100 protein-coding genes, 1 tRNA gene and 1 pseudogene (2 of these 102 running past the window's edge) are annotated in these 114,216 nt (G+C 73.1%); 56 read left to right on the plus strand and 46 right to left on the minus strand.

Going from position 1 to position 114,216, the window contains the following annotated elements; translation table 11 throughout:
• The 3 genes from thrS to FHS37_RS10405 all read left to right on the plus strand — a co-directional run.
• Positions 1 to 283: the 3' portion of a threonine--tRNA ligase gene (gene thrS, locus FHS37_RS10395; protein WP_184819365.1), read on the plus strand. It extends 968 nt beyond the left edge of the window; the window shows 283 of its 1,251 coding nt (coding positions 969-1,251); its start codon lies beyond the left edge, outside the window; it ends in the stop codon at positions 281 to 283.
• A 38-nt stretch (positions 284 to 321) separates the two neighbouring features.
• Positions 322 to 1,323 (plus strand): nucleoside hydrolase, encoded by a 1,002-nt coding sequence (locus tag FHS37_RS10400; RefSeq protein WP_184819367.1) that lies wholly within the window; start codon positions 322 to 324, stop codon positions 1,321 to 1,323.
• 229 nt (positions 1,324 to 1,552) lie between these two features.
• A complete protein-coding gene (locus FHS37_RS10405; protein WP_184819369.1) occupies positions 1,553 to 3,256 on the plus strand; it encodes a glycoside hydrolase family 13 protein in 1,704 nt (567 codons plus the stop codon).
• A gap of 68 nt (positions 3,257 to 3,324) precedes the next feature.
• Here the strand turns inward: FHS37_RS10405 and FHS37_RS10410 are convergent, their stop codons facing one another.
• The gene (locus FHS37_RS10410) at positions 3,325 to 3,711 is read right to left on the minus strand and encodes a hypothetical protein (protein ID WP_184819371.1); all 387 of its coding nucleotides are present in this window, start codon (positions 3,709 to 3,711) and stop codon (positions 3,325 to 3,327) included.
• A 252-nt stretch (positions 3,712 to 3,963) separates the two neighbouring features.
• Here FHS37_RS10410 and FHS37_RS10415 point away from each other — a divergent pair, with 252 nt between their 5' ends.
• Positions 3,964 to 4,746, plus strand: a complete 783-nt coding sequence (locus FHS37_RS10415) for an Ig-like domain-containing protein (protein ID WP_184819373.1) — start codon at positions 3,964 to 3,966, stop codon at positions 4,744 to 4,746.
• On the opposite strand, the gene FHS37_RS10420 is transcribed toward FHS37_RS10415, so the two are convergent.
• A complete protein-coding gene (locus FHS37_RS10420; RefSeq protein WP_184819375.1) occupies positions 4,740 to 5,222 on the minus strand; it encodes a hypothetical protein in 483 nt (160 codons plus the stop codon). The two genes, FHS37_RS10415 and FHS37_RS10420, sit on opposite strands and share 7 nt — an antisense overlap.
• 40 nt (positions 5,223 to 5,262) lie before the next feature.
• Positions 5,263 to 5,634, minus strand: coding sequence for a DUF6479 family protein (locus tag FHS37_RS10425; protein ID WP_184819377.1), 372 nt, complete (start codon positions 5,632 to 5,634; stop codon positions 5,263 to 5,265).
• A 510-nt stretch (positions 5,635 to 6,144) separates the two neighbouring features.
• On the opposite strand from FHS37_RS10425, the gene FHS37_RS10430 reads away from it, so the two are divergent.
• The gene (locus tag FHS37_RS10430; RefSeq protein WP_184819379.1) at positions 6,145 to 6,525 is read left to right on the plus strand and encodes a MerR family transcriptional regulator; all 381 of its coding nucleotides are present in this window, start codon (positions 6,145 to 6,147) and stop codon (positions 6,523 to 6,525) included.
• Between the two features lie 252 nt (positions 6,526 to 6,777).
• Positions 6,778 to 6,981, plus strand: a complete 204-nt coding sequence (locus tag FHS37_RS10435) for a cold-shock protein (protein ID WP_004985680.1) — start codon at positions 6,778 to 6,780, stop codon at positions 6,979 to 6,981.
• 122 nt (positions 6,982 to 7,103) lie between these two features.
• Here FHS37_RS10435 and FHS37_RS10440 read toward each other — a convergent pair whose 3' ends face one another.
• Both FHS37_RS10440 and FHS37_RS10445 read right to left on the minus strand, forming a co-directional pair.
• The gene (locus FHS37_RS10440; RefSeq protein WP_184819381.1) at positions 7,104 to 7,991 is read right to left on the minus strand and encodes a serine hydrolase; all 888 of its coding nucleotides are present in this window, start codon (positions 7,989 to 7,991) and stop codon (positions 7,104 to 7,106) included.
• Positions 7,988 to 8,926 (minus strand): LysR family transcriptional regulator, encoded by a 939-nt coding sequence (locus FHS37_RS10445; RefSeq protein ID WP_308436704.1) that lies wholly within the window; start codon positions 8,924 to 8,926, stop codon positions 7,988 to 7,990. Before FHS37_RS10445 ends, FHS37_RS10440 begins: the two co-directional genes overlap by 4 nt.
• A gap of 115 nt (positions 8,927 to 9,041) precedes the next feature.
• Here FHS37_RS10445 and FHS37_RS10450 point away from each other — a divergent pair, with 115 nt between their 5' ends.
• Entirely contained in the window at positions 9,042 to 10,676 is a 1,635-nt protein-coding gene (locus FHS37_RS10450) for a penicillin-binding transpeptidase domain-containing protein (protein WP_184819385.1), read from the plus strand.
• Positions 10,677 to 10,882: 206 nt separating this feature from the next.
• A complete protein-coding gene (bla, locus tag FHS37_RS10455; RefSeq protein WP_375372299.1) occupies positions 10,883 to 11,776 on the plus strand; it encodes a class A beta-lactamase in 894 nt (297 codons plus the stop codon).
• A gap of 117 nt (positions 11,777 to 11,893) precedes the next feature.
• On the opposite strand, the gene FHS37_RS10460 is transcribed toward bla, so the two are convergent.
• Positions 11,894 to 12,220, minus strand: coding sequence for an antibiotic biosynthesis monooxygenase family protein (locus tag FHS37_RS10460; protein ID WP_184819389.1), 327 nt, complete (start codon positions 12,218 to 12,220; stop codon positions 11,894 to 11,896).
• A 193-nt stretch (positions 12,221 to 12,413) separates the two neighbouring features.
• On the opposite strand from FHS37_RS10460, the pseudogene FHS37_RS10465 reads away from it, so the two are divergent.
• A pseudogene (locus tag FHS37_RS10465) lies at positions 12,414 to 12,863 on the plus strand (STAS domain-containing protein); the annotation flags it as partial.
• Between the two features lie 15 nt (positions 12,864 to 12,878).
• Here FHS37_RS10465 and FHS37_RS10470 read toward each other — a convergent pair.
• Complete coding sequence (locus FHS37_RS10470) at positions 12,879 to 13,772, minus strand: SCO2400 family protein (RefSeq protein ID WP_184819391.1); 894 nt, start codon at positions 13,770 to 13,772, stop codon at positions 12,879 to 12,881.
• A gap of 263 nt (positions 13,773 to 14,035) precedes the next feature.
• Here FHS37_RS10470 and FHS37_RS10475 point away from each other — a divergent pair, with 263 nt between their 5' ends.
• Entirely contained in the window at positions 14,036 to 15,190 is a 1,155-nt protein-coding gene (locus FHS37_RS10475; RefSeq protein ID WP_373304256.1) for a sugar ABC transporter substrate-binding protein, read from the plus strand.
• Between the two features lie 71 nt (positions 15,191 to 15,261).
• Here the strand turns inward: FHS37_RS10475 and FHS37_RS10480 are convergent, their stop codons facing one another.
• The 7 genes from FHS37_RS10480 to FHS37_RS10510 all read right to left on the minus strand — a co-directional run bounded on the left by FHS37_RS10480 (position 15,262) and on the right by FHS37_RS10510 (position 21,354).
• The gene (locus FHS37_RS10480; protein ID WP_184819393.1) at positions 15,262 to 15,621 is read right to left on the minus strand and encodes a GvpU-like protein; all 360 of its coding nucleotides are present in this window, start codon (positions 15,619 to 15,621) and stop codon (positions 15,262 to 15,264) included.
• A gap of 105 nt (positions 15,622 to 15,726) precedes the next feature.
• On the minus strand, positions 15,727 to 17,289 hold the full coding sequence (locus tag FHS37_RS10485; RefSeq protein ID WP_184819395.1) for a right-handed parallel beta-helix repeat-containing protein: 1,563 nt from the start codon (positions 17,287 to 17,289) through the stop codon (positions 15,727 to 15,729).
• 286 nt (positions 17,290 to 17,575) lie between these two features.
• Entirely contained in the window at positions 17,576 to 17,764 is a 189-nt protein-coding gene (locus FHS37_RS10490) for a hypothetical protein (RefSeq protein WP_184819397.1), read from the minus strand.
• A 412-nt stretch (positions 17,765 to 18,176) separates the two neighbouring features.
• Positions 18,177 to 18,857: a DUF5701 family protein gene (locus FHS37_RS10495; protein WP_184819399.1), complete on the minus strand. Its 681-nt coding sequence runs from the start codon at positions 18,855 to 18,857 to the stop codon at positions 18,177 to 18,179.
• Positions 18,854 to 19,528: a CatB-related O-acetyltransferase gene (locus FHS37_RS10500; protein WP_184819401.1), complete on the minus strand. Its 675-nt coding sequence runs from the start codon at positions 19,526 to 19,528 to the stop codon at positions 18,854 to 18,856. Before FHS37_RS10500 ends, FHS37_RS10495 begins: the two co-directional genes overlap by 4 nt.
• A 32-nt stretch (positions 19,529 to 19,560) precedes the next feature.
• Complete coding sequence (locus FHS37_RS10505) at positions 19,561 to 20,616, minus strand: LysR family transcriptional regulator (RefSeq protein WP_184819402.1); 1,056 nt, start codon at positions 20,614 to 20,616, stop codon at positions 19,561 to 19,563.
• Between the two features lie 33 nt (positions 20,617 to 20,649).
• Positions 20,650 to 21,354, minus strand: a complete 705-nt coding sequence (locus FHS37_RS10510) for a flavin reductase family protein (protein ID WP_229889976.1) — start codon at positions 21,352 to 21,354, stop codon at positions 20,650 to 20,652.
• A gap of 187 nt (positions 21,355 to 21,541) precedes the next feature.
• Between FHS37_RS10510 and FHS37_RS10515 the strand changes: the two genes are divergently transcribed.
• Positions 21,542 to 22,057, plus strand: a complete 516-nt coding sequence (locus tag FHS37_RS10515) for a hypothetical protein (protein WP_229889975.1) — start codon at positions 21,542 to 21,544, stop codon at positions 22,055 to 22,057.
• A 375-nt stretch (positions 22,058 to 22,432) separates the two neighbouring features.
• Here the strand turns inward: FHS37_RS10515 and FHS37_RS10520 are convergent, their stop codons facing one another.
• Entirely contained in the window at positions 22,433 to 22,654 is a 222-nt protein-coding gene (locus FHS37_RS10520; RefSeq protein ID WP_184819404.1) for a hypothetical protein, read from the minus strand.
• Between the two features lie 339 nt (positions 22,655 to 22,993).
• Between FHS37_RS10520 and FHS37_RS10525 the strand changes: the two genes are divergently transcribed.
• Positions 22,994 to 23,545 carry a DUF2087 domain-containing protein gene (locus FHS37_RS10525; protein ID WP_184819406.1) on the plus strand — a complete coding sequence of 184 codons (552 nt, stop codon included), beginning with the start codon at positions 22,994 to 22,996 and terminating at the stop codon, positions 23,543 to 23,545.
• Positions 23,546 to 23,598: 53 nt separating this feature from the next.
• Here FHS37_RS10525 and FHS37_RS10530 read toward each other — a convergent pair whose 3' ends face one another.
• Together FHS37_RS10530 and FHS37_RS10535 are read right to left on the minus strand one after the other, a co-directional pair.
• Positions 23,599 to 24,105 (minus strand): VOC family protein, encoded by a 507-nt coding sequence (locus FHS37_RS10530; protein WP_184819409.1) that lies wholly within the window; start codon positions 24,103 to 24,105, stop codon positions 23,599 to 23,601.
• 187 nt (positions 24,106 to 24,292) lie between these two features.
• On the minus strand, positions 24,293 to 25,588 hold the full coding sequence (locus tag FHS37_RS10535) for a DUF1479 domain-containing protein (protein ID WP_184819411.1): 1,296 nt from the start codon (positions 25,586 to 25,588) through the stop codon (positions 24,293 to 24,295).
• Between the two features lie 96 nt (positions 25,589 to 25,684).
• Between FHS37_RS10535 and FHS37_RS10540 the strand changes: the two genes are divergently transcribed.
• Complete coding sequence (locus tag FHS37_RS10540) at positions 25,685 to 26,827, plus strand: ROK family transcriptional regulator (protein ID WP_184819413.1); 1,143 nt, start codon at positions 25,685 to 25,687, stop codon at positions 26,825 to 26,827.
• A gap of 35 nt (positions 26,828 to 26,862) precedes the next feature.
• On the opposite strand, the gene FHS37_RS10545 is transcribed toward FHS37_RS10540, so the two are convergent.
• Together FHS37_RS10545 and FHS37_RS10550 are read right to left on the minus strand one after the other, a co-directional pair.
• Positions 26,863 to 27,501: a response regulator gene (locus tag FHS37_RS10545; RefSeq protein WP_184819414.1), complete on the minus strand. Its 639-nt coding sequence runs from the start codon at positions 27,499 to 27,501 to the stop codon at positions 26,863 to 26,865.
• Positions 27,498 to 28,724, minus strand: a complete 1,227-nt coding sequence (locus FHS37_RS10550) for a sensor histidine kinase (RefSeq protein WP_229889985.1) — start codon at positions 28,722 to 28,724, stop codon at positions 27,498 to 27,500. The genes FHS37_RS10545 and FHS37_RS10550 overlap by 4 nt, the downstream gene beginning before the upstream one ends.
• Before the next feature lie 233 nt (positions 28,725 to 28,957).
• Here FHS37_RS10550 and FHS37_RS10555 point away from each other — a divergent pair, with 233 nt between their 5' ends.
• The 4 genes from FHS37_RS10555 to FHS37_RS10570 all read left to right on the plus strand — a co-directional run bounded on the left by FHS37_RS10555 (position 28,958) and on the right by FHS37_RS10570 (position 33,257).
• The gene (locus tag FHS37_RS10555; protein ID WP_184819419.1) at positions 28,958 to 30,049 is read left to right on the plus strand and encodes an ABC transporter permease; all 1,092 of its coding nucleotides are present in this window, start codon (positions 28,958 to 28,960) and stop codon (positions 30,047 to 30,049) included.
• Complete coding sequence (locus FHS37_RS10560; protein ID WP_184819421.1) at positions 30,046 to 30,729, plus strand: ABC transporter ATP-binding protein; 684 nt, start codon at positions 30,046 to 30,048, stop codon at positions 30,727 to 30,729. The genes FHS37_RS10555 and FHS37_RS10560 overlap by 4 nt, the downstream gene beginning before the upstream one ends.
• Before the next feature lie 262 nt (positions 30,730 to 30,991).
• Positions 30,992 to 31,936, plus strand: coding sequence for an RNA polymerase sigma factor SigJ (gene sigJ / locus FHS37_RS10565; protein WP_184819423.1), 945 nt, complete (start codon positions 30,992 to 30,994; stop codon positions 31,934 to 31,936).
• Between the two features lie 112 nt (positions 31,937 to 32,048).
• The gene (locus tag FHS37_RS10570; protein WP_184819425.1) at positions 32,049 to 33,257 is read left to right on the plus strand and encodes an NAD(P)/FAD-dependent oxidoreductase; all 1,209 of its coding nucleotides are present in this window, start codon (positions 32,049 to 32,051) and stop codon (positions 33,255 to 33,257) included.
• Positions 33,258 to 33,502: 245 nt separating this feature from the next.
• Here FHS37_RS10570 and FHS37_RS10575 read toward each other — a convergent pair whose 3' ends face one another.
• Positions 33,503 to 34,093 (minus strand): CGNR zinc finger domain-containing protein, encoded by a 591-nt coding sequence (locus tag FHS37_RS10575; RefSeq protein ID WP_184819427.1) that lies wholly within the window; start codon positions 34,091 to 34,093, stop codon positions 33,503 to 33,505.
• Positions 34,094 to 34,178: 85 nt separating this feature from the next.
• Here FHS37_RS10575 and FHS37_RS10580 point away from each other — a divergent pair, with 85 nt between their 5' ends.
• Both FHS37_RS10580 and abc-f read left to right on the plus strand, forming a co-directional pair.
• The gene (locus FHS37_RS10580; protein WP_184819429.1) at positions 34,179 to 35,075 is read left to right on the plus strand and encodes an alpha/beta fold hydrolase; all 897 of its coding nucleotides are present in this window, start codon (positions 34,179 to 34,181) and stop codon (positions 35,073 to 35,075) included.
• Between the two features lie 318 nt (positions 35,076 to 35,393).
• A complete protein-coding gene (gene abc-f, locus FHS37_RS10585) occupies positions 35,394 to 37,019 on the plus strand; it encodes a ribosomal protection-like ABC-F family protein (protein ID WP_229889984.1) in 1,626 nt (541 codons plus the stop codon).
• A 32-nt stretch (positions 37,020 to 37,051) separates the two neighbouring features.
• Here abc-f and FHS37_RS10590 read toward each other — a convergent pair whose 3' ends face one another.
• Positions 37,052 to 37,942, minus strand: a complete 891-nt coding sequence (locus FHS37_RS10590) for a GNAT family N-acetyltransferase (RefSeq protein WP_184819433.1) — start codon at positions 37,940 to 37,942, stop codon at positions 37,052 to 37,054.
• A 314-nt stretch (positions 37,943 to 38,256) separates the two neighbouring features.
• Between FHS37_RS10590 and FHS37_RS10595 the strand changes: the two genes are divergently transcribed.
• Positions 38,257 to 39,546, plus strand: a complete 1,290-nt coding sequence (locus FHS37_RS10595) for a phosphatase PAP2 family protein (RefSeq protein WP_184819435.1) — start codon at positions 38,257 to 38,259, stop codon at positions 39,544 to 39,546.
• A 446-nt stretch (positions 39,547 to 39,992) separates the two neighbouring features.
• Positions 39,993 to 41,324, plus strand: coding sequence for a DUF5933 domain-containing protein (locus tag FHS37_RS10600; RefSeq protein ID WP_229889972.1), 1,332 nt, complete (start codon positions 39,993 to 39,995; stop codon positions 41,322 to 41,324).
• A gap of 133 nt (positions 41,325 to 41,457) precedes the next feature.
• Here FHS37_RS10600 and FHS37_RS10605 read toward each other — a convergent pair whose 3' ends face one another.
• Entirely contained in the window at positions 41,458 to 41,862 is a 405-nt protein-coding gene (locus FHS37_RS10605; RefSeq protein ID WP_229889971.1) for an STAS domain-containing protein, read from the minus strand.
• A 107-nt stretch (positions 41,863 to 41,969) separates the two neighbouring features.
• Between FHS37_RS10605 and FHS37_RS10610 the strand changes: the two genes are divergently transcribed.
• Positions 41,970 to 42,299, plus strand: a complete 330-nt coding sequence (locus FHS37_RS10610) for a helix-turn-helix transcriptional regulator (RefSeq protein ID WP_184819437.1) — start codon at positions 41,970 to 41,972, stop codon at positions 42,297 to 42,299.
• Positions 42,300 to 42,622: 323 nt separating this feature from the next.
• On the opposite strand, the gene FHS37_RS10615 is transcribed toward FHS37_RS10610, so the two are convergent.
• The 4 genes from FHS37_RS10615 to FHS37_RS10630 form a co-directional block, all read right to left on the minus strand.
• Positions 42,623 to 43,282, minus strand: a complete 660-nt coding sequence (locus FHS37_RS10615; protein WP_184819438.1) for a response regulator — start codon at positions 43,280 to 43,282, stop codon at positions 42,623 to 42,625.
• Entirely contained in the window at positions 43,279 to 44,499 is a 1,221-nt protein-coding gene (locus FHS37_RS10620; RefSeq protein ID WP_184819440.1) for a sensor histidine kinase, read from the minus strand. Before FHS37_RS10620 ends, FHS37_RS10615 begins: the two co-directional genes overlap by 4 nt.
• 5 nt (positions 44,500 to 44,504) lie before the next feature.
• Complete coding sequence (locus tag FHS37_RS10625; RefSeq protein WP_184819442.1) at positions 44,505 to 46,706, minus strand: MMPL family transporter; 2,202 nt, start codon at positions 46,704 to 46,706, stop codon at positions 44,505 to 44,507.
• A 174-nt stretch (positions 46,707 to 46,880) separates the two neighbouring features.
• Positions 46,881 to 50,165: an AfsR/SARP family transcriptional regulator gene (locus FHS37_RS10630; protein WP_229889970.1), complete on the minus strand. Its 3,285-nt coding sequence runs from the start codon at positions 50,163 to 50,165 to the stop codon at positions 46,881 to 46,883.
• 116 nt (positions 50,166 to 50,281) lie between these two features.
• On the opposite strand from FHS37_RS10630, the gene FHS37_RS10635 reads away from it, so the two are divergent.
• A complete protein-coding gene (locus tag FHS37_RS10635; RefSeq protein WP_184819444.1) occupies positions 50,282 to 50,614 on the plus strand; it encodes a hypothetical protein in 333 nt (110 codons plus the stop codon).
• Positions 50,615 to 50,719: 105 nt separating this feature from the next.
• Here the strand turns inward: FHS37_RS10635 and FHS37_RS10640 are convergent, their stop codons facing one another.
• Both FHS37_RS10640 and FHS37_RS10645 read right to left on the minus strand, forming a co-directional pair.
• Positions 50,720 to 51,742: an NAD(P)H-dependent flavin oxidoreductase gene (locus tag FHS37_RS10640; RefSeq protein WP_229889969.1), complete on the minus strand. Its 1,023-nt coding sequence runs from the start codon at positions 51,740 to 51,742 to the stop codon at positions 50,720 to 50,722.
• Between the two features lie 77 nt (positions 51,743 to 51,819).
• Positions 51,820 to 53,076, minus strand: a complete 1,257-nt coding sequence (locus FHS37_RS10645) for an FAD-dependent oxidoreductase (protein ID WP_184819446.1) — start codon at positions 53,074 to 53,076, stop codon at positions 51,820 to 51,822.
• A gap of 123 nt (positions 53,077 to 53,199) precedes the next feature.
• Here FHS37_RS10645 and FHS37_RS10650 point away from each other — a divergent pair, with 123 nt between their 5' ends.
• The gene (locus FHS37_RS10650) at positions 53,200 to 55,812 is read left to right on the plus strand and encodes an ATP-binding protein (protein ID WP_184819448.1); all 2,613 of its coding nucleotides are present in this window, start codon (positions 53,200 to 53,202) and stop codon (positions 55,810 to 55,812) included.
• 388 nt (positions 55,813 to 56,200) lie between these two features.
• On the opposite strand, the gene FHS37_RS10655 is transcribed toward FHS37_RS10650, so the two are convergent.
• Positions 56,201 to 56,818, minus strand: a complete 618-nt coding sequence (locus tag FHS37_RS10655) for a TetR/AcrR family transcriptional regulator (RefSeq protein ID WP_184819450.1) — start codon at positions 56,816 to 56,818, stop codon at positions 56,201 to 56,203.
• 113 nt (positions 56,819 to 56,931) lie between these two features.
• Between FHS37_RS10655 and FHS37_RS10660 the strand changes: the two genes are divergently transcribed.
• Complete coding sequence (locus FHS37_RS10660; RefSeq protein ID WP_373304255.1) at positions 56,932 to 57,843, plus strand: alpha/beta fold hydrolase; 912 nt, start codon at positions 56,932 to 56,934, stop codon at positions 57,841 to 57,843.
• Positions 57,844 to 58,575: 732 nt separating this feature from the next.
• Here the strand turns inward: FHS37_RS10660 and FHS37_RS10665 are convergent.
• Complete coding sequence (locus FHS37_RS10665; protein ID WP_184819454.1) at positions 58,576 to 59,229, minus strand: MerR family transcriptional regulator; 654 nt, start codon at positions 59,227 to 59,229, stop codon at positions 58,576 to 58,578.
• Positions 59,230 to 59,449: 220 nt separating this feature from the next.
• Between FHS37_RS10665 and FHS37_RS10670 the strand changes: the two genes are divergently transcribed.
• Both FHS37_RS10670 and FHS37_RS10675 read left to right on the plus strand, forming a co-directional pair.
• On the plus strand, positions 59,450 to 60,367 hold the full coding sequence (locus tag FHS37_RS10670) for a hypothetical protein (protein WP_184820010.1): 918 nt from the start codon (positions 59,450 to 59,452) through the stop codon (positions 60,365 to 60,367).
• Positions 60,364 to 60,828 (plus strand): ABA4-like family protein, encoded by a 465-nt coding sequence (locus FHS37_RS10675; protein ID WP_184819456.1) that lies wholly within the window; start codon positions 60,364 to 60,366, stop codon positions 60,826 to 60,828. Before FHS37_RS10670 ends, FHS37_RS10675 begins: the two co-directional genes overlap by 4 nt.
• 514 nt (positions 60,829 to 61,342) lie before the next feature.
• Here the strand turns inward: FHS37_RS10675 and FHS37_RS10680 are convergent.
• From FHS37_RS10680 to FHS37_RS10715, 8 genes are all read right to left on the minus strand, one after another.
• On the minus strand, positions 61,343 to 61,765 hold the full coding sequence (locus tag FHS37_RS10680; RefSeq protein ID WP_184819458.1) for a PIN domain nuclease: 423 nt from the start codon (positions 61,763 to 61,765) through the stop codon (positions 61,343 to 61,345).
• A complete protein-coding gene (locus FHS37_RS10685) occupies positions 61,762 to 61,977 on the minus strand; it encodes a type II toxin-antitoxin system VapB family antitoxin (protein ID WP_184819460.1) in 216 nt (71 codons plus the stop codon). Before FHS37_RS10685 ends, FHS37_RS10680 begins: the two co-directional genes overlap by 4 nt.
• A 1,094-nt stretch (positions 61,978 to 63,071) precedes the next feature.
• Entirely contained in the window at positions 63,072 to 65,018 is a 1,947-nt protein-coding gene (locus tag FHS37_RS10690) for an ABC transporter ATP-binding protein (RefSeq protein WP_229889968.1), read from the minus strand.
• Positions 65,015 to 66,709, minus strand: coding sequence for an ABC transporter transmembrane domain-containing protein (locus FHS37_RS10695; protein ID WP_184819462.1), 1,695 nt, complete (start codon positions 66,707 to 66,709; stop codon positions 65,015 to 65,017). Before FHS37_RS10695 ends, FHS37_RS10690 begins: the two co-directional genes overlap by 4 nt.
• The gene (locus tag FHS37_RS10700) at positions 66,706 to 68,235 is read right to left on the minus strand and encodes an AMP-binding protein (protein ID WP_184819464.1); all 1,530 of its coding nucleotides are present in this window, start codon (positions 68,233 to 68,235) and stop codon (positions 66,706 to 66,708) included. The genes FHS37_RS10695 and FHS37_RS10700 overlap by 4 nt, the downstream gene beginning before the upstream one ends.
• Positions 68,232 to 70,040, minus strand: coding sequence for a condensation domain-containing protein (locus FHS37_RS10705; protein WP_184819466.1), 1,809 nt, complete (start codon positions 70,038 to 70,040; stop codon positions 68,232 to 68,234). The genes FHS37_RS10700 and FHS37_RS10705 overlap by 4 nt, the downstream gene beginning before the upstream one ends.
• On the minus strand, positions 70,037 to 71,770 hold the full coding sequence (locus FHS37_RS10710; RefSeq protein ID WP_184819468.1) for a carbamoyltransferase family protein: 1,734 nt from the start codon (positions 71,768 to 71,770) through the stop codon (positions 70,037 to 70,039). Before FHS37_RS10710 ends, FHS37_RS10705 begins: the two co-directional genes overlap by 4 nt.
• Before the next feature lie 69 nt (positions 71,771 to 71,839).
• Positions 71,840 to 72,388 (minus strand): XRE family transcriptional regulator, encoded by a 549-nt coding sequence (locus tag FHS37_RS10715; RefSeq protein ID WP_229889967.1) that lies wholly within the window; start codon positions 72,386 to 72,388, stop codon positions 71,840 to 71,842.
• 476 nt (positions 72,389 to 72,864) lie between these two features.
• Between FHS37_RS10715 and FHS37_RS10720 the strand changes: the two genes are divergently transcribed.
• The 9 genes from FHS37_RS10720 to FHS37_RS10760 all read left to right on the plus strand — a co-directional run bounded on the left by FHS37_RS10720 (position 72,865) and on the right by FHS37_RS10760 (position 84,465).
• Entirely contained in the window at positions 72,865 to 74,268 is a 1,404-nt protein-coding gene (locus tag FHS37_RS10720) for a KamA family radical SAM protein (protein WP_184819473.1), read from the plus strand.
• A gap of 19 nt (positions 74,269 to 74,287) precedes the next feature.
• Positions 74,288 to 75,442 carry a capreomycidine synthase gene (vioD, locus tag FHS37_RS10725; protein WP_221499587.1) on the plus strand — a complete coding sequence of 385 codons (1,155 nt, stop codon included), beginning with the start codon at positions 74,288 to 74,290 and terminating at the stop codon, positions 75,440 to 75,442.
• Between the two features lie 5 nt (positions 75,443 to 75,447).
• A complete protein-coding gene (locus FHS37_RS10730) occupies positions 75,448 to 77,373 on the plus strand; it encodes a non-ribosomal peptide synthetase (RefSeq protein WP_229889966.1) in 1,926 nt (641 codons plus the stop codon).
• Positions 77,374 to 77,505: 132 nt separating this feature from the next.
• Positions 77,506 to 78,540, plus strand: a complete 1,035-nt coding sequence (gene vioC, locus FHS37_RS10735; RefSeq protein ID WP_184819477.1) for an arginine beta-hydroxylase, Fe(II)/alpha-ketoglutarate-dependent — start codon at positions 77,506 to 77,508, stop codon at positions 78,538 to 78,540.
• Between the two features lie 8 nt (positions 78,541 to 78,548).
• The gene (locus tag FHS37_RS10740) at positions 78,549 to 79,292 is read left to right on the plus strand and encodes a hypothetical protein (RefSeq protein WP_184819479.1); all 744 of its coding nucleotides are present in this window, start codon (positions 78,549 to 78,551) and stop codon (positions 79,290 to 79,292) included.
• A 74-nt stretch (positions 79,293 to 79,366) separates the two neighbouring features.
• Positions 79,367 to 81,391, plus strand: coding sequence for an NAD-dependent epimerase/dehydratase family protein (locus FHS37_RS10745; protein WP_184819481.1), 2,025 nt, complete (start codon positions 79,367 to 79,369; stop codon positions 81,389 to 81,391).
• Positions 81,388 to 82,092, plus strand: coding sequence for a PIG-L deacetylase family protein (locus FHS37_RS10750; protein WP_229889965.1), 705 nt, complete (start codon positions 81,388 to 81,390; stop codon positions 82,090 to 82,092). Before FHS37_RS10745 ends, FHS37_RS10750 begins: the two co-directional genes overlap by 4 nt.
• Positions 82,085 to 83,317, plus strand: a complete 1,233-nt coding sequence (locus tag FHS37_RS10755) for an ATP-grasp domain-containing protein (protein ID WP_184819485.1) — start codon at positions 82,085 to 82,087, stop codon at positions 83,315 to 83,317. The genes FHS37_RS10750 and FHS37_RS10755 overlap by 8 nt, the downstream gene beginning before the upstream one ends.
• The gene (locus tag FHS37_RS10760; protein WP_229889964.1) at positions 83,314 to 84,465 is read left to right on the plus strand and encodes a glycosyltransferase family 2 protein; all 1,152 of its coding nucleotides are present in this window, start codon (positions 83,314 to 83,316) and stop codon (positions 84,463 to 84,465) included. Before FHS37_RS10755 ends, FHS37_RS10760 begins: the two co-directional genes overlap by 4 nt.
• Here FHS37_RS10760 and FHS37_RS10765 read toward each other — a convergent pair.
• Complete coding sequence (locus FHS37_RS10765; RefSeq protein WP_245005456.1) at positions 84,430 to 86,040, minus strand: CocE/NonD family hydrolase; 1,611 nt, start codon at positions 86,038 to 86,040, stop codon at positions 84,430 to 84,432. The genes FHS37_RS10760 and FHS37_RS10765 overlap by 36 nt on opposite strands.
• Before the next feature lie 70 nt (positions 86,041 to 86,110).
• Here FHS37_RS10765 and FHS37_RS10770 point away from each other — a divergent pair, with 70 nt between their 5' ends.
• Genes FHS37_RS10770 through FHS37_RS10785 form a run of 4 tightly spaced genes read left to right on the plus strand, consistent with a single transcriptional unit; the run spans position 86,111 to position 90,096 of the window.
• On the plus strand, positions 86,111 to 87,628 hold the full coding sequence (locus tag FHS37_RS10770; RefSeq protein ID WP_184819489.1) for an amino acid adenylation domain-containing protein: 1,518 nt from the start codon (positions 86,111 to 86,113) through the stop codon (positions 87,626 to 87,628).
• Positions 87,625 to 88,560, plus strand: coding sequence for a macrolide 2'-phosphotransferase (locus tag FHS37_RS10775; RefSeq protein ID WP_229889963.1), 936 nt, complete (start codon positions 87,625 to 87,627; stop codon positions 88,558 to 88,560). The genes FHS37_RS10770 and FHS37_RS10775 overlap by 4 nt, the downstream gene beginning before the upstream one ends.
• Positions 88,557 to 89,351 carry an alpha/beta fold hydrolase gene (locus FHS37_RS10780; RefSeq protein ID WP_184819491.1) on the plus strand — a complete coding sequence of 265 codons (795 nt, stop codon included), beginning with the start codon at positions 88,557 to 88,559 and terminating at the stop codon, positions 89,349 to 89,351. The genes FHS37_RS10775 and FHS37_RS10780 overlap by 4 nt, the downstream gene beginning before the upstream one ends.
• Complete coding sequence (locus FHS37_RS10785; protein WP_184819493.1) at positions 89,341 to 90,096, plus strand: nucleoside 2-deoxyribosyltransferase domain-containing protein; 756 nt, start codon at positions 89,341 to 89,343, stop codon at positions 90,094 to 90,096. Before FHS37_RS10780 ends, FHS37_RS10785 begins: the two co-directional genes overlap by 11 nt.
• Here FHS37_RS10785 and FHS37_RS10790 read toward each other — a convergent pair.
• Together FHS37_RS10790 and FHS37_RS10795 are read right to left on the minus strand one after the other, a co-directional pair.
• Positions 90,072 to 90,629 (minus strand): GNAT family N-acetyltransferase, encoded by a 558-nt coding sequence (locus FHS37_RS10790; protein ID WP_184819495.1) that lies wholly within the window; start codon positions 90,627 to 90,629, stop codon positions 90,072 to 90,074. The genes FHS37_RS10785 and FHS37_RS10790 overlap by 25 nt on opposite strands.
• A gap of 1,186 nt (positions 90,630 to 91,815) precedes the next feature.
• Positions 91,816 to 91,889, minus strand: a tRNA-Gly gene (locus FHS37_RS10795).
• 261 nt (positions 91,890 to 92,150) lie between these two features.
• Here FHS37_RS10795 and FHS37_RS10800 point away from each other — a divergent pair.
• The 3 genes from FHS37_RS10800 (at position 92,151) to FHS37_RS10810 (ending at position 93,525) form a co-directional block, all read left to right on the plus strand.
• Positions 92,151 to 92,318: a hypothetical protein gene (locus tag FHS37_RS10800; RefSeq protein ID WP_184820066.1), complete on the plus strand. Its 168-nt coding sequence runs from the start codon at positions 92,151 to 92,153 to the stop codon at positions 92,316 to 92,318.
• Between the two features lie 92 nt (positions 92,319 to 92,410).
• The gene (dcd, locus tag FHS37_RS10805; protein ID WP_184819497.1) at positions 92,411 to 92,986 is read left to right on the plus strand and encodes a dCTP deaminase; all 576 of its coding nucleotides are present in this window, start codon (positions 92,411 to 92,413) and stop codon (positions 92,984 to 92,986) included.
• Between the two features lie 41 nt (positions 92,987 to 93,027).
• Positions 93,028 to 93,525: a phosphoribosyltransferase gene (locus FHS37_RS10810; RefSeq protein ID WP_184820018.1), complete on the plus strand. Its 498-nt coding sequence runs from the start codon at positions 93,028 to 93,030 to the stop codon at positions 93,523 to 93,525.
• 85 nt (positions 93,526 to 93,610) lie between these two features.
• Here the strand turns inward: FHS37_RS10810 and FHS37_RS10815 are convergent, their stop codons facing one another.
• The 3 genes from FHS37_RS10815 to FHS37_RS10825 form a co-directional block, all read right to left on the minus strand.
• The gene (locus tag FHS37_RS10815; RefSeq protein WP_184819499.1) at positions 93,611 to 94,630 is read right to left on the minus strand and encodes a Yip1 family protein; all 1,020 of its coding nucleotides are present in this window, start codon (positions 94,628 to 94,630) and stop codon (positions 93,611 to 93,613) included.
• 191 nt (positions 94,631 to 94,821) lie between these two features.
• A complete protein-coding gene (locus FHS37_RS10820; RefSeq protein WP_184819501.1) occupies positions 94,822 to 96,276 on the minus strand; it encodes an FG-GAP-like repeat-containing protein in 1,455 nt (484 codons plus the stop codon).
• A 205-nt stretch (positions 96,277 to 96,481) separates the two neighbouring features.
• Complete coding sequence (locus FHS37_RS10825; RefSeq protein WP_184819503.1) at positions 96,482 to 98,764, minus strand: (Fe-S)-binding protein; 2,283 nt, start codon at positions 98,762 to 98,764, stop codon at positions 96,482 to 96,484.
• Positions 98,765 to 99,011: 247 nt separating this feature from the next.
• Here FHS37_RS10825 and FHS37_RS10830 point away from each other — a divergent pair, with 247 nt between their 5' ends.
• The 7 genes from FHS37_RS10830 to FHS37_RS10860 all read left to right on the plus strand — a co-directional run bounded on the left by FHS37_RS10830 (position 99,012) and on the right by FHS37_RS10860 (position 106,994).
• Positions 99,012 to 100,049 (plus strand): MraY family glycosyltransferase, encoded by a 1,038-nt coding sequence (locus FHS37_RS10830; protein ID WP_184819505.1) that lies wholly within the window; start codon positions 99,012 to 99,014, stop codon positions 100,047 to 100,049.
• A 93-nt stretch (positions 100,050 to 100,142) separates the two neighbouring features.
• Positions 100,143 to 101,987: a molecular chaperone DnaK gene (gene dnaK / locus FHS37_RS10835; RefSeq protein WP_184819507.1), complete on the plus strand. Its 1,845-nt coding sequence runs from the start codon at positions 100,143 to 100,145 to the stop codon at positions 101,985 to 101,987.
• On the plus strand, positions 101,984 to 102,664 hold the full coding sequence (grpE, locus tag FHS37_RS10840) for a nucleotide exchange factor GrpE (RefSeq protein WP_184819509.1): 681 nt from the start codon (positions 101,984 to 101,986) through the stop codon (positions 102,662 to 102,664). The genes dnaK and grpE overlap by 4 nt, the downstream gene beginning before the upstream one ends.
• 36 nt (positions 102,665 to 102,700) lie before the next feature.
• Positions 102,701 to 103,879 carry a molecular chaperone DnaJ gene (gene dnaJ / locus FHS37_RS10845; RefSeq protein WP_184819511.1) on the plus strand — a complete coding sequence of 393 codons (1,179 nt, stop codon included), beginning with the start codon at positions 102,701 to 102,703 and terminating at the stop codon, positions 103,877 to 103,879.
• Positions 103,880 to 103,884: 5 nt separating this feature from the next.
• Complete coding sequence (locus FHS37_RS10850) at positions 103,885 to 104,337, plus strand: heat shock protein transcriptional repressor HspR (protein WP_184819513.1); 453 nt, start codon at positions 103,885 to 103,887, stop codon at positions 104,335 to 104,337.
• Positions 104,338 to 104,610: 273 nt separating this feature from the next.
• Complete coding sequence (locus tag FHS37_RS10855; RefSeq protein WP_221499588.1) at positions 104,611 to 105,717, plus strand: sugar ABC transporter substrate-binding protein; 1,107 nt, start codon at positions 104,611 to 104,613, stop codon at positions 105,715 to 105,717.
• Positions 105,718 to 105,956: 239 nt separating this feature from the next.
• Positions 105,957 to 106,994, plus strand: a complete 1,038-nt coding sequence (locus FHS37_RS10860; RefSeq protein ID WP_184820020.1) for a helix-turn-helix transcriptional regulator — start codon at positions 105,957 to 105,959, stop codon at positions 106,992 to 106,994.
• Here the strand turns inward: FHS37_RS10860 and FHS37_RS10865 are convergent.
• Together FHS37_RS10865 and FHS37_RS10870 are read right to left on the minus strand one after the other, a co-directional pair.
• Entirely contained in the window at positions 106,957 to 107,934 is a 978-nt protein-coding gene (locus FHS37_RS10865; RefSeq protein WP_184819517.1) for a helix-turn-helix transcriptional regulator, read from the minus strand. The two genes, FHS37_RS10860 and FHS37_RS10865, sit on opposite strands and share 38 nt — an antisense overlap.
• A gap of 24 nt (positions 107,935 to 107,958) precedes the next feature.
• The gene (locus FHS37_RS10870; RefSeq protein WP_184819519.1) at positions 107,959 to 108,969 is read right to left on the minus strand and encodes a helix-turn-helix domain-containing protein; all 1,011 of its coding nucleotides are present in this window, start codon (positions 108,967 to 108,969) and stop codon (positions 107,959 to 107,961) included.
• A 104-nt stretch (positions 108,970 to 109,073) separates the two neighbouring features.
• Between FHS37_RS10870 and FHS37_RS10875 the strand changes: the two genes are divergently transcribed.
• The 6 genes from FHS37_RS10875 to FHS37_RS10900 all read left to right on the plus strand — a co-directional run.
• Entirely contained in the window at positions 109,074 to 109,313 is a 240-nt protein-coding gene (locus FHS37_RS10875; RefSeq protein WP_373304254.1) for a hypothetical protein, read from the plus strand.
• A 1-nt stretch (position 109,314) separates the two neighbouring features.
• Positions 109,315 to 109,650, plus strand: coding sequence for a Rieske (2Fe-2S) protein (locus FHS37_RS10880; protein WP_184819521.1), 336 nt, complete (start codon positions 109,315 to 109,317; stop codon positions 109,648 to 109,650).
• A gap of 293 nt (positions 109,651 to 109,943) precedes the next feature.
• Complete coding sequence (clpB, locus tag FHS37_RS10885) at positions 109,944 to 112,541, plus strand: ATP-dependent chaperone ClpB (protein ID WP_184819523.1); 2,598 nt, start codon at positions 109,944 to 109,946, stop codon at positions 112,539 to 112,541.
• 173 nt (positions 112,542 to 112,714) lie between these two features.
• On the plus strand, positions 112,715 to 113,245 hold the full coding sequence (locus FHS37_RS10890) for a YbjN domain-containing protein (protein ID WP_184819525.1): 531 nt from the start codon (positions 112,715 to 112,717) through the stop codon (positions 113,243 to 113,245).
• A 732-nt stretch (positions 113,246 to 113,977) separates the two neighbouring features.
• Complete coding sequence (locus FHS37_RS39260) at positions 113,978 to 114,148, plus strand: hypothetical protein (RefSeq protein ID WP_229889961.1); 171 nt, start codon at positions 113,978 to 113,980, stop codon at positions 114,146 to 114,148.
• Positions 114,138 to 114,216, plus strand: partial view of a PIN-like domain-containing protein gene (locus FHS37_RS10900; protein ID WP_184819527.1) — the 5' end (the start) only. 245 nt of this gene lie beyond the right edge of the window; only the first 79 of its 324 coding nucleotides appear in the window; the start codon lies at positions 114,138 to 114,140; the stop codon falls past the right edge of the window. Before FHS37_RS39260 ends, FHS37_RS10900 begins: the two co-directional genes overlap by 11 nt.

The following is a 114,216-nucleotide window of genomic DNA, read 5'->3' on the forward strand; positions in this document are numbered from 1 at the left end:
GGCGCAGGAGGAGCGGGCGCACGACGTCGTGCGGCGGGCCGGGGAGCTCGGGCTGCGTGCCGAGGTGGCCGGGCCCGGGCGGGGCGGCCTCGGCGCCCGGATCCGGCGGGCCCGGCTCGTGCCGTACCAGGCGGTGCTCGGGGAGCGGGAGGCCGCGGACGGGGCGGTCACCGTGCGGCTGAGGGACGGGCGGCGGCCCGGGACCCTGCCCGCCGCGGAGCTGCTGCGGCGGATCGCCGAGCGGGCGGCGGGACGCGGCACCGCCCTCTGGGACGCCGCGTAAGGTCACAGGCACGCACCCGCGCCGAAGGAGGCCCCGCCGTGACGAACGGTCAGCCCATCCCGGTGGTCGTCGACTGCGACACCGGTGTCGACGACGCCCTGGCCCTGCTGTTCGCCGTGCGCCACCCGGGGATCGACCTGCGCGCGGTGACCTGCGTGGCCGGGAACACGGACGTGGACGGCGTCGTCCGCAACACGCTGACCGTGCTGGAGCAGGCGGGCGCGGGCGACGTCCCGGTGGCCCGGGGCGCCGGGCGTCCGCTGATCGAGGCGCCGCGCTCGGCGCGCCACGTCCACGGCCACGACGGCATGGGCGACCTCGGCCTGCCCGCCCCGCGCCGCACCCCGGCCGACGTGGACGCGGTGACCCTGCTGCGCCGCGAGATCCTCGCCTCGCCGCGTCCGGTGACCCTGGTGCCCACCGCCCCGCTGACCAACGTCGCCCTGCTGCTGCGCACCCATCCCGAGGTCACCCGCAACATCGAGCGGATCGTCTTCATGGGCGGTGCGGCGGGCGCCGGGAACGCCACGCCGGTCGCGGAGTTCAACGTCTGGCACGATCCGGAGGCGGCGGCGATCCTGCTCACCGCCGGGGTGCCGATCACCATGTACGGGCTGGACGTGTTCACCCGGGTCGTCGTCCCGGCGGCGGACGTGCGCCGGCTGCGCGCGAGCACCGAACCCGGCGCCCGGCTGGCCGGCGAACTGCTCGCCCACCGCCCGGCCACGCCCGGCAGCCGCCCCGACGACCCGCACGAGGACGCCGGCGGCCTCGGTGACGCGGGCGCGCTGTGCGCGGTCGCCGACCCGGAGGGGCTGACCACCCACCGGCTCCCCGTCGAGGTCTCCCTGGCCCCCGGCCCGACCCGGGGCCAGACGGTGGTCGACCGCCGGCCGCGCGTCGGCGAGGCGGAGATCCACGGGGGCGCGCGCGAGCAGCCGCTGGTGGACGTCGGGCTGGACGTGGACGTGGAGCGGTACGTGCGGCTCTACCTGACGACGGTCGAGGGGCCGGGTGACGGGTCCCGGGTCCCCGGGTGACGGCCTCCCGGGTGACGCGCGCGTGACGTGCGGGGACGGGCCGCGACCGCTCGTTCCTCCCGCGGGCTCACCGGCCTCCGCGCCGAGCGGCCCGGAAGGATTCCGGCGAACGCGGTCGAAGACGCCCCGCCACACGCGGAGGGGCTTGCTCCGCTCTGTCGGTGTGTTCACTTTTACGGTGTTGTGGACAGATTCCTGCTGGCACCCGCACACACCCAGAGGAGACCGCGTGACCGACCGCCCCACCACGCCCGACCCCCGGCCGCCGCACCCCGCCCCCGGCGCCACACCCGACCTCTCCTCCAAGGACCCCGACTGGTGGCGGCAGGCCGTCGTCTACCAGGTCTACCCCCGCAGCTTCGCCGACGCCGACGGCGACGGACTCGGCGACCTGCGCGGAGTCACCCGCCGCCTCACCCACCTCGCCGCTCTGGGCGTGGACGCCCTGTGGCTGAGCCCCTTCTACCCCTCCGAACTGGCCGACGGCGGCTACGACGTCGCCGACCCGCGCGACGTCGACCCGCGCCTGGGCACCCTCGACGACTTCGACGCGCTCGTCGCCGAGGCCCACCGGCTCGGCCTGAAGGTGATCGTCGACATCGTCCCCAACCACACCTCCCACCAGCACGTCTGGTTCCAGGAGGCGCTGCGCGCCGGCCCCGGCTCCCCGGCCCGCGACCGCTACGTCTTCCGCGACGGCCGCGGACCGGGCGGCGAACTGCCGCCCACCGACTGGCAGTCCGTCTTCGGCGGCAGCGCCTGGCAGCGGGTGCCCGACGGGCAGTGGTACCTGCACCTGTTCGCCGCCGAGCAGCCCGACCTCAACTGGGGCCACCCGGAGGTCCGCGCCGACGCCCGCACCACCCTGCGGTTCTGGGCCGACCGGGGCGTGGACGGCTTCCGCGTCGACGTCGCGCACGCCCTCGTCAAGGACCTGGGCGAGCCGCTGCGCGACCTCGGCGCGCCCGAGCTGAGCGACGAGGCGGCCCTCGCCGGGTTCCCGCCCGGCACGCACCCCTTCTACGACCGCGACGAGGTGCACGAGATCTACCGCGACTGGCGCAAGATCCTCGACGCCTACTCCCCGCCCCGCATGGCCGTCGCCGAGGCCTGGGTCCCCGGTGCCCGCCGCGCGCTGTACGCCCGCCCGGACGAACTGGGCCAGGCCTTCAACTTCGAGTACCTGAAGACCCCATGGGACGCCGGCGCGCTCCGCCGGGTGATCACCGACTCGCTGGCGACCGCCCGGGCCGCCGGTGCCTCGGCGACCTGGGTGCTCTCCAACCACGACGTCGTCCGCCACGCCTCCCGCCTGATGCTGCCGCCCGGCACGGACGAGAACGCCTGGCTGCTGTCCGGCGGCCGCGCCCCCGCCGTCGACCCGGACGCGGGACTGCGCCGGGCCCGCGCCGCCACCCTGCTGATGCTGGCGCTGCCCGGCTCGGCGTACGTCTACCAGGGCGAGGAACTCGGCCTGCCCGAGGTCGCCGACCTGCCCACCGAGGTGCTCCAGGACCCGATCTGGGAGCAGACGGGGCGGGTCCGCAAGGGCCGCGACGGATGCCGGGTGCCGCTGCCGTGGACGGCCACCGGGCCGTCGTACGGCTTCGGCCCGGGCGGCGCCTGGTTGCCGCAGCCGCCCGGCTTCGCCGCGTACGCCGTCGAGGCCCAGGACGGGACCGAGGGCTCGACCCTGGAGCTGTACCGCACGGCGCTGCGGCTGCGCCGCAAGCTGCTCTCGGGCGAGACGCTGACCTGGGCGGAGGAGACCCCGGACGGGGTGCTCCAGTTCGACCGCGGCGACGGCTGGCGCTGCGTGACCAACCTGTCCCCCGACCCGGTCGGCCTCCCCGCGGGCGAGGTCCTGCTGACCAGCGCGCCCCTGGAGGACGGCCGGCTGGGCCCCGACACGACGGCGTGGCTGGGCCGCTGAGCCGGGCACCACGCGGTCCCGGCCGGGCCTCCTCGGAGGCGGGCCGGGACCGGTCGGACCGGACCGGGTCAGGCCGTGTCCGCGGGCCGTGGATCCGGGGCGGGGGCGGGCGCCGGCTGCGGGTGGCCGTCGGCCCCCAGCAGCGGGGCCAGATGGCGCTCGGGACGGAGCAGCCCCTTCGCCGGGACGCGGCTGCGCGGCGCGTCCGGGGTGCCCGGCAGCGGTACGGGGCGCCGGGCGACCAGGTGGCCGACCCAGTGGCGCCCGCAGTGTTCGCAGGGCGGGGCGCCGTCCGCGGTGTACGGGGACGGGACGGCGACGTTGTCCCGGTAGAAGTACTCCCACTCCTCCCCGCGACCGTCCAGATTGCGCTGGACGTCGTAGTCCACGCTCCAGCGGTGCCAGCAGGCGCCGCAGGTGAACTCGACCCGTTCGACGGCAAGCTCGGTGATCACGTCGGAACACCTCCTGTGCCTGCTTACTCCTGCTTCCTCCCACCTTGCCCCGTCGTCCGGCCCGCCGCTACACCGTCGCGGGCCGGACGACGGGCGGACCCGTGCGCGGGGCCACCCGTACGGGGCACCACCGCGGGCGGGCTGCGCGGACACCCCGCGAGAATCACTCCCGGGCGTGTCCGTGACACCCGCGGCCCGGAGCCCGAAGTCCCCAGCCAGAAGTCCCCGGTCCGTGCAGGGAGCCCGCCGCCGATGAACAGGTCGAGGAAGACAGCGGTCGCCGTGCTGACCGCGGCCGGCGTCCTCGCGGGCGCGTGGCCGGCGGCCGGCCCGTACGCCGCGGCCGGCGACCGCGCCGCCCCGGCGCACGACGCCCGGGTCCTGTGGGGCGAGGTGACGATCCCGCCCGGGCGGAAGGGCACCGTCGGGGCCGCGGGCTTCACCGGGCCGCTGCCCGGCACCGGTTCCACGCTGACCCTGACGGCCCCCGCCGGGGCCCGGGTGACCGGGGTGCCCCTCGACGCCCCGGGCTACCGGGGCGCGGTGGCGGCCGACGGGCGGACCGCCGCGTACACCGCGGTCTCGGCGGAGCGGCCGTGGCGCGGGGGGACCTTCCCCTTCGTGCTGGCGGTGCCCCCGGACGCCGTGCCCGGGACCCGGCTGGTCGGCTGCGTCCTGCGGCTGGCCGGCGCGGACGGCGTGACCGGGGCGGCCGGCGGCTGTCAGGTGACCGTGGGGCTGGCCGAGCCGGCCCTGACCCGCCCGGAGCCCGGTGTGCCGCTCGGCACGCGGCCGGAGATCGCCGGCACGGCCCATCCGGGCGCGCGGGTCACCGTGTCGGACGGGGGCGGCGAGGTGTGCGCCGCCACCGCCGGCCCCGACGGCCGCTGGAGCTGCACACCCGGTCCGGCCCTCCCGGCCGGCCTCAACCGGCTCCAGGCCGTCGCCGCCCTGAACGGGGTGAGCGCGGCGAGCGAGCAGATCCAGATCACGGTGGCGGACGCCCCCGCCCGGCAGCGCGCCGCCCGTCAGTAGCGCACCGCCCGCTCCACCTCGGGGCGGGCGCCCTCGGGCAGGTCGTGGGTGCTGCGCGCGGTGGCCGTCGCGGACCCGCCGGGCGGTACGTCGTCCACGGTGACGACCACCACGTCGAGCAGTCCGCCGTCCGGGTCGGTGAAGTGGACCTGGACCAGGAAGGTCCGGGCCGCGTCGTCGGTGTTGCGCGCGGTGACCCCGACCGTGCTGCGCCCGTCCGGGGCGACGGACGGGGAGCCGAGGGCGACGTCCTTCCCGACGTCGAGGTTCCGCACGAGGTCCTCGAACCGGCGTCCGGCCTCCGCCGTCGCCGACTCCCACACCTCGGTGGCCCGGGAGGCCAGGGAGGAGGCGGGCGGCTCGGCGGGCTCCGGCTCCCCGTCGGTGCACCCGGCCGCCCCGACGGCCGGCAGGACCGCCGCGAGCACCGCCGCTCCCGCTCCGGCCGCCCCGTGCCCGCGTCGTCGTCCGGCCATGTCGTCGTCTCCCGGAGCGGGTCCCCCCGAGGAGGGGCGGTCAGACGTGTCCCGGACCGCCGCTGCCGAAGCCGCCGCTGGAGCCGGGCATCCAGCGTTTGCGCTGCTGGTCCTTCCCCGTCCTGGATCCGGCGTGATGGAGCTCGTAGGGCATGAGCCGCGCGCCGTCCTTCGACGTCAGCGGCACCTCGTCCGGCTCCCGCACCTCCCGCGTCTCACGGATCGCGCCGCCGTCCGGCAGTCTCGGCTGCTCCTCGGGGGCGGGGCGGGGTTCCTCGCGGTCCATGACCCGCATGCCGACACGTACGGCCCAGACCAGCGCGCCGGCCACCACCAGCCCGCCGATGAAGGCCGCGACCAGGTTCCACACGTGCTGACTTGCGGCCAGAAGTTCATACGCTGCCGTGCTCATGGTCTGATTATGGCCGAGGAAATGAGATAAAGCGCCCGGAATGTCCGATCGGAGAGGGGGTCCGCGGACCGCCCCCGTGCCTCCCCCGGGCACCCTTCGTGCGCCCCTCGTTCGGCCGTCCCGGCGGGCGGCCCGCCCCGGGGGGTGGCAGATTGCGGCCAGAGGGAAGGCCGGGACGGGCCGTCGCGTCCCCACGTGTGCAGCTCGGGGCCCGGCCCCGGCCTTCCCGCACCGCACCCCGGGGCCGTCCGCACGGGGAACGCGTCCGGCGGGACGCCGGCGCCGACGAGGACGCGGACCACCCGCCCCGGCCACCGCCCGGAAGGCCCGGGCCGTCGCCGTGGCCGGGACGGGTGGACGGACCGGGTGGACGCTGCGGGGGAGCGGCGGGGGGAAGTGGCACATCTGTCTCCGCCGCGACAGGTTTTCCGCCGGGCCGACTAGAGTTCCCCTGCGGGGAACCCGTCCCCGCGGCGGGCCGTTCCTCCCGCGGTCCGCGGGAAGGTGTGCATGCCCCCGGAAGGTCAGCCGTACGCCGACGGCCGGCAGCCGGACGAAGACCGGCCCCCCGTCGCCGACCGGCTCGACGACGACCACTTCCCGGCCTACACCATGGGCAGGGCCGCGGAACTGGTCGGAGCCACACCCGCCTTCCTCCGTGCCCTGGGCGAGGCGCGGCTGATCACCCCGATGCGGTCCCGGGGCGGTCACCGCCGCTACTCGCGCCACCAGCTGCGGCTGGCCGCCCGGGCCCGGGAACTCGTCGACCAGGGGACGCCGGTCGACGCCGCGTGCCGCATCATCAGCCTGGAGGACCGGCTGGAACGGGCCGAGCGGGCCAACGAGGAGCTGCGCCGGAGCGACGGGGGCGCCGCCCCCGGATACCGGTGAAAAATCTGTCGCCGCCGGAACAGAAATTCAATCCCCTCCGCGGAAATATCTCTCCCGAAGGCGGGACATGAATCAGGCGCCGAAGTTTTCCTGGTAATTTTCCTCTTCTCGTTCCGGCCGCTTTCCGTGCTAGGCTGGCGTCAGTTGCAGTTGTGGTTGCCAGTTTGCTACCGGTTCTCCGGGCAGGTGATCATCGCGACGATGAGGGGATTCGTGAAGTGCGATTCCTCGGCACTGTCTCAGGAGATTGATATGGCCACCGGTACCGTGAAGTGGTTCAACTCGGAAAAGGGCTTCGGCTTCATCGAGCAGGACGGCGGCGGCGCCGACGTCTTCGCCCACTACTCGAACATCGCCACCTCGGGCTTCCGCGAGCTCCAGGAGGGCCAGAAGGTGACCTTCGACGTCACCCAGGGCCAGAAGGGCCCGCAGGCGGAGAACATCGTTCCCGCCTGACCCGTACGCGGGGATTCACCCGTACGCAGGTATTCGGCAGGGGTCCGCACTTCGGTGCGGGCCCCTGTTCCGCATTTCCCCTGTCCCCTTCTCCGGGGACGGTCCCCTTTCCGGGGACGGCCTCAGCGCGTCCGCAGCTCCTCCGCCCTCAGCGCGTCCACCGCGATCCGTGCCGCCGTGCCGATGACCGCGTCGGCCGCCGGAAGAGTGGCGGCGGTGTGCGCGGTCCGGGTGAAAACGGCGACGGCGTAACGGCCTCCGTCGGGGTACTCGACGACGCCCACCTCGTTGCGCAGGGTCGGCAGGCTGCCGGTCTTGCCGGCGACGTGCACGTCGTCGAAGGGGAAACCGGAGGCCAGCCGGTGCGGCCACACCTGGAGCCCCAGGATCCGCCGGACGGCCGCACCGTGCTCCGGCGTGCAGGCCTCGTCCCGCCAGACCGCGCCCAGCAGCCGGGTCATGTCGCGCGGCGTGCTGCGGTTGGTGCGGGCCGGGTCGAGCGCCCGCAGCCGGGTGATGACGTGCGGGTCGGCGAGCGCCCGGGCGCCGCCGGGACCGGCGTCCTCCCGGACGGTGGCGAGCATCTCGCCGAAGCTGTGCACGGCGAGCGTCCGCGTGAGGCCGAGCCGGGCCGTCGTGGCGTTGACGGCGTCGAGGCCGACGCGGCGCAGCAGCAGGTCGGCGGCCGCGTTGTCGCTGACCGTCATCATCAGCAACGCCAGGTCGCGCAGCGACATCCGGACCGTGTCCAGCATGGCGGCCAGTCCGGTCGGGCCCGCGGTGCGCCCGGCCGGCGGGCACTCGACCTGCTCGGTGAGGTCCAGCCGGCCCGCCGCCGCGTGCTCGTGCAGGGTGACCAGCAGACACAGCTTGTGGACGCTGGCCGTGCACACGGGCCGGTCCGCGCCGACGTCGAGCTGCGCCCCGGAGTCGATGCCGACGGCGTGCAGCCAGCCGGTGACCCCGGCGTCGGCGAAGGCCGCGTGGATGCGGGCGAGGGCGTCGGTCACAGCCAGTACTCCGATGCCGGGCGCAGGTGCAGCGGGCGGGTCGGCGCGTCGGGGGTCGCGCCGGCGGTGGTGCGCAGCGCGTGCGTGGCCGCCTCGGCGAAGGCCTGCACGGCGGCGTCCCCGCGCCCCTTGGACCAGGCGGCGGAGTGCCGCCAGGCCAGCGGCGCGCCGGTGAGCGGCCGCCAGACGACGTCCGGGTCCCCGTCCCCCGCGGACGGCGGCTGGGCGTCGCGCGGGCACAGGGCGACGGCCCCGGCGGACAGCACCAGCCCGCGCACGAAGCTGGCGCCCTGCCCGTGGCGCACGGCGGCGGGGGTGTAGCCGCCCCGGGCGCAGGCGGTCAGCAGGTCGTCGTAGAGGGCGGGGGCGGCGGTGCGGGGGAAGAGGATCAGGTCGTAGCCGCTCAGCGCGGCCAGGGGGACCTCGTCGAGCCCGGCCGCCGCGGCCCCGCGTGGCAGCAGGACGCCGAGCTCGCGCCGCAGCACCGGGCCCAGCTCCAGGCCCGAGACGTCACACGGGTGGTTGACGACGCCGACGTCCAGTTCGTGCGCCGCGAGCCGGGCGAGCTGCTGGGCGGTGGGCAGTTCGTGCAGTTCCAGCTCCAGGCCGCGGTGGCGCCGCCCGAAGTCCGCGAGCAGGGCGGCGACGGTCTCACCGGAGAGGTCCGGGGGCAGCGCGGCCCGCAGCAGCCCGGTCTCACCGTCCCGGACGCGGCGCGCGGTGGCCAGGAAGGAATCGGAGCGGGCGAGGAGCTCACGGGCCTCCGCCAGCAGCAGGCGCCCCGCCTCGGTGATCCTCACCTGACGGCTGGTCCGTTCGAACAGCCGGACGCCCAGCTCGCGCTCCAGCCGCTGGATGCGCTGCGACAGCGGCGGCTGGGCCATCCCCAGACGGGCCGCGGCACGCCCGAAGTGTGACTCTTCTGCAACAGCCACGAAGCACTCCAGGTGCCGCACCAGGTCCACGACCAGTCATCATATCGAGGGTTTATCGAACCATGATCGATACGGGACTTGGACGGACGGCCCCGGGCACTGCTGTCCTCGGGACATGGACACCCACACCCACGTCGACCACAGCCGTCCCCGACCTCCCCGTCGCCGCCCGCGCGGAGCGGCCCGGGCCCTCACCGCGGTGGCGGTGGCGGCCGCGGCCGCGGTGGGCGGGGCGTACGCCGCCGGCCTCGGTCCCTTCGCGGGCGAGGACGGCCCCGACCCCGGGGCGGCGGCCGCGGGCCGCGCGTTCCTCGCCGACTGGGCCGCCGGGCGCCTGCCGGACGCCGCCGCCCGGACGACCAGCCCCGACCGCGCGCGGCAGGTGCTGCGGAGCTTCACCGCGGGACTCGACATCACCGGGCCGAAGCTCACGGCCGGTGAGCCGGAGGAGACCGGTGACGGCACCGTCACGGTGCCCTTCACCGCGCGCATGCCCGTCACCGGCCTCGGCACCTGGACGTACACCTCCGAGCTGCCGCTGCGGGAGCAGGACGACGGCGCCTGGAAGGTGGACTGGCGGCTGTCGCTCGTCCACCCGCGGCTCAGCGACGGCCACAAGTTCCGCCTGGAGCGCGAGGAGACCGAGCCCGTCGAGGCCACCGACCGCGACGGCGAGACCCTGTCGGCGGCCACCCACCCCTCGCTCGCCCCCGTCCTCGCCCGGCTCGCGGGCGGCCCGGACGGCGGCGGCCCGCGCGGCGCGGTGCACCTGGTCGACCGGGCCACGGGGGAGGTGGTGCGCACGGAGGCGTCCTTCGGCGGGAAGGCCGCCGCGAAGGACGACGGTCCCGTCCGCACCACCCTGGACGCCGACTGGCAGTCGGCCGCGGAGCGCGCCCTCGCGCGGGCCGGCGGCAGGAACGCCGCGCTGGTCGCCCTGCGCGTCGACGACGGGGAGGTCCTCGCCGTCGCCAACGCACCCGCGTCCGGCTTCAACCGCGCGGTCTCCGGCACCTACGCGCCCGGTTCCACCTGGAAGATCGTCACCAGCAGCGCCCTGCTGCTCAAGGGCGCGGTCGCCCCGGACGACGTCGTGGACTGCCCCAAGTACCTCACGGTCGGCAAGCGGTTCCAGAACGTGGAGACCTCCGAACACCCGGGCGCCACCTTCCGCAAGGGCTTCACCGAGTCCTGCAACACGGCCTTCATCGGCCTGCGCGACGAACTGGACGACGGTGAGCTCGGGGAGGTGGCGGAGAAGTACTTCGGCGTCGGCCAGACGTGGCACGTGGGCGTCCCCTCGTACGACGGTTCCGTGCCGGTGCCGCGCGACGCGACGGAGAAGGCCGCGTCGATGATCGGGCAGGGCCGGGTCCAGGCCAACCCGCTGGTCATGGCGTCGGTCACCGCGACGGCCGTGTCCGGCACCTTCCGCCAGCCCTCGCTCGTCGCCGGCACCGAGGACACGACCGCCACCACCCCGCTCCCGCCGCGGGTCGTGACCCAGCTGCGCGAACTGATGCGGGCGACGGTCACCGAGGGCACGGCGGGCGTCCTGGCCGACCTGCCCGGCGAGGTCGGCGCCAAGACCGGCACCGCGGAGGTTTCCGACGACCAGGAGAACAACGGCTGGATGGTCGCCCACCGGGACGGCGTGGCCGTGGCCTGCGTGGTCGAGGAGGGCGTCACCGGAGGCGGTTCGGCCGGCCCGGTGATCCACGAGCTGCTGTCCGCCGTCCCCGCGTCCTGACCGGTGCGGCATCCGTGTGCCGCCCGGCCCCCGTTCCCCCTGCCCGAACCCGAACCCGAGTCCGAATCCGCGAACGGAGTGCCCCCGTGCCCGCCGCATCCCTCACCCGTCCCGCAGGTCCGGCCGGTTCCGCCCGCTCCGCGGGTCCGGCCGCTCCCTCCCGTCCCTCCCGTCGCGCGCTGCTGCTGGCCGCAGCCCTCGCCCCCGTGGCGGGGTGCACCACCGCCGCCCCCGCGCGCGAGCGCGATCGGGGTTCGGCGGCCCCGGCCTCCCCCGCCCCGTCGGCGTCGCCGGGCCGCCGCGCCCCCGCCCCGGTGGACCCCCGGAGCCTCGCCGACCTCGAGCGCGAGTACGGCGCCCGCGTCGGGGTGTACGCCGTCGCCACGGACACCGGCGCGACGGTGGTCCACCGCGCCGACGAGCGCTTCGCGTTCTGCTCCACCTTCAAGACGCTCGCCGCCGCCGCGGTCCTGGACCGCGGCCCGCTCGGCCGCCTGGACGAACGGATCACCTACACCCGGGACGACCTCGCCGCCCACTCGCCGGTCGCGGAGAAGCACGTCGCGACCGGCATGACCGTCCGGCAGCTGTGCGACGCCGCCGTCCGGTACAGCGACAACACGGCCGCCAACCTGCTGCTGCGCGACATCGGCGGCCCGCGCGGACTCACCGCGTACCTGCGCGGGCTCGGCGACCCGGTGAGCCGCCTGGACCACTACGAGCCCGAGCTGAACGAGAACCCGCCCGGCGACCCGCGCGACACCACGACCCCCCGGGCGGTCGCCGCCGACCACCGCGCCCTGGTGCTCGGCGACGCCCTGCCCGCCGCCGAGCGCGACCTGCTGAAGGACTGGATGGTCCGCAACACCACCGGCGACCGGCGCGTCCGCGCGGGAGTGCCCCGGGACTGGACGGTGGGCGACAAGACCGGTACCGCCGGCTGGGGCCGGGCCAACGACGTCGCCGTGCTCTGGCCGCCCCGTGCCGCGCCGCTGGTGCTGGCCGTCCTGACCGACCGTCCCGACCGCGAGGCCGCCCCCAGCGACCCGCTGGTCGCCGAGGCCACCCGCCGCACGCTCACCGCCCTCACCGCCCGCTAGGGTCTTTCGTTCGGATCAGGCCGGATCAGGCACCAGGGCCCGCGAGCCCGGCATGATCCGAACGAGAGGCCCCAGGGCCGGTCGGGCACGGTCCGCCGGGCCCGGACCCCGGCGGCGTCAGTCCTGCCTGGGCCCGGTCTGCTGGACCACCTCGAAGGACCACAGCGTCGCGTCCGTGGCCGCCGGCCTGGGCCGGTCGCCCTGCGCGTCGCCACCGCCGTGCGCGGCCCGGCCGCGGCCGGCCATCCAGCGCTGGAAGTCCTCCTCGGTCCGCCATCGGGTGTAGACGAGGTAGGTGTCGGTGCCCTCGACGGGCCGCAGCAGCTCGAACCACTCGAACCCGTCCGAGCTCTCCACCGCCCCCGCCCGCGCGGCGAACCGCTGCTCCAGCGTCTCGCGCTGCTCCTCGGGCACGGTGAGTACGTTGATCTTGACGATGCTCATACCCACGATTGTTCCGCAGGACGGCGCGAGGTCACCGGGCGGGCGTGGTGGCGCCCTCCGGGCGCTCGTGGAGGGTCGCGGCGGACTCCTCCGCCCGCGCCAGTTGCGCACGGAGCTCCGCCACCCGCCGCCGTGCCGCCTCCTCGAAACCGCGCACCCGCTCCAGCAGCCGCTCCCGCTCCTCCCCGTCGGGGACTGGCACTCCGTCGCGCCGGAGACCCTCAAGCGCATGCCCGCCGGGGAGATCACCGTCGCGGTCGTGGTCGCCACCCGCAACCTCGCCGTCGGCGACGTCGTCGGCTCGGTCACCGCCATGGTCGTCTTCGCCGAGCGGGTGGCCCGCCTCGCGGAGGTCACCGCCGTGGCCGGCCCCGACGGCACGACCGTGGTCTACCGGGTCACCGGAGAGCTGTTCCTCGCCTCCTCCAACGGCCTCGTCGGCCGGTTCGACCACGCCGCCGACCCCGGCAAGGTCGTCATCGGCCTGTCCGCCGCCCGCATCTGGGACGCCTCCTCCGTCGCCGCCCTGGACGCCACCGGGACCACGTACGCCCAGCGGGGCAGGACCGTCGAGATCACGGGTCTGAACGATCCCAGCGTCCGCCTCCACGACAAGCTCAGCGGCGAACTCGTGGGCGGGCACCGACGCGTCGCGGCGTCAGCCGAGGCAGACGACCAGCAGGCAGAGCCGCGACGCGTCCGGCGAGGTCGCCGAGGGGGCGGAGGGCGTGGCGGGCGAGGGCGGCGCGTCGCCCCGGTCCGCACCGCCGGTCCCGTCGGTTCCGCCGGCCGCCGGGGGCGGAGCCTGCGGCCGGACCGCCGCACCGGAACCCCCGGAACCGGAAGCGTCCGAGCCGATGGCCGTCTCCGGGGCGGAGGCCGACGCAGTGGTCCGGGGACGCGCCGGCACCGGCGTGCGCGCGGCCGCCGCGCCGTCCGCGCGGGTGCCGGACGCCGCGGTGGACGCCGGCGCGGCACCGTCCGAACGCCGCTCCCCGGCACCGGACGAGGGCGACCGCGACTGCGCGGAACCCCCAGGGGCGGACGGACGGGCACCGGGCGGGGTCGCGGACCCGGGCGCCCCGGGGTCGCCCGGGTCCGCGGGTCCCCGCGCCCCGCCCATGCCCGTGACGTCGGGTGCCGCGGAGGCCTGGGCGCGGTCGCCGGTCCCCCGGTCCGTCGAGGCGAGGGCCAGCCCACCGCCGACGAGGGCCACGGCCGTCGCGACCAGGGCACGTCGCCGGGTCTTCTTCCACCGGGCCAGCTGCCGTCGCCGCGCGGCCCGCCCGGTGGGCGCGGACACCGCGGGCGGTACGCCGTCCGACGGCACCTCCTCCGCGGGGGCGGGCCCCACCGTCGTACCGTCACCGGGGCGGCCGGCGTCCGTACGACCGGAAGGCGCCACGGTGACCGCCGGGCCCGCCGACCCCGCCGTTCCCGGGACGGTGCGGCCGTCGACCACGCCGGGCGCGATGTCCGGGGCGTAGGCACCGCAGCCGGGGCACACCAGGGCGCCGTTCAGATGCCGGCGACACGTGGAGCAGTAGTCCATCCGCTGTCTTCCTGGGTCGACACACCGACGCCCGCCGGGACGAGGGACCGGTGGGAGGGACAGCAACGCTAACGAGCCCCGCGCGCCACTGTGTGCAGCCCGTGTGCCGCTCCTGCGCACATTCCCCGAGCACCTCGCGGGAATACCGTGAGCACCTGCGTCACCGGGGCGCACCACGGCCCCTGCCGGTGGCCAAGGGCCGAGCTCACACGGCAGGTTGAGGGCAGCACTCCCACCCCCACCGCACAGTGAAGGCACCCGCCGTGAACCCGCGCACCCCCCACACGCACCGCACCCCCCGCACCACCGCCACCGCACGTCGCTCCGCCGTGGCCCTGACCGCCGTCCTGTCGGCCCTCTCGCTCTCCGCGTGCGGGGTCCTCGGCGGGGCCGGCGACGACGCGCCGGCCGCGTCGGCCAGGAACGACATCACCGTGGGCCTGCTGCTGCCCGACCGGGACACGGAGCGCTTCGAGAAGTTCGACCGCCCCCTCATAGAGGAGCGGGTCCTCGAACTCACCGACCGGCAGGGCGAGGTCGCCCACGCGAACGCCGGGGGGAGCGCGGAGAAGCAGAGCGAGCAGTTCGGGGAACTGGTCGCCGACGGGGTCGACGTGATCCTGGTGGACGCGGTGGACGCCGGGGCCATCGCGCCCGCCGTGGAGAAGGCCGAGGACGCGGGCATCCCCGTCATCGCCTACGACCGTCTCGCCGAGGGACCGGTCGACGCGTACGTCTCGCACGACAACGAACTCGTCGGCGAGCTGCAGGGCCGCGCGCTCGTGAGCGCCCTCGGCGCCGGGGCCGAGGGCAGCAAGGTCGTGATGATGAACGGCGAGCCGACGGACCCCAACACGGCCCTGTTCAAGAAGGGCGCGCTCGGCGAACTGGACGGCAGGGTGGACATCGCCGCGTCGTACGACACGAGGAAGTGGCTGCCGCGGGTCGCCGAGGAGAACATGCGCAAGGCGATCCGGGCCGTGGGGGCCGACGACATCGCCGCGGTCTACGCGGCGAACGACGGCGTGGCCGGCGCCGTCATCGAGGCGATGGAGGAGGCGGGCGTGACCGACATCCCGCCGGTGACCGGGCAGGACGCGGACCTGGCGGCGGTGCGGCGGATCGTCTCGGGCGAGCAGCACATGACGGTGTACAAGTCGTTCCTGCTGGAGGCGCAGGGCGCCGCCGACATGGCGGTGGCCAGGGCCCGGGGCCGCGACATCACGTTCGACGCGCTGACCCGGGACCGGGTGGACAGCCGGACGCGGCGGGACATCCCGGCGATGCTGGTCCCGGTCGTCGCCCTCACCGCGGACAACATCGAGGACACGGTGGTCCGGGACGGCGTCCACACCGTCGAGGACATCTGCACGGCGGCGTACGCCGCGGCCTGCGCGGAGATCGGCCTGACGCCGTAGCCGTCACCCGGTTCCGGACGTCACCCGGTTCCGGACGTCATCCGGTTCCGGACGTCACCCGGTTCCGGACGTCACTCGTCGGAGTACCCGATGGCCCCCACGGTCCACGCGCTCACCTCGGAGATCGCGACGCGGTACATGCCGCCGGTGTCCGGGATGCCGTAGCTCCCCTGGAGGATCTTGGCGACGTGGAAGTGGAGGTGGGTGGGCGGGGCGGCGCGCTCGGCGGACGCGGTGAACGGCGCGGCGAAGTGCCCCAGCCGCTCGGAGTCCCGCAGCACCTCGGCCACGCGCTCCCGCCACATGGCCTCGGGCGCCAGCCGTCCCGTGATGACGGCGCCGGGGACCACCACGGTGAGGGACATCTGACTGTCCTGCTCCGTCTCCACCATCGCGGCGATGCCGACGAGCAGACCATCAGGGTGCGACATGGTGGAAGAGCGTAGCCGAACACGGGCACGACACGGGGAAGGAACACCGACCCCGCCGGCCCGTGGACGGGCCGGCGGGGTCGGGGAGGTCACCGCCGGACGGCGTCAGCCGAAGGTGACGACCAGTCGGCCGTCCGCGGCGAAGGACCAGTTCAGGGCGCCGGAGTAGGCGGCGCACCGGGAGCCGTTGGCGCCGGTCCAGAACTGGTTCGAGCCGTCGGCGTTGCCCACGGTCTTGTCGTTGGACCCGTCGTCGCCGCGGCACGAGGTGTTGCCGCGGAACACCGACGTGCCGGCGTCGAACGAGAAGTTGCGTTCGGCGTTGTCGATGCTGATGTTGTCCGACACCGTCATCGTGCCCGGGTTCCGGTTGTAGGTGAACCCGTGCTTGCCGTTGGCGTAGGCGATGCTGCGCCGGACGACGTGGTCGACCTCGATGTCCTCGCCGCCGAGCTTGTAGCCGTTGCGGTCACCGCTGGAGTTCTGGGTGCCGTCGGAGAGGGTGCCGTTCTCGTGGGCGAGGGAGTCCTCGATGGTCACCGCGCCGATGGGGCCGGTGTCCGACTTGGTGTAGAGGTCCCAGCCGTCGTCGATGTTGTTGTGGGCCACGGCGTGGCGGAAGACGTTCCCGGGACCGGAGGTGAGCTTGGCGGCGAAGCCGTCGGCGTCCTCGCCGTCGGAGTCGGCGTTGTCGTGCGACTCCGCGCTCAGGATGAGGTTGTTCGACGGCCACCGGTCGCGCGGCGTGTCGGAGGTCATCCGGGAGAGCTGCAGTCCGGTGTCGCGGTTGAAGCGCGTCACCGTGCGCTCGATGACGTTGTGGCTGCCGCCGACGAAGATGCCGTTGTCCCCGGCACGCTCGACGACGAGGCCCTTGACGTGCCAGTACGACCCGTTCACGGCGAGCCCGCGGTTCGACGGACTCTCGCTCTGCGCCGAGAAGTTCAGCACGGGCGTCTCGCCCGGGTAGGCGGTGAGCTCGGTGCGGTCGCCCGCGGTGCCGTCGTTGCCCGCGGGGATGGTCACCGTCTGGCTGTGGTGGTAGGTGCCGCCGCGCAGGTAGATCGTCCCGCCGGGGGTGACGCGGTCGATCGCCGAGGTGAGCGTCGTCGGGTCGGACTGCGTGCCGGACGCGTCGGCCCGGCCGCCCGGTGCCACGTGGAGCACGGGGCCGGTCGGTGGCGGGGTGGTCGTGCCGCCGCTCGTCTCCACGTCGATGTGGTCGATGTTGGGCAGCCCGGACGAGGACGTCGGGCTGAACCGGATGGTGTTGCCGCCCGACCGCACGGGCACGGTGAGCGTCTTCGTCATCCAGGTGTCCCACGCGCCGGTGCTCTCGAAGGAGGCGGACGCGGCCGTGGTGCCGTTCACGACGATGTCCGCGCTCCGTGCGCCGCCGGTGCCGTTGGCGAACCGCACGTGGACGGTCGCCGTGCCGGCGGCGGGGGCGTTCACGGTGAACTGGGCGTGTCCGCCGGTGCTGTTGGTGCCGTTGCAGAAACCGCTGCCGGAGAAGCCGGACCAGTCGGAGTCGATGGTTCCGGTGCAGACCGCCGAGGACCCCTCGGCCTCGTACCGCACGGACGCGGCCTGCGCGGTGGTGCCGGACAGCGCGACGAGCGTGCCGGCCAGCAGGCCGGCGCACGCGAGGGCGGGTCTCAAGTGCATCGTTCGTCTCCAGGTTCGGTCGGCTGGTCGGACGACGGGAGGGCCGTCCGGACTGCCCGCGTGCTTCTGGGCGCTGTCATCGCGTCAGCGGGCTGAACGGTTCGGTCGTCCGAAGATGGCAGAAAGCGCTTTCTCGGGACCGTAGGGCCTTGCTGTGGACGCGTCAAGAGATCCGTCTCTGAATTCGATTCACGTATATGAACGACAAGGGTGGCGTCCGGACCCGCCCGGAACCCGCCCGGAACCCCCGGACGACGACCGCGCCCTCCGTGCCGCTCCCGCGGCCCTACCGCTTCTGCGCCCGGTACCGCTTCATCAGCTCACCGACCCGCGCCGGGTCCTTCCGGCCGTTCAGTTCGGTCAGGAGGTCGTCGGGGCACAGCTCGTACAGGTCGCCCCACCAGCGGCGTCCCCGGTTGTCCCAGATCCGGTAACCGCCCGGCACCCCCCGGGCGACGTAGCGTCGCCTGCCCACCGTCCCCCCTGTCCCGGCACCGCGCGCGCCGTTCCCTCCCGCCCGGCCACCGGGGCGTTCCGCCCCGGACCCTACGGGGTCCGGGGTCGTCCGGCGAGGCGATGTGCGGCTGCGCACCCGGCCCGACCCGCGTGTTGCGGCGCCCCGCGCTCGCCCGGGGCGCCGCAACCGCGTTGAAGCCGTTCCGCGTCCCCGGCCGCACGCTCCACGGCACGACGACGAACCGCGAACCCGTGGTCGCGGCCGCCGGTGCCCGTCGGCGTGCCCACGGCCGGTCCGGCGTCGAGCCGCACCCGGTGCGCGGGTCCTCCGCGAGCGGCGCCGGCGGCCCGCTCAGCCGGGGTGCGGTGATCTCCCGCCCGCGAGGGGCGACTCGGACCGACGGCGTCGACTCGACTGTCGCACCGGGGAGTCAGGCACCAGGGGGCGCCGCGTGCGCGGCCCGGCGACCGGCGGCGGAGGCCATGCCGAGCCAGGTGTGCGGGTTGCCCTCCCAGCACCATCCCAGCTTCGGCGCCTTCTGGCTGATCCAGATCGCGGGCACGCGGCGGTCCCCGGACCGCGAACCACCGAGCGAGAAGCACTTGTTCTTCACCAGGACCTGGGGGAAGTGCGTGAGCAGCGCGATGCCCTCCTCGATGGTGAGCAGGGTCCGCCCGCGCCCGGCGACGGTGGCCATCGCCTCGCGCGGTACGGCGCCGCAGAACTCCTCGCCGCGTTCGACACCGAGCAGCAGGTACGCCTGCGGATCGGGCAGTTCCGCCTCCGGCACGGCGACGAAACGCCCGAGGGAACCGGGCTCGAAGGAGCGGTCGACGAACCCGGGCAGCTTCCCGCCGTGCAGGGCGGTGCGGGGCATCGTCTCCTCGATCGGGGCGAGTTCGCGGGTGACGACCAGGACGAACGGCACGCGACCGGACCCGGGGTCGTGGGCGTGCTCCGTGTCCGACGCCGCCGCCAGGGCGGTGGCGCGCAGGGGGGCCAGCCGCTCGGCGAACCGCTCCGGGGTGAGGCCGGACAGCTCCGGGTAGCCGAGCCCGGTGAGCGTGCGGACCTGCCGGTCGAACTCGGCGGCCGGGTCGAGGGCGGTCATGCGGGGTCCTTCCGTTCGGTGTGTGCGCGCCGCCCGGCGGCGACGGCCTCGATCTCGGCCGGGGTGCCGGACATGATCGTCCGCACGTGCTCGGTGACGAGTCCGACGGGCCAGTCCCACCAGGCGGCGCGCCGCAGCCGCGCGACGTCCTCGTCGTCGTACCGCCGCTTGATGGTGCGGGCCGGGTTGCCGCCGACGACCGTGTACGGCGGCACGTCGGAGGTGACGACGGCCCCGGTGGCGATGACCGCTCCGTCGCCGATCGTCACCCCCGGCATGACGGTGACGCCGTACCCGAACCACACGTCGTTGCCGACGACGGTGTCACCGCGGCTCGGCATCGACGTGACGATGTCGAGCGTCCGTTCCGCCCAGGCACCGCCGAACATCGTGAACGGGAAGGTGGACACCCCGAGCGTGGGGTGCTCGGCGCCCGCCATGAGGAAGCGGGTGCCGGTGGCGAGGGCGCAGTACTTGCCGATGACGAGGCGCTCGGGGCCGTAGGCGTACAGCACGTTGCGGCGCTCGAACTCCTCGGCGCCGTCCGGGTCGTCGTAGTAGGTGAACGCGCCGATCTCGATGCGCGGGTCGGTGACCAGGGGCTTGAGGAGCACCACGCGCCTGTGCTCCGGCAGGGGGTGCGGCACGGTCGGGTCGGGAATCGTGGACATGACCCGCACGATCCCCGACCCGGGCCGGGGGATCAACGACGGGTTCGGGAACGATCCATAACCCCCGGCTTATCGATCGGCACCGGCTCGGTGCGCACGCCCACCGTCCGCACCCGGCCGCTCCGCGTCCGGCCGCCCCTCCGCCCCGCGTCCCGCCGGCTCCGGCTCGCCGCGCCGGGCGGCAGGTCCGCGGGGCGCTCGGCGAGCGCGTCCTCGGCGGCCGAGACGAAGGCCCGGACCAGCGGTGTCGCACCGGCGGTGCGCCACACCAGGGCCCACTCGCCCAGCGGGGCGTCGCGGATGGGCAGGTAGACGATGTCCGGCCAGGGGTAGTAGTGGGCGGCCTCGGCCTGGATCGGCGTGACGACCTCGCCGGACGCCACCACGGCGAGGCACTCCTGCCACACGGTGACCGGCGGTCCGCCGCGCCGGACGGGCCGCCCGGACGGCGTCCGGGCCGGCAGCATCGCCTCCAGGTGGTAGGCGGGGATCGGCGCGCCGTCGTGCGGCCGGGTCACCAGGTGGTCGCCCAGGTCCTCCATCTCCACCGACTCGCGCCCCGCGAGCGGATGGGACGCGCCGGCCATCATCACCAGCGGCCGGGAGCGCAGCACCGGCCCGACGGTGAGGTCCGGTTCGCGCACCGGCAGCCAGAGCACCGCCAGATCGACCTCCTCCCGGCGCAGGGGCCCGAAGGGGTCGCTGCCGTGCATCTCCCTGAAGGACAGGACGCACGCCGGGTGCCGGGCCCGGAACAGGCCGGTGACGTCGGCGATGTCGTGGGCCAGGGCGCCCATCGTGCCCAGCACGAGGCCGCCCGAAGCGCCCCGGGCGGCCTCGGTCGCGGCGGTGACACCGGCGCGGATGCGCTCGTAGCCGGCCGCGAGGTCCTCGCGGAGCCGGGCACCGATCCCGGTCAGGGCCACGTGCCTGCTGGTCCGCTCGAAGAGCGCGGCACCGATGTGCCGTTCCTGCTTGGCGATGGCCTGGCTGACGCGGGCCTGCGTGATGTGCAGCCGCTCGGCCGTCCGCCCGAAGTGCAGTTCCTCCGCCAGAGTCAGGAAGATCTCGATGTCCCGCAGCTCCACGCCACCCTCCCCGTCAGCGGCGCACCCACCCGATCACCGCGCCGCCCACGACGGTAACCGCACCGCCCGTCGGCGTTCCGGCTCCCCGTACGTCAGCGGGGGGGCGGACGCGGTACGGGGGGTGGTGGTCCCGGCGGTCTCCGAGCGGAAGCCGTGGCCGACCTCCGGCGCGAGACCGTGGTAGTGGCGGAAGTTGTAGATGAGGGGGCTCCACACCGCGGGGTCGATGTGGTGGGTGCCCGGCACGACGATGCGTTCGTCGGCGTGGACCCGCAGCACGTCGCACTCGACGCTGAAGAAGAGACCCGCTCCGCCGGGCGTCATGGCGCGGACGCGCGCCTCCAGCTGCAGGGCGCACTCGGCGACCCGCGGCGGCTTCACCAGGTCGGAGCCGGCCGGGGTGAGCCCGGCCGCGGCGAACTTGTCCCGCTCGTACCGGTAGACCGCCCGCTTGGCCTCCGGCACCGGGTCGGCCCCGGTGAGCGGGGCGAGGCGCTCCACGTGCTCCCACAGCTCCGGTGACGCCACGTTGACCACCAGCTCCGGGCGTTCGGCGAGGTTGCGCGCGGTCCGGCTCTCGGTGCCCAGTCCCAGGACGACGTGCTGTCCCAGCGCCCAGGCGGAGGAGATCGGGGCGAGGTTGACGGTGCCGTCGCCGTTCTCGGTGGTCAGCAGGACCACGGGGGTGCCGAAGTAGAGGATGCTCGGTCGGACCACTCGGTGGGTGTCGATCTTCATGGCTCAGGACGCTAGGGGCGGAACGCTTCGGCGCGCGTCGAAGCGTCGTCCGCCGGGCCGCGCCGTGGCCTTCGCCCGCCTCCGCTCCGCCCGCCCGGGCTCCCGAACGGCTCAGGGGCGGCAACGGCCGAACCGGTGGCTGTAGCCTGCCGGGCAGGCGGGGACGGGATCCGGCATCGGGGGACGCATGAGGACGGGACCGCCCGGCTCGTCCGGGCCGGGCGGCGCGTCACCGGGACGTCTCCGCCGGGCGGCGCGTCACCTCGGCGCCGCGCACCTGAGCGGTGCGGTCCTGCTGTTCACCTACGTCGTCCCTCCGGCCTGGTCCCTGGACGTCTACGGCGCGGCACCGGCCGGTGACCCTTCGGCGGACACACCCCCGTTCGTGATCTGGGCGGTGCTGCTTCTGCACTGCGCGGGTTTCCACCTGCTCGTGCAGATCCCGTCCGGCCTGCTGGGCACGAGGCTGGGCCGAGGCCGTGGCGGCCTCGTCGCCTACGCCTCGGCCCTGGCGATCGCGGGACTCCTGACGGCCCTGGCCTCGTGGGCGGTCCTGCGGCCGGAGGACGCCGGCGGGTTCGTCCCGTGGTGGGCGGACTTCATGGCGCGCGGCGCGCTCGGCCTGGCGGGCTACGGGTGGGTGACCCGGGGGCCACGGAAGGACCCGGCGGTCTCCTCCGCGCGTACCGTGCGCGAGCTGTGACGTCGCCGTACGGAGGACGCGGAGTGCGGGCCGTCGCGACCGGGACCGGACGCGACGGAAACCGGGACGGCCGCACTCCTCGCCGCGGCACCGCGGACGGCCCGTGGGCGTCCGCCGGAACCGCCGCTAGGAGGCCCCGGACCGCGCCGCACGCGCGCCCGGGGTGGGCTCCTGCGCGTCCTCGGAGCAGGGGATCCCGTCTTCCGCGAAGTCCGGGGCCTGGAAGGGGTGGGTCGTCGGAGGCGGCGGCACCGCGGTGGAACGGCGGGGGTGCCCCTCCAGGGCGGAGAACAGCGATGTCGGGTCGATGAGAGGTCTGCCTTTCCTTGCAGGCCCCTGAGGGGGCCTGGTGCGCCGTGACCGGGCGCAGCGGTCCTACAGCTTGGTCATCTTGGCGTACGGGCTCGAGATCCGGATGCGCGCCGAGCCGAAGTCCACGAGCGCCGCGACTCCGTCCTCGATGCCGATCACCCGGCCGAGACCGTACGTGTCGTGGGTGACTTGGTCGCCCATGGAGAAGTGCTTGGGAGCCGGTGTGGCCGGGGCCTTGAAGGGGCTGGTGGGCAGATGACGCTTCGGTGCCACAGGCTTTGTCATGACTCAGTATGAGCCCACGTGTGTCCCGTTCGCTGTGGCCGTCGGCACAGATCCGGACGGGAACGACCGCGTCACGCCGCTGACCTGGTGTTTCGGGACCGACGAATTCCTGCACCCGGCACGGCCGGGACACGGACCTCGGCCACCGCCGGACCGTGCCGCCGACCGGAGCAGGCCGCGGTCGGCCCGTGACGCTCTTCGCCGCCGTCGCGCTCGGGGCGCCGGCCGACGCCACGGTCACCGGCCGCACGGGGAAAATGCCGGGCGGCCGGGGCGCCGCGGAGGTAGCGTCCCCGGGGCCGGTGCGGCGGGTACCGCCCGGAAGGACGGAGACGGGACATGACGGCCGAGGACGTGATCGGGCTGTTCGCCGACGAGACCCGGGTACGGGTCTTCGCCGCCGTGGCGCTGGGCGCGACCGGTGCCGCCGAGGTCGCCGAGCGGACCGGGCTGCCGGCCAGGGACGTCCTCCTCGCGCTGCACCGGCTCGAGGACCGGGACGTCGTGACGGCGGGCACCGGCGGACTCGAGGTGTCCTACGCCGCCTTCCGCCGCATGGCGCGCGACGCGGCCGGACCCCGTTCCGCACAGGACCACGGCACCGGGGACGAGCGGACCGAGACGGTGCTCCGCACGTTCCTGCGCGACGGACGCCTCGTGAAGCTGCCGGCCCAGTGGGACCGGAAGAAGCTCGTCCTGCGCCACGTCGCGGAACGGACCTTCGAACCGGGCCGGCGGTACGCGGAGAAGGAGGTCGACGACCGACTGCGCACCTGGTGCGAGGGCGGCGGCACCGACCACGTGACCCTGCGCCGCTACCTCGTCGACCTGCACCACCTGCACCGCCACGGCGGCGTCTACCACCGCCCGACGGACACCGCCGCACCGTAGCCGCCGGAGCGGACGCCCCTTCGTCCCGGCCGGCCCGACGGCGGCGAAGGGCGTCACGGGCCGGCCGTCGCGGCGTGCGGCCGTCCGGCGGCCAGGCGGTGGCGGAGTTCCTCCTCCGAGACGTCCTCCAGGTGGGTCAGGAACACCCACAGGTGTCCCGAGGGGTCCTTGAGGACGACGGTGCGGTCGCCGTGGAACATGTCCTTCGGCGGCTGGACGATCTCGGCGCCCGCGGCTTCCGCGCGCTCCGCCAGCGCGTCGACGTCCGGCACGAAGACGTGCAGGGTGACGGTCGTGCCGCCGAGCCGGCCCGGCGTGGTGAAGGCGGAGGCCTCCGCCTCGTCCGTGCTCGCGTCGCCCAGCATCAGGACCGACCGCCCGACGGCGATCTCCGCGTGCAGGATCCCGCCGCCGGGGGCGTCGACCCGGAACTCCTCGCGGGCGCCGAAGGCCCGCCGGTAGAAGTCGATCGCCGTGGCGGCGTCGTCGACCATGATGTGCGGGATCACGGAGTGGCGGTAGCGGTCGGGAATCACGTTGTCGGCAGTGCGCCCGGACATGACGGACCTCCTCGAGGGGCACCACCGGTCGGTTCCGGTGGCCGTGCGAGGAACGTAGGACCTCGACTTCGGTCGAGGTCAAGGGCCGGTTCGCCGACCGGGACGCCGGCACCGGTCCCGGTGCCGGCGTCCCCTCCGCACCGGACGGCACGGAACGACCGGACGGCCCCGCCCTGCGGGTGCCGGATCAGCTCAGCCCCAGCCCCCGGCGACCGGTCTCGTTGAGCTGGTCGGCGGTGAAGCGGCCGGTCCAGGAGCGCTCGTAGTGCTCCTCGGGGAAGTCGCCCGGGCTGGAGCCGGTGGCGAAGGCCTCCCTGACGTTCGCCGCGTACTCCTCGTTGCGGGGGCACCAGGGGGCGGCGGGGATGTACATGACGTTCCCCCAGCCCTTCTGGTCCCGGACGGGGGCGACGCCGTGGACCATGTCGCAGTGCCACCAGACGGAGTCCCCGGCCCTGACGTCGGGGATCGGGGTCAGGGCCCGGTAGAGGACCGGGTGCCAGCGCTCGGTGACCGGGAAGACCTGGTTGGTGCGCACGCCGCACATGGAGTCCTCGGGGACGTCCGGCAGCAGCGGCCGCAGCAGCAGGTACGCCATGGCCTCCGGGACCGGCACGGTGTGCAGGACGCCCTGGTCGGCGTCCATGTCGGACAGGGCGGTCCAGCCCTGGAAGGTGCGGAACGCCGAGCACATGGTGGAGCCGGGGTACTGCGGCCCGGCGGTGCGGTGGGCGGCGTCCCAGGGGTCGTACCGCTCCACGTCTCCGCTGAAGAGGTGGCGGAACGCCTTCTGGTACTCCCGGGTCATCCACAGGTCGAGGGTGCCGGGATCGCAGTGGGTGCCCAGGCCGGCGGAGTCGGTGCCCGGCGGGCGGCGCCGGATGCGGTCGGGGTACAGCGCGTCGCGGTCGGGGTCGAACCACTGGGTCCCGTCGTCGTCGGTGTGCTTCCAGAACGAGTTCAGGAAGGACTGCACGGTGGCCATCCGCTCCGACTGCCGGGCCTGCATCTGGGCCTGCGACCAGTAGATCGGGTAGATCTCCGGCTTGGAGCCGACGCTGCCGAAGAAGTCGTCGCCGGGGCCGGAGTAGGTCTCGAAGAACTCGTTGCGCTCGACGTAGTCGACGATGTCGGCGTCCCAGGCCAGCGCCTGCTCGCGCGGGAAGTGGCCGCGCACGACGAGGCAGCCCCGCTTCCTGAGCTTGGCCGTCTGGGCCGGCGTCACCGTGCCCGCGGCGATCGCGTCGTAGTCCAGGACGGGCCAGACCTCCTCACCGCGCTCGCGGTCGGCCTCGATCTCGGCGACGCGCGCCTCGACGCGCCGCTCGACGGCGGCGAACACCTCCTCGACGGTACGGCCGGAGGCCTCGATGCGGGCCCGCAGGGCGGGCTTGATCTCGCGGACGGCGGCGGCGAGGTCTTCGGGGGTCCGGTCCCAGTGCGGCAAGGCGGGGGCGGGGCGCTGTCCGGCGGTGGCCGTCATCTCGGCTCCTTTGGTGAGGACTCCTAACTTGAAATGACGGTAAGCACCCGTCCGGCTTTTGGCAAGGAGTCCTTACTAAACGCCTAGGATGGCGGCATGAACCCGCCGAAGCCGTCACTGGAGCTGCTGCGGGGCCTGACGGACGAGAACGTGCTGCGCGCCCTCATGGCCCACGACCGCCTCACCCGGGCGGAGATCGCCACCCGGACCGGCATCTCCAAGCCCACCGTCTCCGAGAGCGTCCAGCGGCTCGAGGAGGCCGGACTGGTGGCCGACACCGGCGAGCGCACCACCGGGCGCGGCCGGGTCGGCTCCTACTACGCGCTCTCCCCGCGGCTCGGGACCGCCCTGGTCGCGAGCATCACCCCGCACGGCGTCGTCGCCGAGGCCGTCGACGCGCTCGGCCGTACCCACGGGCGGGTCCGTACGGATCTGGGGGCGGACGCGGGACAGGAAGCGGCCGGGCGGGCGCTCGCCGCGGCGGCGGAGGAGCTGAAGGGCCGGGTCGGGGGCCCGCTGCGGCTGGCGGTGGTGAGCGCGGCCGATCCCGTGGACCGTGCGACGGGCCGGCTGGTCCACCTGCCCGACGCCCCCTTCCTCGTGGGCGCGCTCGACCCGCCCTCCGTCCTGGCGGACGCGGTGACCGGCCCCGTCCTGGTGGACAACGACGTCAACTGGGCCGCGCGGGCCGAGTACGAGCACGGGTGCGCGCAGGGCGTCGACGACTTCGTCTACCTCCACCTCGGTGAAGGGCTCGGCTGCGCCGTGGTGAGCGACGGCGTCGTGCGCCGGGGACACCGCGGGCTCGTCGGGGAGATCGCCCACCTGTGCACCGCGGGGCCGGACGGGCAGGCCATGGCGTTCACCGAGGTGTTCGCCGCGCTGGGCCTGCGCCGGCCCGCCTCCACCGCCGTCGACGTGCCGAAGCTGCTCGAGGTCCTCGAGGGCCGGGACGCCGGGGCCGACCGGGTCCGCGCGGCGCTGGCGCGCGCCGTCGGCGGCGTCCTGTCGGCCGCCGTCTCCCTCGCGGACCCGGAGACCGTCGTCGTCGGCGGGACGTGGGGGGCCCACCCCCGCATGATCACCGCGGTCGAGGAGCACTTCCGGCGCACGCCGCGCCCCGTCCCCCTCGGTGCGGCCGTGCTGACCCTGCCCGAACTGACCGGAGCGCGCGCCCGTGCGGTCGACGAGTTCCGCTCCCTCGTCGTCCGGTCCGCCCGTCCCGCGGCGCACGGGTGACCGCGCCGCCTCCGCCGGCCGGGCCGCGACGCCGTTCAGCGACGGATGAGGCCGAGGCCGGTGGCGGTGGCGACGGCGGCGGTGCGCGAGTCGACGCCGAGCTTGGCGTAGACGCGGGCCAGGTGGGACTTGACGGTGCCCTCGGTCAGGTGGAGCCGGTGGGCGACGGCCTGGTTGGACAGGCCCTCGGCGACCAGGGCGAGGACTTCGGTCTCGCGCCGGGTCAGGGAGGTGCCCGGGGTGCGCAGCCGGTGCATGAGCCGGTCGGCGACCGCGGGGGCCAGGGTGGTGCGTCCGGCGGCGGCGGTGCGTACGGCGGCGGCCAGGTCCTCGGGAGGGGCGTCCTTGAGGAGGTAGCCGGTGGCGCCGGCCTCGATGGCGGGCAGGGTGTCGGCGTCCGAGTCGTAGGTGGTGACGACCAGGACGCGGGGGGCGCCCGGGCGGGCGGTGATCCGGGCGGTGGCCTCGGCGCCGCCCATCCCCTTGCCGAACTGCAGGTCCATCAGCACGACGTCGACGTCGCCCGCGGCGGCGCGGGCGACGGCCTCCTCGGCGGTGGCGGCCTCGGCCACCACGGTGAGGCCGGGTTCGGTCTCCAGCACGGCGCGCAGCCCGGCCCGTACCACGGGGTGGTCGTCGGCCAGGAGGAGGCGGACGGGGGTGTCGTCGGTCACGGGCGGGCCTCGGTGTCGGTCGCGGTTCCGGTCCTGGTCTCGGGCCCGGCGGGGGAGAGGGGCAGTCGGGCGGTCAGGGCGGTGCCCCGGCCGGGGGCGGACACGAGGGTGAGGGTGCCGCCGAGCGCGTCCACGCGGGCGCGCATGGCGGCCAGGCCGAAGCCGCCGCTCCCGGGGTCGGGCTCGGGCAGCCGGCCGGGGTCGAAGCCGGCGCCGTCGTCGACGACGTCGAGGGCGACGTGCTCGCCGAGGTAGCCGAGGGCGACCTCGGCGGTGCCGGCGTGGGCGTGGCGGACGGTGTTGCCGAGGGCGGACTGGGCGACGCGCAGCAGGGCCACCTCGTGCGCGGTCGGCAGCGGGACCGGGTCGCCGGTGAGGCGGAAGCGCGCGGTGAGCCGGTGCCGGGCGGTGGTGGTGGCGCACAGGCGGTGCAGGGCGTCGGCCAGGGTGGTGCCCTCCAGGGCCGGCGGGGCGAGGGCGGCGACGAAGCGGCGGGCCTCGGCGAGGTTGTCCACCGCGGCCTGGCGGGCCTGTTCGATGTGGCGGGCGGCGGCCTCCTGCCGGTCGGGGAGGGCCCGTTCGGCGGCGCGCAGCAGCAGCTGGATGCTGGACAGGCCCTGGGCGAGGGTGTCGTGGATCTCGCGGGCCAGGCGTTCGCGTTCGGCGAGCACCCCGGCGGTGTGCTGGGCGGTGGCGAGGTCGGCGCGGGTGGCGGTGAGCTCCTCGATCAGCCGGCGGCGCCGCTCGCTCTCCCGGTACAGGGCCTGGTAGCCCCACACGACCGCGACGGCCACGGCGGCGCCGAGCGCGGGCCCGAGGGCCATGGCCGCGCCGAAGGCGCCCCGGTGGGCGGCGAAGGCGGTGATCGCCGCCAGCGCGGTCGCGCCGACCGCGGTGAGTCCGGCGCGCCGCGGCAGCAGGTGGAGCTGGAGGAAGTACAGCGGGAAGGCGACCCAGACCCCGTCGGCGGACAGGACCAGCAGCCCCGCCCACACGGCGCCGACCGCGGCCAGCCACCAGGCGGCGGCCGGCCGGGAGCGGCGGACGCGGGGCAGGAGCGGGCCGACCGCGTGGACCAGGGCGCACGCCGCGGCCACGGCCACGACCGCCCCGGCGTGCGGACGGCCGTCGGCCACGGCCCGCCCGGCGGTCAGGGCGAGCAGGCCGACGACCAGCAGGTGCACGCACCAGGCGAGGGCCCGGGTGGTCGGGGTCGGGGTCAGGTCCGGAGCGGGGGCGGGGGCTGGGACGAGGGCCGTGGCTGAGGCGGGGGCGGGGCTGTTCACAGTCCTTCCAGCCTAAGGAGGCGGCCGTCACCGTGGCCTCCATCGAAAGGTACAACCCGCGTCGCGCCTTTCGACCCGCGAAGTGACCTCCCCCGCCGGATGTCTCCGCAGGGGGCCGGCGGCGACGGTGGGGGCACATCGTCCGCACCACCGGAAGGGGCAGGCAAGCCGTGTTCGTCGCCTGGAGGGACCTGAGGTTCGCCAAGGGGCGGTTCGCCCTGGTGGGGGCCGTCGTCGTGCTGATCACCCTGCTGGTCGGGCTGCTGTCCGGGCTGACCGCGGGGCTGGGGCGGCAGAACGTCTCCGCGATCACCGGCCTGCCCGCCGACCGCATCGCCTTCGACGCGCCCGGCGACGGACGGGACCTGTCGTACGCCGACTCCACCGTCACCGAGGAGCAGTGGCGGCACTGGGCCGGGGCCCCCGGTGTCACCGCCGCCGAACCGCTGGGCATCACCACCACCAGGGCCGTCGCCGGGAACCGGAGCGCCGGGGTCTCCGCCTTCGGCGTCCGGCCCGGATCCCCGCTGGCCCCCGACGGCGGCAGGCTCGGCGCGCACACGGCGGTGCTGTCCGCCGCGGCCGCCGACGACCTCGGCCTCGAACCCGGCGGCACCCTCACCCTGGCCGGGCGCAGGCTGACGGTGGCCGCGGTCGCGGGCGACGCCTCCTTCAGCCACACGCCCGTGATCTGGACCAGCCTCGACACCTGGCGGAGGACCGCGCCTCCCACCGGGAGCGGCAGCGGCGGCCCGACCGCGACCGTGATCGCCCTGTCCACCTCCCCCGGCGCCGACGTGGCGGCCGTCGACCGGGCCGCCGGCACGCGGACGGTCGCCAAGGACGACTCGCTGTCCGCGATCGGCTCCTACGCCTCCGAGAACGGCTCCCTGCAGCTGATGCGCGGCTTCCTGTTCGCCATCTCCGCCCTGGTCGTCGGGGCCTTCTTCACCGTGTGGACCATCCAGCGCGGCACGGACATCGCCGTCCTCAAGGCGCTCGGCGCCTCCACCGGGAGCCTGCTGCGGGACGCCCTCGGCCAGGCCGCCGTCCTGCTGACCGGCGGCACCCTGATCGGCACCGGCCTCGCCGCCGGCCTCGGGGCCCTCGTCGCCGGCGGTGCGGTGCCGTTCCTGCTCACGCCCGGCACCGTCCTGGTGCCGGCCGCGGTGACGGTCCTGCTCGGCGTGCTCGGGGCCGCCCTGTCCGTCCGCCGCATCACCTCCGTCGATCCGCTGACCGCCCTGGGGAGCGCCCGATGAGCCTGAACCTGACCGACGTCACCCTCACCTACCCCGACGGCGGGACCCGTCTGACCGCCCTGGACCGGGTCACCCTGGACGTGCCCCGGGGCAGCCTGACCGCCGTGGTCGGGCCGTCCGGGTCCGGCAAGTCCAGCCTCCTGGCCGTCGCCGCCACCCTCATCACCCCCGACGCCGGCACCGTCACCGTCGACGGCACCCCCACCACCGGCATGACCCGCGGCGAGCTGACCGAGCTGCGCCGCCACAAGGTCGGGATCGTCTTCCAGCAGCCCAACCTGCTGCCCTCCCTCACCGCCGTCGAACAACTCCAGGTCATGGCCCGGATCGACGGCCGTCCACCGAAGAAGGCCCGCGACCGGGCCGTGGAACTGCTCGAGGCCGTCGGCCTGGCCGGCCTGGCCGAACGGCGCCCCCACCAGCTCTCCGGCGGCCAGCGCCAGCGCGTCAACATCGCCCGCGCCCTGATGAACGACCCCACCGTCCTCCTGGTCGACGAACCCACCAGCGCCCTCGACCACGAACGCGGCGCCGCCGTCGTCGACCTGATCACCCGCCTCACCCACCGACGGGCCACCGCCACCGTCCTGGTCACCCACGACCGCACCCACCTCACCGCCGTCGACCGGATCGCCGAGGTCCACGACGGACGCCTCCGCCTCCCGGCGCCGACCCGCTGACGGAGCGCCGGGACGCCGGGACGTCGGGCTGTCGGGACGCCGGGGCGTCAGCCGGGACGGCCCGGCAGCACCACCGGGCGACGGCCGTGGAGTTCCCCGCTCTCGAGGCGGCGGTGGACGCGGGCGCAGCCGGCCGTCGGCCGGGGGACGGTCGACCGCCCGTGCGGCGCCGGCGCGTCGGACGGCCGGTACGGGCCGTGTGCGTGCGCCGAGTGTTCCGCGGTCGTGAAGGACGTCCGGTGCGGGGGCTAGGATCCGGGCCATGGCCCTGAGCGTGGACGACGTGGACCGGTTCATGGCCTCCAGGCCCCGTCTGGAAGCCATCGCCTACCGCCTGCTCGGCTCCGCGAGCGAGGCCGAGGACGCCGTGCAGGAGACGTTCCTGCGCTGGCAGGCCGCCGACGTCGCGCACATCGAGGTCCCCGAGGCCTGGCTGACGAAGGTGCTCACCAACCTGTGCCTCAACCAGCTGACCTCGGCCCGCGCGCGGCGCGAGACCTACGTGGGCCAGTGGCTCCCCGAGCCGCTGCTCGCCGGGGACCCGATGCTCGGCCCCGCCGACACCGCCGAGCAGCGCGAGTCGGTCTCGTACGCGGTCCTCGTCCTGCTGGAGCGCCTCTCCCCCGACGAGCGGGCGGTGTACGTCCTGCGGGAGGCCTTCGGCCACCCGCACCGGGAGATCGCCGGGATCCTCGGCATCACCGAGGCCGCCAGCCAGCAGATCCTCCACCGCGCCAGGAAGCACGTCGCGGAGGGCAGGGCCCGCACCGAGATCGACGGGGCCGCCGCCCGGCGGGTCGTCGACGAGTTCCTCGCGGCCGCCACCAGCGGCCGGACCGAGCCGCTGGTGCGGCTGCTCACCCAGGACGCCTTCGCGATCGGCGACGGCGGCGGGAAGGTCCCGGCCCGCGCCAAGCCGTTCGAGGGCGCCCTCGCGGTCGCGACGTTCCTGCGGGGCCTGTTCACCCCCGGCAAGGCCAAGCGCGCCCTGGTCGGTGGTTCGGCCGGGATCTACACCACGACCGCCAACGGCGGCCCCGCCGTCGTGGCGGTCGTCGACGGCCGGATCGTCGGCGTCATGTGCCTGGAGGTCACCGCCGAGGGCATCGCCGCGTTCCGCAACCAGGTCAACCCCGACAAGCTCGAACGCGCGACCCGGCGGTGGGCGGCCGCCGACCACGGCGAACCCCTGTTCCACGCCTTCTGACCCCGGTGGGACGCGCCGACCCCACTGTGACGCGCCTCACACCCCCTTCCTGTCAGGAAACGGCGGGCCGCCCGGTTCAAGGGGCGGATCCGCTCGAGACAGGAGTCAGGAAATGCAGCACCGCATCATCGTCCTCGGAGCCGGATACGCCGGAGCCGTCGCCGCCGGGCGCCTCGCCGGGCGGCTGCACCGCGAAGACGTCGCCGTCACCCTCGTCAACGCGGAGCCCGACTTCGTCGAGCGCGTCCGGATGCACCAGCTCGCGGTCGGCCAGGACCTCAAGCACCGCCCCCTCGACGAGATGCTCGCGGGCACCGGCGTCGAGCTGAGGCTGGCGAGGGTCACCGGCGTCGACGTCGACCGCAGGACCGTCACCGTCGTCGACGCGGGCGGCGCCGAGGGGCCGGGGACGGAGCTGGAGTACGACACCCTCGTGTACGCCCTCGGCAGCGGCTGGAACGACCAGGGCGTCCCCGGCACCGCCGAGCACGCCCACGAGATCGCCGGCCGCCCCGGAGCGCTCCGGCTGCGCGAGCGCCTGGCCCGCCTGACCGCCGGGCAGACCGTGGTCGTGGTCGGCGGCGGCCTCACCGGCCTGGAGGCCGCGGCCGAGATCGCCGAGGCCCGCCCGGACCTCGACGTCGCCCTCGCCGCCCGCGACGGCCTCGGCGACTGGCTCTCGCCCAAGGGGCGCCGGCACCTGCGGAAGGTGTTCGACGAGCTGGGCGTCACCGTGCACGAGCACACCACCGTCACCGCCGTCGAGGCCGACCGCGTCACCACCGCCGACGGCAGGTCCCTCCCGGCCGCCGTCACCGTGTGGACCACCGGCTTCGCCGTCCACCCGATCGCGCGGGCCACCGCCCTGGAGGTCACCGGCACCGGACAGATCGTGGTCGACGGGACCCTGCGCTCGGTCTCGCACCCGGACGTGTACGCCATCGGCGACGCGGCCATGGTGGCGGGCCCCGGCGGCAAGCCGCTGCGGATGTCGTGCGCCTCGGGCGTCCCCTCCGCGTGGCAGGCCGCCGACGCCATCGCGGCGCGCCTGACCGGCGGGAAGCTCCCGAAGGTGTCGCTGCGCTACTTCAACCAGTGCATCTCGCTGGGCCGCAGGGAAGGCCTGATCCAGTACGTCACCGCCGACGACCGGGCCGTCCGGGCGGCCCTGACCGGGCGGCTCGCCGCCGTGTACAAGGAGCTGGTCTGCAGGGGCGCGGCCTGGGGCGTGGCCAACCCGCTGCTCGGGATGCCGACCCGGCCCCGCCGCGTCGTACGGGAGCCGGCCCGGACGGCCGCGGCGGCCGAGGCCGCGGCCTGACCCGCACGCCGGAAGCCTGACCCGCACGCCGGAACGGGCGCCCTCGACGCACGGGCGCCCGTTCCGCTGCCGGCCCGCGCGGGCGACCGTCGTGCGGGGGCCTCGGCCGGCGTCTCCCTTCCCCGCGTCGGCGGTGACGTGCTCCGCGGAGCCGTTCCCCCGGGCGCGCCACGGGCACGGCCGCCCGTGAGACGGACGGGGACGGGGACGCCGGCCCGCCGCGTCCTGTGCGCCGGCGCCCGCGGTCACTGCTTCCGGTCGCCGGGTGCCTGCTTGTGGCGCTGGTAGTAGCGGGCGACCCGCATGCGGTTGCCGCAGCGGTCGGCCGAGCACCAGCGGCGGCGGGGGTGCGCGGGGAGGAAGAGCATCACGCAGTCGTTGGCCTCGCAGCGCTTGAGCCTGCCGATCGCGGGGTCGGTGAGCAGGTCGGCGGCGGCCTCGGCCAGGCGGGCGGCGAGGCGGACGCCGAGGGGGCCCGAGCGGCGGACGGTGGCGGTGACGGCCGTACCGCCCCAGGTCAGTTCGCGTACGGCGGGAGCGGCGCGCTGGGCGTCGGTGAGGGCGCGCAGATGGGTCTCCGCGGGTTCCGTGCCGCGCAGCAGGGCGTGCAGGACCGCTTCGACGTGGGCGCGGACGGCGTGGACGGGGGCGAGGTCGCCCTCCGCCGGCTCCGGGTCGCCGGCCTCTCCGTGCAGGCGGTCGCCCTCCAGGGCCAGCCAGGCGGCGAGCCGCTGCGGGGTGTCGAGCAGGTCCGTACGGCCCTCGCCGTCCGCCGGGCGGGTGTTGACGAGGTCGATGGCCAGGGGTTCACCGGTCAGCGGCTCACTGTCACGCATGGACCTAATGGTACATGAAGCGATTGACGCATTAGGTGAGCGGGTGTTAGATCTAATGCGTCAATGCGCCAAGGAGGCATGTGAAATGACGGTGTCCACGGAGACGCCCCGCGTCTCGGTACCCGCCCGCACCGCCCACCGGTACGTCGAGGTCGACGGCGTGGAGGTCTTCTACCGGGAGTCGCTGCCCGAGCGCTCCGGCGCCCCGGTGCTCCTGCTCCTGCACGGCTTCCCCTCCGCCTCGCACCAGTTCCGGCGTCTCATCGACAGCCTGGGCCGGCACTACCGGCTGATCGCCCCCGACTACCCCGGCTTCGGGCACACCCGCGCCCCGGAGGACTTCGCCTACTCCTTCGAGCGGCTGGCGGACGTCGTCGAGGGCTTCACCGAACGGCTCGGGCTCACCCGGTACGCGATGTACCTGTTCGACTTCGGCGCTCCGGTCGGCTTCCGCCTGGCGCTGCGCCGGCCGGAGCGCGTGGCCGGGCTGGTCGTGCAGAACGGCAACGCCTATGCGGAGGGCCTGTCGGACGCGGCCCGCGCGTTCACCGCGCTCACCCCCGACACCCCCGGCGCCGAGTCCGCGATCCTCGGCCTGTTCACCCTGGACGCCACCCGCGCCCAGTACGAGGGCGGCACCGCCGACCCCACGCTCGTCGCGCCGGAGGGCTGGCTGCTGGACCAGTACTTCCTGGACCGGCCCGGCCGCAAGCAGGCCCAACTCGCCCTCGCCTACGACTACAGGAGCAACATCGCCGCCTACCCCGCCTGGCAGGCGTGGCTGCGCGGGCACCGCCCGCCCACCCTCATCACCTGGGGCACCGGCGACCCCTTCTTCCCCGAACCCGGCGCCCGCGCCTACCTGGACGACGTGCCCGAAGCGGAGCTCCACCTCTTCCCCACCGGCCACTTCGCCCTCGAGGACCACCTCCCCGAGATCGCCCCGCTCGTCGCCCGCTTCCTCGACCGCGTCCAGGCGTGAGGACCCACCGGCGCACGCCACCGGGATCCGCGCCCGCCCACCCCTCCGAAGGAGAACCGGCCATGCCTCCCGCCGCCCCTGGGTCCTGCTGGTCCGCGCCTCCGGCGTGGAGTCGACGGTCGCGTGCACCGTACTGAGAACGGCGAGGCGGTCCGCCGCGGCCTGCCTCGCCTTCTCGCACCGGCCTCACGCGGCAACTGGGCCGGCGCGAATGGCGAGACGCAGCGTCTTGCGTGAGCGGGGCGCATGGGCTACCTTTCCGAAAAGCGAGACGAGACGTCTCGTATTTCTATGGCCCACGAAAGAGGATGCCACTTGATCCGTACTCCCGAAGCACCGCCCGTCCGTACCGCCGTCTCCCAGCTCACCGTCTCCGGCGTCAGCAAGCGCTACGGCCATCACCTCGTCCTGGACCGCGTGTCCTTCACGGTCCGTCCTGGGGGGAAGGCGGGGGTCATCGGGGACAACGGCTCCGGCAAGTCCACCCTGCTGCGGCTGCTCGCCGGCGCCGTGCGGCCCGACGACGGAGAGGTCGACGTCGTCGCACCGGGCGGTGTCGGGCACTTGGCGCAGACCCTCGGCCTGCCGGAAACGGCGTGCGTCGGTGACGCCGTCGACCTGGCGCTGGCCGAACTGCGTGCTCTGGAAAGGAGGATGAGGGAGGCCGGTGCCGCGCTCCACGGCGCCGACCCGGCCGCGTGCGACCGGTACGCCGCGCTCGAGGCGGAGTTCGAGGCGCGCGGCGGGTACGACGCGGACCGCCGTGTCGACGTCGCCCTGCGCCACCTCGGCGAGTCGGCCGGCCTCGACCGGTCACGACGGCTCGGCACCCTCTCCGGCGGGCAGCGCTCCCGCCTCGCCCTGGCCGCGACGCTCGCCTCGGCGCCCGAGCTGCTGCTCCTCGACGAGCCCACCAACGACCTGGACGACGAGGCGGTGGCCTGGCTGGAGGAGCGGCTGCGCGCCCACCGGGGCACACTCGTCGCCGTCACCCACGACCGGGCGTTCCTCGACCGGGTCACCGACACCATCCTGGAGGTCGACCCGGACACCCGGTCCGTCCGCCGCTACGGCGACGGCTACACCGGGTACCTCGCCGCCAAGGCCGCCGAACGCGCCCGGCAGGAGCGGGAGCACGAGCAGTGGCGCACCGAGGTGGCCCGCCAGTCCCGGCTCGCCGACTCCCAGGCGGGCCGCCTCGAGGCGATCCCGCGCAAGGGGCCGTGGGCGTTCAGCGGCGCGGGTGCCTTCCGTGCCCGCTCGCGGGCCCACGGCGCCATGAGCCGCATCCGCAACGCGCGCGAGCGGCTGCACCGGCTCACCGAGAACCCGGTGCCCGCGCCTCCCGAACCGCTGCGGTTCTCGGCGGGCATCGGGGGGTCGGCGGACCGCGCGGTGGAGGTGGCGAACCTGCGCGTACCGGGGCGCCTGGTACTGGACTCGCTCCACGTCCCCGCAGGCGGCCGGCTCCTGGTCACCGGCCCCAACGGCGCGGGCAAGACCACGCTCCTGCGGGTCATGGCGGGCGAGTTGGCCCCGGAGCCGGGCGCCACGGTGCGGCGGCCCGCGCGGGTCGGCTTCCTGCGCCAGGTGGCGGCTCCGGCCTCCCCCGGCGAGGAGAGCCGCCCCCTGCTCGCGGCCTTCGGCGAGGACCGCGCCGACGAACTGCTCGCCCTGGGCCTGTTCCGCGAAGCCGACCTGGCCCGGCCCGTGCGGGACCTCTCCACCGGACAGCGCCGCCGCCTCGAACTCGCCCGCCTGGTCACGGGTTCGCACGATCTGCTGCTGCTGGACGAACCGACGAACCACCTCTCGCCCTCCTTGGTGGAGGACCTCCAGGCGGCCCTCGCCTCGTACGAGGGGACGCTCGTCGTCGTCACCCACGACCGGCGGCTGCGGTCGGTCCTGCCCGGAGCCGTTCGGGAGATCACCCCGGCCCGGTGACCGCCCGCACGGCGGACGCCGGTCCGCCGGCCTCACAGGTCGAGCTGGTACTCCAGGGCCTTGTGCGTGGGGAGGTACCCCAGCGCGTCGTTGATGCGCCGCATGTGCGTGTTGCTGTCCGCGGTGTCGGTGACCAGGCCGGCGAGCCCGGGGCGGTCGGCGCGGGCGAGGCGGATCGACTCGGCCTTCATCCAGCGGCCGAGGCCGTGGCCGCGGTGCCCGGGCAGCACGCCGGTGCCGTAGTGCAGCCCGTCGCCCCTGCCGTCGCCCGGCACGACGAGTTCCGAGAAGCCGACGACCGAGCCGTCCGACTCGTCGACGGCGGCCACCGTGGTGAGCAGCTCACCGCGGTCGGCGATGGCCTCGGCAGCGGCCAGCACCCGCTCGACGTCCCAGGCCACGACACCGTGGTCGGTGTCGCCTATCGGCATGTCGTCCATGGCGCGGCGCGAGTCGGCGAAGGTCCCGGCCAGCTCGTCGGGGACGGCGCCGCGCCAGGACACGAGACGGTAGCCGGGGTGCGGCCGTTCGACGATCGCGTCGATCCCGTCGGCCCGGCCGCCGTCCCACCCGTCCAGCGCGAGCCGGGCGTACGTCAGTGTCAGCACCCTGCGGAAGCCGTGTGCGGCAAGGAAGTGATCGCCCGGCGTGCCCGCGTCGGCCTGCGCGATCACCGACCGCCTGCCCGCCTCCCGCGCGGCGGCCACCGCCGCCTCGAGCAGCCGCGACCCGACCCGCCGGCGCCGCTCCGCCGGGTGCACGTTCACCTGCAGTTCGGCCAGGTGCTCCTGGCCCTCCCGGTTGAACACCCGGAGGAACGCGGACCCGAGCGGAGCACCGTCGTCCCCGGCGGCCAGCCACGCGAGGCGGTGGCCGGAAGGGGTGCGGTCGGGGTCGGTGAGGGCGGTGACGCGGAGGGACAAGACGGCTCCGGTGAGGTCGAGGGGGGCGGCGTCGGCCCGAGTCGACCACGCGCCCGGCCGCCGGTCCAGGGAATTCCGCGGAACGGCAGGGGGCCGCGCCGCCGTCGCGGGCCGGAACCCGGACCGTGATCCTTCCGTCTTCCTCTGCCGACGGGTCGGCGCGGCCATGTCATTCTTCGCCGGAGGCCGGGCCGTCGAGCACGTTCGGCAGCCGTTCGACCGAAATCCAGCCCAGCGAACAGAGGTGGAGACACATGCCGTCACGGGTGTTCTCGCGAATAAGCCGGCGCCGAGCACGGGCGAGACTCTGGGCCGTGGCGGGTGTGGCGACCCTCGGGTTCCTCGTCGCGCTGGAGATCGCCGCGCGTCGCTACGGCCTTCCGGGGCCGATCACCAACCAGGCGGAAGAGCTGGTGTTCGCCCCCAGCTCGGGGCCGCTGCTGTACGCCGCCATGGCGCTGACGACGGTGGTGCTCACCTGGCGGCAACGGTTCGTCGCGGCCGGTGCCGCGATCGGCGTCGACGTCGCCTTCGCGCTGGTGCGGTGGGCGGTCGACGCCAGGGTGACCGACGGGCACTCCTTCGGGAACGGCGCCCTGTGGGTGATCCTGGGCGTCGCGGTCGTCGCCGTCACGCGCCGCACCGGCCGGGAACGGGTCCTGCTGCTGAAGGGCGCCGGGCTGGGCCTCCTGCTGGTGGCCGGCCGCAAGACGGGCGACACCTGGCTGCTGATCACCTCGAAGACCCGCCCGGAGGTGCTCGACCCGTACGTGGTCACCGCCGACCGCGCGCTGGGCAACCCGTCGTGGGTGGTGGGCCGGATGGTCGAGGCCGCGGGCCCGGTCGGCGCCCACGTCCTCGACTTCGTCTACGCCCAGCTCGCGGTGGCCGCGGTCGTCGCCGCGCTGTACCAGCTGCGCCACGTGGCGGCCGAGCGCCGCTTCCCGCGCCACCACCTGGTGCGCACCTTTCTCGTGATCGGCCTCCTCGGACCGGCCGTCTACATGGTCTTCCCCGTGGTCGGACCGGTCTTCCTCTACGGCACCGGCGCGTTCGGCACCGGCGGCGAGGAGTGGGCGGTGGCCCTCCTGTGGCCGGACACGCTTCCGCCGGTCGGCACGCCGCACCCGGTGGCGTACGACGGGATCACGCCCCGCAACTGCATGCCCAGCCTGCACACGGCGTGGGCCACCGCCATCTTCGTCCACACCCGCAAGAGCCCGCGGCCGCTGCGCCACGCGGGAACGTTCTGGCTGGTCGCCACGCTCTGCGCGACGCTCGGATTCGGCTACCACTACGGCATCGATCTCATCGCCGGCGTGGTCTTCACGCTCACGATCGAGACGGCGCTGCGCTCGTCCGGCCGCGGCTGGGACCGGGCGGGGGTCCGGCTGGTCGCCCACGGGACGGTGGTCTTCGCGGCGATCCTGGCGTCGTCCCGCTGGCTGTCGACGGAGATGGCCGGACATCCCTGGGTGGCCGGGCCGCTCCTCGTCCTGGCGACGACCTCGGTGGTCCTCGGGTACGTACGGGCCACGAAACGGTGGGAACCGGAGGTTGCGGTACCGGCGCAGCGACCGGAAGCACGCCTCGAACCGGCCTGAGGCCCGGACGCGGAACGGCTGAGGCCCGGACGCGGAACGGCCGACCGCGGCTCCCCTCCCTCCCCCGCCGGCGACGCGGGCCCCGGGTGACGAGGGCCGAGCCCGTTCCCCCGGCCCGGCAGGCGACGGCGCTTGCGCGCCCACATGGCTATTGACCTGCCCGGATTTGCTGTGCTTCGCTCGGCGCGAGGGCCTGGGAGCGCCGCTGTCGTGGTGCGGGGCCGGCGAGTACGGGGCCGGAACCCGCACCGTACTCTTTCCGTCTTGCTCCCGACGGGCTGCTCCTCGTGAGGAGAACACGCTCCGACCGGAAGGCAGCAGATGATATCCACCCCGACATGAGCAGTATTTAACAAAGCAGACAAAAAGTGACAGACATACCACCGCAGAACCTTTCGCGAATACGGGGGAGAACCGCGCTCTCCGTATGGCGTCGGCCACGAGCCGTGCTCTGGACCCTGGCCGCTGTCGTGACCCTCGGGTTCCTCGTCGCGCTGGAGTTCGCCGCGCGTCACCACGGCTCGCCGGGGCCGATCACCCTCCAGGCGCGGGAGGTGGTGTTCGCCCCCAAGTCGGGCGGCCTGCTGTACGCCGCCATGGCGCTGACGATGGTGGTGCTCACCTGGCGGCAACGGTTCGTCGCGGTGGGCGCCGCGATCGGCGTCGACGTCGCCTTCGCGCTGGTGCGGTGGGCGGTCGACGCCGACACGGCCGGCGGCCACCCCTTCGGGAACGGCGCCCTGTGGGTGATCCTGGGCGTCGCGGTCGTCGCCGTCACGCGCCGCACCGGCCGGGAACGGGTCCTGCTGCTGAAGGGCGCCGGGCTGGGCCTCCTGCTGATGGCCGGCCGCAAGACGGGCGACACCTGGCTGCTGATCACCTCGAAGACCCGCCCGGAGGTGCTCGACCCTTACGTGGCCACCGCCGACCACGCACTGGGCAACCCGTCGTGGTGGGTCGGCCGGATCGTCACGGCCACCGGCTCCGTCGGCTTCAACTTCCTCGACTTCGTCTACGGCAACCTCGCGGTGGCCGCGGTCGTCGCCGCGCTGTACCAGCTGCGCCACGTGGCGGCCGAGCGCCGCTTCCCGCGCCACCACCTGGTGCGCACGTTCCTGGTGATCGGCCTCGTCGGGCCGGCCTTCTACATGATCTTCCCGGTGGTCGGGCCGATCTTCGCCTACGGCACGGGCATGGAGCACTGGTCGGCAGTCAGCCTGTGGGCGCCGGACATGCCGCCCAGCGCGCCCTGGGCCGCGGCCGACCTGTGGCCGCAGACGCTTCCGCCGGTCGGCACCCCGCACCCCATGCCGTTCGACGGGATCACCCCGCGGAACTGCATGCCCAGCCTGCACACGGCGTGGGCCACCGCCATCTTCGTCCACACCCGCAAGGGCCCGCGGCTACTGCGCCACGCGGGAACGTTCTGGCTGGTCGCCACGCTCTGCGCGACGCTCGGATTCGGCTACCACTACGGCGCGGACCTCATCGCCGGCGTGGTCTTCACGCTCACGATCGAGGCGGCGCTGCGCTCGTTCGACCGCGGCTGGGACCGGGCGGGGGTCCGGCTGGTCGCCCACGGGACGGTGGTCTTCACCGCGTTCCTGGTGTCGTACCGCTGGCTGCCCGTCCAGATGGCCGAGCACCCGTGGGTGTCCGGTCCCCTGCTCGTGCTGGCGACGGCCTCGGTGGTCTACGGCTACGCACGGACCACCGCACTGTGGTCGGGCAGGACCGCACCGGCGCGGCACCCGGAACCGCAACCCGAACCGATCTGAACCGCGCTCGCCCCCGGTCGCCGGCCGAGACGGAGGACCCGGCCCCCGGCCCGGGGGCCGGCCGGACCGGTGGCGCACCCGCGTTCACCCGGGGCGCGAACCGCCCGCCCCCGCCTCCTCGGCGCAGGGCGACTCAGCGGACGGCGGCGTCGTCCACGGTCTCCCGTATGTCCAGGACGGCGTCGACCCCGGTGACCTCGCAGAGCAGCCGGACCTGCCGTGACGGCGCGACCAGGCGCAGGGTGCCCGCCCGGTGGGTGAGGATCAGCAGGTTCAGGAACGACGAGTCCGCGAAGGTGACGCCGGAGGCGTCCAGGACCACCTTCGGACGCTCCCCGGCCGCGGCCCGCAGTGCCTCCGCCAAGGGCGTGATCGAGTGCATGTCGTAGGAGCCCTGCGCGACGACCACCCGGGCGCCGTGCCGTTCGTACTGAAACACCGAGGCCCCCTCCGGGGCGGGCCCGGTGGCCTGTTCGGGCGGCGGCTTCCCGCCGGTGTTGCTCATGAGCGTCGGCATGGCGGCCTCGTCCCAGGGCACCTTAGGGCTCCTTCTGCGGTTCTTCCCCACGGGGTCACGTCATCTGTTACCTGAAAAGTATGTCATGTATCTGCGTTCCGGCAATGAGGAGCCGTAAAATGCGGGGCATGGTTGGAGTGCCCGAACCTCACACCGGATGGACGTTCATCACCAATCACGCGCGTGTACTGGCGGCCATCGCCGACAACCCGAACGTCCGGATCCGTGACATCGCCGCCCACTGCCGGCTCACCGAGCGTGCCGTCCAGCGGATCATCTCGGACCTCGAGCAGGACGGTTACCTCTCCCACACCCGCGACGGGCGCACGAACACCTACCGCATCGAGCCGGACAAGGTGCTGCGCCACCCGGCGGAAGCGGGCCTCCCCGTGGCCTCCCTGCTCTCCCTCCTCGTGCAGGACGAGACCGAGCGCGTCAGGAAGCCGGTCGCCCGGTAGCGGACGGGCGCCGCGCCCGCGTCGCTTCCCCCGCACCCGGGCCCGTCGACGCGTGGGCCGACCGGGACGGACGGTCGCGGCCGCACGGGGACGCCGGCCCCCCGGCCCCGGTGCGAGCGATCACGGAGCGCCGGTCCGCCCCGCGGACCTCGACCCCCGTGACGTGCGCGGCCCGGTTCCCGAGGCCGGTGGGGGAGCGGTCGTGGTGCGAGCCGCCGACGGCACGGAAGCCCCGCGCGTACGTGGGCCGGCACGACCGGCGCACGGTCCGGTGCGCACGCCCTCCCGTCCGGTGCGACGGCCGGAGGCGTCATGCCGGGACGTCACGGGGAGTCCTCCGTGCCGGAAGCCCTCCGCAGCAGCCCCCTCTCCATCGCCACCACCACCGCCCTCGTCCGGTCGTTCACGTCGAGCTTGGCGAACAGGCGGAGCAGGTGGGTCTTCACCGTCGCCTCGGCGATGACGAGTCGCCGCCCGATCTCGGCGTTGGTCAGACCGTCCGCCACCGCGTGCAGGACGTCCGCCTCGCGGGCCGTCAGCGGGGCCTGGGCGGGCTGCCGCATCCGGGCGACCAGCCTCTCGGCCACCCGGGGCGCCAGCACCGTCTCGCCTCGGGAGGCGGCGTGGATCGCGTCGACCAGCTGCTCACGGGTGGTGTCCTTGAGGAGGTAGCCGATGGCCCCGGCCTCCACCCCGCGCTCGATGTCCGCGTCGGTGTCGTACGTCGTCAGGATCAGCACGCGGGTACGGGGGAAGCGGTTCACGATCTCGGTCGTGGTGGCCACTCCGTCGAGCACCGGCATGCGCAGGTCGACCAGGGCGACGTCGGGCTCGTACCGCTCGACCAGTTCGAGGGCCACACGGCCGTCGCCCGCCTCGCCGACGATCTCGATGCTCGTCTCGGAGGTGAGGAGAGCCACCACTCCGGCCCGCATGACGGTGTGGTCGTCCACCACGATGATGCGGACCCCTCCGCCACTCACGCCTCCGCCCCGCTCTCTCCCGGTGCCGGGGAGGCCAGGGGGATCGACGCCAGTACGCGCGTCCCGTCACCCAGCGAACTCGTCACCGTCAGCCTCCCGCCCAGCTCCGCCAGCCGTTTGCGCATCCCGTCCAGACCGAAGCCCGCCGACTCCCCCACCACGAAGCCGGTCCCGTCATCGGTGATCTCCAGTTCCACCCCGTACGCCTGCCGGGTCAGGACCACGCCGACCGTGGAGGCGCGCGCGTGCTTGCGCACGTTGGCCAGGGACTCCTGGGTGCAGCGCAGCAGCGCGATCCGGGTCTGCTGGTCGCACCCGAGGTCCTCCAGGTCGGCGTGCACGATGAGCCCGGTGTCCTCCGCGAAGCGGTCCAGGGTCCGGCGCAGCGTCCGTGCCACCGAACCGGCCGCCACCTGGCCCGGCCCCGGTCCCCGCACGGAACCGACCAGCTCCCTCGCCTCCGCGAGGTTGTCCCGCGCGGTCGACTCGATCGACCACAGCTGCTGGGCACTTCGCGCGGTGTCGGAGTCCAGCCCCGCACGGGCCGCCTCCGCGAGCACGATGATCGACGCGAAGCCCTGCGCGAGCGTGTCGTGGATCTCCCGCGCCATCCGCTCCCGTTCGTCCGCCGCCCCCTGACGCTGGTGCGCCTCGGACAGCTGCGCCTGCGTCCGCTCCAACTCGTCGATGAGCCGCGCCCGTTCCTCGCTCTGTGCGACCACCGAATGCGCCCACAACCCGATCAGCACCCCCACCGCCACGACGATCAGCGTGGACACGAGCGTCTCGCTGAAGAACTCCACCGACCAGCCGTCCTGCCGCAGGACGCTCCCGGTCAGGGTGCCGGCCGTGGCCAGCCCCAGGAACGTCATCGAGGCCCTCGGCGTCCGCCCGAACATCCAGTAGTGCGGCAGGGTCACCATGAACAGCGCCGCGTAGTTGCCGCGCAGGTACGCGAGCCCGCCCAGCGCGACCACCAGCACCGAGAGGTAGCCGTGGGGCCGTACGACGGGGTGGTCCGGGAACCGGTGGAGGACGGCGTAGCACAGCACCACGCCGCCCAGCAGCGCGAGCGCGGCGTACCTGCTCCCGCCGGGCCGGTCCATGGCGACGAGTCCGACGGCCATCAGGGCGAACAGCACCCAGCACACCGCGTTCCAGCGGCGCAGCGAGGTGGCCCAGAAGGCGTCGGCGGTGGGCCCGGTGAGAGCGGTCATGCCGATCAACGTACGTCGACCGCCGGGCGCACCGGCTCCTTTTTCCCCGCACCGGCCGCCGCACCCCGCGCTCCCCGCGAGGGCCACCAACTGGCCTCGCCGAGCAGGAGCATGGCCGACGGCAGCACCAGGACCCGGACGACGACCGCGTCGATCAGCACGGCCGCCGCCAGCACGAAGCCGATCTGCTTCATCTCGATGATGTGCAGGAAGACGAAGCTGGCGAAGACGGTCGTCATCACGACCGCGGCGCTGGTCACCACGCTCGCCGAGGAGCGGATCCCGTCGAGCACCGCCTGCCGCGTGGGGACGCCCGCGAGCACGGCCTCCCTGATCCGGCTCACCACGAACACCTGGTAGTCCATCGAGAGCCCGAAGAGGATCACGAAGAGGAAGAGCGGCACGCGGGATCCGATCGAACCCGTGGAGTCGAAGTCCAGCAGCCCCTCGGCCCAGGTCCCCTGGAAGACCAGGACGAGCAGTCCGAGCGCCGCCGCCGCGGACAGCAGGTTCAGCACGACGCCGATCAGGCCGAGGACGACCGACCGGAAGGCGTACACGGTCATCACGAACGTCACCAGCAACAACGCCCCCAGCACCAGGGGGAGCTTGCCGTTCTGGTGGGCGGGATAGTCGGCGTAGCGGGCGACGTCACCGCTCACCCCGAACTCGGCGCCGTCGATCCGGCCCACCGTGGCGGGCAGGTGGTCGTCCCGCAGGCGGTCGAGGGAGTCGTACGCCTGCTCGGAGTTGCCCAGGTGCGGCACCTTCAGCTCGAGGACGCTGGTCCGGTGGTCGGCCGACGTCCGTATCCGCGAGGCGCCGGTGAACAGGCCGTCGTCACCGGTGCGCCGGGCCACCTCGCGCAGGGCCGAGGTGACCTCCGCGGAGCGCGAGGCGTCGGCGCGCACCACGACCTGGTGGGTCACCCGCTGCTCGGGGAACGCCTCGTTGAGCCGGTCGTACACCCGCATCGCGGGGATGTCGCGGGAGTGCGTGTCCCGGCTCATCTCCGTGATCCTCAGCCCGGCCAGCGGGGCGACGAGTGCGAGGAGGCCGAGGACCGAACAGCACAGGGTGGCCAGGGGATGCCGGGCCGCGGGCCGCAGCAGTGCCGACCACACCCGGCCGTCGCCGCCCCGGCCCCCCACCCGGCGGGCGGGTTTCCCGCGTCGTGCCCGTCGCAGTTCCCTGCGCTCGGCCCGCTGCCCGAGCTTGACGAGGAGCGCGGGCAGGGCCGTCAGCGAACTGGCCACCGCGACCAGTACGACGATGATGGTGCCGGTCGCGAGCGAGGAGAAGATCACGTCGGAGGCCAGGTACAGCGTCGCCGTGGAGACGGCGACCGCGAGCCCGGAGACCACGACCGCCCGCCCCGAGGTCGCGGCCGCCAGCTCCACCAGTGCCGCGGAGCCGAGCCGGCCGCCGGAGCGGGCCCGCTCCTCGCGCTCGCGCTTGAGGTAGAAGAGCGTGTAGTCGACGCCGACCGCCAGGCCGATCATGAGGATGACGTTCGTGCCGACCCCGGCGTCGGGGGAGAGGTGCGAGGCGACCATGGAGAGCCCGATCGCCGCCGCGATCGACGACAGCGCCAGCAGCAGCGGCACCCCGGCCATGGTGACCGACCCGAACACGACCAGCAGGGTGACGAGCGTGACCGGGAGCGTGATCGCCTCCGAGAGCGCCAGGTCGTCGCTGCGCTGCCGGTCGACGCCCTTGCTGATGGAGGGACTTCCGGTCTCCTGGAGGAGGAGCCCGGGGTGGTCCTCCTGCACCGCCTCGGTCTGCTCCACGAGCGCGTCGACCTTGTCCTTGGCGTCCCGCTCCTCGCCCTTCAGCGCCACCTCGACCATGAGGACCGTACGGTCGCCGGAGAGCAGCGGGGCGGCCACGCCCGCGACGTCGGGCAGCCGCTTCATCCGGGCGGTGAGGTCCTCCGCGGCGGCTTCGGCCGCGTTCCGGTCGAGGGCACCCGACCTGGCGGAGATCAGCACCTGCTCGGTGGGCCTGCGCTCCAGATGTCCCGCGGCGGCGAGGGCCTCGGCGCGGCCCGCCTCACCGACCCGGTAGTCCGCCGTCTTCGCGCTGTTCGTACCGACAGCACTGCCGGCGCCCAGACAGAGCGCCACGAACACCAGCCAGCCGGCGATCGCCCGCCAGGGGTGCCGTGCGCTCCACCGCGCCATGCGCACAGAGAATGATTTCATGCCCGAAAGCCTTGCTGGACAGGGCAGTTGCCGGACAGAGGTACTCGGTTGAACCTGGTGTCCACCGGTCGGTGGACACCCGTGCTGGGGGAAACCCCACGTGCGTCGGGTTCCTCGTGAGGGCACGACGAGGCCGACGGCTCCGGCTCTGCGGGTGCGGGACCGGCGGGCACGTCAGCGGTCGGGGTTCTGGTACTCCCGCTCGGGCACGCCGAGGTCCGCGAGGATGTCCCGTGCTCGTCGGCCCAGCCGTTCGGCGGTGGCGCTCCCGGTTCGGCGGTGGAACCGGGCGAGTGCCAGGAGGGTACGGGCCTCGCCCGGGCGGTGGCCGGTTCCGCGGTGGACGGCCAGGGCCTCCCGGGCAAGCCTGACGTCCGGGGCGTGGGCCGTTTCGAAGAGGGTCGTCAGGGCCTGGCCCTCCGCCACGCGGAAGGAGTGGGCGCGGGCCAGGTGCAGCGCCTGTGCGGCGCGGGCGCGGGCCTCGTGATGCCGGCCCAGGTGGTGGCAGGTGAGGCCGAGGCTCAGGAGGGTGTCGGCCTCGGCGCGTCTGGACATCACCTCGCGGGCCAGGGCGAGTGCCTGCTCGTCGGCCCGGAGCGCCCGGTCCGGACGCGCCAGCTTCCGGTGGGCGGCGGCCACCGCGTTGAGGATGCCGGCCTGGATCCAGTACCGCTTGGTGTCCCTGACCAGGGTCAGGGCTCGCTCGGCCTGCTCCAGCCCCTCCTCGGGGCGGCCGAGGTCGAGACTGATCCTCGCGACGGTGCCGAGCATCATCGCGCGGCCGTCGCGGTGGCCGGCCGCTTCGTCCCGGGCCACCGCCGGGCCGAGGAGATCGAGCGCGTCGGCGAAACGGCCGAGTTCCCAGTACACCCCGCCCAGGATCTGCACGGCCGAAGTGCCGTTCCACCGGCTGAGCCGTGCACTGAGGCGCACGGCGCGTTCGAGGTGGCCGGCGGCCTCGTGCAGCCGGCCCAGGTCCCGGCAGGTCATGCCGAGGCCGGTCAGCCCGAACCCCTCGTAGTCACGGGGCCCGGTCTCGCGGAAGACGCGCAGGCCGGCGGTGAAGTCGTCGCGGGCCCTGTCCAGGCGCGCCGTGCTCCAGTGCGCGAAGCCCCTGAGGCCGAGGGCCGCGGCTTCGCCCGCCACCCAGTCGAGCTCCCGGCTGATGTCCAGAGCGCGTGTGGCGTGCTCCATCGCCCGTCGGACGTGGCCCCGGTCCCACCGGGCCGCCGCGAGGCTGAAGTGCATCGCGGCCTGGCCGAACGGGTCCTTCTCGGCTTCGGCCGCGTCCAGCGCCGTCCGGCCGACGGCCTGCCAGGTCCTCCGCGGCAGGTGGGTCCAGAAGTGGCTGAACAGCGCGGAGACCATGTACCAGGTGACGGGGCGGGGCCCGTGGCGGCCGGCGTGGTCGATGACGGCGAGCAGGTTCGGCAGCTCCGCCTCCAGCCACTGTTCGGATCCGGTGGCCGACGGCACGCCCGGGGAACCGGCGGCTCGGAGGTCGCGGGGCAGCTCCGGGAAGAGCGAGGTCCCCGCGGTGGCGCGAACGGCGTGCAGGTACCAGACCAGGAGCCGCTCCAGCGCGGCGCCGCGCTCTGCGGCCGTCTCCTCCACCGCCGACCGCTCCCGCGCGTACGCGCGGAGGAGGTCGTGGAACCGGTACCGGCCCGCCGCCGCGGGTTCGATCAGGTGCGCCGCGGCCAGGGAGCCGAGCAGCCGGCGAGCCTGCGTGAGCGGTGCGTCCAGGAGGGCCGCCGCGGCCTCGGCGGTGAAGTCCGCTCCCGGGAACAGCCCGAGCAGCCGGAACAGCCGGCGCGCGCCGGGCGCCAGGACCCGGTACGACACCGAGAAGGCCGTGCGCAGAGGCGAGTCGGCGTCACCGTCCGGCTCCAGCGCCTCCAGCCTGTTGCCCGCGGTCATCTCGGCGACCAGGTCGGCTGTCCGCAGGGACGGATCGCCCGCCAGTCTGGCGGCGGCCACGCGCAGGGCCAGGGGGAGGCCGCCGCAGAGCCGGACCAGCTCGCCGGCCGCGTGTCCGTCGTCGTCGACCCGGTCCGCGCCGAGGGCACGGCCCAGGAGCGCGCGGGCCTCGTCCGGCCGGAGGAGGTCCAGGGGCAGGGCGTGGGCGCCGTCGCGGGCGACGAGGTCGCCGAGCCGGTTGCGGCTGGTGACGAGGACGCAGCAGGTCGGGCCGGCCGGCAGCAGCGGTCGCACCTGATCGGCGGAGGCCGCGTTGTCCAGGAGCACGAGCATGCGCCGGCCGGACAGCAGGGTGCGGAAGACGCGGCCCTGGGCCTCGTGGTGCGGGGGGATCTCCGAGGCCGCGAGGCCCAGGCCGCGCAGCAGCAGTTCGAGGGCCTCGCCGGGTTCCAGGGGGCGGCGGTCGGGGTCGAAGCCGTGGAGGTTGACGTAGAGCTGGCCGTCCGGGAAGCGGTCGCGAACCCGGTGGGCCCAGTGCACGGCCAGCGCGGTCTTGCCGATGCCGGCGGCACCGCCGATGGCCGAGATGACGACGGTGTTCGCCGGGTCCCCGGGGTCCCGTTCGGGCGGGAGCAGGGTCCGGAGGCGGGCGAGTTCGGCGGTGCGGCCCGCGAAACCCGGCACGTCGTGCGGGAGTTCGGCGGGCACGACGCCCGCGCCGGGCCGGGAGGGCGCCGGCGGAGGAGGGAGCAGGAAGGCGTCGTCCTGGCGCAGCACCGCCTCGTGCACCCGGCGGAGTTCCTCCCCCGGATCGGCCCCGAGCTCGTCACGCAGTCGTACGCGCATCTCCTCGTAGGCGTGGAGGGCCTCCGCCTGACGTCCGCAGCCGTACAGGGCCCGCATGCGCAAGGCCCTCAGCGACTCGTCGTAGCGGTCCGCCGCCGAAGACGCCGGCACCCCGCCGAGGTCGTCGAGGGCCTCACCGAACCGGCCGAGCGACACGAGGCACTTGAGGCGTTCCAGCCTGAGCGTCCGGCGGCGCTCCTCCCACCGCTGCCGTTCGTCCCGCGCGAACGGCCCCGGCAGCCCGGCCAGCGGTTCGCCGCGGAACAGCCCGAGGGCACCGGCCAGTCGGTCGGCCGCGGTGGACAGGTCGCCGGACGCGACGGTGCGCAGCGCCGCGTCTCCCCGCTCGTCCAGCTCCTCGGTGTCGAGCCGGACGCCCTCGACGACGAAGCGGTACCAGCCCTTGCCGCTGCGGATCACCGATTCCGCGGGCGGGGTGCCGGCCGGGTCGAGTGCCCTGCGCAGCGAGTTGACGTGGGTGGGCAGCGCCTTGCGGCCGCCCGCGGGCGGCTCCGACCCCCACACCGCGTCGAGCAGCCGCTCATGACTCACCACGGCTCCCCGGCTCAGCAGCAGCGAGGCCAGCACGGTCTGCCGCTTGACCGGCCCCAGCTCCAGCGGCGCTCCGTCCCGCCATGCCCGTAACGGCCCGAGCACCTCGAACCGGAACCGCTGAGGAGATCCTCCGCCCACCCGAAGCCTCCGCTTCCGCACGTCGTCCAGGTCATCGAGAATTCATCAGCATTGCAGCACGCCCCGCCATGGTGGTGGTCGAGAGATCGCACAACCCGCACGACCAGGGGGCCCGAGTGACCGAAACGGAGTTGGTGGCGACCGCGTTGGCCGCAGGGGCGGCGGCCAGGCTCACCGGCACCCCGCGCGGAGTCGTCCACGACCTCCACGCCGCGCTGCGGGAGGCGGTGCGCCGCCGGCTGGCCGGTGGCGGCGACGGCGTGCGGGGCGGCTACGGCGTACGCGTGCTGGACGCGTACGACACGGACCCCGACGTGTGGCGGACCCGGTTGCTCCAGGTCCTGTCCTCCGGGGTGGAGATCGACGAGGAGATCCGCGCGGCGGCCCGCGCCGTGCTCCGCGCGCAGCGCCGGACGGGACACGTCACCGGGGACGTGGCCGGCCCGTGACGCGGTGACCGCCCCGCCCCGGGCAACGCGCACAGGCACCGGACCCGCACCGTCCGGTTCAGCGCGTCCCCGCGTCCGTCACCTCGCCGCCGAGCCGTGGCCCGATCAGTGCGGAGTGCCGTGCGTGCACGCGTCGGCGGTGCGGCGCAGGATCGTCTCCGCGTCGTCGACGATCCTCCGTACGATCTCGGCCGCCGGGAGGACGTCGTGGACGAGGGCCGCGGACTGGCCGGTGAACGGCAGGACCTCGTGCCCTCGTCCGGCGAGCACGGCCTCCACGATGCGGGGACCGGCTTCGGCCGGCCGCACCCGCTCCGGATGGGCCTCGGCCTCCTCCAGGAAGGGCGTGCGCAGCGACCGGGGGAAGCCGTAGGCGTCAGGCCGTGAGAACGGCGGCATGAACCTGTCGCTGTGGGCCAGCTTGACCGTGTCGCGCGCCTCTGCGGCGACGATCCGGTCCTTCCACTCCCCGGCGATGTCCATCTCCACCGACGCGAGCAGGCGCGTGCCGAGGGCCACGCCCTGGGCGCCCAGGGCCAGAGCCGCCGCCAGCCCCCGCCCGTCCGCGATGCCGCCCGCGGCGACGACCGGAATCGCCCCCGCGACGTCCACGACCTGCGGAACCAGCACCATGGTGGCCACCTCGCCGCCCTGGCCGCCCGCCTCGCCGCCCTGGGCGACGATCACGTCCGCACCGGCGCGTACGGCCTGCTCGGCCTGCCGGACGTCCATGACCTGCTGGATCCACAGGATGCCCGCCTCATGGGCGCGCCCGATCAGGTCCCCGGGCACCCCGAGGTGGAAGGAGATCGCGGCCGGGCGTTCGTCCAGCGTGGCCTGGAACGCCTCCTCGTTCAGGGGGCGGAGGGTGTGGTTGATCGCGAAGGGGCGGTCGGTGAGCTCCCGCATGCGGGCCCACTGCCGTCGCAGGTCGGCGAGCGGGCGCACCGCCGTGCCCAGGCTGCCCAGGCCTCCGGCCCCGCACACGGCCGCCGCGAGATCGACCTGTTCGTACGGCCCGTACGGTGCGCCGATGACGGGGACGTCGATACCGAGTACGTCGCACAGCCGTGTCCGCAGCATCGTCGCCTCCCCCGGTTCGTGGGTCGAGCGGAGCAGAGCCGTCACGACTCATGCTGCCCCGCCGACGCGTCCGGCGCGCGGCGGGGAGGGACGGCCCCGCCCTGACGTCCGCGCTCCGTGGCCTACCGCCCGGCGGCAGGGACCGAGGCCGCTCCGCGCGACCGCCGCACCCCCGACCCGACGAGGGCCCGGAGCGCCACCCTGGGGTTCAGCAGGACCGACGGGTCCGCCGCCCGCATCGCGAACATCGCGAGTCGGCGGGCGACGTACGGGTCGGTGACGGCCGCGGTGCGGACCGCCCGCTGAAGCGTGCCGGGCGGTTGCGCGAGGGCGTCCTGGCGGCCCAGCGCGTCGTACCGGTCGATGAAGCGGTGCGCCTTGCGGTAGGAGCGCAGTGCGCGCCGCAGGTCCGCGCCGCTCGCCAGAGCCCCGGCGGTGCTGTCCGCCAGCCACGAGGCGCTGCGGAACGCCCAGCCGCATCCCACTGCCGGGACGGGGTCCGAGGCGGTCGCGGCGTCACCGATCAGGGCCAGGCCGGGCCGGGGCGTGGGGTCCCGGCGGATGCACGGGTAGTCGGTGGTGCCGATGAGGTTCGACACCCGTCGTGCGCCGGCGAGCGAGGGCCCGTCCGGCAGGCGGGCTACGAACCGGTCGAAGGCGGCGACCCGTCCGGCCGTGAACTCGGGCAGTCGGTCCTTGGCCGGGAAGACGCCCACCTGCGTCAGCCCGTCGTCGACGGGGACGCACACGGCGATGTCCGGGTCGAGGGACCAGACCTGGCCGTCGCCGGGGCCGTTCATCGTCGCCCCCTCGTAGTAGGCCCAGAAGAGGAAGCGGTGGTTCGGGGCGCGGTCCTCGGCGACCCGGGCGAGCCGGGCGACCGTGGAACGGTGGCCGTCCGCACCGACGACCAGACGGGCGCGCAGCTCGGCGCGCTCGGCCCCGCCGTTCGAGGTGACGACTCCCACGACGGCCCCGGCGGCGTTCTCGACGAGGCCGACGACCCGGCGCCCCAGCAGGAGATCCACGCCCGGGGTCGCGTCGGCGATCCCGCGCAGCAGCGGGTCGAGCTTGCTGCGGCGCAGACTGATCGCCGGCGGGACCCCGCTGTCCGGCCGGGGAACGACCCAGCCGGCCCCGGTCCACACGCCGAGCCCGGTCGTCACCGCCGCACCCTGCGCGAGCATCGGCTGCCAGAGGCCCGTGCGCCGCAGGACGTCACGGGTGCCGCCCAGCACGAAGTGTCCGCAGAGCGTCTTGTGCGCCTGCGGGCTGCGATGCCGCTCGACCAGCGCCACCCGCAGCCCCGCCCGGCCGTACGCCGTCGCCGCCGTGCAGCCGGCGATGCTCGCGCCCACGATGATCACGTCGTAGTCCATGACCGCCTCCGTCGCTGAGATCCGGCCCTTCGGTCATGACGAAGCATGCGCGGGGCGGCCGAACACGGACATCGGTAGTGAATACCCATCCTTCCCGGCGGTCGCCTGCCTACCATCGAGGGTGTGACGGTCGGCGGACGGACGCTGCAGGAGCGGGACAGCGAACTGGCGTCACTGGCCCGCTGGTGGGGTGAGGCGTCCGACGGCACCGGGCGGCTCGTCCTCGTCGGCGGTGACGCGGGCGCGGGCAAGACCACGCTGATCCACGAGTTCGGCCGACGGCTGCGCGACGCCCGGCTGTTCTCCGGCAGCTGCGAACCGCTCGCCACGCCGCTTCCGCTCGGTCCGCTGCGCGACATGGCCGACACCCTGCCCGCCCCCCTGCGCCAGGAGCTCCTCGGCACCCCCGACCCGACGGCGGTGCGCCGCCTGCTGCTCGGCGAACTGCGCGCGGACGGGGTCCCGGCGCTCGTCGTACTGGACGACGCGCACTGGGCCGACGAGGCCACCCTGGACCTGCTGCGCTTCCTCGGCCGCCGTCTCGGGGACCGTCCGGCCATGGTCGTCGTGGCCTACCGGCAGGACGAGGTCGGGCCCCGCCACCCGCTGCGGGTGCTGGCCGGCGACCTGGCGGCGCTTCCCGCGGTCCGTCGGCTGACCGTGCCGCCCCTGTCCGCGGCGGCCGTCGCCCGGCTCGCGGCGGGAACCGGCATCGACCCGGTCGAACTGCACCGACGCACGGGCGGCAACGCCTTCTTCGTGACGCAGGTTCTCGGCGACGGCGGGGCCACCGTCCCGGCCACGGTCCGGGACGCGGTGCTCGCCCGCGCCGCGCGCCTGGGACCGGGCGCACGGGACGCGCTCGACGCCGTCGCCTGCCTCGGGACGCGGGCTGCCCCGTGGCTGGTCGAGGCGGTCTCGGGGCGGCCGCCCCGAGAGCTCGACGAGTGCGTGGAGCGCGGACTGCTCACCGCCGAGCACAGCGCGGTCGCGTTCCGGCACGAGCTGGTCCGCATCGCCGTCGAGGAGGCGATCCCACCGGCGCACGCGGCGGAACTGCACCGGCGGGCACTCGCCGTGCTCGCTTCCCGTCCGCCCGGCGAGGTGGACCCGGCACGACTCGTCGATCACGGGCAGCGGGCCGACGACCGGGCCGCGGTGCTCGCCTACGCGCCCCTCGCGGCGGAGCGGGCATCCGCGCTGGGCGCCCACAAGGAGGCCGCCGCACACCTGCGCCGCGCGCTCGACGCGTCCCCGGGGCTGCTGCCGGCGGACCGGGCGGGGCTCCTCGAGGAGCTCGGCCGGCAGTGCCATCTCGCCGACGACCTCGACGCCGCGCTGTGTGCCTGGCAGGAGGCCGTCGCCGCGTGGCGCATGGCCGGTGACGGACGACGGCAGGGCGGGGCGCTGGTCGGGCTCGCGGTCACCGCGGCTCACCTGGCCCGGGAGATCCCCCTCGGCGAGCAGGCGTGCGACGAGGCCCTCGACCTGCTGGCGGGTCTGCCCCCGGGCCCGGAGCTCGCACTCGCCTGTGCCGTCCGCGGAAAGCTGTCGGCCATGGCCTTCCGCAACGCCGACGCGATCGCCTGGGGCGAGCGGCTCCTCGCGACGGCCGGTGACGGAGCCGGCGGTCTCGGACAAGCCCTGGCACTGCTGTCGATCGGCATCGGCCGCGCTCAGGACGGCGACCCGGCGGGCCTGGAACTGATCGGGCGCAGCGTCCGGCTGGCACGCGCGGCAGCCGCCTACGATCAGGCCGGACTCGGTTACTTCTGGCTCCAGTTGGTCTGCGTGACCCGCCGCTGGTACCGGGCGGCCGAGCGCTGGTACGGGGAGGCCCTGGCCTTCACCGACGACCACGGCCAGGAGGTCTGGCGCCAGTGGCTGCGCGCGTTCCACTCGCGTGCCCTGCTCGACCAGGGCCGGTGGGACGAGGCCGAGGCGCTGGCGTCGGAGGTGCTGCGCACGGCGGGCGTGGACGACGGGCGCAAGATGATCGGCATGGTGGTGCTCGGCCGGCTGCGCGCCCGCCGAGGCGACTCGGACCCCGGCCCCCTGCTGACCCGGGTGCGGACGACCATGGTCACCGCCGGGCCGGTCGTCGACTGGATCATCGGCTCGACACCGGCGCTGGCCGAGGCCGCCACGTACGCCGGGGACGCCGACCGGGTACGCGCGATCGTCCCCCCGGCGCTCGCCGCCGCCGAGGACCAGGGCGAGCCATGGCTGGTCGGCGAACTCGCCCACTGGCTGTTCCACGCCGACGGCCCCGCCACCGTACCGGCGCGGGCCGCCGAGCCGTACCGGCTCCAACTGTCCGGCCTCCGGCAGGAATCGGCCGAACGCTGGCAGGAGATCGGCTGCCCCTACGAGGCGGCGCTGGCGCTCGCCGGCTCCACGGACGAGGGGATGCTGCGCGAGGCGCTCGCGGCCTTCGACCGCCTGGGCGCGCGTCCGATGCGCGACGTCACCGCTCGCCGCCTGCGCCGGATCGGAGTGCGCAACGTCCCCCGACGCCCTGTGCGCGCCGTCGGCCCCGAGGGGCTCAGCCCCCGCGAGCAGGAGGTGCTCGCCCTGCTCGCCGACGGACTGCGCAACACCGAGATCGCCAAGGCGCTGTTCCTGTCGAGACGAACCGTCGAGCATCACGTCGCCGCCGTACTGCGCAAGCTCCGCGTGGCGGACCGGACAGAGGCGGCCCGGTACGCCCGACGCAACGGCGTAGCCGTCCGGTGACGGGGCCCACGGCCCTCCTGCCGCCCTGGTCCGCGCGGTCGGCGGTGGTTCCCGGTGCGGGTCCGGCGTGCATCCGGCACGGGGCACCGATCACCACGGGCGGCGACAGGGCCCGGTCCCCGAGCCGGTCCTTGTGCGTGGAGCGGGTGACGAGAACCGGATTCGCGCTCTCGGCCCGGGAAGCGATGGCGCCGGTGCGGACCGACGGCTCCTGACCCGGTCCCGCCTGCTCCGGCGTGACGCCCGGAAGCCGGGCGGTCGCGCCGTACGAGCCCTTCGACGCGACCGTCCGGGGGCACACGGCATGCTGCGGGGCGAAGGAAGCGTTCCGCGCACCCGCCCGCCGCTGCCGGGCGCTCGGGAAGCAGGACCGCGAACGGCTCCCACGTCAACCGTCCGTGTCGACCGTGCGGAAGACGCGGTTGAGATGGTCGTCCAGGACCGCGGCTGCGGACTCGGGAGTGCGCTGGCCGACGAGGATGCTGGTACCGAGCCCCGCAGACATCGCGAGCAGGCCGGCCGCCGCCAACTGCGCGTCCACGCCGGGCTGCAGCAGACCCGCCGCCTGTGCCTGCCGGAGGATGTCGGTCACGGCGCCTTCGGCGGCGTCGGGGTTCCTGATGAAGGGCTGCGCCGCGAGCGTCCGGTCGGTCACGGCCAGAACGGCGTACGAGGTGTAGAGGTGGTGGAAGGTGCGGCTCTCCTCGTCGGTCGGCAGTGCCGTCGTCAACAGCGCCTCGACCGTCGCACGCGGCCCCGGAGCGTCCCCGGCGGCTCGCATGCGGGCGGAGAGCCGCTCCCCGAACTTCCCGGTCAGGTGCTCCAGTCCGAAGAGCAGCAGCTTCTCCTTGGTCTCGAAGTAGTACTGCACCAGTCGCAGTGACACGCCTGCCTCGGCTGCCACGTCGCGCATTCCCACGGCGTGCAGCCCGCGTCGCCCGGCGACCCGGACGAGCGCCTCCGCTATCTCGGTGCGCCGTTCCGCATGGTCCACACGCCTGGGCATCGGCTGGTTCTCCGCTCATCGTCCGCTGCGCTCTCTGGGGCCTCTTGATAATACGACCGTATCAACATCATGATACGTTCGTACCACGAAACCGAGACCCTCCGGAGGTGGCCGTGTCCGAGACCACTGCCCGCACCCAGGCCGACGTCGGCCGCTATGTGAGCGACGCGTGGCGCGACCGCTACTTCGCCGCGTGCGACGCCGTCTACGCGTTGGGGGCACCCGCCCTCGCGGAGCAGGACGTGGAGACCTCGTTCGGCACCACCCACGTGTACCGCTACGGGCCCGCCGACCCCGCGGCCCGGTCCCGCACACCGGTCGTTCTGGTGCACGGAGCGGGCACCTGCTCCGCCATGTGGTACCCGAACACCCCCGCCCTCAGCGCCGAACGCCCCGTCTACGCCGTCGACACCCCGGGCGATCCCGGACGCAGCGTGCAGCGAGAGCCGATCCACCAGCCCGAACGGGCCGCGCAGTGGCTGGACGAGACGCTCGACGGGCTCGGGCTCGAACGCGTTCACCTCGTCGGCACCTCTTACGGGGGCTGGCTCGCCCTGAACCAGGCGCACCGCAGGCCCGAACGCCTCGCCTCGGTCACCCTGCTCGACCCGGGCGGCCTGGAGAAGGTGGGGCTGCGCTTCTTCGTCTGGATCTTCGTCGGCTTCTTCGCGACGTTCGCGCCCAGGGCGCTGCGTCCGCGGCTGGCGGCCTGGCTGGAACAGCCGGTCCTGGTCATGACCGAGCTGCGCACGATGATCAGGACGGCCGTCCGCGCCTACCGCATCCGTCGCCCGGCACCGCTTCCCCTGTCCGAGGCGGAACTGTCCACCATCCGCACGCCCCTCTACCTGGTGCTCGGCAAACGCAGCCTCCTGGTGCACCCCGAGCGGCAGAGGGAGCGCGTCCCGCGCCTGATACCGGGCGCCCGTGCCGAGATCGTCACCGGCACCGGGCACGGACCCCAGATCGACCACGCGGAGGAGGTGAACCGCAGGATGCTGGACTTCATGGCTTCCGTCGACTGACGACCGCCGAGCCGCGTGTGCGGTCGGGCTGAGGCGCAGGGAACCCTTCCGCCGCTCGTGACGGAAGCGCCCGGCGCCCAGGTCCCTTCCAGGATTCCGGACCCGGGCGTACGCGGCCGCCGTGGCGTATCACCCGCCCTCGTCAGGTTCACGGGGAACGGCGAGCCGAGGCCCCCACGGGTGGGAGCCGCGGCGAGCGTGGCGAGCCCGCAGGCCGGTGGTGTCCGGCGGCGCCGGGAGCGGTGGAACCGCCGTACGGACGGAGAACGCGTGCCCCCGCGTGCCCGACCTTCGTACTCCTGGCAGGCGTGAGCGGACGCCGAGCGGCCGATGACGCAGAAGCCCCAGGTCGCTGACCTGGGGCTTCGACAAGAGCGGGTGACGAGAATCGAACCCGCGCTCTCAGCTTGGGAAGCGACGGCGCTCGGGCGGGCCGTACACCTCCGACGTGCGCAGACGGCTTGTGCTTGGCTGGTCGTTCGCGTCGGTTCGCACCGCTGTCGACCGTGGTTGTCCGCTCTTACGGGCACGCCATGGGCACGGGCCGCGAAGACCGGCGGGCAGAGTGCCTGCTCTGACGGGCATGGTGTTGAGCTGCTCGGTCGGACGTCCGGTCCGGAACGCCTGCGCGCGTGCACAGAGCCTGGAGGAAGCCCGTTCTGCGCCGCCAGGCCGGCGGTCGCGGCTTCCCCGGAACGGCATGGCGCGTGCTTCGAACCAGCTTCGGTCGGCTCAGCTCGGCTTCTGCTCCTGCGGCACATCCGTGCCATACAGCTTGGCCGAGGCGCTTACATGGGCCAGCCTCCGCAGCGCGCTGAACACCGCCTCGCCCAGTACGGTCCCGACCACCACGGCCTCCACCATGTCCTCGACCGCCACCCGCTGGTCCACGTAACGGAGGTCGGCGCGGGCGACCTGCTCGGCTGCGTCGGCGTAGTCGTCGAGCACTTCGGCAAACGCCCCGTGGCCCAACCGGTCCAGGGCGGCGAGGACTTCGGACAGGTCGGTGGCGGCGGGGTTCGACTCGTGCGTCCGCCAGCCGCGCCGGGAGATGAGGTCGGCGACGACGGCCCGGGCGGCCGCCGACCCGGCGTCGTCGTGCTCGATGCCCCCGCTGCCGAGGCGGTCCGCAGCAGTGCCGAGCACTTTGTGCACGGGGCGCTCCGGGTCGTCGATGGCCGCCAGTACGTCCGCGATTTCGGCCACCTTCATGCCGCCGACCTCGAGCAGGGCTCGGATCAGCTGCAGCCGGCGCTCATGCGCCTCGCCGTAGGCCGCCTGGTTCGGGCTGGTCAGCTCACCCGGAGGCAGCAGGCCCTCACGGACGTAGTACTTGATCGTCGGCACCGGCACCCCGGTCTTTCGGCTCAACTCGCCAATGCGCACAGCCGGTTCACTCCTCGACCTTCGTCCTGAGGCCGGGCCGGCCCTTGCCGGCCCTCCCTCCATCATAGATAGTTGAGCTATCGGATAGCGGATAGTGCCGCTATCTACTTAGGGGGTAGCCATGTCTCATTCACGCCCACCATCCCGGCCTGCGCCGTTGTGGTCGCCGTCGGCGCCATGGCGGTCATGGCATCGGCCGCTGGTGCTGTTCGCGGCAGCGATGGCGCTGATGGCGCTCATATCCGCGGTGGGACTCGCCGTGGACGACCGTGTCCTGGTGGGTGCGCCGATCTGGTTCAAGCCGTTCAAGTTCTCGGTCTCGTTCGTGGCGTACTGCCTCTCCTTGGCCTGGATGCTGTCGCTTCTGCCCAGCGGACGACGCGTGGGCTGGTGGGCGGGGACAGTCGTCGCGCTGACGAGCCTCATCGAGATGGTGATCATCACAGGGCAGGTGGTGCGCGGGAAACGCAGCCACTTCAACCACGAGACACCCTTCGACGAGGCGCTGTTCAATGCGATGGCCGTCACGGTCGTGATCCTTTGGCTCGGCACACTCGTCGTCGCCGTGCTGCTGCTCCGGGCCCGAATCGCGGACCGCGCGTCCGCCTGGGCGATGCGCTCCGGCATCGTCCTGGCGCTGGCCGGTGCAGGCGTCGGTTTCCTGATGACCCAGCCCGCGCCGGGGCAGCGGCGTGGCGACTCCGGTGTGGTGGGCGCGCACAGCGTGGGCGTGCCGGACGGCGGTCCGTCGATGCCGCTGACCGGCTGGTCGACGACCGGAGGCGATCTACGGATCCCGCACTTCGTCGGCATGCATGCGCTGCAGCTCCTGCCGCTGCTGGTCATGGTGCTGACCGCCCTCGGGCCACGCTTCACTCGACTCACCGACGACCGGATACGGCTGCGCCTGGTGCTGCTCGCCTCGGGAACGTACGCCGCCGCCTTCGCGCTGGTTCTCTGGCAGGCGTTGCGGGGCCAGCCACTGATCCACCCGGACGCCGCGACGCTGAAGGTGGCCGGACTGATCCTGTCGGCCGGTGCTCTAGGGACGTACGCATCCCTGAGGGCTCCGACTCCCTCGCCGGTCAAGGCAAATGGCCCGGAAGACGCCCCCACTCCGAAGGAACTCGTACCGTGACCGGATTCCTCTTCGAGTTCTCCTTCTGGCTCGTCGCACCCGTATGGCTGCTCATGATCTTCGCGCCGGGGTGGGGGCCGACCGCTCGCATCGCCGGCTCACCGTGGACCGTGATGCCCGTACTGCTGGTCTACCTCGTACTGGCGGTCCCGGTGTTCCCCGAGCTCTGGACCGCGGTCCGCAGCCCGGACCTGGACACCTTCCGTGATCTGACGGCCCTCGCGAACGGCGCGGGGGCCATCTGGGCACAGGTCATCGCCTGGGATCTGCTGATCGGCCAGTGGATGTACCGGGAGGCCAGGCGGCTGGGGATCTCCGCCCTGCTGATGGGGCCACTGCTGGTTCTCACGATCTTGCTGTCACCGTTCGGGCTGCTGGTGTTCCTGTGGCTGCGCACGGCAAGGTCATGGCGTGCGACCCGCGACGACCTCGCGACTACCGTGGCCGACGGCGCCACGTAATCGACGCCCGGGACGCGCGGGTGCCGACCGCAACAAGTCGCAGCGTCATGGTGCGGATGTGGTGCGGGCGCCACCTGCTGGCCTGGACGGCGGCATGAACCTGGTACGCGGCCACGGACCACCACACACGACAACAAGGCCCAGGTCTCTGACCTGGGCCTTCTCCGTGGAGCGGGTGACGAGAACCGAACTCGCGCTCTCAGTTCGGGAGCGACGGCGCTTGAGCGTGCTGTATGGCTATGACGCGCAGACGGCTTGTGCTCCGGTGGTCGTGCGCGTCGGATCGCACCGCTGTCGACCGCGATTGTCCGCTCTTACGGGCACGCTACGGGCACGAGCGCAACGTCCGGTGGGAAGAGTGCCTGCTCTCGGACGGGCACGGTGTTGAGCTGGGCTCGGTCGGACGCTCAGTCGGGGACACCTGCGCGCGTGCACAGAGCTTGGAGGAAGCCCGTTCTTGCGCTGCGAGGCCGGCGGTCGCGGCTTCCTCGTGACGCCGATGCTCGCCCTTGGTTCATTTGCCGGCTTCGGGTCCGTACCACTGGAGTGCCTGGCCGGTGACGGCGGCGATGCACTCGAAGTCCCGGTCGCGGTGCAGCAGCGTGAGTCCCTGCAACTCGGCCGTGGCGGCGACCACGAGGTCGACGGCTCCGGCGCTGCGGTGCTGTCCGCGCTGGGTGAGAACCTCCTGGACCCGCCAAGCGCGATCGTGGGCGCGATCGTCAACCGGCACCCAGCCGAAGAGCAGACGCATGTCTTCGATGCCTTGTGCGCGGTCGGCAGCGGAACGCGCGCTGTAGAAGAACTCCAGCTCTGTGATGGGGCAGGTGGCGATGAGCCCGGCTGCTGCCGCCTGGTCCCAGCCGTACTGCTCGGCGTCGCCGCGCAGCATGCGGGCGAGCGCACTGGTGTCGATCAGGTACTGCGCAGCGTTCACCGGCGGTAGTTCCGCTTGTCCTCGAAGAGGTCGAGGTCGAAGGCGCCTTCTTCCGCCGACGCCCGCAGGCGGGTGAGCGCCAGGGCCCGCCGCCGATTCTCCAGCACCTCGCGCAGCGCGGTGTTGACCGTCTCCTTCTTGGTGCTGGTGCCGAGGGCCTTGGCCACGTCCGCCAGCAGCTGATCGTCGAGGTCGATCACTGTCCGACTCATGGTGCACCTCCTGAGATATAAGCGATGGTGCTCATTATATCTTCTCGGGTGCATGACGTGGTCGGAGAGGTCGGCGGGTCGGATCACAGCATCGGCAGAATCGGCCGAGGGAGGCGGTGTGGTGAGGAGGGTCAGGTGGAGAGCGCCGAGCCCTCCGAAACGGAGCCGGCACCCGCCCGTGGACCACCTCGCGCACTCCTGCGAGCGCAGCCTGCCTGCGCTTGAACCCTGAGTCTGGTGGCCGGTCAGCGCGGTTCGTACCGCCGGTGGCGGGCCGGCGGTCGTCGGCCCGCGCGGACGGCTGCGGCCCGGTCAGGGATCGCACGGGTGGGCTTTGCAGTCAGCGTCGGGCGGTGCTGGTCCGACAGTCCGTATGCGATCAGCCCGGATCGGGACGAGGCCGGGTGGCCGTTCGCGGCACGGTGTCAGTCGGCATGGCACGCGGAGGGCATGTCGCCCCTGAATTGGTCCAGCCTGGACAATCAACAAACCCCAGGCCGCTGACCTGGGGTTTCTCTTTGGAGCGGGTGACGAGAATCGAACTCGCGCTCTCAGCTTGGGAAGCGACGGCGCTTGGGCGGGCTCTATGGCCCTGACCTGGGTAGATGACTCCTCGCGGGAATGGTCGTGCGGGTCGGTCCGCACCGCTGTTGACCGTGGTTTACCGCTCTTAGGGGCACGCTATGGGCACGGCGCTGCGGATCGGCGGAACATTGCTTGAGGGCGATGGCTGAAGCGCCGGGCTCGGCTCGCCCTGCTGCCGGCCCAGCAGCCCCATCGCGAGTGCACACAACCGTTTCGTACGGGACCCACGTTAGACAGCGGCGGCCTACTGCGATGTCGTGGTGGCGGTGCCGACCCCGAGCGGCCTGCGCACGCTGGTGCTTCGGCCAGCTCTGCCAACGAGACGATCAGCGACCAGTTCCGACCACGGCGATACCGTGATCGGTCATGGCTGGGGGCCGCTTCGGGATCCCAGGGCGCTTCGGTGAGGCGGCCGGGTTCAGTACGTGCGGAGTGCGGGCGACCGCGGTGCGGTACCCGCCGCGGTCGCCCTCTTCTCCCACCGCCTCGGCGGCATCCGGCCTGTCTCCTCATCCTTCCTGCGGCGGCACCCCACGGGCGCTCAGGCGATCAGTGCCCCGGGCGGCCAGGTGCTGCGGCGGCCGGTCAGTACCTCCGCTCGTATGTGCTTCACGCCGCAGGTCCGAGTGCCGGGCCGCCTGCCAGGAGCGCCACAGGGACGCGTAGGCACCGTCCGCTGCCAGGAGTTCCTCGTGGCTGCCGAGCTCGACGATCCGGCCACGGTCCATGACCGCGATGCGGTCGGCGTCCCGGACCGAGTCCAGGCGGTGCACGATGGAGATCACCGTGCGACCTTCGATCAGCGCCGCGAGCGAGGACTCGACCCTGCGGGAGGCGGTGGAGTCCAGCAGCGCGGTGGCCTCGTCCAAGACCAGCGCGTGCGGGTCGGACAGCAGCAGCCGGGCCAGCGCCAGTTGCTGGGCCGCCGACGGGGACACCGGAGCGGCGCCCGGGCCGATCTCCGTGTCGAGGCCGTCGGGGAGCGCGCGCGCCCAGTCCGTCAGCAGGACGGTCTCCAGCACCTCCCACAGCCGCTCGTCCGGCGGAGCCTCCTCGCGGGCCAGCGTGAGGTTGTCCCGCACCGTGCCGGTGAACACGTGCTGCTCCTGCGTGACGAGCACGATCTCACGCCGCAGTTGGTCCACCGGCAGGGTGCTGATCTCGGCACCGCCAATGCGTACGGTCCCCCGGGTGGGATGGTGCACGCCGGTGAGCAGTTTGCCGAGGGTGGACTTGCCCGCGCCGGAGGCGCCGACCACGGCCAGGCGCTCGCCAGGGCAGATGTCGAGGTCGATGTCGGACAGGACCTCGCGGCCAGGGCCGTAACTGAAGCCCACGCCTTCCAGCCGGATGGCGTGACCCTCGGTGGCCGCGGGCTGCCGCGGATCGTCGCGGGGCAGCCGGTCCACGCCCAGGATCCGGCGCAGCGCGGCATTCCCGATCTGGAGTTCGTCGGTCCAGGTCAGCAGGTCGTTGAGAGGCTCGCCGAGCGCCTGCACGTATAGCACCACGGCGGTCAGCTCGCCGAGACCCACGGCACCCCGCTGGTAGGCGAGCCCGCCGATCAGCAGGGTGAGTGCCATCGGCACCATGGTGGCGAGGTCCAGGCTGGGGAACCAGATGGTCTGGAGCCAGGTGGTGCGCTGCCGGGTGCGTACCACCTGGTCGACGACCGCGCCGTGGCGCTTCACCTGGCGGGGTCCGAGCCCGAGGGCCTCGACGGTGGCGGCGCCGCGGGCGGTCTCGTGCGTGACGGCCAGGACGTCGGCCTCCTGAGCGAGCAGCCGCTCGTACGCGCGGGTGGCGCGCGGCCGGTACCACCAGGTCGACAGGACGGCGAACGGCACGCCGGCCACCAGCCCGAGCGTGAGTAGGGGCGAGGTCAGCAGGATCGCCGCGACGGTGAACACAAGGGTGATGGCCGCCAACGCGATGCGCGGGACGGCCTGCCGGATGCTCTCGTTGAGGCGGTCGGCGTCGGTGGTGGCGCGGCTGAGGAGGTCGCCGGTGCCGACGCTCTCCACCTCCGCCAGCGGCAGGCCGAGGACCCTGCGGACGAAGTTCTCGCGGGTCCGGGCCAGGACGCGCTCGCCGAGCAGGGTGGCTTGGGTACGGGCCGCGCGGGCGAGCAGCGCATGAGCGAGGAGGATGGCGACGAAGGTCAGGGCGAGCAGGTCGACCCGGCCGGTGGTCGTGCCGGCCTTGACGGACTCGACCAGGTGGCCGAGGAGTCGGGGACCGATGAGGCCGACCACCAGGGCGGCGGCGAACAGTGTGAAGGTGAGGAGCAGCCGGGCGGCCTCGCCGCGGAGAAAGGCGCCGATCCAGATGCCGACGTCGGCCCGGTCGGCCAGCGGCAGCCGACCCGCCTCAGCGCGGCCCGGCGGCCCGTCGGGCGCGGGGCCGGGAGGCGGGGCGGGGGTGTCGGCGGAAGCCTGGGTGGGGGTGGTCGTCACGAGGGCACTCCTGCGGAGCGGTCGAGGCTGCCGGGGATGCGGTCCGCGTCGAGGCGGACCTCTCGGTCGGCGACGCCGCGCCACAGCGGGCTGTCGCTGAACACGATGGTGGTGCGCCCCGCGCGCGCGGCGGCCACCCGTTCGGCCACCCGTGCCTCGGTGTGGGCGTCGACGGAGGAGGTCGGGTCCTCCAGCACCAGGACGTCGGGGGCCGCGAGCAGGGCCCGCGCGAGGATGAGGCGCTGGCGCTGACCACCGGACAGGGCCCGGCCGCCCTCGTCGAGGCGGGTGTCCAGACCGGCGGGGAGGGCCTCGACCACGTCGTCGGCGTCGGCGGTGAAAAGCGCGCGGTCCAGGTCATGCGGGGAGTGGGCGGCCTCCGCGGTCAGCTCCTCCCGTACGGTGCCGCTGAACAGGGTGTCGGTGGGCCCGGACCGGAGGACCCGGGAGCGCAGTTCGGCGAGGTCCACGCGGTCGAGCGGGATGCCGCCGAGCAGCACGGCCGGGGCGCCGTCGTCGGAGCCGCCGGGGCGGGTGAGCCGGTCAGCGAGGTCCCCGGTGCGGTCCGTGGGGGCGACGACCACGGTGAGCCGTCCGGCCTCGGCGGCAATACCGGTGTGGGCGTCCGCCAGCGACAGGGGTCCCGGCGGCAGCGGTTCGGGGTGCGCGGGCTGGGTGGCATCGGGGGTGAGGCGCAGCAGGGTGCAGACCCGGCCGGCGGCGACCTTGGCCAGGCTAAGTGTTTCGGCGGCCTCGGTGGCGGTGCTCACCGGGAGGGTGAGGAAGGCCGACGCGCCGTAGAAGGCGACCAGTTCACCGGCGGTGATGGTGCCCTGCAGGGCGAGGCGAGCGCCGAACCAGACGATGCCGACGGTGACGAGGCCGGGCAGGAAGATCCCCGCCGCCTGGAGCCACGCCTCCATCCGGCCGGCCGACTCGCCAGCGCGCCGCACCTCCTGACTGGTGCGGCGGAAGCGTTCGGCGAAACCGGCCTCGCCGCCGATGCCGCGCAGGATCCGCAGGCCGGCCACGATGTCGCCGGCCTGGGAGGTGGCGATACCCATCTGCTCGCGCTGGGCCTCGTCGCGCACCTGGAGCGGCTGCAGCAGCGGTCCGATGCCGAGGACGGCGGCCGGGACGCCGATGAGCACGGCCAGCCCGAGCAGGGGCGAGGTGGCTGTGAGGGCCACGGCCACGAGCACGGCGGCGAACACCGCGCCGATGGTGCGGCCGACCACCTCGAAGGCGTTGCCGATGCTTTCGACGTCGGCGGCGGCCGAGGCGGCCACGTCGCCAGAACGGGCCTTGCCGCGCAGAGCGGCGCCCAGCCGGACCACATGCCGCATCAATACGCGGTGGGTGTGCGACAGGGCGTGCGCCTCGGCGCCCACGGCGGCCTGGATCAGGCCGGCGCCGGCGAGGGCCTGGACAACGCCGAGGGCCAGCGCGAGCAGGGACCACAGGTAGAGGTCGGCCTGGCCGCCGCCTTGGCCGGCCTCGTCGATGGCCCGTCCGATGACGAGCGGGATCAGGGCCAGCGGGACCATCCAGACGGCACCGAGCAGGCCGCTGAGGACCAACGGCCAGGGCCGGATCCGTACCAACCACCACAGGTAGGCCCAGGGCCCCCGCACGTCTGCCTCGGGCAGGGAGGCGGGGGCGACCGAGGCGTCGAAGAGTCGGTTGGTCACAGGTACCGGTCCCGGGTGGCCGCGCGGTCGACCTTGCCGGTGCGGGTGTGCGCCAGCTCGGGGACCGTCACGATCCGGTCAGGGACGAGATACGGGGGGAGCGTGGCACGCAGGTGCGCGCGCAGCGCGGCCGGGTCGGCCGTGCCGCCGCCGTCCTGCGCCGAGCCGTCGGGCGCGAGGACCACGAAGGCGACGAGCGCGGTGTGCTCGCCCTTGGTGTGGGCGGCCGCGGCGACAGCGGCCACGCCGGGGAGCCGGCCGATGGCCTCCTCGACGTCCAGCAGGTCCACCCGGTGACCGCGGATCTTGACCTGGTGGTCGACGCGGCCGTGGAAGACGAGGGCGCCGTCGGCGGTCTCGTGGACGAGGTCGCCGGTGCGGTACCAGCGGTGGGTGCCGTCGCCGAAGTCGGCCTCGACGAAGCGAGCGGCCGTGCGTTCGGGGTCGTCGAGGTAGCCGGTGGCGAGCTGGGGGCCGGCCACGAGCAGCTCGCCGGGACCGTCGGGCGCATCCGGGCGTGGCACCACGACCTGCCGTACGGACGGCAGCGGGTGACCGATCGTGACCCCGTCGGGGAACGGGTCCCCGGCGGCCCGGGGTTCGGCACCGGGGCCGGCGAGTACGGCGCTGTGCGTGACGAGGGCGGTTTCGGTGGATCCGTAGGTGTTGAGGAGCCGTACGTGGTCGGCGCCGAGCCGGTGCCAGCGCTCCAGCATGTCCGGGCGGACGGCCTCGCCGCCGATGACGACGGTCTCGACGGTGCCGGGGAGTTTGCGGCCGGCCTCCAGCAGGTGGCCGGTATAGATGTGCCAGTAGTCGACGGGCAGGTTGATGAGGGTGACCTCGTTGTCGGTGAGGACCCGGTCGAGGTCCGCCTCGGCGTCGCCGTCCAGAACGACGAGTCCGCCGGCCAGGAGAGGCGGCAGGATCTCCTCCAGGCTGGTGTCGCCATCGCCTCGGGTGAAGTTGAGGGAGACGGTGTCCGGGCCGACCATGTACAGCGCGCGCAGAGGCGGCAGTACGGCGTGCAGCGCGCGGTGCGGGACCGCGACGGCCTTGGGGGCACCGGTCGAGCCGGAGGTGAACAGCACGTAGGCAGGGTCGTCGGCGCCGACCGGTTCGCCCCCGTTCCGGACTGGGGCGCGTGAAAGGCCCCAGTGGGGGTGCAGGACGCGGTCGACGGCCGGCAGCCGGTCGGTCTCGGCGGTGGCGACCAGCTCCCGGCATCCGAGGGCGCGCAGGGCCTCGCCGGTGTGGCCGACGGGGCCGTCGGGCACCGCCACGTAGCCGCGACCGGCCGCGAGCGTACCGAGAATCGCGGCGATGTCGCGGACGCTGTGGTGCATGGTGATGGCCACGGGCGGGTGCGGGCCGGGTCCGCGGGTGGCGACCAGATCGGCCACAGCTCCTGCCCATCCGGCGAGTTGGCCGTATCCGACCGTCATGCCGTTGTCGATGACCGCCGGCCGGCCGGGGTCGGAGCGGGCGATCGCGAAGAAGGGGTCGAGCACGCTGGGCAAGGTCATGGCAGGGTGTCTTCTCTTGTCCGTTCGTGGGGTGTTCGGCTGCCGCGTGTCCCGGCCGCGTCGGGTCCCACCGCGTCGAGGAGTGCCGTGAGGGCGGCCCGGTGGCGGGCGGCGAGGTCGCGCACGGTCGTCTCGTCGTGCAGCGCCGTCGAGTACCACCATTCGACGCGCAGCACCTCGTCGTCGGTCGTGGCGATCACCTCGATGAGATGGGGCCGGATCCAGTGCGGGGCGGTGATGTCGCCGACGGGCTCTGGTGCCACGTCGGGCAGCAGGGTGCGCAGCGGCAGGGCGTCCGCGTCGTCGCCCTCGAAGTCGAAGGAGATGTCGCTGGGCGGGGCGGCGCGCAGGGTGGCCGAGATGCGCGGCCGGCCGTGGCGGCTGAGCGCGCCGTACCCCACCCCTCCGCTGGGCAGGGCCGCGAGGTGGCCGACGGTCCGGGCCAGCCGTTCGCCCGCGGTGCCGGGGGCCAGATCCAGGCGGACGGGCACGGCGGTGGTGAACCAGCCGGTGGTGCGGGACAGATGGGTGTCGCCGATGGCTTCCTCGCGTCCGTGCCGCAGGACGTCCACCCGGACCGCCGTCTCGTCGAGCCACCTGGCCAGCGTCTCGCCCAGGGCGTGCAGGACCAGGTCGCCGGGGTGGGCGCGGTGGACGCGGGCCGCCGTATGGAGGCGGGTGGTGAGCTCCTGCGGGAAGTCCTCACGATAAGTAGCGGCGGTGCGGGCGGTGTTCACGGCCCGGGGGTCGGCGACGGCGTGGTCCAGCGGGATGGTCGCGGGGGTGCGGACCACGTGCGTCCACAACTCGGCCTCCGCCTCGGCCTCGGGGGTCCGGGCGTGGGCGGCGAGCGCCTCAGCCCACTCGGGGTACGAGGTTCCCTCGGCGCATCGGGCGTCGCTGCGGCCGGCGTCGAGCGCGGTGTACAGCTCCTCCAGGTCTTCCAGGAGGATGGACCACGACACCATGTCGAACGCGATCTGGTGGATGACGATCAGCAGCCGTCCGGGGCGGGTCGTGCCCGCGTCGAAGCGGACGAACCGGGCCACGGGGCCGGTCTGCGGGTGCAGGGCCTCCTGTTCGACCGCGCAGCGCGTCATGACCGCGGCCGGCACTTCGTGGTCGTCGAGATGGGAGATGTCCACCGTGTCCAGCACGAGGCCGAGGGCCGCGTCAGGGGGGCCGTCGGTGGCGATGGCCGTCGCCAGCTGCTGCGGCCTTCGGGCCGGGCGGGCCTCGATGGCCAGGCGCAGCGAGGCGTGCCCGGCGACCAGGCGGCGGACGGCCTCGGCGAAAAGCTCGCCGTCGAGGTCCGGCCGGGTGGTGAAGAGCATCGCCTGGTTCCAGTGACCCCGGTCGCCGGTCTGTTCCTCCCATGCCTGTTCCTGCGGCGGGGTGAGCACGACCGGGCCGTGGCCGGCGCCGGGCGGCGCGGCCTCGGCGGTACGGCGCCGGGCTGCGCGTTCGGCGACCAGCGCGGCCAGCCGGGCCGTGGTCATCTCGGGGACGGCCAGCTCCCGCAGCTGCACACGGACGCCGAAGGCGGCCTCGACGCGGCGGGCGGTGCGGATGAGGTCGAGGGAGTCCACGCCGAGGTCGAGCAGCGGGGCCGACAGGTCGGCTTCCGGTGCGAGCACGGTGTCGGCGAGCCAGTCGTCCAGCCGGGCGTGGATCTCCTCGACGGTTGGACCGGTCGAGTCCGTGGAGTCTGCCGGTACGGCCGGGCCGGTCTGGTCGGGCCAGCCCGGGGCCGGGGCGTGGACGTCCGCGGCGGGGTCTGGGTGCGGGCCGGCCGGGGCGGTCACGCGTCCACCGCCCTCAAGGCGCCGTCGGGACGGCGCACCAGGAACGGCCCGAGGGCCAGGGCGTCCATCGGGAGCCGGTGGAAGGTTGCGAGGGCGTCGCGGGGGCTGCACACGACCGGTTCGTCGCGGCCGTTGAAGGACGTGTTCAGGATGACCGCGGTGCCGGTGTGCTCGCCGACCTTGCCGATGAGCCGGTGGTAGAGGGGGTCGATCTCGGCGGAGACCGTCTGCGGCCGGGTGGTGCGGTCGCTGTGGACCACGGCGGGCATGACGGCGGCACCGGCCTCGGTGACCGGGGTGGTGACGATCATGTACGGCAGCGGGGTGGTGGTTCCGATCAGCGCTTCGGCCGCCTCTTCCTGCATGCTCGGGGCGAACGGCCGCCACGCCTCGCGGTCCTTGATGCGGACGTTGACCCGGTCGCGGGTCCGCTCGGGACTGGGTACGGCGACCATGCTGCGGTGGCCGAGGGCGCGGGGGCCGCCCTCGGCCCGGCCCTGGAACCAGCCGGCGACTCCGCCGGCGGCCAGGACGTCCGCGGTCGCGGCGGTGATGTCCGCAGGCTCGGTGTATGCGGTGCCGGTGGTCTCCAGGACACGGCGGATCTCGTCCGGGCTCCACTGCGGGCCCCAGGCCACCGAGCCCTTCATCGGCTGGATCCGGTCGCCCTCCTGGGCCGCGACCCAGACCGCCGCACCGAGCGAGACGCCCTGGTCGCCGGCGAGGGGCTGGACGAAGAGGTCCTGGACCTCAGGCATGCGCATGAGTTTGCCGTTGAGGGTGGCGTTGAAACCGACGCCGCCCGCGATCAGCAGCGTGGACTCGCCGCTTTCCCTGAGCAGGCTGCCTACGAGGTCCATGACCACGCGCTCCAGTGCCGCCTGGGCCGTGGCCGCGATGTCGCGGTATTCGAACGGGTCCCGGTCGGTAACCTTGGTGTAACGGCCCATGCGGGGGTTGAAGCGGCGGGCGGAGCGGTTAGGGGCGTCCGGCAGCACCTTTTCCAGGTGCTCCAGCCAGTGCCGTATGGTGGCCGTCTCCTCGTCGGTGCTGCCCGTGGAGCGCAGGTCCGGCGGGACGACGTCGACGGTGAAACCATCGTCCGTGAAGCGGAAGGCGCCGCCGAAGGTGAGGTCCTGGGGGGTGCCGTAGGAGGCAAGGCCCATCATCTTGCCGGCCGCGTCGGAACCGAGGCCGGCGTACTCGCAGACCGCGGCGTAGAAGTAGCCCAGTGACCAGCCGGGAGTATAGGTGCGCAGAGTCTTGATCCCGCCGTCGATGCCGACGGCGAGTGTGGTGCTCACGTCCTCGCCCTGGCCGTCGAGGACCAGGATGGCGCCGCGGTCCCGCCCGGAGAGGTGGTAAGCGCTGGCCGCGTGGGCGATGTGGTGGTTGACGAATGTCAGCCGGGGGTCGCGCGTGCGCGGGAACAGCGCCCTGGGTAGCAGGTGTTCCAGCGCGTCGGCGTCGGCGGCGAACCAGTCCAGCCCCCGGTCGCGGAAGAGCTTCGGCAGGTCCCACCCGTGGGCGACGACGTCGATGTCGTCCAGGGTGAGGCCGCCCTCCGCGAGGCAGTGGGCGGCGGCGTTGAGAGGTGCCTCTCCGTAAGCGTGCTTGTTCCGAGTGAAGCGTTCCTCCTCGGCCAGGGCGATGACTTCGCCGTCCACGACGAGGCAGGCAGCACCATCGTGGCTGGCCCCGGGCCAGCCGTTGACTCCGAGCACGCGCATGGTCAGTCCCCAAAGGTCGGTCGGGATCATCCGGTGCACCCCGCGCCCACGAGGCGCGGGGTGCACCGGTCACGCCAACCGATCTTGTCGACCTGCCGAGTTGTACACGACCTTCGCCGTTGTGCTGAGTTCTGCGGCGAAGATCGCGGATGCCGCCTTGAGCACATCGTTGGCGCGCCGCAGCTCCTCGACCTCGCTGCGCAGCCGACGCAGTTCGGCCCGTTCATCGCGGGTCAGTTCGTCCGTGCTGCAACCGTGCGCGGAGACGGCGGACGCGAGGGTGCCAGGGTGCGTTGGGCAGCGGTCCGGATTCCGGTTCCGGTCCGGGCCGCCGTCTGCTCCCTGGGCCTGGCCCCACTCGGGCTCACGCTCCGCGCCGTGCTCCAGAGCACTCTGCTCGGAGCGAGGACGCTCCCTCTCCGCGCCGCCCAAGTGCCCGTGTCCCGGTGTGTCACGTGCTTCCATTTCCCTGTTGACGCTATGCCAGCGGCGCGACCACAGCTCCAGGTCTCCGCCGCACGCGGCCACATAGGCGAGGGTCACTTTCAGTGAGGGTTTGTGCAATCCCCGCGCGGCCTCGGCGAGCGTGGACACGGAGTAGTGCGCCCGTTTCGCCATGGTGCGGTACGAGGGGTTCCCGGCACGCCTCCGTAAGGTGCGCAGGTCGTGGGCGAATGCCTCCAATGGTCCTGCATCAGGGTCCAGATGTCGCTCTGGCCTGGGCATATTTCCCCCTGGTCTCGACGAAGCTCAGATCCCGTCGGGCCATACAACCGTGGTCAGCGGTGCCCGGTCCCGACGGCACAACAGCACCGGATTCGCGGCTATTGGTACATGCCGGTTGCATGTACATCAACTGCCGGACTGATAGTTCAGGCCAGTCACGCAACCGGTCGCGCAGCCTGGAAGTGCCATCCGCCCACCCTGCCAACACCGACTGGCCGCTCCCCGCTTCGTTGAACGAGGCCCAGTTGTATAGGGGCGCTCGGCGCTTTCACCCCTGTACAACTTCCCCTCGTGTACAACCCACGCCCTCTGCAAGATCGACGGCAGGCGATACGGCCGAAACCGATGGGATTGGGTGGGGCGGGTTGGTGGACACAACACGCAGCCAGACGGAATCAGCAACACCGGAAGGTGTCTACGAGTACCGCAGCCGTCCGCTCGTGGAGCCGGACTGGCGGCGCTTCCCCGGGTGGCGCGACGTCACAGCGGCCGAGTGGGCGGACCCCCAGTGGCAGCGCGCCCACTGCGTGAAGGACGCGAAGGGGCTTCGCGCGGTCATGGGCGACCTGCTGGACGAGCGCTTCTACGAGGACTGGGAGCAGGACCGGCTGCACCGCGCCACCATGTCGGTGCTGCTGCCGCCACAGATGATCAACACCATGGCCTCGGAAGTGGCCGACGCCCGTCCGGGCGAGCTCACCAAGGCGTTCTACGACGATCCGGTGCGCCGTTACATGCTGCCGGTGTTCTCCGACCGGCACCCGCAGTGGCCCTCGCACCCGATGGCCAGCCGGGACTCCTTGCACGAGCAGGACATGTGGGTGGTGGAGGGACTGACTCACCGCTACCCCACCAAGGTACTGGCAGAGCTGCTGTCGACGTGCCCGCAGTACTGCGGGCACTGCACGCGGATGGATCTGGTGGGCAACTCCACCCCCCAGGTGTCCAAGAACAAGCTCCGGCTCAAGCCGTCCGACCGGGCCGACCGCATCCTGGAACACCTGCGCGCCTCCCCTGGCATCAGGGACGTGGTGGTCTCCGGCGGCGACCTGGCCAACATGCCATGGCCGCGCCTGGAGCGCTTCATCAGCGGCCTGCTGGAGATCGAGTCGATCCGGGACATCCGCCTGGCGAGCAAGGGGCTGGTCGGACTGCCGCAGCACTGGCGGTCCGGCCCGGTGCTCGAGGGCGTCGCGCGGGTCGCGCGGACGGCCCGGTCCCGCGGGGTGCGCATCGCGCTGCACACCCATGCCAACGCCGCCCAGCAGATCACCCCCGCGGTGGCGGAGGCGGCCTGGGCACTCCTGGGGGCTGGGCTGCACAGCGTGCGCAACCAGGGCGTGCTGATGCGCGGCGTCAACGACAGCGCGCACGATCTGCTCGACCTGTGCTTCGCGCTCACCGACCACGCGGGGATCACGCCGTACTACTTCTACATGTGCGACATGATCCCGAACGCCGAGCACTGGCGGGTGCCGCTGCACCGCGCTCAGCTGATACAGCGTCAGATCATGGGCTACCTGCCCGGTTTCGCCACACCCCGCATCGTGTGCGACGTGCCGATGGCCGGCAAGCGCTGGGTCGAGCAGGCCGACTCCTACGACCGCCAGCTCGGCGTATCGCACTGGAGCAAGAGCTATCTCACCCCGCTTGAAGCGGTGGACCCGGAGACCCGCAGCGGCTCGTACCACTACTACGACCCCATCGACACGCTTCCGCTCGCCGGACAGCGGTGGTGGCGGGACAACCACCAGGGCACTCGTCAGGGGTAGAAAGGGACAGTTGCACAACATGAGCAGTCTGCGTCCGCTGCGTGAGGACCCCCCGGTGCTGGAGGAGTGGTACCGCCGGCATCTCGGCCCCGACATCCACGACATCAGCTCCAGCGGCGTCCACCCGTACACCTTCGCGGAGATACGCGAACTGTGCCGCATCCCGGCCGAGGATCTGGACGCCGTCGTCATGGACGACAGCGTCTCCCAGGGAGGTGCCGGCATCCGGCAGGCGATCGCCGACCGGTACGCGGACGGCGCCGCCGACCGGGTGCTGGTCACCCACGGCTCCAGCGAGGCCATCGCGCTCACGCTGAGCATGCTGCTGCGGCCCGGCGACCGGGTGGTCGTCCAGCAGGGCATCTACCACTCGCTGGGCCACTACCCGCGGGCGGCGGGTTGCGACCTCGCCGAGCTGCCGGCGGCGGCCGTACGCGACGGCGAGATCGACGACGACGTGCTGGAGAGCCTGGTCAGGCCGGGAACCAGGGCCGTCATCGTCAACTTCCCGCACAACCCGTCCGGGGCCACGCTCTCGCCGCAGGGACTGAAGGCGCTGACCGAGCGGACCGCCGCCGTCGGCGCGACCCTGGTGTGGGACGCCGCCACCGCCGAGATCGCGCACCGCTGGGAGGTCCTCCCGGCGGTCGCCCACGACGACATGGTGTCCTACGGCACCTTCTCCAAGACGTTCGGTCTGCCGGGACTCAGGGTCGGCTGGGCCATCGCGCCGCCGGAGCTGATCACCGCCGTCTTCCCGCTGCGCGACCGGACCACGCTCTTCCTGTCCCCGCTGGTCGAGCTGATCGCCGAGCGGGCGATGCGCCAGGCCGACGTGCTGATCGGCACGCGGGCGGCCGAGGCGCGGCGTAACCTGGCGCACCTCACGGAGTGGATGGCCGAGCACGAGGACCTGGTGCGCTGGACGCCACCGGAGGGCGGGGTGTGCGCGCTGCCCATCTTCCGCGAGTTGGAGCGGGCCGCTGCCGGGCCGGCCGCGGTGGAACGGTTCTGCCTGGAGCTGCTCTCCCGCCACAACACGCTCCTCGTGCCGGGTACGGCCTTCGGCGCGCCGCACGGCGCCCGGCTCGGCTTCGGCGGCCCGGAGGAGGGCTTCCGGGCCGGTCTCGCGGAGCTGTCGGAGTTCCTGCGGACCCGTGGGGCCGCTCGGTGACCGCCGTGGACTTACCCGACGTACTGGACCTGTGGGACCACCGCGTACGCGAACATGCCGAGGAACCCGCCCTGGTGACGCCGCGGCAGATGCTGACGTACCGGTCGGTGGACCGGCTGACGGACGCCTGGGCCGGTTCCCTGGCCGAGCGCGGCGCGGGCCCGGGACGGCTGGTGGGCCTCGCCTTCTCCGACCCCGGCCGCACGGTGCTGGGCATGGTCGCGGCGCTGAAGACCGGGGCCGGGTTCACCGTTCTGGACGGACGGCTGCCCGCCGCCGCGCGGGACTCGCTGGTGCGCCGCACGCAGGCGGCGGTGTGGCTCGGCGACGGCGCCCACGCACCCGCGACAGCGTACGTGCCGGCCTGCCCCGCCAACGGCGGGACGGCGGACGCCGACGGCTCCGCGGCCCGGCGGCCGGTCCGGGCGGCGGCCGGCAGCGACGTGGCGTACGTGCTGTTCACCTCCGGGTCCACCGGGCAGCCCAAGGGCACCGTCATCGAGCGCGACTCGCTGCGCCGGTTCGCGGTCGCGGTCGCCGAACGGCTGGAGCTGGCCGCCGGGGACCGCTGGCTGCAGGTGGCCTCGCTGGGCTTCGACGTGCTGATCGAGGAGGTGTTCCCCGCGCTCGTCTCCGGCGCGGCCGTGGTGTGCCGGGCCGACACACAGGCCCTGGACGCCGAGGAACTGCACACCACGATGACCCGCACCGGGACCACCGTGGTGGAGCTTTCCACGCAGTACTGGCTGGAGTACGCCCGCTGGCTCGACACACGTGGCCTGACCACCCCGGCGGAGCTGCGCCTGGTGGTGGTCGGCGGCGAGCGGATGGACCCGCGGCCCTACCGGGAATGGCAGGCCCGCCAGCCGGCCCGGCTGGCCCACGTCTACGGACTGACCGAGTGCACCGTCAGCTCCACCTTCTACACGGGGCTGCTTCCGGCGGACGCCGAGGAGGTTCCGCTCGGCACGCCGCTGCGGGACGTGGAGATCAGCGTCCGGCGCGACGGACGGCCGGTACCGCAGGGCGAGTCCGGGGAGATCCACATCGGCGGACCGCTGCTGGCGCGCGGCTTCCTCGGTGACGAGGCCGCCACGGCCCGCCGGTTCGTGCCCGACCCGCTGTCCGCCGACCCCGGCGCGCGCGTGTACAGGACGGGTGACCTCGGCCGGATCGACGCCGACGGGTACCTGGTCTTCCTCGGGCGGCTCGACGACCAGGTGAAGATCCGCGGCCACCGGCTGGAGCCGGCGCGGGTGGAACGCGCCCTGTGCGAGGACCCCGCCGTGGACCAGGCCGTGGTGTTCCCGGACCCCCGGACGGGAACCGCGCTGTGGGCCTTCACGGTCCCGGCCGACCCGCGGCACGCCCCGCTTCCCGGCGAGGCGGTCCGTCTGACAGGGGCGGAGCGGGACACGCTGGTGGCGCCGCTGGAGGCGCACCTGCCCGACTGGGCCGTGCCCAGGGTGCTGTACCGGGTGTCCGTCCTGCCGAAGAACCCGCACGGCAAGATCGACAAGCGCCGCCTGAGCGACTGGGCCGCGGCGGGGTCCGGCGGTGCGGGGCAAGCGCCGGGCACAGCGGAGGCCCCCGGCACACGGGAGGCGCCGGGTGCACCGGCCGCACCGGCCGGATCCAAGGCGCCGGGCGGATCGGACATGCCGGGTCCGGGCGCCGAGCCGGAGTCTGTCGACGCATCACTGTCCACCGTCGTGGACATCTTCCGCGAGGTCCTGGGCGAACCGGGGATCGGTCCCGACGACGACTTCTTCGAGCATGGCGGGCAGTCCCTGCTCGCCATGCGCCTGCTCGTGCGGCTGCGAGAGTCCTTCCCTTCGGCAGCCGGGCTGAGGGCGAGCGCAGTGCTCCGGTTTCCGACTCCCCGGCTACTGGCCGGGGCGCTCGCCGCCGACAGGGCCGCCCGGCTCTGACCGGCCGCGCAGGCGGACCGCGTCCGCGCAGCTCACGGACCATCGCGTCACCCAGCACCGCCCGAGGGCCCGCAGGCCCCGCTCCAGCTGCCTGCGGGCAGTAACCATCCACTAGATCAGCGAGAGTTGGCAATGTCGAACCTCACCGACCAGTCCACACGCAGCTACACCCTCACCCCCGACGAGGCCAGCGCGACCGCAGAGCTAACCCTCGACCTGGCCGCCACCTACGCGTCCTTCGAAGACGCCGACCTGCTGCGCGACCTGCCGCGGCTCGCGACCCGGCTGCCGCTGGGCGTGCAGCGCTTCCTGCGCGACTTCAAGCTGGGCGACCGCCACGGCCATGTGGTCGTCCGCGGGCACGAATTCGACCAGCGGCGCATCGGGCCCACCCCCGAGCACTGGCGCGGCCGCCCCCGGCCCGGCGGGGAGTTCCCCGAGGAGCTGCTGTTGATGCTGTACTCGGCGCTGCTCGGCGAGCCCTTCGGCTGGGCCACGCAGCAGGACGGCCACCTCGTGCACGACATCTTCCCGATCCGCCAGCACGAGAACGACCAGCTCGGCATGGGCAGCAAGGAGCTGCTGACCTGGCACACCGAGGACGCCTTCCACCCCTACCGCAGCGACTACCTGATCCTGGGCGCGCTGCGCAACCCCGACCGCGTGCCCACCACGATCGGCGAGCTGGACCTGGCCTCGCTGTCCGAGGAGGACATCGACATCCTCTTCGAGCCGCGTTTCCACATCGCCCCGGACGAGTCACACCTGCCGAAGAACAACACCATCACCTCCGAGGAGCAGGCCGCCCGCTTCGCCACCATCCAGAAGATGATCGACGAGCGGCCGCTCGGCCCACTGCTCTACGGCTCCCGGCAGGACCCGTACATGCGTCTGGACCCGTACTTCACCTCCGTGCCGGAGGACGACGCAGACGCCCGGCGTGCCTACGACGCGCTGTGCAAGGTGGTGGACGCGGGGATGCGTGAGGTGGTCGCGGACCAGGGCGACGTGCTCTTCATCGACAACCACCGGGCGGTGCACGGCCGCCTGCCCTTCCAGGCCCGCTACGACGGCACCGACCGCTGGCTCAAGCGGGTGTGCGTCACCGTCGACCTGCGGCGCTCCCGCCCGATGCGGGCTACGGCCGAGACCCGGCTGCTGGGCTGAGCGCACCGGTGACGCTCACCCTCACGGATCTGTCCCGCGACCCGTCGCTGCTGCCCGAGGTGGACGCGCTGATCGGCGCCAACATGCCCGCGTTCATGAGCTGGGAGTCTCCCGGCAACTGGCGCTGGCACGGGATGTACGAGCGCTACCCCGCTCACCAGCTCTGCCTGGTGGACGGCGACGGGAAGCTGGTGGCGGCGGCCAACGGGCTGCCGGTGCGGTGGGACGGCACCGCCTCGTCGCTGCCCTCCGGCAGCGACGAGGTCCTGGTGGAGGCCGTTGACCACGGTCCCCCGGACAACCCGGACGCCCTCTGCATGCTGTCGGTGTCCGTCGATCCCGCGCACCGGGCGGCCGGCCACGCCGAGCGGCTGCTGACCGAGGCCCGCACCCGGGCCGCGGAGCAATGCCCGCGCGGGTTGATCATCCCGGTCCGGCCCACGCGTAAGCCGCGTTACCCGCTGATCCCGATCGAGGAGTACGCCGCCTGGCGCCGGCCCGACGGCCGCTGTTTCGATCCGTGGCTGCGCACGCACCTTGAACTCGGTGCCCGGCAGCTGGGTTTCGCCCACCGGTCCCTGGTCATCCGTCAGCCGGTCTCCCGCTGGGAGGAGTTCCTCGGCCATCCGCTGCCGGGACCGGGTGACCATCCGCTGCCCGGCGGCCTGGTGCCGCTGCGGGTCGCCGACGACGGTCACGGAACGTACGCCGAGCCCAACATCTGGGTGCACCACGCGGCCGATGCGCCGTGACGCACGCCGCGCACCTCCGCACCGCGGCGTACCCGCCTCTCCCGAGCCATCCCCTCCGACCCCTTGGAGAACCCATGCCTCCCGTACGCCTCGCCATCGTCGGGTGCGGTGCCGCCGCCCGCGGCTGCCACGTGCCCGCTCTGCCTCCGCTGAAAGGCGATGTGCAGCTGACCGCACTCATCGACCGGGACCCGCGCCAGGCGCGGGCCGCGCTCGACCTGTACCGCGAACTCGCCGGTACCGGTGCCGACGACGTGGTGATCGCCACCGACCCGGCCGAGGCCGCCGACGCCTTCGACGCGGCCGTGGTCGTCGTACCGCACACCGTGCACGCCCGGACTGTGGAGTCCCTGCTCGCGGCCGGCAAGCACGTGCTGCTGGAGAAGCCGATGACCACCTCGGTGGAGGATGCCCGGCACCTAGTCGCCCTCGCCGCCGACACTTCCGCGCCGCGGCTCGCGATGGCCCATCCGCGGCGGCTCTTCCCCGCGTACGCCTGGGTCAAGCGGCTCATCGAGAGCGGCGACCTGGGCGACGTGGTACGCGTCGACTGGACGGAGGGCCACCCGTACGCGTGGGAGCCGGTCTCCTGGTCGATGTTCGACCGGCGGCTCGCAGGCGGTGGGGTGCTCACCGACACCGCCTCGCACGTCTTCGACACGCTGCTGTGGTGGCTCGGTCCCGACGTGGAGGTCATCCACTACGAGGACAACTCACTGGGCGGAGTGGAGACCGACGCCGACGCTCACCTGCGCTTCGGCTCGGTCGACGTGCACTGCGAGTTCAGCCGGCTGCGCGACCTCGGCATCTCCTGCACGGTGACGGGCACCAAGGCGACCGTGACCATCGGCACCGACTTCCCGGCAGGCGAGTGCACCCTGGTCACCTCGGACGGCGTGGAGCTGCACCGTGGCGACGTGGAAGCGGTGCCCCCCGCACAGGGCGAGTGGGAGCTGCTGTTCACCGAGCAGCTCGCCAACTTCGCCGCGGCCGTGCGCGGCGACACCGCCGTGCACTCCGGTCCCGAGGACGGCCTGCGCGTCGTCGAGCTGATCCAGGAGTGCTACGGCGGCAGCCACCGGAAGGCCGCGCAGCCCTGGACCACCCGCGGCGCCGCGACCGACGGCGGTGAAGCGCTCGCCGGCCTCACGGTGGCGGTCACCGGCGCGAGCGGCTTCATCGGCGGCCGTGTCGTCGAGCGGCTGGCCCTGGGCACGCAGGCCCGCGTCCGGCCGGTCGTGCGCGGCTTCGGCCGGGCCGCGCGGCTGTCCGTCCTGCCGCAGGAGCGGCTGGAGTTCCGCCAGGCCGACCTGCTGGACACCGACGGACTGCGGGCCGCCTTCGAGGGGTGCGACACCGTTGTGCACTGCGCCTTCGGCAGCGCCGGTGACGAGGCGGACCGCTGGGCGGCCTCCGTCGAGGGCACCGCCGACGTCCTGGCCGCCGCCCGCGGCGCCGGGGTCCGGCGGGTGGTGCACCTGAGCACCATCGACGTCTACGACCCCGCCGTCACCGGTGAGCTGACCGAGGAGTCGCCGGCCCGGCCGGCCGACCCCGCCGACCGCGAGTACGAGCAGCAGAAGCTCGCCGCGGAGCGGCTGGTCCTCGACGCCCACGGCCACGGGCTGGAGACCGTCGTGCTCCAGCCCGGCGTGGTCTACGGGCCGTGGGGCGGCCAGTGGACCACCGCCCAGCTGCAGCGCGCGGAAGGCGACTTCGCCGCGCTCCCGACGGGCGAGGACACCGGCGTGTGCAACGCTGTGTACGTCGACGACCTGGTGGACGCCGTGCTCCTGGCCACCGGGAAGGAGGCGGCCGCCGGTCAGCGCTTCCTCGTCGGCAACGGCGAACCACTCGGCTGGGGCCGGTTCTTCGACTCGATCCGCTCCCTGCGCGGCCTGAAAACGCCGGCGGCGCAAGGAGCCGAGAACCCGGTGCCGGACTGGGAGCTGGAACTGTACCGCTCGACCGCGCGGGCCCGGTACGACAAGGCCGAGCGGCTGCTCGGCTTCACCGCGCGCACCTCCTTCACCGAGGGCATGCAGCTGACCGGGCAGTGGGCCGGCTGGGCCCGGCAGGCACCGGAGGCGCGGTCGTGAACGGGGTCACCGACGTACTGGTGGTGGCGCCGCACCCTGACGACGACGTCATCGGCTGCGGTGGATCCATCGCCAAACATGTCAGGGACGGCGCCCGGGTGACGGTGGTCATCGTGATCGGGCGCGAGCGCAGCGCCCTTGACGACGCGGTCACCGACTCGCAGTTCGCGGCCGAGACGCAGGCCGCGGCGAAGATCCTGGGCGTGCACCGCTGCATTTCCTTCGACGAGCCGTCACGAGACTTCACGCTCTCCCGCCGTGTGCACCTCGACCTGGTGCGGGTGCTGCGGGAGGTGCGGCCGCAGGTGGTTTACCTGCCCCATGACAACGACGACGATGTCGAGCACCGCATGGTGCACCAGCTGACCACCGAGGCGCTGTGGATGGCGCAGTCGGACTTCTTTCAGGAGGCGGGCGAGCGGCCGATGCCGGCGCCCCGGCTGGTGCTCGGGTACGAAGTGTGGGCGCCGATGGCCCGGTTCCAGTACGCGGAGGACATCGACGGCCAGATCGAGACCAAGGTCGAGGCGATGCGCGCGTATGTCTCGCAACTGCGCCACGCCGCCTGGGACGAGGGCATCCGGGGACTGGCCCGCTACCGCGGCGCGCTGTCCGCGGGCTCGGGCCACGCGGAGGTGTTCCAGGTGCTGAGTCTGAGCACGCATCCCTCGGCCGGCGTACCGGGAGGCGACCGTGACTGAGCGGCTCCTGGTCTGCGGGCTCGGTTCCGGGATGGACCACTCGCTTTCGGAACTGCGTTCGCCGCGGCGGGAGCTGGTGGTCGTCACCGACACACCCACCGACCGGGCGCGGGCGGCGGCGGACATACTGCTGGTCTGCGACCCGACCGACAGCACGGCGGTCCTCGCGCAGCTGTCGGCGGCCGGCATCGACCGGTCGGACGGCGTGTTCTCGCTCGGCGCCGACAACCCGCCGGTGATCAGTGCGCTGGCGCACCGGTTCGGCTGCCCCGGCCTGCCGTTGGAGACGGCCCTCGACTGCACACTCAAGGACCGGCGGCTGGCGATCCTGCGCGAGGCGGGCCTGGACCTCCCCCGGTTCGCGACCGCCGAGAGCGTGGAGGAATCGCTGCGGGCGGTCGCCGAGGTCGGTCTGCCGGCCGTGATCAAACCCAGCGACCAGACCGGCTCGCTGGGCGTGATGAAGGTGGAGTCGCCCGAGGCGGTACGGGCGAGGGCGGCTGAGGCGCTGCGGCTCAGTCCCGTCGGACGGATCGTCGTCGAGGAGTTCCTGGAGGGGACCGAGCACACGCTGGCCGCCTTCATGGTCGACGGCAAGCTGCACCGGTTCGGTTTCGCCGACCGGGAGTACGGGCGCAAGGAGGAGTTCGCCCCGTACTTCTTCGAGGGCGGCGACACTCTCCCCAGCCGGCTCACCGCCGAGCAGATCGAGGAGGTCACCGACACCGTACGGCGCGGGGCTCGGGCCCTGCGCCTGGACCCGGCGGTGATCAACACCGACATCCTGCGCACCCGTGACGGCCGGGTGGTGCTCCTGGAAATCACGTGCCGGCTCACCGGCGCCCGGATCGCCACCGAGGTGATGCGGCTGGCCACCGGCGTGGACCCACTGCCCAACGTGGTGCGACTGGCGCTGGGCCAACCGCTGGAGCTCTCCGAGCTGCGTCCCACCCGCAGCGGTGCGGCGGTCCAGCGGTTCCTGCCGGCGGACGGCGGGGTGGTGGAGTGGGTCGGCAACCCGCGGGACGTCGCTCGCCGTGTCGGGGTGCACGACGTCTTCTGGGGCATCGAGCTGGCGCCCGGCATCGTGGTGCCGCCCTACCGCGGCGGAACCGACCCCCTGGCGGGCGTGATCGCGTACGCCGACGAACCGGCCGAGGCCGAGGCGATCGCCGAACGCACGCTGCGCGCGCTGCCCCTGCGGTTCAAGGCTTCGGCGGAATGACCACGACACCGGCGACGACCGCGCGCGGACCGCTGGGCGCGCACACCAACGAAACGAGGGAGAACGGGATGGCCACCGACCCGGTGGACGAGGTCGCAGTCGAGAAGGGGATCGCCCGCACCGCCGTGGTCATCGCCCTGCGCGACGACCTCCGGATCGCCGACTGCATCGCATCGATCGACGAGGACGTCGAGATCGTGCTGGCGCTCAACGGCCCCAGTGACGCCGTGCTGAAGCTGATCGACGAGCACCCGCGCCCGCTGACGGTCACCCGGATCGACGACGTCGGCAACCTGGGCGCGGCCTACAACGCGGGGGCCGCCGCCACCGACCGGCAGTACCTGCTCCTGATGGACTCCGACTGCACCTTCGCCCCGGGTGTCGTGCGGGCCATGGTCCGCGCCGTCCTGACCGCCCCGGTGGTCAAGGGCCAGGTGGTGTACGGGGAGTCGGACGGCCTGCTCAGCAAGCTGACCGCTCGGGTGCGGGAGTTCGACGAGGGCGACTATGTGAGCGCCCTGTCCCCTCCGCTCATCTACAACAGGGCGATCATCGACCACATCGGCGGCTACCACTTCGACGAGCTCATCCACTGGTGTGAGGACCGGGAGTTCGACTTCCGGCTCCAGCTGGCCGGCATCCCCGTGGTGTACCTGCCCGAGGCCCGGATCTTCCACGACGCCCAGCACGGCTTCGCCAACATGCGCAGCTACTTCCGCTACGGCGTCGGCGAGGGCATCGCCCAGGAGACGGGTGTGTTCACCACGCCGGCCGTTCCGGTGCTGTGGCGCGTGTTCGAGGCGACCAGGACCCTGGTGCACTGCGCCCGTGACAAGGGCGTGGGCGCCGCGGCTTACTACGCGCTGCTGAAGATCGCCTTCCACGTGGGCACCGCTCACCATCTGCTCAACGACCCGTATCGGGTGCGGGACCGCTACCCAGCCTCGGCCAAGCGGGCGCGTATGGTGCGGTCGATCCCGCAGCACAGCACCCGCCTGACCAAGGCCCAGCTGCGGCGGCTGCGCCGGGCTCACTGGGAGGCGGGCCGGCGGATCGAGAAGGTGACCGACCTGTCGGTCTTCCACCAGGACGCCGCCGGCCCGGCCGTCGGGTCAGCCGCCGACGAGACTCGGCAGCAGCAGGCGTGAGGGATGGTCACCGCCGTGGTGGACCGTGTGGTGCGCGACCACCCGAGGATGGACGTCGAAGCGCGGTGCGTTACTGGCCGCGATTTCCAGGCGGACGCGGTGGCCGGTGCGGAACATGTGGCCGATCGCACCGAGGCGGACGGTGACCTTGACCGGTCGGCCGGGGGCGGGCGGGGCGCCCGCCCCCGGCGCTGTTGCCGGTGCGGGCGCCGGCAACAGCCGGTGGACACCGTCGCACAGCAGCTCCGCCCGCCCGTCGGGCCAGACGTCGACGAGCTTGCCGGTCACGTCGGCGCCCGCGGCGTCCGCAGTGACATAGACCGTCAGTACGGTGTCGCCGACCACGGTCAGCGGGGCGGTGAGCGGGGCTCCGGTGAAGCACAGGACGTCGCCGCGCCGCTCGACCTCGCGCTGGTCGAGCGGGCCGCAGTCGCCGCCGGTGAACTGACCGGGCAGGGCTGTGGCGCCACCGGTGGTGGGTACCGGGTCGGCCGGGTCATGGCGGATCCTGTCGCTGCCGGCGGCCCGGGGTGCGGGTCCGGGCGTGAGCCGTCGGCCGTCCAGGTGGAGCACGTACTCCTCGGTGCCGGGGACCGGCCAGTCGGGGAAAGCGCGCCACTCATCGGCGCCGGTGACGAAGAGCCGTACCGGCTCCGGGGTCGCAGCACCGGTCCGCCGCCCGCGCAGATGGCGGTCGAAGTGGTCCAGGTGCAGGCCGGTGACGTCGAGCTCCCGCTCGTCGGCCGCGAGCCCGTAACGGCGCTGGGGAAAGATCCCGCCGGTGACGCAGTGGGACCAGGGGCCGACCACCAGACGCGTCTCCACGCCCTGTTCCCGAATTCCCCGGAAATTCTCCAGGGCACCGGCGAGGAATATGTCGTACCACCCCGTCAGATTCAGCACCGGAATGTTTATCGACGGATACGCTTCGCGCGGTGCGGCGCGCTTCCAGTAGGGGTGTCCGGAAGGGTGCTCGATCCATTGCCGGTAATAGGGGGCGAGCCGGTCGAGGAGGTCCCGGGCGGCGTCCGGGTCCGCGTACAGCGCGTCGATCCGGTCGACCGCGTCGGCCACCTCGGACAACTCCGGCCCGGCCAGCCCGGCTCCGCTGAGCAGCAGGTCGTACAGCACCCAGTAGAGGAGGAAACCCAGCTGGAAGGCACCGTCCTGCCAGGTCCAGCCCTCGTCGAACCCGGAACCGGCCACGTGCGGGGCGATGGCGGCCAGACCAGGCGGCCGCTCCGCCGCCGCGAGCAACGCCGCCATGCCCTCGTAGGAGCGGCCGAACAGGCCCGCCGAGCCGTCGCACCACGGCTGTCCGACGGCCCATGCGACGGTGTCCGCGCCGTCCGCGGCCTCGTTCCAGTACGGCTCGAAGGTGCCGCCGGAGGCGAACCGGCCACGGACGTCCTGCACCAACAGGGCGTATCCCGAGCGGACCAGCCGCAGGCCGTCGACGGAGGCCCCGCCGGGGCTGCCCGCTCTCCCGTAGGGCGTCCGCCGGATGAGCACCGGCACCGCTTCGGCCGTGTCCGGGCGGTAGAGGTCGGCGCTCAATAACACGCCGTCTCGCATCGGTATTTTCACATCGTCTTCCACAACAATACGCACCCGCCAATATTCCAACAGAACACGGGAGTTCACAATGGAGTCCTCCGCAGCCTCATTTCTGGAACCGTTCTTCGACAGGGCGCGCGACGATCCGGGCCGGCCAGCCGTCGTCGACAACGGTCTCGTCTTCACCTACGGCACCTTCGCCGCCTGGGTGCTGGAGGTCGCCGCCGCCGTGGAACCCCGCACGGCGGAGCCCCAGCCACCGGTGGGCGTCGTGGTGCACCGCTCGGCCCGTGACGTGGCGGCGATCCTCGGCGTGCTGGCGGCGGGACGGGCGTACGTGCCGCTGGAGGCACACCACCCCGAGGCCCGGCTGGAGGCGATCCTGCGACGGGTCGGCTGCCGGGAGGCGGTGGCGACCGCGGAGACCGGCTGGCAGCCCCCCGTCGGGCAGGTGATCCGGCCGCGCTGGGCACCCACCGCCGTGGCGTCCGCGACACCCCCCGCACCGCCGCGGCCGGGTCCGCGGCCCGAAGACCCGGCGTATGTGCTGTTCACCTCTGGCTCCACCGGCGAGCCGAAGGGAGTGGTGGTCCCGCACCGGGCGCTGGCGGCGGTGGTGCCGCCGCTGCGCATCCTGTACGGCATCGGCGAGGGCGAGTTCGTGCTGCACTTCCACGGCGCGGGCGGCGACACGAGCCTGGAGGAGATCCTGCCGACCCTCACGGCAGGCGCCACCCTCGTGATCGACGACGGGGCGCGTGAGGGGTTCGCGCGGGTGGTGGAGGAGCAACAGCTCTCGGTCGTGGTGCTGCCCACCGGGTTCTGGGACGGTCTTACCGGCGATCTGCTGCGCCAGGACGCTCGGCTGCCGGCGTCCCTGCACACGGTGGTGATCGGCGGGGAAGCGGTGCGCGCCGACATGCTGGAGCGCTGGCGCCGACTTCCCGGCACCAAGGACGTACGGCTGCTCAACACGTACGGCTCCACGGAGACCGCGCTGGTCACGCACGCGGTGGAACTCGCCGGACCGGGCGCCCCCACACTGCCGGAGACGGACGGAGACCTGCCCATCGGGCGCCCCCTGCCGCACGTCGGCCAGCGGATCGACGAGACGGGCGAGTTGTACGTCTCCGGCCCCGGGCTGGCCCTCGGCTATCACGAGAGCCCGGAGGCGACGGCCGCCCGCTTCACCGAACGGGACGGCGTCCGCTGGTACCGCACAGGGGACCTGGTCGGCGAGGCGGCCGACGGGGTCCTGGTGTTCAAGGGACGCTCCGACCACCAGGTCAAGATCCGCGGCTATCGCGTGGACCTGCTCGATGTCGAGGCGCTGATCGGGCGGTGCGAGGGAGTGTCAGCGGTCGCGGCCGCCAAGGTGGACCGAGCCGGGCACTCCTCGCTGGCCGCGTTCTTCGTCCCGTTGCCCGACGCCGAGCCGGGCGAGGTCGCCGCGGGCATCCGCGACCGGCTGACGCGGACGGCGCCGCCGCATCTGGTGCCCGGCCTGATCCTGCCTGTCGACACGCTGGAGCGTACCCACACCGGCAAGGTGGACCGGAACGCGACCCGGGACCGCCACCTGGGCACCATGGCGGCCGCCCGATGAGCGCCGCCGCCCTGGCTCCGGGCGCGGAACCCGCCGAGCTGGCCGCGTACGCCTCACGGAGGCTGGGCGTGGCACTCGTACCGGAGTCCGCACAAAGCGACGACAGCGGCTGGGACTTCCGCGTCACCCACATCCGCGCCACGGACGGCACGTACTGGATCCTGCGGCAGCCGCGGCGGCCGGAGGCATCCGGCCAGCTGGCCGTGGAGGGCGCCGTCCTCAGCGCCGTTCGCCACCGGGTCCCGGTACCGGTTCCCGACTGGCGGTTGCACACCCCGGACCTCGTCGCTTACCCGCGCCTGCCCGGCGAGGCGGCGGGCACAGAGGACCCGGTCACCCTGGTCTACGACTGGTCGATGGATCCGCTGTCCCACCCGGACCGCTACCTGGAGCCGCTCGCCCACTGCCTGGCCGCGGTGCACCGCACGCCTCTGGACGGCCCTTGGGAACTCCCGGGTCCGCACCCGGCCTGCCCCGAGGCCGTACGCTCCCAGATCGCGGACCGGCTGGCCCGGGCCCGGACCGAACTGGAGCTTCCCGCCGCCCAGGTGCGCCGCTGGCAGAAGTGGCTGGACGACGACCGTCTGTGGCCCGACCGCCTGGTGCTCGTCCACGGCGACGTGCACCCGGGCCACACCCTGGTCGAACATCCCCCGTCCGGCCCCCCGGCCCTGTCGGCCCTGCTGGACTGGGCGAACGCCGGCATCGGCGATCCGGCGGCGGACTTCGTCGACATGCTCTATGCCGGCGGCCCGGACGTCCTCGACCGCCTCCTGGACGCCTATCGGGCGGCGGGCGGCGAGGTACCCGCCGGCATGCGGTCGCACATCTTGGCCCGGGCGTCCTTCATCTGGGTCCATGTGGCGCTGCGCGGCCTGGACACGGGCCGCCCGGCGTGGACGCAGACCGCGCTGCGGAGGATGGCCCGGTGAGCGGCGGGACGGCGTACACGGTCCACGGCTCCGGGCGGCCGGTGGTCCTGGTCGCCGGCGCGGGTGGCACCGGCCGGATCTGGGAGCACCACCAGGTGCCCGCGCTCACCGCGGCGGGTCACCAGGTGATCACCTTCGACCACGACACCGCCGGCTCTTGCGTCGGCGAACTGGCCACTGCGGTACGGCAACTCCTCACCGCGCTGGAGCTGCCGCCCTGCCCGCTGGTCGGCCACTCCCTGGGAGCCATGGCGATACAGGAACTGCTTCTCACCGATCCGCATCTGGCGAGCGGCGCTGTGCTGGCCGCGACGCGGGGACGGCCCGACGCGGTCGGCGACGCGCTGGCCCGCGCCGAGGCCGCGTACGCCGAGGCGGGCAGTCGGCTGCCGCCGGAGTACCAGGCGTTCGTGCAGCTGGTGCAGAACCTCTCCCCCAGGACCCTGGCGGACGAGGGTGCGGTCGCAGAATGGCTGGACTTGTTCGAGATCGCCGCGCTCAGCAGTACCTCCGTCGGCGCGCACCGCCCGCGCTCGCCCGCTCCCGACCGGCTGGCCGCGTACGCGGGAATCACCACGCCGCTGCTGGTGGTGGGCTTCGCCGACGACGTGCTGGCCCCCGCCTACCTGAGCCGTGAGGTGGCCGCGGCGATACCCGGCGCCCGCTACACGCAGCTGGCGGACACCGGCCACCTCGGCTTCCTGGAACGTCCCGACGCCTTCAACACCGTCCTTCTCGACTTCCTCGCCACCCTCCCCACGACCGACACCGGAGCGTCCCATGTCCACTGAGCCCCTCCTCGAAGCCCCCGCCTCGGTCGAGGTGACGTACGTCGGCCAGGAGCAGCCCGAGTCCTGGGAAGCGGCCGTGTACCTCTGCGGGCCCACCCCCACCGACCCCGGGAAGCCGTCCTGGCGCCCGTCCGCGGTCGCCGCTCTGCGCACCGCGTGGAAGGGCCCGGGACGACTGGCGGTCTTCCTGCCGGAGCCCGCCGCGGGCAGGTCCTATCCGCCCTACGCGGACCAGATCGTCTGGGAGGAGGAGGCCATGCGCCGCTCGGACGTGGTCCTGTTCTGGATCCCCCGGGAGATGAACCGGCTCCCCGGGCTGGTCTCCAACATCAAGTGGGGGGCGTGGTACGACTCGGGCCGGGCGGTGCTCGGTGCGCCGCCGGAAGCCGAACGCATGGCGTACCTCCTGCACTTCGCCGAGGCGTTCGGGGTGCCGGTGGAGCGCACCCTCCAGGGGGCGGCGGGAGCGGCCCTGCGCGCCGTGGGCCACGGCTCCCACCGCACCGGAGGCGAGCGGGCCGTCCCGCTCGCGGTGTGGCGCTCCGAGCCTTTCCAGAGGTGGTACGCCACCCGACGGATGGCGGGCTGTCGGCTGCTTGACGCGCGCGTGGAGTGGTACGAGCGGGCTCCGGCCCCGGACGCAGACCCGGCCTGGCTGCTGACTGTCACGATCGCGCCGGGCGACGGGTCCGCCCCGTCCGTGTGCCGCCTGCTGTCCGCTCAGGGGCAGGGCATGCTCATGTAGAGCGCCTGCTCGCCCTCGGAGGGCGTGCCGTCGTAGAGGGTGATGTCCAGCCCGCAGAAGGCGAAGCCCATCCGCCGGTAGGCGTGGATCGCCGGCGCGTTGACGGTGGTGACCTCCAGCCAGAGGTGCTCGGCTCCCCGCTCACGGGCGAACTCCACCGCGAGCCCCATCAGCGCGCGGCCGACCCCCCGGCCCCGGTGCTCCGGAGCGACCTCGATGTCCTCGATGGTCAGCCGACGGTTCCATCCGGAATACGACACGGCGACGAACCCGGCCAGGTCACCGGCGGCCCCGTGGGCGACGAAGGTGCGGGAATCCCCGTCGTCGCCGTCCTCCCCGTCGTACTCGTCCTCGGGAAACACCTTCGTCAGGGGAGGGTCCACCGCAATCTCCCGCAGGGAGAACCCGTCGTCGGTGACGGTCACCTGGAAGACCGTGTCGGTGGTGAAGGAGCCATCCAGGGCCTCGATGGCCTCCGCGTCCTCGGGGACGGCGGTGCGGTACCGGTAGGCGGTGTTGTCAACAGTGGTCACGGTACGACGCTAAGACCGCCCGGACCTCGACAGGACGGCTTTCGGCCGACCACGCCCGCGTCCCCGGATCTGGTCTCGGGGGCCTAGGGCACGTCTGGGTCGGCAGCGGTGCCGTGCGTGTGGATGATGTACATGTCCCCTGCCACCACGACCGCGGTGGCACCTTGGGAAGCGTGCCTCGGCATGGGGTCCTCGCGCGCCTGGCCGGATGCTTTCGGCCCGGAACGCACGCCGTCGCCCGTGGTGGAACCCGCCACCAGGTTCACTGATCGTGCACACAGCGTCCCGCATCAGGATGTCCGCAGCCGGTCAGCGCGGCGGCGAGGGCCAGGGGCGCAGACGGCCCCGCAAGCCTGGTCCTACGGCGGGGACCGGTGATTCCGATGTGGTCACGGGACCGTTCTATACACGGGTGGCCGGGAGGGGGCCCCGCGCGTCCGTCACCGGTGTCGGCCCTGTTCTCTCAGCCGAGTCGCGACCGGCTCGGCTGCTGGGCGATGTGGGTGGTTGGGGTGACGACTAGGGCGTGGCTAGCGCGCGAAGGCCGGGGTGGTCACGGCTGTGCAGGCACGCCATCCCCGGGGTGGGAGCATGCGCATCGCCTCCCGTGGAGGTCGACGGCCCGCCGTCACTGCAGTGATCGGGTGGCGCGGGTGCGGTATCTCCGGCGAGACCGCGCTTATCGGCGTACGCGGTGAGATGTCCAGCTCGGCGACGGACGTGGTGTCGAGGTTCGCTGAGATCGACGGGGATGCTTCTGGAGCTGCAGGATGCTGACGCTCGGGTCTCCGACGAAGATCGGAGGAACACGCACAGCTCGGGCTCTGTCGCTCAGCGTGCTCGGCCACCGCCACCTCGCGTCCGGCTCGCGCAGCCTGCTGGTGGGAGCCTCTGCCTGTCCCCTGGGGAGTGCTTCCAGGCAAGGCCAGAGTAGGGGGCTCCGCATTTGCCTGTCCGGTCGTGCTTTGCGTACGCGACTCCACCTGCAAGAGCGCAGGAAGTGATGCGGGACACAGGAAATGCATCTCACCATTCGAGACACATCCCTGACATGCCGTCAGGGCTTACCCTCCGATACCCCTTCGGTGGGCACATTCCCGCGACTCAGGGCACGCGGAGGGCGCGAAGCCCTCAAAATGGTCTAGACAATCAACAAACCCCAGGCCGCTGACCTGGGGTTTCTCTTTGGAGCGGGTGACGAGAATCGAACTCGCGCTCTCAGCTTGGGAAGCTGATGTTCTACCATTAAACTACACCCGCGCAAGATCCAGGACCCCGCCGCACGCGAGCGGTGTCCGGACGCCCGCTCACTCTACCCCATGTCAGGCCCCCGGTGTTCCAGCCCGGGGGCCTGACGGGTTCTCAGGGGATGGATGTGGCTGCGGGGGGCAGAAGTTGGGGCGTACGGTGGAGGGGCCGGGCGGGTCCGGAGTGCCGCCTGGAGGGGCGTTCCTTTGATCCCGTAATGTGGCTTTTGTCGTCAGGGCAGCAAGCCAGACGCGGCTCTTGGGGAAGGGACTCTTGGACTTGATGGAGCGCACCGTCGTCCGCTGTGCCGATGGGCACGTGTTCACCGCCACCTCGTTCCCGATGCAGCAGGCCGAGCGGCTCGGCCCCGGCCGGCTGCTGCGGTGTCCGCGCTGTGCGCGGCTCCGCAGCGTCGTGCCGGTGGCCCTCCAGAAGCGGTAGCGGGGGGCGCGGGAGAGCGGAGAGACAGAGGGCGCGGGCGCGTGGAGCGGAGCGATTGTGGCCGGTCCGCGCGCCTTGCGTATCCTCGGGGCGTGCTTCTCTCAGACAAGGACATCCGGGCCGAGATCGACGCCGGGCGGGTGCGGATCGATCCCTACGACGAATCCATGGTGCAGCCGTCCAGCATCGACGTACGCCTCGACCGCTTCTTCCGGGTGTTCGAGAATCACCGGTACCCCCACATCGACCCGTCCGTCGAGCAGGCGGACCTGACCCGGCTCGTGGAGCCGGAGGGGGACGAACCGTTCATCCTGCACCCGGGCGAGTTCGTGCTGGCCAGCACGTACGAGGTCGTCACGCTGCCCGACGACCTCGCGTCGCGGCTGGAGGGGAAGAGCTCGCTGGGGCGGCTCGGGCTCGTCACCCACTCCACCGCCGGGTTCATCGACCCCGGGTTCTCCGGGCACGTCACCCTCGAGCTCAGCAACCTCGCGACCCTGCCGATCAAGCTGTGGCCCGGGATGAAGATCGGCCAGCTGTGCATGTTCCGGCTCAGCTCGCCCGCCGAGTTCCCGTACGGCAGCGAGCGGTACGGGTCCCGGTACCAGGGGCAGCGCGGACCCACCGCCTCGCGGTCCTACCTCAACTTCCACCGGACGCAGGTGTGAGCGGCGTGAGTGACGTTGATGACACGAGTGGCGTGAGTGACGTGAGCGACGTGCGGGAGAACCTGACCTACGAGCAGTTCGGAGTGGCCGTGCGCGAGCTCGCGCAGGCCGTCGCCGACGACGGGTACCGGCCGGACATAGTGCTGAGCATCGCGCGCGGCGGTGTCTTCGTCGCCGGCGGACTCGCCTACGCGCTCGACTGCAAGAACATCCACCTGGTGAACGTCGAGTTCTACACCGGCGTGGGGACCACGCTCGAGATGCCGGTCATGCTCGCGCCCGTGCCCAACGCCATCGACTTCACCGACAAGAAGGTGCTGATCGCGGACGACGTCGCCGACACCGGCAAGACGCTCAAGCTCGTGCGCGACTTCTGCCTCGACACCGTCGCCGAGGTGCGCAGCGCCGTGGTCTACGAGAAGACGCAGTCGCTGGTGAAGTGCGAGTACGTCTGGAAGCGGACCGACGCGTGGATCAACTTCCCCTGGTCCGTCCAGCCGCCCGTCGTCCGGCGGGCGGGGCAGGTGCTCGACGCCTAGCGCGGGAGGACCGGGCAGGCGGCAGGAAGAAGGGGGCTCCCGGTGGTCGGGAGCCCCCTTCTCGTGCGACTTGTGCGGCTCGGGGTCAGAACGTGCCCAGCTTCACGATCGACAGCAGCGCGACCAGCTGGATCGCCGACGCGCCCAGGGCCTTCGGCCAGGGGAGGTCGTGGGAGCGGCTGACCATCACGGTGAGCAGGGCGCCGGCCGCCACCCAGGTGGCCCAGCCGAGGAGCTGGACGAAGGCGGCGTCGCCGCCCGCGAACATGGCGAAGACCAGGCGGGGGGCGTCCGTGAGGGACATGACCAGCATGGAGAGGCCGACCGTGGGCTGCCAGGCGCCGTCGCCGCCGAGCTGGCGGGCCAGGGTGTGGGTGACCACGCCGAGGACGAAGGCGCTGAGCACCATCGCGACGGCCGTCGTCAGGACGATCGGGACGGCGTTCGACAGGGTGGCGTTGATCGCGTCCTCGCGGGCGCCGTCGAAGCCGAAGACGGCGAGCAGGCCGTAGAGGAAGGTGACGATGAGGGCGGGGACCCACATCGTGTAGTCGCGCATCTGGAGGAACGTCCGGGAGGGGGACAGGACGATGCCCTTGAGCAGGTCCTTCCAGTGCAGGCGGGGGCCGATCGGACCGGGGGGCGGGGCGGAGCCGGCGCGGTAGGTGTCGCCCTGGGTGTAGGGGTCCTCGCCGATCGCGAACGCCTGGGTGTGGCCCGGGTTGTTGGCCGCGTACGGGTCGTGCGGGCCCTGGGCGCCGTGCGGGTGTCCGCCGTCGCCGAAGTACTCGGGTTCGCCGTGACCGCCGTGACCGGCGCCCGGTCCTGCGGGCCCGCCGTTCGCGTGCGGCCAGGGGCTGCCGCCGCCGCTGCCGTACGAGGGCTGCTGCGGGTACGGCTGAGGCGCCTGCGGGTAGCCGTACGACGGCCCCTGCGGCGTCTGCTGTCCGTACGGGGGGTGTTGCGGTCGCGCGTGAGGAGCGCCGTTGTTGTCCCGGCCGCGTCCGATCCTGAATCCAGCCACGCCTTCGAACGTACCTGGTCCCGGGAGACGACGTGCGGGACCCCGGCTTCCGGGCCCGGGTTTGCGGCCGAGCTGTGACATCCCCTAAGGGGTGGTCGGTTCGGCTGTCCGTCCTCCGTAGGGGCTCCCCGGGGGCCGGTCCTCCGCAGGACGGACGGCGCGCTCACGTCACTGCGGCACCGGACGCCCGACGGGGCGGGTCCGTGGCTGGCCGCGTTCTTCGTCGTCACGCCGGTCCCGGCCCGCGGCGTGCTCGCGCGGGCCGGGGTGGATCAGCCGTTGACGTGGAGGCCGAACAGCGGGTGGCCCGCCGGGGACAGGCCGGCCTGGGTCAGGCCGATGCCGCGTCCGGTGGTGCCGATCTTCGAGCCGTCGGAGTCGAAGGCGACGGCGTAGCCGTCGGAGGAGTTCTCCCACGGCATGCCGACGGTCAGGTCGGCCTTGCCGTCGCCGGTGACGTCGGAGAGGAGGACCTCGCCGCCGAATCCGTCGCCCTCCTCGTTGCCGCCGGGGACGCCCGGGGTGTCCTGGTGCAGGGACTGGGAGCCGGCGTCGGAGAGGCCGCCGCTGGAGCCGTAGACCACGGAGACCATGCCGGCGTCCTCGACCCCGCCCAGGTCCTCGCCCGGCGCGCCGATGACGAGGTCGTCGTGGCCGTCGCCGTTGATGTCGCCGAGGGAGACCTCGTAGCCGAAGCCGTCACCGGTCTCGTTGCTGCCGGGCACGCCGGCGGTGTTCTGGCTGATGGTCTCGACACCGCCCTCGGGACCGTACGGCGTCCCGTAGACGATCTCCACGGCCCCGCCCTTGGCGGCGCCGGCGCTGTTCGCGCCGGCGTCCCACTGGTTGCCGATGACGATGTCGCCGTGGCCGTCGCCGTTCACGTCGCCGATGTCGGAGATGACGCCGGCGGGGAGCTTCCGGGCGCCGGAGGTGGTCGTGCCGGAGGAGGAGCCGGGCAGCCAGTAGTTGGCGTTGTACGAGTACTCGCCGTCGCTGTCGCCCTCGTAGCCGTCCACGACCAGGTCGGTGCGGCCGTCGGAGTCGATGTCGCCCGGGGTGAGGTTGAAGATGTCGATGCCCTTCACCTTGAGGACGGGCGTCGTGACGGCGTACCGGCCGCCGGTGGAGCCCGTCCTGGTGAAGCCGCCGCGGTAGATGTCGACCTTGTCGATGTCCGAGGCGATCGCGAGGTCGGCCCGGCCGTCGCCGTCGTAGTCGCCGGCCGCGACCACCTGGCCGAACCAGTCGTGGCTGGAGCGGGAGGGGTCGGAGACCGTGGTGCCGCCGGACAGCCCGCCGGAGCCGCCCCACAGGATGACCACGGTGCCGCCGTCGGCGTCCGAGCCGGAGTCCTCGCCCGGGGCGCCCACGGCCAGGTCGGCGTAGCCGTCGCCGTTGAAGTCGCCCGGGGCGGTGTGGGCGCCGAACTGGTCGTCCTTCTCGGCGGCGCCCGGGACGCCCGCGCTGTCCTGGGTGAGGGACTGGATCCTGTGCGCGCCGGCGCCGTCCGGGGAGCCGTAGAGGATCGTGACGGCGCCGGCGGCGTTCCTGCCGCCCACGGTGGCCAGGGGCGCGGTGACGGCGACGTCCCGGTAGCCGTCGCCGTCGAAGTCGCTGTCGAGGCCCGGGGCGGCGGCCGCGGGCCCGGCCGCGGCGACGAGCAGGCCGCCGGTGAGCGCGACCGCGGTGGCGGTCGCCAGGGTGGTGCCGATCTTCTTGCGCATGGGTCTCCTGCCGTGTGCGGGACGGCCGCCGGCTGCGGCGTCCCGTGCCGATGCGGTGGGTCACCCGTGTTCGTCCTGTATTGACCCCGGGTTCACCGGGTGATCACCGCTCAGGAGACCCGTGGAGGGTCCGGAGGGTTGTACGTGGACATGACGAAGGGGGCCGTCCGGTCGGACGGCCCCCTTCATCCTCGCGGTGCCGGGATCACTTCACCGGCTCGGGCTCCGGGGCGCTCTCGCTCTCCTCGTCGCCCGCCGGGCCGGCCGGGGTCTTGACGGACTCCAGCAGCAGCTGGGCGACGTCGACGACCTGGACGGACTCCTTGGCCTTGCCCTCGTTCTTCTTGCCGTTGACCGAGTCGGTCAGCATGACCAGGCAGAACGGGCAGGCGGTGGAGACGATGTCCGGGTTGAGGGAGAGGGCCTCGTCGACGCGCTCGTTGTTGATGCGCTTGCCGATCCGCTCCTCCATCCACATCCGCGCGCCGCCGGCGCCGCAGCAGAAGCCGCGCTCCTTGTGGCGGTGCATCTCCTCGTTGCGGATGCCCGGGACCTTGCCGATGATCTCGCGCGGGGGCGTGTAGATCTTGTTGTGGCGGCCCAGGTAGCACGGGTCGTGGTAGGTGATGATGCCCTCGACCGGGGTGACCGGGATCAGCCGGCCCTCGTCGACCAGGTGCTGGAGCAGCTGGGTGTGGTGGATGACCTCGTAGTCGCCGCCGAGCTGCGGGTACTCGTTGCCGAGCGTGTTGAGGCAGTGCGGGCAGGTGGCGACGATCTTCTTCGCCGACCTGGGCTTCCTCGACTCGGGCGTGACCTTGCCGTCGTCGTCCGTCTCCTCGCCGAACGCCGCGTTCAGCGACATGACGTTCTCCATGCCGAGCTCCTGGAACAGGGGCTCGTTGCCCAGGCGGCGGGCGGAGTCGCCGGTGCACTTCTCGTCGCCGCCCATGATCGCGAACTTGACGCCCGCCATGTGCAGCAGCTCCGCGAAGGCCTTGGTGGTCTTCTTGGCGCGGTCCTCCAGGGCGCCGGCGCAGCCGACCCAGTACAGGTACTCGACCTCGGTCAGGTCCTCGATGTCCTTGCCGACGACCGGGACCTCGAAGTCGACCTCCTTGGTCCACTCCAGGCGCTGCTTCTTGGCCAGGCCCCAGGGGTTGCCCTTCTTCTCCAGGTTCTTGAGCATCGTGCCCGCCTCGGACGGGAACGCCGACTCGATCATGACCTGGTAGCGGCGCATGTCGACGATGTGGTCGACGTGCTCGATGTCCACCGGGCACTGCTCGACGCAGGCGCCGCAGGTGGTGCAGGACCACAGCACGTCCGGGTCGATGACGCCGTTCTCCTCGACGGTGCCGATCAGCGGGCGCTCGGCCTCGGCGAGGGCGGCCGCCGGGACGCCGGCCAGCTGCTCCTCCGAGGCCTTCTCCTCGCCCTCCATGGTCTTGCCGCCGCCGGCCAGCAGGTAGGGGGCCTTGGCGTGCGCGTGGTCGCGCAGGGACATGATCAGGAGCTTGGGGGAGAGGGGCTTTCCGGTGTTCCAGGCGGGGCACTGCGACTGGCAGCGGCCGCACTCGGTGCAGGTGGAGAAGTCCAGCAGGCCCTTCCAGGAGAACTGCTCGACCTGGGAGACGCCGAAGACGTCGTCGTCACCGGGGTCGGTGAAGTCGATCGGCTTGCCGCCCGAGGCCATCGGCTGCAGGGCGCCCAGGGCCGTCTCGCCGGTGGCGTTGCGCTTGAACCAGATGTTCGGGAAGGCCAGGAAGCGGTGCCAGGCCACACCCATGTTGGTGTTGAGCGAGACCGTGATCATCCAGATCATGGTCGTGCTCAGCTTGATCATCGCGAACAGGTAGACCAGGTTCTGCAGCGTCGCGACGGACAGGCCGTCGAAGGCGAGGACCAGGGGGTACGAGGCGAAGTACGCGGCCTCGTAGTGGTCCACGTGGTGGATCGCGCCCTCGAGACCGCGCAGGACGTAGATCGCGAGGCCGATGGTGAGGATGACGTACTCGACGAAGTACGCCTGGCCCATCTTCGAGCCGGCGAACCGCGACTTGCGGCCCGGCCGCGAGGGCAGGCTCAGCAGGCGGATCACCATCAGCACGGCGATGCCCAGGGTGGTCATCGCGCCGATGAACTCGATGTACATCTCGTACGGCAGGAAGCCGCCGAGCACCGGCAGCGTCCAGTCGGCCTGGAAGAGCTGGCCGTAGGCGGTGACGATCGTCGGCGGCAGCGTCAGGAAGCCGACGGCCACGAACCAGTGGGCGACGCCGACGATTCCCCACCGGTTCATGCGCGTGTGGCCGAGGAACTCCTTCACCAGGGTCACACTGCGCTGGTAGGGATTGTCGGTCCGGGTGCCGGCGGGGACCGGCTGGCCCAGTTTGAAGTACCGGACGAACTGGCCGATCGCGCGTGCGAGCAGCGCAACGCCGACCACGGTCAGGACCAGCGACACGATGATCGCGGCGAGTTGCATGGGGGCTCCTCGGGCCTGCGAGGGGTTTCGTCGGGGGCTCCCGTACGGCTTCCCCGAAATTACTAAGCGGTAACTTATTCAGTCTGTTCGAGAGTACCCCCATCCTCAGCCGCACTGTAGCCGGGCGCGGGGTGATCTGAGTCGCTGAGGGTTGCCTGAGGAGGTGCCCCGGCGGCGCCCGGGTGGCGCCTCGGATCCGATCGTGTTATTCACGCCCGATCGGTACATATGCCCCTAACTTATATCCGTGCTCTACGGGATCGCCGCCGCCACCACCGCCCTGCTCCTCGCCGCCCTCCTCACGGAACTGCTCCGGTTCCCCGCCCTGCGCCTCGGCGCCCTGGACCGCAGGCGCCGGCGGGCGGTGCCGTTGTCCGGGGGAGTGACCGTCGCGCTGGTGACCGGCCTGGTCGCGGCCGCCGGGGACGCGGCCGGGATCGCACCGCTCGGCACCGGGGTCGGCAGGCTGCTGGTGGCCGGGGCCTGTGTCGGCGCGCTCGGGCTGGCGGCGGACGTGTGGCGGCTGCGGTGGTGGATCCCGCTCGCCGGTGCGGCCGTGGCGGCGGCGACGGTGGTGCCGTACGAGCGGACCGGGGTGCCGGGCGGGCTGCTCGCCGTGGGGTGGATCGTGGGCCTCACCGCAGCCTTCCGGGGGCTCGACCACGCGGACGGGCTGGCCGGCACGGTGGGGGTGGTGACCGCGTTCGGGGTGGCGGCCTGCGCGGCGGCCGAGCTGAGGGACGGGATCGCGGTGCTGCTGAGCGTGCTGGCCGCCGCGCTGGCCGGGTTCCTCGTCCACAACTGGCACCCCGCGCGGGCCGCCCTCGGCGCGTGCGGCTCGCTGTTCGCGGGGTTCGTGCTCGCCGCGGCGGCGGTGTCCGTGCGGGCCGGGCACGCGGCGGGGCCGAGCGCCGGGGTGCTGTTCGCGCTGGCCTCCGTGGCGTGCGCCGACGTCGCGCTGGTGGTCCTCGCGCGGTGGCCGGCCCGGCGGCCCCTGGTGGGCGGCGGTCCGGACCACCTGGGGCACCGGCTGCGGCGGCTCGGGCTCGCCCCGCACGCGGTGACCGTCCTGCTGGGCGCCGGTGCGCTGGGCGGGGTACTGGTCGGGGTGTGCGCGCACACCGGATGGGCGTCCGGGGGCGCGGTGCTGTGGGTCGCGGGGGTGGCCGCGGTGGCGGTCCTGGCGCTGGTACGGGTCTCCGTCACCCCCGTTTTTCCGCCTCGTCAACGCTGTTCGACCGCGTCCGCGCAGGTCAGCGAGCGGTTGCGCGTAAGGAACAGATAAGAGTTGAGTCTGCCCGACTCAGCTCTGTTGACCCTGCGCCGGGCGTCAGGCATGCTTGAGTCCGTTCCACTCAAGTCAGCTGGAGGAATCGAAATGGCACGTGCGGTCGGCATCGACCTGGGCACGACTAACTCCGTCGTCAGCGTTCTGGAGGGCGGGGAGCCCACCGTCATCACCAACGCCGAGGGTGCCAGGACCACGCCGTCCGTCGTCGCCTTCGCCAAGAACGGCGAGGTGCTGGTCGGTGAGGTGGCCAAGCGCCAGGCCGTGACCAACGTCGACAGGACCATCCGGTCGGTCAAGCGCCACATGGGCACCGACTGGAAGATCGAGCTCGACGGCAAGCCCTTCAACCCGCAGCAGATCAGCGCCTTCGTGCTGCAGAAGCTGAAGCGGGACGCCGAGGCCTACCTGGGCGAGAAGGTGACCGACGCGGTCATCACCGTCCCGGCGTACTTCAACGACGCCGAGCGCCAGGCGACCAAGGAGGCCGGCGAGATCGCCGGTCTGAACGTGCTGCGCATCGTCAACGAGCCGACCGCCGCCGCCCTGGCGTACGGCCTCGACAAGGACGAGCAGGTCATCCTCGTCTTCGACCTCGGTGGCGGTACCTTCGACGTCTCCCTGCTGGAGATCGGCGACGGCGTCGTCGAGGTGAAGGCCACCAACGGTGACAACAACCTCGGTGGTGACGACTGGGACCAGCGCGTCGTCGACTACCTGGTCAAGCAGTTCCAGTCGGGCCACGGCGTGGACCTGGCCAAGGACAAGATGGCGCTGCAGCGTCTGCGCGAGGCCGCCGAGAAGGCGAAGATCGAGCTGTCCTCGTCCACCGAGACCACGATCAACCTCCCCTACATCACCGCCTCCGCCGAGGGCCCCCTGCACCTCGACGAGAAGCTGACCCGCGCCCAGTTCCAGCAGCTGACCGCGGACCTGCTGGAGCGCTGCAAGACGCCGTTCCACAACGTCATCAAGGACGCCGGCATCTCCGTCAACGAGATCGACCACGTCGTCCTGGTCGGCGGCTCCACCCGCATGCCCGCCGTCGCCGAGCTCGTCAAGGAGCTGACCGGCGGCAAGGAGGCCAACAAGGGCGTCAACCCGGACGAGGTCGTCTCCATCGGCGCCGCGCTCCAGGCCGGTGTCCTCAAGGGCGAGGTCAAGGACGTCCTGCTGCTCGACGTCACCCCGCTGTCCCTCGGCATCGAGACCAAGGGCGGCATCATGACCAAGCTGATCGAGCGCAACACCACGATCCCGACGAAGCGCTCCGAGATCTTCACCACGGCCGAGGACAACCAGCCGTCGGTGCAGATCCAGGTCTACCAGGGCGAGCGCGAGATCGCGGCGTACAACAAGAAGCTCGGCATGTTCGAGCTGACCGGTCTGCCGCCGGCGCCGCGCGGCGTCCCGCAGATCGAGGTCTCCTTCGACATCGACGCCAACGGCATCATGCACGTCACGGCGAAGGACCTCGGCACCGGCAAGGAGCAGAAGATGACCGTCACCGGCGGCTCCTCGCTCCCGAAGGAAGAGGTCGACCGCATGCGCGAGGAGGCCGAGCGCTACGCGGAGGAGGACCACAAGCGCCGCGAGGCCGCCGAGTCCCGCAACCAGGGCGAGCAGCTCGTCTACCAGACCGAGAAGTTCCTCGCGGACAACGCGGACAAGGTCCCCGGTGACGTCAAGTCCGAGGTCGAGGCCGCCGTCGCCGAGCTGAAGGAGAAGCTCAAGGGCGACGACACCGCCGAGATCCGCACCGCCACGGAGAAGGTCGCGGCCGTCTCCCAGAAGCTGGGCCAGGCCATGTACGCCGACGCCCAGGGCGCCCAGGCGGCCGGCGGCGCCTCCGCCGGCGCCGGTGAGGCCAAGGCGGACGACGACGTCGTCGATGCCGAGATCGTCGACGAGGACCGTAAGGACGGTGCGGCGTGACCGAGGAGACCCCGGGCTTCGACGAGCAGTCGCAGCAGCCCGACGTCCCCTCCGGCGCCCCCTCCGACGACGCCGAGCCGAAGGCCGCCCCCACCCCCTCCGCGGAGGAGGCGGCGGCCCCGGCCGGGGACACGGACCAGACCGCGGCCCTGACGGCCCAGCTGGACCAGGTGCGCACCGCGCTCGGGGAGCGCACCGCGGACCTGCAGCGCCTCCAGGCCGAGTACCAGAACTACCGCCGCCGGGTCGAGCGCGACCGGATCGCGGTCAAGGAGGTCGCCGTCGCGAACCTCCTGACCGAGCTCCTGCCCGTGCTCGACGACATCGGCCGCGCGCGGGAGCACGGCGAGGTGGTCGGCGGGTTCAAGTCCGTCGCCGAGTCGCTGGAGTCCACGCTGGCGAAGATGGGCCTGCAGCAGTTCGGCAAGGAGGGCGAGCCCTTCGACCCGACGATCCACGAGGCCCTGATGCACTCCTACGCCCCGGACGTCACCGAGACGACGTGCGTGGCGATCCTGCAGCCCGGGTACCGCATCGGCGAGCGCACCATCCGCCCCGCGCGGGTGGCCGTGGCCGAACCGCAGCCCGGCGCGCAGACGGTCAAGCCGGCCGAGGAGGGCACCGAGGCGGCGGACACGGCGGAGAACAAGGAGAGCGGTGGCCCGGAGGAGGGCTGACGCGATAGCTGACGCAGGAAAGGAGGGACGTCGGGGATGAGCACCAAGGACTTCATCGAGAAGGACTACTACAAGGTCCTCGGCGTCCCCAAGGACGCCACCGAGGCCGAGATCAAGAAGGCGTACCGGAAGCTCGCCCGCGAGTTCCACCCGGACGCCAACAAGGGCAACGCCAAGGCGGAGGAGCGGTTCAAGGAGATCTCCGAGGCGAACGACGTCCTCGGCGACCCCAAGAAGCGCAAGGAGTACGACGAGGCCCGCGCGCTCTTCGGCAACGGCGGTTTCCGCCCGGGGCCGGGAGCGGGCGGCGGCTCGTTCAACTTCGACCTGAGCGACCTGTTCGGCGGCCAGGCCGCCGGGCAGAGCGCGGGCGGCGGCTTCGGCGGCGGCCTCGGTGACGTCTTCGGGGGCCTGTTCAACCGTGGCGGTGCGGGCACCACCCGCACCCAGCCCCGGCGCGGCCAGGACATCGAGTCCGAGGTCACCCTCAGCTTCACCGAGGCGACCGAGGGCGCGACCGTCCCGCTGCGGATGTCCTCGCAGGCGGCCTGCAAGGCCTGTTCGGGCACCGGCGACAAGAACGGCACGCCACGCGTGTGCCCGACCTGCGTCGGCACCGGTCAGGTGGCGCGGGGCTCCGGCGGGGGCTTCTCGCTCACCGACCCCTGCCCGGACTGCAAGGGCCGCGGTCTGATCGCGGAGGACCCCTGCGACGTCTGCAAGGGCAGCGGCCGGGCCAAGTCCTCGAGGACCATGCAGGTGCGCATCCCCGCGGGCGTCAGCGACGGCCAGCGGATCCGGCTGCGCGGCAAGGGCGCACCGGGCGAGCGCGGCGGTCCGGCGGGCGATCTGTACGTCGTCGTGCACGTCGGCACCCACCCGGTGTTCGGCCGCAAGGGCGACAACCTCACCGTCACCGTCCCGGTCACCTATCCCGAGGCGGCGCTCGGCGGGGAGATCCGGGTCCCGACGCTCGGTGGTCCCCCGGTCACGCTGAAGCTGCCGCCGGGCACGCCCAACGGCCGCACCATGCGGGCGCGGGGCAAGGGCGCGGTCCGCAAGGACGGCACCCGCGGCGATCTGCTGGTCACCGTGGAGGTGAGTGTTCCCAAGGACCTGTCGGGGAAGGCTCGTGACGCGCTGGAGGCGTATCGCGAGGCGACCGCGGGCGAGGACCCGCGGGCGGAGCTGTTCCAGGCCGCGAAGGGAGCTTGATTCAGATGGACGGCCGTCGACGCAACCCGTACGAACTGACCCAGGACACCCCGGTCTACGTCATTTCGGTGGCGGCCCAGCTCTCCGGCCTGCACCCGCAGACCCTGCGTCAGTACGACCGTCTGGGGCTCGTGTCGCCGGACCGCACCGCCGGCCGGGGCCGCCGCTACTCGGCCCGCGACATCGAGCTGCTCCGCCAGGTGCAGCAGTTGTCGCAGGACGAGGGCATCAACCTGGCCGGGATCAAGCGCATCATCGAACTGGAGAACCAGGTCGCCGCCCTCCAGGCCCGCGTGGTCGAACTGGAGGACGCCCTCGACGGCGCGGCGGCGGCGATGCGTCAGCGCGAGGCGGCGGTGCACGCCTCGTACCGCCGCGACCTGGTGCCGTACCAGGAGGTGCAGCAGACCAGCGCGCTGGTGGTGTGGCGGCCGAAGCGGCAGCAGCAGTCGGACTGACGCGGCGGCGAAGTACCGCGAGGGGCCCGGGGGTCGGGACGACCCCCGGGCCCCTCGTCGTGTGCGCGCGCGTCCGTGAGGGGGGCGTGCGCGCGGGGCCGTCGGATCCCCGCCGGTCGTTCGCGGATCCCTCACGAGTTCGGCGCACCGTGATGTGTCCATCTCGTTAAGTGGCTGGTCTTGACTGAAGTGGTGGCGAAAGCGTTGGCTTTTCAGTCACATGGGCCACAAAGTTGTGCCCACGTCCAGAACGCACCTGAAGTGAGCCCTCGCATGCGTCGTATCGCCATATCCGTGGCCGCCACCTCCATGTCCGTCATGCTCGCCGGATGCGGCGTGCTCAACGCGGCGGGGAGCAGCGACGACGCGAGCCCGACCAGGGGGAACGACCTCACCGTCGGGCTGCTGCTCCCGGAGAAGGCCAACACCCGGTACGAGACGTTCGACTACCCCATCTTCAAGAAGAAGGTGGAGTCCCTCACCCACGACGAGGGCAAGGTCGAGTACGCCAACGCCGAGGCGGACGCCGACAAGCAGGCGAGCCAGATGCAGGAGATGATCGACAGCAAGGTCGACGTCATCGTGCTCGACGCGGTCGACGCGAAGGCCATCGCGAGCAGTGTGGAGAAGGCCAAGGAGGCGGGCATCCCGGTCATCGCCTACGACCGGCTGGCCGAGGGCCCGATCGACGCGTACATCTCCTTCGACAACGGGCTGGTGGGCGAGGTCCAGGGCCGCTCCCTGCTGGAGTACTTCGGGGACGACCTGAGCGTCACCGACAAGATCGTGATGATGAACGGCTCGCCGACCGACCCGAACGCCAAGCAGTTCAAGGCGGGCGCGCTGTCCGAGCTCAAGGGCAAGGTGACGATCGCCAAGTCCTTCGACACCAAGGACTGGAAGCCGGAGAACGCCCAGGCGAACATGACCGAGGCGATCAACGCGATCGGCGCGGGGAACATCGCCGCGGTCTACTCCGCCAACGACGGCATGGCGGGCGGCATCGTCCAGGCGCTCAAGGCCGCCGGCGTCACCGACCTGCCCCCGATCACCGGCCAGGACGCGGAACTCGCGGCGGTGCAGCGGATCGTCGCCGGCGAGCAGTACATGAGCGTGTACAAGTCCTACCCGGAGGAGGCCGAGAGCGCCGCGGAGATGGCCGTGGCGAAGGTCCAGAGCCGGGACATCAAGTTCGACGCGCTGACCCGCGACCGGGTGGACAGCCCCACGCACAAGGACATCCCGGCGCAGCTCGTGCCCGTGGTCGCGCTGACGCAGGACAACATCGCGGACACCGTCGTCGCCGACGGGATCTACGAGCTGTCGGACATCTGCACCGCGAAGTACAAGGCGGCGTGCGCCGAGATCGGTCTGAAGTAGTCCCCGGCAGTCCCCGCGCGGCCCTCGTGCCCACCGGCCCCGGTCGGCGGAGCGCGGGGGCCGTCGGTATTCGGCCACTCCCGATCGGTTTATCGCGACATCACGACCCGAGGCCGGGAAATTGCCGGACATACCGGTGGTTTCCGGTGGTCGCACCGTGAGGACCCGTGTTGCGGACCCGGTTCCGGCCGCGCATAGTTGCGCTTCGGAAAGTGGCTGAACCGGGGGTGGGACGGGTGATGGCCGGGCACGGGACGGACGGGCATCCACACGGTGCTGACCGACTGTGCGAGGCCGGGGATCGCGTGTATTCCCGGGCCGTACGGCGCGGACGCGTGCCGCGCCGGGACGCGGAGCCGGTGCCCTGCCTGATGGAACTGGCCCTGTTGCACCCCGACCCCGACGACATGGACTGGCTGGTCCCGACCTCCCCGCAGGAGGTCATGACCCGGTTGCTGCGCGGGATGTACGACGAGGTCAGCGCGAGCCAGCGCCGGGTCGGCTCGGCCGTCGCCGCCTTCGAGCGGTACGCCGGTCTCGGCCGCCAGGCGCCCGAGTCCCCGCCGGCCGCCGAGGGCCCGGCGATCCGGGTGCTGGACGGGCTGGCGCGGATCCAGGCGGCGATGGACGAGGCGACGCAGGCCTGCACCACCGAGGTGCTCACCGTCCAGCCCGGTGGCATCCGGCGCGAGGCGGAGCTGTCGGAGGGGCTGCACCGGGCGACGGCGCTGCGCGGCCGCGGGGTGCGGATGCGGGACCTGTACACGCACGTGGCCCGGCACGGGCAGGGGCTGCTCACCTATCTGGAGCTGATGGGCGACGCGGTGGAGGCGCGCACGCTGGACGAGGTGATCGAGCGGCTGATCCTGTTCGACCGCACGGTCGCCTTCATCCCCGCCAACGCCGAGCGCACGATGGCGCTGGAGCTGCGGCACCCGGCGCTGGTGGACTACCTGGGCACGGTCTTCGAGCGCCTGTGGCGGCTCGCCATCCCGCTGACCGCCCCGCTGCCCGACACCGGCATCGAGGGCATCTCGCACCGGGAGCAGTCCATCGCGGCGCTGCTGGCCGAGGGCCACCAGGACGCGGTGATCGCGGAGCGGCTGGGGATCAGCGTCCGCACCTGCCGCGCGCACATCGCCCGCCTGTCGGAGACGCTGGGCGCGGCCAGCCGCACCCAGCTGGGCGTCCGCATCGCGCAGGCCGGCCTGGACGGCCCGCGCCGCCCGGCGGCCCCGGTCACTCTGCCGGGTCGAGGATCCCCGAGCGTGCGATGAGGAAGCCGAGCTGGGCCCGGCTCTGACTGCCGAGGGTGGAGGCGAGCTTGGCGATGTGCTCGCGGGCGGTACGGACGTTCATGCCGAGCCGGTCGGCGATGACGGCGTCGGTGTGCCCCTCGACGAGCAGCGCGGCGATGGCGCGCTGGCGGGGGGTGACGCCGTTCAGGGCGGGCTGCCGCACCGCCCGGGGGTGCATGGGGGTGGCGAGGTGCCAGAGGCGGTCGAAGGTGGTGGCGAAGTACCCGACGAGCGCGGGGTGGCGAACCTCCAGGGCCGAGCTGCGCTCGGCGTCGGCGGGGACGAACGCGACCGTGCGGTCGACGATGATGAGGCGCTCGGGGATCTCGTCCAGCGTCCGGGCCTCGACATCGCCCTTCAGCCGTTCGTAGCGGGCGGTGAGCGCGGGCGCGTGGCGCAGGGTGTGCTGGTAGAGGGCGCGGATGCGGCCACCACGGCTGAGCAGGGCCTGGTCACGCCGGATCGCGGGCTCGTGGATGTCCGGCTTGGGGCGCAGGTAGCTGGTGTGCGGCTGGATGGACAGGAGTTCGCCGGCGTCGGTCATCACCTCGTCGATGACCTGGCCGATGCGTTTCCTCGTGTGATGGAGCGTGATGGCGGGCGTCGTCAGGAGGTGGTCCTGCCCGCTCGCCCGCATCAGCGGCTCCAACGTCTCGACCAGCCGCTCCTCCCGCCGCCGTTCCCCGGCGATGCGGTCCGCCGAGGCCCGCAGCATCCGGTGGAGGGCGACGACCGGTTCGACGGGCTCCAGGCGGTCCGGGTCGTCGGCGGCGGGGTGCAGCAGGCCGGAGTCGACCGGGCAGGGAACCGCGTGTGCCGCCTGCGCGCGGACGTGTCCTTCGAGCAGGGCGCGGGCGTACAGTTCCAGCCCCGTCTCGCACAACTCGTCCGTCCCGTGGTCGTGCGTCTTCGCCGTCACGTGGGACTCGCTCCTCCCCGGATCTCAGTGCTCCTGCTCGAGGATCCCCGACTGCGCGATGAGGTAGCCCAGTTGCGCACGGCTGCCGCTGCCCAGCGCGGACGCCAGTTTGGCTATGTGGGCCCGGCACGTGCGCACGTTCATGCCGAGGCGGCGGGCGATGGCCTCGTCGACGTGCCCCTCCACCAGCAGCTTGGCGATGGAGTGCTGGATCTCGGTGATGCCGTCGGTGGCGGCCCCGTACGGCGTGCCGGCGCTCATCGGTACCGCGCGGTCCCACAGGTACTCGAAGACCTTGACGAGGTATCGGACGAGGCCGGGGTGACGCAGTTCGAGGGCGACCTGGTGGTCGTCGCGCGCGGGGATGAACGCGACGGTCTCGTCGCAGATGATCAGGCGTTCCACCAGCTCGTCGATCGTGCGGTACTCCACCTTCCCGTCGGAGAGCCGGGCCACGTAGGACAGCTTCTCCGGGTTGTAGCGGGCGGTGTGCTGGTAGAGGCTCCGGACCTTCACACCACGTTCGATCAGAGGCTTGTCGCGCTCGAGGCTCCGGAGGAGACTCCGTTCGGAGACGCGGTCACTGGGCTGGACCGTCAGGAGCTCCGTCTGGCACTGGGCGGTCGCGAGATTGAGTGCCGCGTTGATCCGCTCACCGCCCTCCAGCACGGTGATGGAGTCGCTGGTGGTCGTCGTCTGCATGCCCAGCGCCATGAACGGTTCGAAGGCGTCGGCGAGTTGCACGGACAGACGTCTGTGCTCGGTGATCTCCCGCTCTATGGGGTGGAGGCGCTGTGCCAGCGCGACCGCCGGCGGCACGGGGCGCAGCCAGGTCGGATCGTCCGGGTCCGGGTGCAGCAGGGCGAGTTCGAGGAGGCAGGGAGCGGCTTCGGTGTCCGCGCGTGAGACGCGCCCGGCACGCAGCGCTGTGGTATAGAGACGACTGCCTTCCTTGCAGAGTTCGGTGATCGGGTGGGGATGTGCACCCTTGGTCCGATTAGTGCTCAAATCTCCACCCCCCAGGCTCCTGAACATGCAGGAACATGATGCACCGATTGTGTGGCCATGACGTGCCTGAATGAGCCATCGTCGTACTCGACGGGGGAAAAGGGGACCTTCAAGTGAGGACGAAGCCGACTATGCGCAACAAAATGCTTCGCTCGGTGCTTGTCGCCGCCTTCTCCGCCGTTGTGGCCCTCGGCGCGCTGAGTGGCTTCTCCGACGGGAAGGACGTCGTTCGGGCGAACACGCAGTGGCCTTCGGTGGGCGCGGGCGCCGCCGGCACCGACAACACCCAGTGGCCTTCGGTGGGCGCGAACGCTGCGGGCACCGACAACACCCAGTGGCCCGGCCCTGGGGTGGACGGAGCCGGGAGCTGACGTGACCACTCCACCCGACGACCGATCCTTCCGCAGGGAGATGGCGACCGCCTACCGGTCCGGATGGCACTTCATCGACCTGGTCACGGCCATTCCCCACAACGGGGACTCGCTGATGGTGACCGTGTTCGGTGAGCCGGTCGTCGTCACGCGGGACGAGGACGGAGACGTGCGGGCTTTCCGGTGCCTGCGGCGGCCCCGGGGGGCGCCGCAGCCCGTACGGTGTGCCATCCGGTACGGAATGATCTTTGTGAACCTGGACCAGCGGGACCGCCGGCAGGTGGAGTCCGGCTCCCCTGTCCCCCGGACCATCTCTGCCACCCCCCGCAGTGCCTGACGCGATTCCCCCGTCGTAACAGATCGCGCAGGTGCTTCCCCCCGCAGCGGCGTCACCGTGACCTGAACACGGTGACGCCGCTGCAGTTTTCCGGGGATATCTCCCGGTACCGGCCTGGTCGCGTGATGGCCGGTAATGGTCGTTCGGGGGGTACGCGGCGCCCACGGCCCCGGAACTCGACCGTGCGGTTCTCCCGCCCTTCACCTTGAGTGGAATAGACTCAAGTTTGTGTACGTTGACCCAGTCAGCCACGAAGGGCGCTGAAGGGTCACCGCAAGGAGGAGAACGCGAACGTGGACGCCGAGCTGACCAACCGGAGCCGGGACGCGCTGGGCGCCGCCGGCAACCGGGCCGTGACCGACGGGCACCCCGACCTCACCCCTGCGCATCTGCTGCTCGCCCTGCTCGAGGGGCAGGACAACGAGAACATCACGGACCTGCTCGCCGCGGTCGACGCCGACCAGGCGGCCGTGCGCTCCGGAGCCGAGCGCGTCCTCGCCGGGCTGCCGAGCGTGACCGGGTCCACCGTCGCTCCGCCCCAGCCCAACCGCGAGCTGCTCGCCGTCCTCGCGGACGCCCAGTCCCGCGCCCGCGACCTGGGCGACGAGTACCTCTCCACCGAACACCTCCTCATCGGCATCGCCGCCAAGGGCGGGGCCGCCGCGGAGGTGCTGTCCCGGCAGGGCGCGACCGCCGGGAAGCTGCAGGACGCCTTCCAGAGGGCGAGGGGAGCACGCCGGGTGACCACCGCCGACCCCGAGGGCCAGTACAAGGCCCTGGAGAAGTTCGGCACCGACTTCACCGCCGCCGCCCGCGAGGGCAAGCTGGACCCCGTCATCGGACGGGACCAGGAGATCCGGCGGGTCGTGCAGGTGCTGAGCCGCCGCACCAAGAACAACCCCGTCCTCATCGGCGAGCCCGGCGTCGGCAAGACCGCCGTCGTCGAGGGGCTCGCCCAGCGGATCGTCAAGGGCGACGTGCCCGAGTCGCTGAAGGACAAGCGGCTCGTCGCGCTCGACCTGGGCGCGATGGTCGCCGGGGCCAAGTACCGCGGCGAGTTCGAGGAGCGGCTGAAGACCGTCCTCGCCGAGATCAAGGACTCGGACGGGCAGATCATCACCTTCATCGACGAGCTGCACACCGTCGTGGGCGCCGGGGCCGGCGGCGACTCCGCCATGGACGCCGGCAACATGCTCAAGCCGATGCTCGCCCGCGGCGAGCTGCGCATGGTCGGCGCCACCACCCTGGACGAGTACCGCGAGCGGATCGAGAAGGACCCCGCCCTGGAACGGCGCTTCCAGCAGGTGCTGGTCGCCGAGCCGTCCGTCGAGGACTCCATCGCCATCCTGCGCGGGCTCAAGGGCCGCTACGAGGCCCACCACAAGGTCCAGATCGCCGACAGCGCGCTGGTGGCCGCCGCGACCCTCTCCGACCGCTACATCACCTCCCGCTTCCTGCCCGACAAGGCCATCGACCTCGTCGACGAGGCCGCGTCCCGGCTCCGCATGGAGATCGACTCCTCGCCCGTCGAGATCGACGAACTCCAGCGCGCCGTCGACCGGTTGCGGATGGAGGAGCTGGCCCTCGACAAGGAGACCGACGCCGCCTCGCGCGAACGCCTGGACAAGCTGCGCCGTGACCTCGCCGACAAGGAGGAGGAGCTGCGCGGGCTCAACGCCCGCTGGGAGAAGGAGAAGCAGTCCCTCAACCGCGTCGGCGAGCTCAAGGAGAAGCTCGACGACCTGCGGGGCCAGGCCGAACGCGCCCAGCGCGACGGCGACTTCGACACCGCATCCAAGCTCCTCTACGGCGAGATCCCGGCCCTGGAACGCGACCTGGAGGCCGCCTCCGAGGCCGAGGAGGAGGTCGCCAGGGACACCATGGTCAAGGAGGAGGTCGGCCCCGACGACATCGCCGACGTCGTCGCCTCCTGGACCGGCATCCCCGCCGGCCGCCTGCTGGAGGGCGAGACGCAGAAGCTGCTGCGCATGGAGGACGAGCTCGGCAAGCGGCTGATCGGCCAGGCCGAGGCCGTACGGGCCGTCTCCGACGCGGTGCGGCGCTCGCGGGCCGGCATCGCCGACCCCGACCGCCCGACCGGCTCCTTCCTCTTCCTCGGCCCGACCGGCGTCGGCAAGACCGAACTCGCCAAGGCGCTCGCCGACTTCCTCTTCGACGACGAGCGGGCCATGGTCCGCATCGACATGAGCGAGTACAGCGAGAAGCACTCCGTCGCCCGCCTGGTCGGCGCGCCCCCCGGCTACGTCGGCTACGAGGAGGGCGGCCAGCTCACCGAGGCCGTGCGCCGCCGCCCGTACAGCGTGGTGCTGCTGGACGAGGTGGAGAAGGCCCACCCCGAGGTCTTCGACATCCTGCTCCAGGTGCTGGACGACGGCCGGCTCACCGACGGCCAGGGCCGCACGGTCGACTTCCGCAACACCATCCTGGTGCTCACCTCCAACCTGGGCAGCCAGTACCTGGTCGACCCGATCACCAGCGAGGCGGAGAAGAAGGAGCAGGTGCTGGAGGTGGTCCGGGCCTCCTTCAAGCCGGAGTTCCTCAACCGCCTCGACGACCTCGTGGTCTTCTCGGCCCTCACCAAGCCCGAGCTGGAGCGCATCGCGAAGCTCCAGATCGACCGCCTGGCCAAGCGGCTCGCCGAGCGCCGGCTCACCCTGGAGATCACCGACGGGGCCCTGGCCTGGCTGGCGGAGGAGGGCCTGGATCCGGCCTACGGCGCCCGCCCGCTGCGCCGCCTGGTCCAGACCGCCATCGGCGACCGGCTCGCCAAGGAGATCCTCTCCGGCGAGATCAAGGACGGCGACACGGTCCGCGTGGACCGCTTCGGCGAGGGCCTGCTGGTGGGGCCGGCGACCGGGAAGTCGCTCTGAGCGACGGCTCCGTTTCCGGGCCCGGCGTCCCCGGGACGTTGGGCCCGGGCCCTGCCGGGTACCCCGGCGTTGACCGGATCGAGTCAGCCCACGGCTGACAGGCACGTCGGGGCTTGCCACCCCCCTCCCCGCATGGGAGAGGATGGCGGGATCCGTACGAAGGGAAAATCACGGTGAGCATCGACCCGTCCTCGATTCCGAATTTCGGGGGCCAGCCCGAGCCGCAGCCCCAAGGACCGGCGGGCCCCGTCGTCCCGGATCAGGACCTCGTGAAGCAGCTCCTCGACCAGATGGAGCTCAAGTACGTCGTCGACGACGAGGGTGACCTCGCGGCGCCGTGGGAGCAGTTCCGCACCTACTTCATGTTCCGTGGGGAGGGTGACCAGCAGATCTTCTCCGTGCGGACGTTCTACGACCGGCCGCACCAGATCGACGAGAAGCCGCAGCTGCTCGAGTCCGTCGACGACTGGAACCGGCGCACCCTGTGGCCCAAGGTCTACACCCACACCCACGACGACGGCACCGTCCGTCTCATCGGTGAGGCCCAGATGCTGATCGGCATGGGCGTCAGCCTGGAGCACTTCGTCTCGTCGACGGTCAGCTGGGTGCGGGCCGCCATCGAGTTCGACAAGTGGCTCGTCGAGCAGCTCGGCCTGGAGCAGGAGATCAACGAGGCGGACAAGCCCGAGGACGACGAGGAGTAGCCGTCCCCCCGGCGGCCACCGCCGAACGCGGCGACGCGACGGGTACCGGCGGGTACGCGCCGCTCGTGGGGAGAGCCCGGCCCGGGCACCGGCCGCACCACGGCCGGCTGCGGGGCCGGGCTCTCTTCGGTGGCTGCTCAAGCAGCTCCCGTCCCCACTCCGGACCAGCCGGAAGAGACGACTGCGCTCGCCGGTGCCGGCCCGTGGGCGGTCGCCGTCCCGGCCCCCCTCCGCCGCGTCGATCCCCGGCTCGTCCTGTCCGAGCGGGAGGCCGGGCGCCTGGCGCCGGCCGTCACCGAGTGGCTGGCGGCCGGTGTCGCGCCCTCCCGGATCACCGCACTGCTCACCACAGGGCTTCCTGGCCCGTCCGGCGGGCATCCTCGCCTTCCGCCTCCGGGAAACCCCGCTGCCCGCGCCGCCCCCGGATCCGCTCCCGCCCGTCCCCGGCCGCCCGGCCGTGCTGTCCTTCAAGAACTGCGACGGCTGCGAGCGCGCCTTCCGCGCACCGGAGCCCGGACACTGCCGGGACTGCCGAGGTCACCTCGTCGGGGGTCCTCTTCGTGCGGTCGGCCGAGCAGACGGGCGTGTGTGCGACCGCTCCCCGGACGGGAGACTCGACACCCCCTACGGCCTTGTCCCGAAGCGGATCGCGACGGACGGCGTGGACATCTTCGTCGAGCACGGGCTGGGGGACCTTCGCAGGCCCGGGACGGTCAGGCCCCCGTCCACGAAGTGGTCTCCGACTGCCTCCGCTACCTGAACCGGGGACCCGACGACGACTTCCCCACCGGTCTGAGGCGCAGGCAGTCCCCGGAGAGCGTCGAGGACATCGCGTACGACGTCGACATGACACCCGGGCAGGACGACGCGTTGTGCCGGGCAGTGGTGCGCCTTGCCGCCTGAGTTCTTCCTCGACCGCGATCTCGGACGTCGCGTCGCGGAAGGGCTGAGGGCGTGCGGCTGGATCGCTC

Origin of the sequence: Streptomyces griseomycini, assembly GCF_014203535.1 — a bacterium.
Classification (GTDB): Bacteria; Actinomycetota; Actinomycetes; order Streptomycetales; family Streptomycetaceae; genus Streptomyces; species Streptomyces griseomycini.

Excerpts from the sequence above, each read along its gene's own strand:
- FHS37_RS10540 (WP_184819413.1), top strand. The coding sequence starts at position 25,685 with ATGAACCCGCCGAAGCCGTCACTGGAGCTGCTGCGGGGCCTGACGGAC.
- FHS37_RS10525 (WP_184819406.1), top strand. The coding sequence starts at position 22,994 with ATGACGGCCGAGGACGTGATCGGGCTGTTCGCCGACGAGACCCGGGTA.
- FHS37_RS10870 (WP_184819519.1), bottom strand. The coding sequence starts at position 108,969 with ATGTTCAGGAGCCTGGGGGGTGGAGATTTGAGCACTAATCGGACCAAG.
- FHS37_RS10415 (WP_184819373.1), top strand. The coding sequence starts at position 3,964 with ATGAACAGGTCGAGGAAGACAGCGGTCGCCGTGCTGACCGCGGCCGGC.
- FHS37_RS10760 (WP_229889964.1), top strand. The coding sequence starts at position 83,314 with ATGACCACGACACCGGCGACGACCGCGCGCGGACCGCTGGGCGCGCAC.
- FHS37_RS10785 (WP_184819493.1), top strand. The coding sequence starts at position 89,341 with ATGTCCACTGAGCCCCTCCTCGAAGCCCCCGCCTCGGTCGAGGTGACG.
- FHS37_RS10770 (WP_184819489.1), top strand. The coding sequence starts at position 86,111 with ATGGAGTCCTCCGCAGCCTCATTTCTGGAACCGTTCTTCGACAGGGCG.
- sigJ (WP_184819423.1), top strand. The coding sequence starts at position 30,992 with ATGGCCCTGAGCGTGGACGACGTGGACCGGTTCATGGCCTCCAGGCCC.
- FHS37_RS10855 (WP_221499588.1), top strand. The coding sequence starts at position 104,611 with ATGCGTCGTATCGCCATATCCGTGGCCGCCACCTCCATGTCCGTCATG.
- FHS37_RS10710 (WP_184819468.1), bottom strand. The coding sequence starts at position 71,770 with ATGCGCGTGCTCGGAGTCAACGGCTGGCCCGGGGCCAGCCACGATGGT.
- FHS37_RS10430 (WP_184819379.1), top strand. The coding sequence starts at position 6,145 with ATGCCCCCGGAAGGTCAGCCGTACGCCGACGGCCGGCAGCCGGACGAA.
- FHS37_RS10655 (WP_184819450.1), bottom strand. The coding sequence starts at position 56,818 with ATGCCCAGGCGTGTGGACCATGCGGAACGGCGCACCGAGATAGCGGAG.
- FHS37_RS10450 (WP_184819385.1), top strand. The coding sequence starts at position 9,042 with ATGGACACCCACACCCACGTCGACCACAGCCGTCCCCGACCTCCCCGT.
- FHS37_RS10820 (WP_184819501.1), bottom strand. The coding sequence starts at position 96,276 with ATGCGCAAGAAGATCGGCACCACCCTGGCGACCGCCACCGCGGTCGCG.
- FHS37_RS10670 (WP_184820010.1), top strand. The coding sequence starts at position 59,450 with ATGGCGCTGATGGCGCTCATATCCGCGGTGGGACTCGCCGTGGACGAC.
- FHS37_RS10570 (WP_184819425.1), top strand. The coding sequence starts at position 32,049 with ATGCAGCACCGCATCATCGTCCTCGGAGCCGGATACGCCGGAGCCGTC.
- vioC (WP_184819477.1), top strand. The coding sequence starts at position 77,506 with ATGTCGAACCTCACCGACCAGTCCACACGCAGCTACACCCTCACCCCC.
- FHS37_RS10435 (WP_004985680.1), top strand. The coding sequence starts at position 6,778 with ATGGCCACCGGTACCGTGAAGTGGTTCAACTCGGAAAAGGGCTTCGGC.
- FHS37_RS10460 (WP_184819389.1), bottom strand. The coding sequence starts at position 12,220 with ATGAGCATCGTCAAGATCAACGTACTCACCGTGCCCGAGGAGCAGCGC.
- FHS37_RS10425 (WP_184819377.1), bottom strand. The coding sequence starts at position 5,634 with ATGAGCACGGCAGCGTATGAACTTCTGGCCGCAAGTCAGCACGTGTGG.
- FHS37_RS10480 (WP_184819393.1), bottom strand. The coding sequence starts at position 15,621 with ATGTCGCACCCTGATGGTCTGCTCGTCGGCATCGCCGCGATGGTGGAG.
- FHS37_RS10875 (WP_373304254.1), top strand. The coding sequence starts at position 109,074 with ATGCGCAACAAAATGCTTCGCTCGGTGCTTGTCGCCGCCTTCTCCGCC.
- FHS37_RS10685 (WP_184819460.1), bottom strand. The coding sequence starts at position 61,977 with ATGAGTCGGACAGTGATCGACCTCGACGATCAGCTGCTGGCGGACGTG.
- FHS37_RS10485 (WP_184819395.1), bottom strand. The coding sequence starts at position 17,289 with ATGCACTTGAGACCCGCCCTCGCGTGCGCCGGCCTGCTGGCCGGCACG.
- FHS37_RS10700 (WP_184819464.1), bottom strand. The coding sequence starts at position 68,235 with ATGACCTTGCCCAGCGTGCTCGACCCCTTCTTCGCGATCGCCCGCTCC.
- FHS37_RS10510 (WP_229889976.1), bottom strand. The coding sequence starts at position 21,354 with ATGAAGATCGACACCCACCGAGTGGTCCGACCGAGCATCCTCTACTTC.
- FHS37_RS10645 (WP_184819446.1), bottom strand. The coding sequence starts at position 53,076 with ATGGACTACGACGTGATCATCGTGGGCGCGAGCATCGCCGGCTGCACG.
- FHS37_RS10610 (WP_184819437.1), top strand. The coding sequence starts at position 41,970 with ATGGTTGGAGTGCCCGAACCTCACACCGGATGGACGTTCATCACCAAT.
- dnaJ (WP_184819511.1), top strand. The coding sequence starts at position 102,701 with ATGAGCACCAAGGACTTCATCGAGAAGGACTACTACAAGGTCCTCGGC.
- vioD (WP_221499587.1), top strand. The coding sequence starts at position 74,288 with ATGAGCAGTCTGCGTCCGCTGCGTGAGGACCCCCCGGTGCTGGAGGAG.
- FHS37_RS10560 (WP_184819421.1), top strand. The coding sequence starts at position 30,046 with ATGAGCCTGAACCTGACCGACGTCACCCTCACCTACCCCGACGGCGGG.
- FHS37_RS10500 (WP_184819401.1), bottom strand. The coding sequence starts at position 19,528 with ATGTCCACGATTCCCGACCCGACCGTGCCGCACCCCCTGCCGGAGCAC.
- dnaK (WP_184819507.1), top strand. The coding sequence starts at position 100,143 with ATGGCACGTGCGGTCGGCATCGACCTGGGCACGACTAACTCCGTCGTC.
- FHS37_RS10580 (WP_184819429.1), top strand. The coding sequence starts at position 34,179 with ATGACGGTGTCCACGGAGACGCCCCGCGTCTCGGTACCCGCCCGCACC.
- FHS37_RS10620 (WP_184819440.1), bottom strand. The coding sequence starts at position 44,499 with ATGACCGCTCTCACCGGGCCCACCGCCGACGCCTTCTGGGCCACCTCG.
- FHS37_RS10765 (WP_245005456.1), bottom strand. The coding sequence starts at position 86,040 with ATGCGAGACGGCGTGTTATTGAGCGCCGACCTCTACCGCCCGGACACG.
- FHS37_RS10715 (WP_229889967.1), bottom strand. The coding sequence starts at position 72,388 with ATGGCGAAACGGGCGCACTACTCCGTGTCCACGCTCGCCGAGGCCGCG.
- FHS37_RS10625 (WP_184819442.1), bottom strand. The coding sequence starts at position 46,706 with ATGAAATCATTCTCTGTGCGCATGGCGCGGTGGAGCGCACGGCACCCC.
- FHS37_RS10530 (WP_184819409.1), bottom strand. The coding sequence starts at position 24,105 with ATGTCCGGGCGCACTGCCGACAACGTGATTCCCGACCGCTACCGCCAC.
- FHS37_RS10745 (WP_184819481.1), top strand. The coding sequence starts at position 79,367 with ATGCCTCCCGTACGCCTCGCCATCGTCGGGTGCGGTGCCGCCGCCCGC.
- FHS37_RS10470 (WP_184819391.1), bottom strand. The coding sequence starts at position 13,772 with ATGGACTACTGCTCCACGTGTCGCCGGCATCTGAACGGCGCCCTGGTG.
- FHS37_RS10815 (WP_184819499.1), bottom strand. The coding sequence starts at position 94,630 with ATGTCACAGCTCGGCCGCAAACCCGGGCCCGGAAGCCGGGGTCCCGCA.
- FHS37_RS10860 (WP_184820020.1), top strand. The coding sequence starts at position 105,957 with ATGGCCGGGCACGGGACGGACGGGCATCCACACGGTGCTGACCGACTG.
- FHS37_RS10420 (WP_184819375.1), bottom strand. The coding sequence starts at position 5,222 with ATGGCCGGACGACGACGCGGGCACGGGGCGGCCGGAGCGGGAGCGGCG.
- FHS37_RS10515 (WP_229889975.1), top strand. The coding sequence starts at position 21,542 with ATGAGGACGGGACCGCCCGGCTCGTCCGGGCCGGGCGGCGCGTCACCG.
- FHS37_RS10520 (WP_184819404.1), bottom strand. The coding sequence starts at position 22,654 with ATGACAAAGCCTGTGGCACCGAAGCGTCATCTGCCCACCAGCCCCTTC.
- FHS37_RS10495 (WP_184819399.1), bottom strand. The coding sequence starts at position 18,857 with ATGACCGCCCTCGACCCGGCCGCCGAGTTCGACCGGCAGGTCCGCACG.
- FHS37_RS10850 (WP_184819513.1), top strand. The coding sequence starts at position 103,885 with ATGGACGGCCGTCGACGCAACCCGTACGAACTGACCCAGGACACCCCG.
- FHS37_RS10575 (WP_184819427.1), bottom strand. The coding sequence starts at position 34,093 with ATGCGTGACAGTGAGCCGCTGACCGGTGAACCCCTGGCCATCGACCTC.
- FHS37_RS10775 (WP_229889963.1), top strand. The coding sequence starts at position 87,625 with ATGAGCGCCGCCGCCCTGGCTCCGGGCGCGGAACCCGCCGAGCTGGCC.
- FHS37_RS10825 (WP_184819503.1), bottom strand. The coding sequence starts at position 98,764 with ATGCAACTCGCCGCGATCATCGTGTCGCTGGTCCTGACCGTGGTCGGC.
- FHS37_RS10535 (WP_184819411.1), bottom strand. The coding sequence starts at position 25,588 with ATGACGGCCACCGCCGGACAGCGCCCCGCCCCCGCCTTGCCGCACTGG.